This window comes from Coprothermobacter proteolyticus DSM 5265 (genome assembly GCF_000020945.1).
GTDB classification, from domain to species: domain Bacteria; phylum Coprothermobacterota; class Coprothermobacteria; order Coprothermobacterales; family Coprothermobacteraceae; genus Coprothermobacter; species Coprothermobacter proteolyticus.
Map to the genome: position 1 here is coordinate 115,344 of NC_011295.1, position 115,343 is coordinate 230,686.

Consider the following 115,343-nt stretch of genomic DNA (forward strand, 5'->3'; position numbering starts at 1 on the left):
ATGACGGCTGACTGGTACAAAGCTCCACCCGAGCTTTTAGACAAGATCGCCAGTTCGCTTATTAGCGAAATTCCAGAGATTTCCAGGGTAGTTTATGACATCACTTCAAAGCCACCTGGAACCATTGAATGGGAATAGGACACGTTATGACAACGTAGAAAAGGGAGCAGCGGTGCAGAAAGCGCCGCTGCTTTTTTACTAATAAGATGTATAAAAAAGCTAATTTGCGATAAATCAAACCAGGCTCTTGTGGGAAGCAAGTTTTTTCTCCCTCGAACGTGACGTGCTCTTCATGGGTAACGAAGCTCCTGTGAAAGCAAAATCGCGGTGAGCTCGTGTAATGGTTCTTAGGGCAGACTAAAGTAAAACACTCCACGCACGCTTTAGTAGGCTCCCTAAACGCTTATATGCTTGCCTAGAGCGTTGTTAACCATACAGCGGCTTCCTACAGAGTGGTTCCTTGTTAGCTTTTGCAGTAATGTTTCATTTGGTTGAACATTCTTTATGGCTCAAAAACATGTCCCTAAGAAACGTGGATTTATCAGACCCATTTTTGCTCAGAACGGCCTATTTCTCATCTTTTTGACGTGTTTATAACGTACATGTTCCAGAACGGGTTTTTCTCAGAATCATAGCTCATCTGCTATGTTGAAGTTCGCCCTGTGCACTGCGATGAGAGGTTACAACATTAGCGGACCAGATAAGTCCTCTTTAAGTCTTAGGTAACGCTTTAGCATGAGCTGCATATGGCTTTTTTCCATGTCCGCAAGGTCACTGAAGGTTTTACTAAGCTCCTCATCGTCGGCGAACTTTTTTGCCATGTCGCTGTAAAACTCGGCAGAGGTGAGCTCAGTAAGATAAGCAGTGGAGGCGATGCGCAGTACATTGTACACATCTTTGAACTCGTCAGCCTTAACTTTTAACGCGGGTTCCACAGTGACGTTGGGGTTTCTCTGGAATTTTTCACTGAATCGGCTTTCATAAATGTTTGTTAGTTGGTCGCGGTGCTGTGCCTCCCAGTCTGCAAGCTCTTGCAGTTCTTTCTTGGCTGCCGGATCGTTAGTATTAATTGACCATTCTAAGTAAAACTCGTTAGCCTCAATTTCGGCGTGGATGGCATAACTAAGAGCTTCCTTCGCAGTCATTTCTTTGTTTTCCATGCTAACTTACACCCCTTTCCTCCAAAAACTACTAAAGGTATTATAACCAAATTCATGTAAATCCAAACTTTCGCAATAAAGTTCTATTTCTGATGCCCCCATGTTTTTCACCGTTTGTTCACATGTATCAAGGAGCACTTGCAAGGCTTCTCTGTCCGAAGGTTCTTTTAGTACGAGATCTTTTATTTCTGCAGTAATGGTTTGTGTGACTGCGGAGTGCTTTAGCCAAAGTAGGGCAAATGCAACCAGTGCACCTTCTTTTTCAACAACGACTACTCGGGTGTAAGGCACCCTGACATAGTTAAGCAGGCTTTGAATAAAAGATGTTCTTCTGTTGGGCGGATAAGGAGCCCATTGGGCGAGATCAACCACATCGTCTTCACTGGCTCTGCGCCCTTCGTACTTTGACATGAATGGTTCACCACACCTTCTTTGTCATTTCCGTAAAATCCAATATGTCCAAGTGTGTTTCTAAATTCTTTATGCGTGAGCTCATTTTCAGATTGAAGCACTGCGGATTAGCCACGTAAATGTGGTTTTTATCCATGAGTTCGCTTAAGCTTTGAGTTGCTGATGCCACTGTTGGATCGTTAAGGAGCACAGCTAACCCCAGCTTGAATGCTTCTTCGCTTGGATAATCCAGCTGCCATGGATACAAGCTAACTTTGCCCTCAGGTGGCCTTTGAGGCGGTACATAAAACACCGTTGGTGTAAGTATTTGCACACCGCTAAGGTCCACCAGGGGAAGGTGAAGGCATCCTAAGGTACTGGAAACAGTGGGCAAAACAGTGGAGGAAACAGCGTAATCAAAAGTTCCAGTGAAATTTCCAGTACCGCTCTCGAGCCATGCTATGTCTGCTTTTTCGGGTTCGTTAGTAAAGATGATCTGCGTTTGCCCCCTAAAGAGAACACCGCCTTCATACGTTGTATTTGTTGTCACGGACATGGAGAAAACTGGGTCAACTAGTAAAAGCGGAAGATTCAGTGGAAATGCTGTGACCACACGTAAGGTGCTCGGTGTTTCTGCTACGAGTCCCCTAAAAGGGCCCGTGTTGTTTTTGTAACTTTGCCCACCTTCAATGTAGTAAAAGAGCTTACCAACTACGGTAGGATCACCATTTTTAAGTGTTTCACTCCAAACGCTTATGATTTGGGTTGCAGTAATGATGTCTGATTTAAGACTGATGGTCCAGTGTATGTTGTCGGTGGAAGTTGCACTGAGGGCTAAATCGGGGACTGCTTGTTCTTCCCAGCTCGCGTCATTTGCGCTAGGTTTGCCGTATTTAAACAGTGTTCTTCTTGTGTTATATAGCACAGTTCTATCTGCTGGGGTTATTGCAGTCCAAGGGACAATGGTGGCACTGGGCACTTCTGGCAAAAATACATAAACAACTTTACTGCTTTCTACACGCTGCCAGTAAAAATAACCACCACCCAATAGCAGAACAACTATTAGTACCAAGCTAATCCAGCGCACTGATAAGCTCCATCAGAAAGGTTTTGTCGAAAGCTGAGACCACGATGTTTAGGGGCTCATCTTTCAAGCGCTTGAATACATTTGCATAAACCTGTGCCAGTGCCCTTGGCTCAAGTCCCCCTACGCCCATACCTAATGCAGGCACTGCCACGCTTGTTACACCTAGATCGACGGCTTTCTTAATGGCTTTTGCTAATGCTTCACCTGCGGAATCATAATCGGCAGGTTCAGCAGGGTACATCATGGTTACAGCGTGAATGACGTATTTCCACCTACTCCCGCCAGTGGTTACGTAAACCTGCCCAGGCTTAAACGGACCTTCTTCTTGACAGCGCTTTATGGCTTCTTGTTCAATTTCATGCCCGCCTACCTTTTTAATGGCGTATGCAACGCCACCTCCCATGGGCCCTATACCGTTTGCTGCGTTCACCACGGCATCTACGTCCAGGGTAGTTAAATCCCCCTTAAAAAGAAACACCTTCATAGTGGTATTATAGTATAGAACATGGGTATTTCCTATGCAGAGGTGCTAATAGCATTAGTTCTGACTCTGTTAGCGGGTCTACTTCTGCTTGGCGCCAGCGGGGATGCCCAAACCATACATACTTATGTGAAGGAAAGGAATGTGGCTTCCAGCATAATGTACGAGCAACTTTACAATGCACCTTGGTACTCTGAGACAGCTACAAGTTTCGTGGTTCACAGTGGTAACGTGGACTACGGCGTTACTAGAAGCGTGTCGTTGGGCTGTTCCAGTTTTGGTGCTTCAGCACAGCAAATTCCTAATTGTGAAAGTAACTTCAAAGAAACTACGGTAACGGTGCATTGGAAAGATTATTCCATAACAGGAACAAGGGTTTCCCGGCTTTTACCTTAATTGAGCTGCTTTTGGCTTTATCAGCCTCCAGCTTTCTGTTGTTGCTACTCTTTAGTTACATAAACGTCGCTTCCCTGCAGTTAAACAAGGCAGGAAAAACCATAAATAATCCTACACCATTGCATACTTTGCTTACTGAGCAACGTACACCACTAGAAAGGCAAATCTTTGGTCCTCAAAGATTTGTTTATGATGCAACGCCAAATCAAAGGGTGGACTATGAATGGGAAATACTTACCCGGTAGTGCTGTTTTGTTTTCTGTGATGCTCGTATGCAGCATGGTGCTTGTCACCTTAAGCGCTTCAGCATTTAGCGTAGTTCACGAAAGGATGCTTGAGGAAAAAGCCTTGGCGCGGCTGCGTATAGAGGAATGCTTGGACGTAGCTGAACATATGTACAACACTAAAAATGGTGAGAAACTTAGCTTTTTCAATGGCTGCAGCTTTCTGTGGTCTGAAGAAGCAGTAGCAGTCCAGTATGAGGACATGGAACGGACTTTCCCAGTGGAATGGGTACCATCTTTTGTAGTAAATGCCAGCTCCACTTTCTCTATGGATTATGGTAGTCGCTTGTTGGGGGATGTGGCAGCTGAAAAATTTTACTTCTATGGCTCGTCAAAACTTCTGTCCTGCGGCAGGCCTTGTTGGACTGAATCGTTGTGGCAACCAGCTATTGATGAGGGGAACATGTATGTTTCCTCTACGCGCAGAACTATAGTGTTTGTGGGCTGGAGGGGCATGAAAACCACCTACGAAAAAGATTCTTTTTATTATGCTGGCGAAGGGACAAAAACTGGAGCCCCTGGTTACGAATACAGTAATTTGATGTTTCAGACTAGTTCACATTGTTACTACACCAGTTATGACCACTGCGTTGAGGGAAAGGGCATTAAAATCACGCAATTTGATGATGGGATGAAACAGTTGCTACCAAGTGTTGTGCTTTGGAAAAGAATACCGGAGGCGAAGCCAGTGGAGCAGTTTCAAAAGATATATAACTGCACGGGTAGTGCGATTGTTGTTGGTGATGGAAAGGCTTTGACTTTGCAAACGTCAACGTTAACTTTAGTTTATGAGCAGGATCTAAAGGTAATCAGTGGCACTCAAACAGCCACTGTGCCATTTTTAAACTCTTTCTTCCAAGAGTGTAACGTTGAGGTTGGCAGTGGTTATTATGGTGAACTGCTTTTAGGTGCAAAGAACGTTGCAGTGAAGGACAGTCAGATTAACCGTTTAAACGTGCAAAGCGAAAAATACATAACTGTAAATGGGAGCAACTTAGACAACGTAACACTGAGCGGCGAGGAAGTGGAACTTAGCGACTCTCAGTTTAGTGGCCAGATATCTGCTAAAGTGGTACGGGCTAAAGGCAGTAGCATACTAAGGAGGGCCTTGCAGAACGAAGGAAGCCCTCCTTTACTGGTAAGAATTATTCACTAAGCTTTGTTAAGCGTTCTTCAAGGAGTTTCCTTGTTTCACCAGGATCGGCTGTGCCTTTAGTTTTCTTCATAACCTGCCCTAGGAGAAAACTGACCACGTTCACATTTCCTTTCTTGTACTTTTCTACGGCGTCAGGATTTTGCTCTAGCACTTCGGAAATTACTTGTTCTAAGTCTAGGTCTTTCTTGCCCAAGAGCTGATGCTCCTGAGCGTACTTTATCGGGTCGATGTCGCGGGCAGCTTGCCAGAGAAGGTCCTTGGCTACGGCTGCTGTGATTTCTCCTCTTTGCTGCAGATTTAGAATGGCACTTATGTAACTCTGGTTTATTTCATTCCAGCCTTTGCCAACTTCACTCAATATGTTGGGCAAGTCAATGGTGATTATCCGCGTTAGTAGTTTTGTATCAAAGCCCTCTTTTGCAAATGTCGCATACATTAGGTACTGGTCTTTGTTTAATGCCAACGTGCGCGCTTCACTTTCTTTTCCTATCCACTGCAAAGCATTCTTGTAAGCTTCTAAGAAGCTACCCGAGTACTTGTCTGCTTCTTCAAAAAGATCACTGGTGAGCACCAGTGGTGGCAAGTCTGGTTCAGGGAAATACCTGTAGTCTTCTGAGGTTTGTTTGGTACGCATAGGAGGAGTTTGATTTGTCTTTTCGTCGAAAGCCAGGGTTTCCTGTGGTATGATCTCTCCTCTTTTGTAGGCATCCACATGCCGATTGTACTCATAGCTTAGTGCCTGCCTGATGGCTCTGATGCTGTTAAGGTTCTTAATTTCTACCCGAGTGCCTTCCTTTCCGTCCAGTTCCACAGACACATTCACGTCGCACCGTAGTTGACCCAGCTCCATCTGGGCGTTGCTTATGCCCAGATACCTCAAGGTGGCTTGCAGTTCTTCCACAAAAAGGGCTGCTTCTTCAGGGGATTCGAAAACCGGGTCTGTGACTATTTCAATAAGCGGTATGCCAGAGCGATTGAAGTCAAGCAAAGTCTCCTCTGCACCTGAAAGCCTACCGGTGCTGCTCACATGCACACTCTTAGCGGCATCTTCCTCAAGGTGAATGCGTTTTATGGGGATTTTTTTACCTGTGGAGAGCTCAAGATAGGCGTTTTCTATGATGGGTACGTCACCTTGTGTTATTTGATACCCCTTGGGTAAATCGGGGTAAAAATAGTTTTTTCTGTGAAAGCGAGAAATATTATTAATGTGGCCGTGGAGGGCTTTGCCCAAGGCAATTGCCATGACAACGGCTTCACGGTTTAGCACAGGTAGGGTTCCTGGATATCCAAGGCATACGGGACATACACGGGTATTAGGAATGTCTGGTCCCTCGGTAGGGCAACTGCAGAACATTTTTGTTTTTGTATTAAGCTGAACGTGTATTTCCAACCCTGCTACGAACTTGAAATTCATATGCTTTTCACCCCCAGCTCTCTTATAAAACTAAGAAGTTTGTAGTCTTGTCCGAAGGGCGCAATAAACTGCAAGCCCACTGGTAAGGGTTCGCCTGTAGCTTTAAATGGTACACTAACTGCAGGTAAGTAAGCCAAGTTTGCTGGCGTGGTAAAGAGGTCTGCTTTGTATAGTTGTAATGGATCTTTTACTTCACCCAACTTGAAAGGCAGAGTGGGGGTGGTTGGAGTAAGTAGAAAGTCCACGTCTTTGAATGCTTGCGCGAATTCCAATACAAGCCAGCGCCGTAGGTAATTTGCCTTTTCATAAAGTGCGTCCTTAAAACCTGCTGACAAGGCAAAAGAACCCAGTAGTATGCGGCGTTTTACTTCTTCTCCTAGTAGATTACGTGTTTCCCTTACTGTGTCCCAGTAAGTTTCTTCTTCCACCATGGTTCCATACCTTACACCGTCATAGCGGGCAAGATTGGAGGAAGCTTCAGCAGGTGCAATGAAGTAATAAGCAGCAAGAGCTTCTTCCCAATGCGGAATAGAGACCTCCACCACGTCAAAGTCCTTAGAGAGTTGTTTCACGAATAATTCATAACCTTCTTTGACCTGTGGGTCCACTGCACTAATATCAATTTCCTTTACTAAGCCGATCCGCCTTACCTCGCTTGCCTTGGGAGAAAAGTCCATGAAAACATCTGTGGTTGTGCTGTCCAAGTGGTCTTTCCCAAAGAGGACAAAAGAGGTAAGAAGGACATCTTCAGGGGTTTTTGCCAGTATACCTATTTGATCCAATGATGATGCAAAGGCAACTAAACCGTACCTGGAGATGGCACCGTAACTGGGCTTGAATCCAATAATACCGGTGAAAGCAGCAGGCTGTCTTACTGAGCCGCCAGTGTCAGACCCCAAAGCCACCATGCACATGTCCGCTGCTACTGCTGCTGCAGAACCGCCAGAAGAACCGCCAGGCGACCTTGAAAGATCTAAGGGGTTTTTGGTAGGTCCAAAAGCCGAGTTTTCGCTTGAGCTGCCCATGGCAAACTCATCTAGGTTAGTTTTACCTACAATGATGGCTCCAGATTCTTTTAATTTCTTGACCACCGTCGCATCATAGGGGGCTACAAAATCTTGAAGAACTTTGCTCGCACACGTGCATGGCATGCTGCTTACGCAAATATTATCCTTTACTGCTACCGGTATACCCTGCAGGGGTCTTCTAACCCCTTTTTCCCAAGCCTTGTCTGCCTCCTCAGCCTCTCGTATAAGCTCGGAAGGGTGCTTCAAATAAAGGAAAGCATGTAGTTCTTTGTCTTGTTCCAGTTTTTCGATGGTTTTCTGCATTAAGCCTTTAAAAGTAATCTCGCCGTTTTGTCTTTTGGTGAAAACTTCTTTTATGTTCATAAACCTTAACCCTCTTCTTCTTTATCTTCGAGCACAGGTTTTACTCTGAGAAAGCCGTTCTTGAGCCTGCTTGGGTCAAACAACCTGGATGCATCAGTATAAGGCAGTGGCTGGTCAGCTCTTAAGAAAGCTGATTGTTCCACGCCGCTTTCGGGCGGTTTCTCAACCACGCTTATCACTTCAAAGGTACTCAGTATGTGGTTCAAGTCCTGAAGCATTTTTTCCTCCAAGCCCAGAGGTAGCTCCAGTTGGGCGAGCTCTTCCAAATGCTTCAGCGTTTCGGGGGATATGTTAAACACAACAAGCACCTCCTGTAAATCACACTTGTTTTCGTGAACATGTGCGTTTCACCAGCGACATATAACCTTTTTCATTATAAAGCACAAGACTGATGTTCTTCATGGCTTTCGTTTGATAAAAAGAAGAGGGGAGCCCAACTTGGGCTCCCCTTTGAAAAGGTTGCTTAGAAATTAGTATGAATGACTACTCTCTGTACCACCAAGCGATGTTCCAAGTGTGAGCTGCTACGTCCAATCCAAGATCGTATCCTTCAATGTTCAGCTTAACGGCGTCATGCTGATCATGCCATACGATTGGCATTTCTGGCATGTAAACACCAAAGTAGAGTCTTCCGAAATCCTTGTAAGCTTTTGTTCTTTCAGTCATGTCAAAACTGGTCCATTTATTCATGAGGGCGTCTGCTTCAGCGTTACGGAAACCACTGTAGTTCTGTCCCTGATAACCGTTGGACTTAGATGGGATGTATCTGGACATGTACAGGGTGGTTCCACCTGGTTCAAGAATACTGCTCTGGCCCCAAGCAAACAAGCCGATTTCGAATGTTCTGTGAGGTAGTACTGTGTTAAAGAAGTCAGAGGAGTTCAAAGGCTGCATACTTAAGTTGATACCAACCTGCTTGTACTGTTGCTGGATAATCTGCAACGTGTTGATACGGTCAGTTCTGTTGGTGGTCTGAGCAAGCAAGCTGAGTTTCTTTCCACCTTTGGCGTATACTCCGTCAGTACCCTTAGTTAAACCTGCCTGTTTCAGCAACGTATCAGCCTTTCCTGGGTCATATATGAACACATTCTTGAGGGATGGTTCATCAAAGGCACTGCCGGGTAGCACGTGGTAGTAAGCCAGTGGTCTCATGCCGTAGTAAACACGGTTGGAGATGTCTTGGCGGTTGATAGCATAGGACAATGCTTGACGTACTCTGTTGTCGCTTAGGAATGGGTGGGTGTATGCTACGCCTGGCTTTGGAGCATCAGGTAGATTGTTAGGATCGTCAAAGTTAACGGTGAAGTGCTCCCAGAACACCGATGGTATGCTGTTGAGCTTGTACTGCTTTAGGAAGTTACTGTTTGCAGAAAGCGTCTTGGCGTTTTGTGTGTTGATAACACCCATTACAGCTACATCGGGCTGACCTCTGAGCAGTTCTGCTAAACCAGATTCAGCGCTTCTGAAGGCGAATACGACTTTATCGAAGAGTCCAGGGCCTAAGAAGTAGTTTGGATCAGGTACAAATTCCATGTAGCCCTTCTGCACCCAGTTGGTAATCTTGTAAGGCCCAGTGTGCATGGGTTTCGTGTTGTAGGAGCTGTTTACAATGGCTTCAACGTTCTTGTCCATGACCTCTTTTAAGTTCCTAGGTAGGGTGTAGGAAACATCGGATAGATAAGTCATTTCTTCGTCGTGCTTAAGCACAAAATCGATGGTCTTTGGATAGGTTACCGTGGTCTTCAAAACGTTTTGCTCGAACCAGTGTTTCGGGTACAGTGGTAAGCCGTACTTGGCATAAACGTTGTAGGGGTTTTCCTTATCCACAGCAGTAAAGTACACTCTGATGGTGTAATCATCCAGCTTCTCAATTCTGGCTACACTGTCATAGGGGTCAAGTCCTGGTACGGGCATATCTTTAGCCAAATACAGCAATGTACCAAAGATAAAGTCATCAGCGGTAATAGGTTGTCCATCGCTCCACTTAAGACCCGGTCTTAGGCCAAAATCGTACCTCATGTAGATGTCAACCTGTGTTCCGTCTTGCAGGGTTATTTTCTGTGGTTTCTCATAGATGACCTGCTTGCCGTTCTCAGTGGTGGGTACCCAGCGTCCCATCTGTGGCCACCAGTTGCCTCTCCAGTCAGAACCTTGCTCACCGTCCATAATTAGCGCTAGGACTTGAGTCATGGCTGCCATGGAGTCTAGGGCGCTGAACAACGTGGCTGGCTCCTGTTCCTCAACGATGTACAGCTGTCCACCTTTCTTTACAGGCCACTTCATCTTGTAAATGGTGTAAGCTGCTTCTCCTCTGGTGGCTGCCTTGTCTGCAGCAATTAACCTGCCAGGCTGCCTCCAAGAGAGTACTTGATACCTGGGCATAATGGCTGCTGTTAGCCATCCCTTCGCCCAGTAGTTGGTGTACTTGCTTTCATCACTGGAAAGATAAATTGGGTTCTTTGCATACTGATCAATGGTGGCTTGTGTTACGCCTAGTCCCCTTAAGCCGACTACTGCCAGCTCTGCACGGGTTACTGGGTTGTTGGGTCTGTAAGTGCCATCTTCGTAACCAGTTACTAAGCCAGCTTTTGCAGCTGCGTTAACGTAACCGTAATACCATGTGCCTTTTGGTACGTCTTTGAAGTACTGTTTGGAAGTCTCCAGCGGCAGTTTCTTGAGGTTGACCAACAAGGTGGCCAATTCTGCACGATTTAAAGTGGCGTCTGGTGCGTACTGTGTAGCAGACCTTCCTTTTACGATACCTGCATCAGCTAATTTAGTGATGTACTTGTAATACTGATGCGTCTTAGGTACGTCGGAGAAGTTAGCTGCATTGACAGGGGAGAACCCCACAAAGGATGAAGCTACTAGCATAACTACCAGCAGCCCCACTGCAATTTTCTTCACACCCCACACCTCCTATGTGAGAAAGTTGTAATTTATTATACCACACCGTAGAATACTTAAATGAATAGAGGGGAGCCAACTTGGGCTCCCCTCTGAAAAGGTTGCTTAGAAGTTAGTATGAACGACTACTCTCTGTACCACCAAGCGATGTTCCAAGTGTGAGCTGCTACGTCCAATCCAAGATCGTATCCTTCAATGTTCTGCTTAACTGCGTCGTGCTGATCTGTCCACAGTATGGGTATTTCTGGCATATAGACAGACCAATAATTCTTGGTGAAATCCTTGTAAGCTTTTGTTCTCTCAGAAGTATTGAAACTATTCCATTTCGCGATCAAAGCGTCTGCCTGGGCGTTACGGAAACCGCTGTAGTTCTGACCCTGATAGCCATTTGCTTCAGAAGGAATGTAAGAGGATTGGTAAAGGGTATTTCCGCCTGGTTCAAGAATGCTGCTCTGGCCCCAAGAGAAGAGTGCGATCTCAAACTGTCTGTGAGGTAGGACTGTGTTGAAGAGTGGACCGGCGTCTAATGCTTGCATGTTTAGGTTAATACCCACTTGCTTGTACTGCTGCTGCACAAGCTGAACAACACGGATGGGGTCTGTGGAGTTACCCATGTTTGCAAGTAAACTGAGTTTGTTGTTACCCTTAGCGTAAATGCCGTCACTGCCTTTCTTAAAGCCTGCTTGTTGTAAAAGGGTGTTTGCTTTAGCTGGGTCATACGTAAAGACGTTCTTCACAGAAGGTTCGTCATAAGGCGTTCCTGGGAGAACGAAGTTGTAGCAAAGAGGCCTCATTCCATAATAGATACGGTTAGAGATATCTTGACGGTTCATAGCATAGGACAGTGCTTGACGTACTCTGTTGTCGCTTAGGAATGGGTGAGTGTATGCTACGCCTGGTTTGGGGTCCTTTGGTAGGTTCTTTGGATCGTCGAAGTTGACGGTGAAGTGCTGCCAGAATACTGAGGTTACGCTGTTGAGTTTGTATTGCTTTAGGAAGCTGGAGTTTGCGGCCAGTGTCTTTGCGTTTTGTGTATTGATAACACCCATGATGGCTAAGTCAGGCTGTCCTCTGAGTAGTTCTGCTAAGCCGGATTCCACACTTCTGAATGCAATGATCACTTTGTCGAAGAGTCCAGGGCCTAAGAAGTAGTTTGGATCAGGTGCAAATTCCATGTAGCCCTTCTGCACCCAGTTGGTAATCTTGTAAGGTCCAGTGTGCATGGGCTTTGTGTTGTAGGAGCTGTTTACAATGGCTTCAACGTTTTTGTCTATGACCTCTTTTAAGTTCCTAGGTAGGGTGTAGGAAACATCGGACTGATACTGCATCTTAGCGTCGTGTTTAAGTACAAAATCAACAGTCTTTGGGTAGGTTACCGTGGTCTTCAAAACATTCTTTTCGAACCAGTGTTTCGGGTACAGTGGTAAGCCGTACTTGGCATAAACGTTGTAGGGGTTGTTTTTGTCTACAGCTGTGAAATAAACTCTGATGGTGTAATTATCCAGCTTCTCAATTCTGGCTACACTGTCATAGGGGTCAAGTCCTGGTACGGGCATATCTTTAGCCAAATACAGCAATGTACCAAAGATAAAGTCATCAGCGGTAATAGGTTGTCCATCGCTCCACTTAAGACCCGGTCTTAAACTAAAATCATACCGCATGTAAATGGGTACTTTGGTTCCGTCCTGTAGCGTAATGGTCTGTGGTTTTTCGTAAATGACCTGTTTGCCGTTCTCAGTGGTAGGTACCCAGCGTCCTAACTGTGGCCACCAGTTGCCTCTCCAGTCAGAACCTTGCTCAGCGTCCTGAACCAATGCCAGTATCTGGTTCATGGCTGCCATGGAGTCTAAGGCGTTGAACAACGTGGCAGGTTCTTCGCTCTGGATAATGTACAGCTGTCCGCCTTTCTTTACAGGCCACTTCATCTTGTAAATGGTGTAAGCTGCTTCTCCTCTGGTGGCTGCCTTGTCTGCAGCAATTAACCTGCCAGGCTGCCTCCAAGAGAGTACTTGATACCTGGGCATAATGGCTGCTGTTAGCCATCCCTTCGCCCAGTAGTTGGTGTACTTGCTTTCATCACTGGAAAGATAAATTGGGTTCTTTGCATACTGATCAATGGTGGCTTGTGTTACGCCTAGTCCCCTTAAGCCGACTACTGCCAGCTCTGCACGGGTTACTGGGTTGTTGGGTCTGTAAGTACCATCTCCGTAACCAGCTACTAAGCCAGCTTTTGCAGCTGCGTTAACGTAACCGTAATACCATGTGCCTTTTGGTACGTCTTTGAAGTACTGTTTGGAAGTCTCTAATGGCAATTTCTTGAGGTTGACCAACAATGTGGCCAATTCTGCGCGAGTTAAAGTGGCGTCTGGTGCGTACTGTGTGGCAGACCTTCCTTTTACGATGCCGGCGTCAGCCAATTTGGTGATGTACTTATGATACTGATGGCTGGCAGGCACGTCGGAGAAGTTAGCTGCATTTACCGGGGAGAACCCCACAAAGGATGAAGCTACTAGCATAACTACCAGCAGCCCCACTGCAATCTTCTTCATGCTTCACACCTCCGCATATGCCGATTCCTTATGAAGCATTATACACCATAAGCACTGCAATGCTATTTAATATTCCAATAATATTTAAGAGAATGCATACTTATAATAACATGCGAATAACGACGAGGTATTCTTTTAATACGGCAGTAAGGAATATAGGCTACTAACGGCTTTTTGTCTGGTTAACGCACCACTATCGCGAAAAAGATAGGAAAGTTCAGGAATCCAGTTTTGAACAATATTTCTTTGCGCATTTAACCTGTAGTCCAGGTCCAATCGAAAGCCTTTCTGCTCCAAAGCTGCAATGTAGGGTTTTGCCCAGGTATCTGCTCGTGCGTTTGTAGAAACGTTAGAAGGCCTAATGTCCTTTAATCGTGCATAGAACACGGCCAGTTCTTGATAAGTAAGCGTTTTTGTGGGATAGGTTTTTCCATGGAATCCTGCCAGAATGCCAGCTGCCTGTAACTTTGATGCCTCTTCTTTTCCTATGCTACCAAGCCAGTCCACCATGTGGGAGGGTTGCCATTGGTAGATTTTGCCTCCAATGAAGAGCTTTAAACTACTAGTGTCCGATAGCATGTTGTCTGGAAGAGCAAGAAGACCATTGCCCCAGTTGTAATAAATTGGTTCTGTTCCCATCTTAACCAAGCCCTTTGTTGTGGAAGCCCACAAGTTTTTACTATTTGCAGGTGAGAAGAGCCTTAATGCATCTAAAGAAGCATAATTGCGAAAACCACTCCACAGTGAGGAGCCATACTTGACCCCTTGGTCTGTAGCAATGAATATGAGTTTGTCTGAGAAGGTTACATCTCGGACATAGAAGTTCCATGTCCCCGACCGGATAACTTTTCCCCAGCTATCTGCAATAATCCAACCTCGGTCTGCAAGTAAGTACACAAATTTCCCGTCAGACCAAAGCGACTTGATACCATACAAAGGGATAGCTGTTTTCTGAAAAGTGCCACTGGTGCGGTGTATGGCGTAAAGTTGACCATAACTTGCCAAATACAGCATTCCAGAGGAAGCGCAGTAGTAAGCACTTTGTATAGAGTGAGGGGCTATTTCAAAGAAGGCATCTGATTTTACAGTGTAACGGGACAAGCTGCTTGGATTCACCAAATAAACTTGGTTTGACGTTACCACGGTAACCCAATCCCCTTGGTATGCTTTTACCACGCCAGAAATGTTCGCAGGCCTGCCATCTATGAGAACGATGTTGTTTCTGAGTTCAACTAAGTGCGTACCGCTGTAAAAGGCATCTTGCAGGTAAGATTGAGCTTTGAAAACATTAACGTAATCCAAAAAGTCGTAGGTGGAAAAAAGGCCATTTGGAGTGGCCAAGAAAAACTGTCCTTTCATATAGACCATGTCGTAGATAGTGACAGAAACAGGAAACTTTTTCATGTCCCCTATACGTACGATGTTCTTCCCATCGTAAACATAGACGCTGTCTTCGCTGGCTGCCAGCGCTTTAATGTTACTGGAATAGAGGCCACTATTTACATCCCATCGTTTTAGCAGCCTGCCTTGGAGGTCAAACTGGAACAAGCCTTGAGAAGAAGCTACCCACAACTTTCCGCCACTTACGAGCATTTTTGTGGTGCTGACTGGAGAAATGTAATAGGCATTATTTCCAGTGATTCGCATAATGCCAGACATCGTTCCAACAAATGCCTGATCGCCAGAGCATACTAAGGAGGTTACATTGTTATGGGGAAGTTCGGGGTATTGATAGATGATTGGACGATTGGTGGAGTTTTTGGTGTAAACAGCTAAACCGTTTGGAGTGCCAATGAAAATTTGGTTTTTGCAGTTTGCTGCGGCTGTAACCGAAGAGGCTGGTAAACCATCGCCGGTAGTTACCACGCGCCAGTAACTTTGCCTGAATGGGTATGCAGCACCGTTATCAGTACCCACAATCAGTGACGTGGAGGGATCTGCATTCACTGTTGTAATTTTCACTGAGGGTAAATGAGGTGGCTTAACTTCGGAAAAGACCTTGCCATTCCAAACCAATAAACCTTGGTCTGTTGCCACATAGAGCTTTTCACCGTCAGTAGCTAACGTTTTAGGATACAAGTAGGTTGCAGCGGCAGCTTTTGAATTCTCAGAAACAAACCATGGGCAGCACAATGTCAGTAGCGCAATAATGAGCAAAGAAGATAATACCTTTTTAGAGAGTGATCCACCTTTAACCATTATGTTCTCTTTTCACCATTTTCAAAAATGCCTCTTCATCGATTATAGTCAAACCCAATTTCTGTGCCTTATCCAGTTTTGAACCCGGGTCTTCACCTACGACCACGTAATCCACGTTTTTCGATACGCTGGAAGCTACTTTGCCGCCCAATGACTGAACCAATTTAGCTGCGTCCCCTCGGCTCATGCTTGTTAATGTTCCGGTAAACACGAAGGTGAGTCCCTTAAGAGGCCCTTCTATTGATTCTTGCTCCATTTTTAGTCCCAAAGTTTTGAGCTGGTCGATGAGCTCATGAACCTGAGGGCTCTGCAGTGCTTTTAAGATGGTTTCTGCGGTATCTGTGCCGATCCCTTCAATGCTTGTAAGCTCATCCATGGTTGCATTTAGTAGGGCATTTATGGAACCAAAATGTTCCGCAAGCATTTGTGCTGTCTTTAGTCCAACACGCGGTATGCCCAAACCATAAAGCACTCTAAAAAACGGTCTGTCTTTGGATCGCTGTATATTCTCATAAAGCTTTGTGGCAGAGCGCTGAGCCAATCGAGGCAGCGTGAGTAAATCCTGTACGCTCAGCTTGTACAAATCAGCAATGTTTTTGACTAGCCCCATGTCAACGAGGTTCTCAATAATGCTTTCTCCCAATCCATCGATGTCCATGGCATCACGGGAAGCCCAGTGAAGCAGGTGTCCTTTTAGCTGAGCAGGACACGTAATGTTTACACATTTTAGATATGCTCCGTCCCATTCTGTGGGGCCTCCACAGACGGGGCAAGTAGTAGGAGGCTCAATTTGCTCTTCCTTACCCGTTCTCTTTTCTGCGGCGACGCCTATGATTTCTGGTATGACCATGCCAGCACGTTTGAGTTTCACTACGTCACCTTTTCTTACGTCCAACTGTCTTACTATGTCGAAGTTGTGAAGTGTGGCTCTGCTTACAGTAGCTCCGTCCAAAACCACTGGTTCAAGCATAGCCACAGGTGTTATGATGCCAGTTCTACCTACCTGGAAAACGACGTCCTTTAGCTTAGTTTCCTTTTCCTCGGCTGGAAACTTGTAGGCAATGGCGTAACGCGGAGCATGAGCTGTGGTGCCCAAAATATCCCAGTACCTTAGGTTATTCACTTTTATGACAACCCCATCAGCAGGAAACGGAAGTTCAACCCTGTGTTCAGTCCAATAGCGGATAAACTCTAATGCCTCTTCAATAGAAGATGCTTTCCTGTTGTGTTCATTTATTCTGAATCCCCATTCCTGGCACTGCTTGAGGAAGCGCTCTTGGGTTTCAAAATCCATGCCCTGGACCAGACCAAAACCATAAGGCATGAAGTACAGTTTGCGCTGGGCAGTTATGGATGAATCGAGCTGTCTGATTGAACCAGCTGCTGCATTCCTTGGGTTGGCAAACAAAGGTTGTCCTAAAGCTTGCCTTTGTTCGTTAAGCGCTTCAAAATCCCTTAGCATCATGAAAGCCTCGCCGCGAATTTCTACTACGGGTGGAATGTTTTCACCTTTTAACCTTAATGGAATGGTTTTTATGGTTTTCAAGTTCGCCGTAACGTCCTCACCCACATAACCGTTGCCACGGGTACTACCTCTGACAAAGAGGCCATTTTCATACAAAAGGCTCACAGCCAAGCCGTCTAATTTGTGCTCACAAAAATACTCTACATGTTGCTGGTTCAGTGCGCTCCGAACACGCTGATCAAAAGCCTTTATTTCATCTTCTGTGAAGGCATTGTCCAAGGAAAGCATGGGGACTTCATGGGTTACAGTGGCGAATTCCTTGGCCGGAGGAGCACCTACGCGCTGAGTGGGGCTATCGGGTGTAATAAACTCTGGAAATTGTTTTTCTAGTGTCACCAGTTCACGGTAAAGTTTGTCGTATTCTTCATCGCTGATTTCAGGGCTATCCAGTACGTAATAACGGTAGTTGTGGTACTCAATAAGTTCTCTTAACCGTTCTATTCTCTTCTTCGCTTCTTCCCGCGTCATATGGGGATTACCGTCCTTTTCTTACCTCTTTTGGTTCTAATTCTGCTATATATATCATCAATCTTTAAGAAAGTATTTTAGTCTGTTAAGGCCTTCAGATTTATTGTTTGTCCACTGCTTATGATTTCAATACCAACTTTCGTTGCTTCCCATGGCTTAAGCTGTTGTTCATCTAGGACTTTCTTCAGCCCCTGTTTCTCCAGTTGAAGCTTAAGTACGCCCTTAGGCGTTTGAAAAACTGATAGATAGGGTTCCAATTTGTAACTGAGCACTAGAACGGGCATCTCGTGTGAAGAAAAGAATGGCTGCAGCTCCTCTGCTCTGATTTTTAATGGCTCCTTCGTTGGAATGAAAAAGGGTTCTCCCAGTGAACTTACACCCAAAGGTAATGCAGAAGGTGTTTGCAGAAGGATGCGTTCTTGGAAACCTTCTGTATAAAGGAGTGGCAAGTTTGCACGTATTAATCCATAGGAGATATGGCGAACATAGTCCTTGTAAGAAAGCCAAGCACTAGCGTCCACCTTTCTAAAGAATATGGTCAAGCCAGCGTGGGCCATAAATCACCACCACAAACTCCGCATCCCAAACAACTCATGCGGCAGTCAGGAGTTAGGAGTCCCTTTCTACTTTTTTCTCTTTGGAGCAAAAGAAAATCCTTAGATGGTCCAACCTTTATGTGATCCCAAGGCAGAGGTTCTTCTATATCTCTGGCTCTTAAGTACTCCATGGGATCCATGCCCAGCTTTTCCCATGCTGACTGCCAAAGGAAATGTTGACCGTACTGCTCAGAAGTATCGAATATGGCTCCTTCTTTCCATGCTAAAAGCACCAAATCAGCCACTTTTGAGTCGCTTCTGGAGAGCACTCCTTCAAGGAGTGAAAACCACGGGTTCCTGAACGAAACATCAATCTGTTTCTTCAAGTGTTTCTGAATAAGGGTATATTTCTCGAGCGTTTCTTCAGGTGATATTTGACGTTCCCACTGGAACGGTGTAAAGGGTTTAGGAACAAAGGAAGCCACTGTGGCATGTATGCGGCTTCTCCTATTGTTCTTGAAGGCAATGGTGTCAGCTTCATTAAGCAGTGACACAATGTCGAGCACATCTTTTTCGGTTTCTTCAGGTAGACCGACCATGAAATAAAACTTGAACTTGCTCCACCCGCTTTTAGAAAGAAGATCCACGGCTTGAAGGATTTCTTCATTGCTAAATGGTTTGTTTAGTTTTTTCCTAAGCTGGTCAGAGCCGGCTTCTGGTGCGAAAGTCAGGGTCAGATGTCTAGTTGGATCCACTTTTTTAAGAAGGTCTGTATCCAAAGAATCAAGCCTTAACGAAGGTAGGCTCATGCTCAAATGTTCACCAGATAAAAGGTCTACCACTTCGCTTAGTTTGGAGTAATCAAAGGTGGACAGTGACAGTAGGCCTACCTCAGTAAAGCCCGTTGTTTGTTTTATGCTTTTAACAAGCTCCACTACTTCATGGGGTGGAGTCTCCCTTACGGGTCTGTAGTAGGAGCTGGCATGACAGAAATGGCAACCGCGAGTACACCCACGGGCTAACTCCACTACTGCACGTTCCTGCACAGCTTCCACATTAGGAACTATGAACTTTGTTGGGTAGAAAATGCTCTCTCTAATTACGTGATGCTCCTTAGCGGTGTTTCTAAGCGCTGGTACATAGATGCCAGGAAAAACTTTGGCGAGCTCAGACAACGTTTCTCTTCTATCGGCACATTGCTGCTTAGCCTTTGCTAAGAATCTTACTAATTCATCAATGACATCATCGGCTTCGCCTATGAAAACTGCATCCAAGAATGGTTCAAAGAAAGACGGGTTGCTTATGGCAGGTCCACCAGCTATGACATAGGGATCATTATTTGTACGTTCCGATGACATAAGGGGAACTTGTCCCAAAGAAAGGGTTTCCAATACGTTTGTAGCTCCCAGTTCTGTGAGAAAATGCACAGCAATTACGTCAAACTCATATAGTGGTCTTTTGTTCTCCAAGGACCACAAAGGTAAGTTCTTTTCTCTTAGTAGTTTTATGGTGTCTATTGCTGGTGTAAACACGCGCTCAGCCAACAAATCCTCTTCTTGGTTTATGAGGAAATAAAAGAGCTGCATCCCATGATATGACATGCCTACTTCATAAAGATCAGGATAAAGTAAAGCCACCTTGTAAAGTGTCTTTTCCCAATCTTTAACAATGCTGTTAAATTCTCCACCAAGATATCGTGAAGGTTTCTCCACGCTATAAAGCTCAGCATTTGAAAGCATAGACATATTAAAAGTATAGCATTCAAAATAACAGTGGCTCGGACTAGTCATATTTATGTAACTTTTATGGTAAAATGATGCAAAGGCGTTCCGAGTCTGTGTGCCTAAAGCCGTTCGTAGGATTGGAAGGCAAGGGCGTCAGACCGATGGGTGAAGCTGGAAACGGCTCCGCCTGCCACCTTCGCAAAGGGGCGCCAGACTTTGGCGGAGGTGAAGCTAAATGGGTTATGCTGGGAAGCTACTCAGGGTTAACCTGAGCACAGGGGAAATAAAAACCGAGCAACTGGACTTCGCTTTATCGCGCATGTTTCTTGGGGGCAGAGGTTTGGCAAGCAAGATACTTTACGATGAAATTGACCCCAAGGTAGATCCACTTTCTCCAGAAAATAAGATCATTTTTGCTGCAGGTCCACTCACTGGGACAAATGCTCCCACAGGCGGACGTTATATGGTTATTACTAAGGGGCCACTTACTGGTACCATAGCTAGCAGCAACTCTGGGGGTTTCTTCGGAGCTGAGTTGAAGTTTGCAGGCTACGACATGGTCATATTTGAAGGTAAATCTGATAAGCCAGTTTACCTTTCCATACATGATGAAGAGGTTCAACTTAAGGATGCAACACAGTTGTGGGGCAAGGATGTATTTGAGACCACAGACATACTGGCAAATGAGTTTGGTGATGGTAAAGCTCGCGTTTCATGCATTGGCCCTGCCGGTGAAAACTTGGTTAAATTTGCGGGTGTTATGAACGATAAGCACCGTGCTGCTGGTAGAACAGGCGTTGGGGCTGTCATGGGAAGCAAGAACCTAAAAGCCATTGTGGTAAGAGGCAGTGGAAGGCCAAAACCAAGTAGCCCTGATTTTATGGAGGTAGTAAGACAAAAAATCAATATCATAAAACAAAATCCCGTAACTGGAGAAGGTTTACCAGCACTGGGTACTAAAGTACTTGACAACATTATCAACCAATCAGGTGCATACCCCACAAGAAATTTCCAGGAATCGGTTTTTGAGAGAACTCATGAAGTGTCTGGAGAAGCTTTGGTGGAAAAGAAGTACCTGAAAAAGAATACGGCATGCTTCGCCTGCCCCATCGGTTGCGGTCGTGTCATAACTCTGCCAAACGGTATTGACTCTGAAGGACCTGAATATGAAGCAGGCTGGGCCTATGGTGCAGATTGCGGTGTTGATGATCTGATCGCCATCTGTGAGGCAAATCATCTTTGCAATAAGTACGGCATTGATCCCATATCTGCTGGTTCTACCATTGCCTGTGCCATGGAGCTTTATGAGAAAGGTTATCTGCCCAAAGAAGACCTTAACAAAGGGCCTGAGCCCATATTCGGTAGCTCTGAAGCCATTGTGTACTATACAAAAGCCATAGCTTTTAGGGAAGGGCTAGGGGACAAGCTGGCTGAGGGTAGCAAACGACTTTCAGAAATGTACGGACATCCTGAATTTGCTATGCACGTAAAGGGACAGGAACTACCTGCTTACGATCCAAGAGGTGTTCAAGGACACGGTCTTCAGTACGCTACAAGTAACCGTGGTGGATGCCACGTCAGAGGTTACATGATCTCTCCCGAAGTCTTGGGTATTCCTGAAAAGTTGGATCCTCAGGAGCTCAACGGCAAGCCAGAATGGGTAAAGACCTTCCAAGATTTGACTGCGGTCATTGATTCTGCGGGATTGTGTCTGTTTACCTCGTTTGCACTTACAGCTGATGATTACAGGGACCTTGTAAATGCTGATACGGGTTTTAACTACACCACAGAAGAACTAATGAAAGTTGGCGAACGGGTTTGGAACTTAGAGCGTTTGTTTAACTTGAAGGCCGGATTTACCAAAGCTGACGATACACTACCGAAACGGCTTCTTGAGCAGCCTGTGGCAGAAGGACCCAATAAAGGAGCTGTGCATCACCTGTCTGAACTGCTACCACTTTATTACCAAGCGCGTGGCTGGAATGAAGATGGCGTTCCCACGCCGGAGAAACTAAGCGAGCTTGGTCTGGAGTAGGATGAAGCTCGAAGTAGAGTTTTTTGCAACGCTCAGGCTAAAACTACCGAAGCCTACATACGAAGTGGACATGCCAGAGGGGTCCACTGTTAAAGACTTAATGCGAGAATTGGATAGAATAACGGGTCAACCTGTAAGTGAAGAACTGTTCCGGGGAGACGAAGTTATCCCCGGAACAGTTCTGCTTTTGAACGGTAAGAACATTCTTCATTTGAATGGCATTCATACGCCACTAGAGCCTGGTAAAGTAGCTGTGTTTCCGCCTGTCGCGGGCGGGTAACTAAAGGCTAAAAGCGGTTTTATGGCTTTCTCCAATGACCCATGCAGATAGGAAATGAGCATACCGTAATTCACTACTGGCAGGTCTAAACGTTTAGCTAGTTGCATGCGTCTCATGAACATATTCCTGGTGAGCACGCATCCACCACAATGAATGATGAGCTTGCAACCTTGTAAGCTACTTGCTTCAGGAAACTCCTTACCAGCGAAAAATTTGTATTGCAGCTTTATATGCAACTTTTCTTCAATCCACCTAGGTATTTTTACTCTGCCTATGTCGTCGCATGTGGGAACGTGCGAGCAAGCTTCTACAACAGCCACGCAGTCACCATCATGCAGCTTTTGTAAAGCGTTTATGCCTTCCAAGAACAATGTTAAATCACTTTTGTTTGCTGCTTCCAGAATGGAAAAGGTAGTCAATGGAATCTGCGGTGGAACCACCTTGTCCACGTCTATGATAACTTGAGAGTCGGTGACCACTAGGTCCACGTTGTACTGCAGTTTTTCCAGAGTTTCTTTGAGCTCAGGCGGACGCGTTACCACGGCAATCCCACCGTGGTCAATAATGTCTCGGATGGCTTCTACCTGCGGCATGATGAGTCTTCCTTTGGGTGCAGCTTTATCTACTGGAATTACGAGAACGGCAGTTTTATTTTGACCTAGTAAATGTGCTACAAGAGGCTTTTCTTCTTCATCAGGTAAAAGGGAGCTGAGTACTTGAATGAGCTCTGATATGTTTTTCCCTTGTGCGGCAGCCACCTTCACCACAGGCACGTTAAAAGGTTCATAGTCCTTTACAAGGGTCTTTGTGTCTTCTGTTACATCGCTTTTATTTACGGCTATGACAAAAGGAATGCTCAGGTTCCTTAGCAGACTCACTATGAAATCTTCGAAAGCCCCAGGCTTGTCATCTACCACCAGTATGGCTGCGTCAGCTTTATATAAAGCTCTTTTTGCCCGTTCTACGCGTTTTTGCCCCAGCAGCCCTTCGTCGTCTAAACCAGGCGTGTCAATGAGTGTTACTGGACCCAGTGGTTTGACCTCAAGGGTCTTGTAAACTGGGTCGGTGGTGGTACCAGGAACATCACTCACGAGAGCAATATCTTGCCCTGCAATGGCATTGATGAGCGAAGATTTCCCAACGTTACGTCTGCCCACAATGGCAATGTGTTTTCTAAAAGCCGTGTGGGGTATGAGTCCTTCGTTTAGGCTGGTCATTGCTGTTCTTTAATCCTCCTTTTGCGGTAACCGTGGCTTAAGCTTACCGTGTATCCAGCAGATTTTACGAGGGCTTTTGTGCATTCGCCGCAGGCCACGTCGTTTTCCATAACACATATTTTGTTTGGATAAAGTACGTACTCTGCTCGGTAAGGTGAAGGGGTGAAGTTAGGCATGATAACATTCGCTCCACACTTTAGTGCCATTTGCCTGCCTTGTGGGTGGATACTGCCCAAAGCTGTGGTGGCTGGTATGTTAGCATCAGGCAGGAAGAGTCTTGTCAGCGCTACCATTTTCAATGTTTTTTCCAGTGTCCCTTGCGGCGCATCTCTAAGAGGTGTATCAGGGTGTGGAATGAACGGACCAATGCCAATCATGTCGGCATCCAACTCGTATGTGAACAGGATGTCTTTTGCCAGAGCAAAGTCGTCTTGACCTGGCAAGCCTACCATGGAACCTGCACCGACTTCATAACCTAATCTTTTAAGTTCCAGTAAGTGCGCTTTTCTGTTTTCCAATTTGTCACCTGGATGGAGTTTTTCATAAAGCTCTTCATCGGCTGTCTCATGTCGCATCAGATAACGATCAGCTCCCAACGCTTTCCAATAGCTGTATTCGTCGAAAGATCTTTCCCCTAAGCTCAACGTAATGGTTAAACCAAGGGATTGAATGGCACTTATGATGTCACCGAGCGTCTCTTTTGTGTAGAAAGGGTCTTCTCCCGATTGAAGCACTACGGTTTTTATACCTTGTGCGCTTATGATTTGTGCTCTGTCAACGATTTCTTGGGGGGTCATCCGGTATCTGTGTACATGCTTGTTCTGTGCTCGTATGCCACAGTAAAGACAGTTGCTGGAGCAGTAGTTGGAGAATTCTATAATGCCCCTGAGAAAGACTTCTGTTCCCAGGTATTTCCTTCGGACCTCATCAGCTTTTGCAAAGAGCTTTGGTGTTAGTTCTTCGTTTGACAAGACGAAAGCTACCTGTTCCAATGTGACGCTGTCAGGATGGTTGAGAATTCTCGTCAAAATATCTTCGTACACAGTCAAGCACCTTCCAGCCCCAATCCTTCATTTGCTTGCTTATTTGGTCGCACTGCACAAAGAGTGCAAAGCGCTCGTTTTCACAGAGAATGAATGGCTCACTGTAGCGCTCTTCACCAGCTTTCAAAGGGTGTAAGTAGGACATCCTTCTCCCAACTTTTTCGCATACCCAAGCCTTGCATTGAAACTGCTGGCAAAATCGTTCCAGGAGCATTTCACAATCGGACATCGTGTTCATGGTTCTTAACACGCTCCAAGAGCCCTTTTACCATGCTGCGCCTGTTTTCAGGCATTTGCATGAGTTCCTGTTCAATCAAAGCTTCACCTATCTCTTTTGTTTTTGGCGAAGCGTAGTCCATGAGGTACTCTTCAAAAGTCAATAGTGCGTTTGGCGTGCAAAAGTTTTTAACGAAACCTGGTATGGCAAACTCCATAAAATGCTGACCGGTTCTGCCTGCTCTGTAACAGGAGGTGCAAAAAGAAGGTATGTAGCCGTGGGATGCCAGTTCATATATGACTTCGTCCAAGGGCCGCGTGTCACCCAGTAAGAACTGACTTTTCTTAACCTCTTCAGGGTCGCTTGCTGAATAAGAACCAATACCAATGCTGGAACCGGCATCTATTTGTGAAACGCCCATCTCCAAAGCTTCGCGTCTGATTTCTGGCTTTTCGCGAGCTGTGAGTATCATGCCGGTATAAGGGACAGAGAGCCTGATTATGGCGATGAGGCGCTTGAAATCATAGTCGCTAACTTTGTAAGGAGGGTTTTCTGCCATGGGCGTATTTACAGCAGGTTCCATGCGAGGGAATGAGATTGTGTGCGGACCCACGCCAAATCGTTCTTCCAAGTGCTGGGTATGGTACATTAACCCCATTACTTCGAACTTCCAGTCATAAAGTCCAAACAGTGCTCCAATGCCCACATCGTCAATGCCTGCTACCATGGCTCTGTCCAAGCCATAGAGCCTGTACGTGTAAGAGGATTTTGGTCCGTGGGGATGTAATTTCTTGTATGTCGGCAGGTGGTATGTTTCTTGAAAAATCTGAAACGTACCAATGCCTGCCTCCTTTATGATCTTGTATCCATCCACTGTTTGCGGTGCTGCATTCACGTTTAGGCGCCTGATTTCTCCAGGTCCGTTTTTAAAAGCATAGATCTTGCGAATTACACCTGCAATGTATTCGGGTGAATACATGGGATGTTCCCCGAATACCACAATGAGACGTTTATGCCCACGGGAGGTTAGAGCATAAAGTTCCTGCTCCAACTCTTCGTCGGTGAGCGTTTTTCTAATTAGTTCCTTGTTCTCCACACGGAAACCGCAGTACAGGCACCCGTTGATGCACTCGTTGCCCACATAAAGAGGAGCAAATAGCACGATACGGTTTCCATAAACCTGTTGTTTTAGCTTCTTCGCTGTTTGGAATATTTCCTCAACCAATTCGGGATCTTCTGTATTAAGAAGAGTGGCTGTTTCACGTGGAAGCAGACGTTCCTTATTCATTGCCTTTGCCAAAATGTCTCTGACCTCGGCTGGGTCTGGGTTACGGGTTTTTTCCAGCAGATCGAAGATTTCCTGATGCGGAATGAAACATTCAGTATCGCTTTCGCTTAATGTATTGGCTATTTTTATACCGTTTGCCATACTACCTCAGCTCCTCATCATTTCAGGGGTAACGTTTTTACTTGGACACTTTCTAACTGACCCAGCTTACCGGTTAAACTTCCTAAAACGTCATTGTTTGCCTTTACCACCAGTAGGATGATGGCTGCGTTCTCTTCAGGTAGTGGGTATCCCACACGAAGGCGAATGTCCTCAGCAAAATCATGGAGTAATTCATTCACCTGCTTGTAGGCTTTTTCACGGTTGTTAATGATGATGTTCACGATGTAAAATCTTTCCAATTTAAAGACCTCCTTTTTGTTGGCACCTGGAAAAGGAGGCTCAAGAGGCTTGAAAATGTTGCTGCGCCTTTGCCTTCCTTCCTCGGTGTCAGATCTTGTTAAATCCTCCGCCTCAGAATGGCTAAAATCATTATAGCAGAAAAAAGTGAAAAAAGGAACGATACTTGACTTTATGTCTAGAATTATGCAACGTTTCTCTCAAGCTCGCTACGATTTTGGGTAAATCTACTCAATAACAGCTAAAATAGTTACATGTCGGTGGAATATTACCTGGGTGATGCCAAAGTCCTAATCGAACCAAAATCCTTAAAGCGTATCTATGTGGAACTGTCTAGGGCTTGCAATCTTGCCTGCGCGATGTGTTTCAGACACACTTATGAGGATCATACTCGAGCACTCATGGACGAGAAGACTGTCCAAAAAATGCTCCAAGAAGTGGTCAATTCTCCAGCTGAAGAGGTCATCATTGGGGGCATAGGGGAACCGCTTATGCACCCACTCTGGAAGAACGTTGTGAAAGAGTTAAAAAACGCCTACAAGAGAGTTACGATAACCACCAACGGTACTCTTATAAATCGTGAAGTTGCCGAGTTCCTTGTGGATCAGCGGGTAGATGAGGTGTATATATCAGTGGAATCTTCTCCGCTGGGGCATAACAACGTAGAAAACACCTTTGCTGTTGGTGATCTCATAACTGAGCTGAAACAACGAAAAAACAAGATGCGCCCCATCTTATCTGCAGAAGTGGTTTTAACAAAGAGTTCCTTAGTAGAGGACCTTGAGCTCATGAAGAAACTTAGCAGACATGGCATCAGGTATGTACTAATAAACAACTTACTTCCCACAGCACCTGAATTGGATAAAGAAGTGCTTTACGTAAAAGACAGAGCTAGTGATCTGCGTTTCAAGCTTTCTTCTGAACTTTATGCAAGAGTTGGGGTGGAGTACCCAGAATTCTGTATAAAAACGGAGCGTCTTTGCAGGTTTGTAGAGAGGAATTCCTTAGTCATAGCAGCTGATGGAAGTGTATGCCCTTGTTATCGCTTTTTACATGATGGCTCAGAACGGGTGTTCGGTAGAGAAAAGGCGCTTCACAGTCACGGGTTCGGTAACATAAATGAAGATTCTCTCATGAATATATGGAATAGTTCTGACTACACCATCTTTCGTTTCAAGGTGCGCTATGCACTTTATCCTTCATGCGGGGACTGTTTCCTTAGGGACGGTTGCAGTTTTCTCTGGGATGACAAAGCAGATTGCTGGGGGAATATGCCCAGCTGTGGAGACTGTCTGTGGTACCGGCAAATTATTCTTTGTCCTTAAGCTGGTAAGCAAGAAAGAAGAAAGGAGCGTGTTATAGGGTGAGTGAAGTGAAGAATCCAGCGTTGTATGGTGATGGGCTGGTGAAAATTGACTGGGTTAAGCGATTTATGCCTGTTTGCGGGGAGTTGGAAAAGGCCTATGCTAAGGAGAAACCGTTTCAGGGTTTGACCATTGCTATGTGCATCCATTTGGAGGCTAAAACAGCACGTCTGGCTTTGCTACTAAGAGATGCTGGTGCTAAGGTAGTCGTTACCGGGAGTAATCCACTCTCAACACAGGATGATGTGGCTGCTGCCCTTGAGCACGAGGGTTTAGAGGTTTTTGCCTGGCGCGGTGAGACTTCAGAAGAATATGAGCGGAACTTACAGTGTTTGCTTTCTTTCAATCCTGATCTGATTTTGGATGATGGTTTTGATTTGACCACCATGTTGGTGGAGCGTTTTCCACAAAAGGTTGGGAAGGTTATTGGGGTTACGGAGGAAACTACAACGGGTCTTATCAGAGCCAGAAACATGGCAAAAGCTGGTAAGCTGCCTTTTCCAGTCATGGCAGTGAATGATGCACGAGTAAAACACTTATTTGACAATCGTTACGGTACTGGAGAATCCTCTGTCTACAGTTTCATGCACAACACGAATCTACTCATAGGTGGGAAAACCTTTGTCGTGGCTGGTTTTGGTTTTGTGGGCAGAGGCATTGCTGAGAAACTCAGGGGTTTGGGTGCGAAGGTCATCGTCACTGAGGTGGATCCAGTAAAAGCATTGGAGGCGCACGCGGAAGGTTTTACTGTGATGAGTATGGATGAAGCTTGCCAAGTGGGCGAAGTATTCATAACTGCCACAGGTAATACCGGTGTTATACGTGAAGAACATTTCCTCAAGATGAAAGATGGAGCCATTTTAGGCAATGCGGGGCATTTCAATGTGGAAGTAGACGTGGAGGCTTTGGAGAAATTGGCTCAAGATACGTATGAGGCTCGGCCCAACATTATGGGCTACAGAATGCCAAATGGAAAAGTGCTGTTCCTTATTGCAGAAGGCAGGCTCATGAATTTAGCTGCAGGCCAGGGGCATCCAGCTGAGATTATGGATCTTTCTTTTGCCGCACAGTTTCTCTCGCTCAAATACTTGATGGACAGCAAAGGCACGTTGCAGCCTCAGGTACTGCTGGTTCCTGCAGAGATTGATGAAGAGGTAGCTCGGATCAAACTCGGTTCTTTAGGTATAAAAATCGACCAGCTCAGCCGAAGCCAGGAGGAGTACTTGAATCGCTGGTAAAAGAGCTTGCTCAGTTTTTCATAAACTCTTTAATGTGATCAAATACTTCTTGAGCATGGCCAGCTACTTTTACTTTTCGCCACTCCTTAATTATTTGATTGTCCGGGTTTATGACAAAGGTGCTTCTCTCAATGCCCATGGTCTTCTTGCCGTACATATTCTTTTCTTTCCACACACCTAGCGCTTCAGCCAACGCGTGATTCGGGTCGCTTAATAGTACAAAGGGGATGCCTACCTTTTCCTTGAACTTTTTCAGTCTTTCCACATTATCAGTGGACACACCGATGACGGTCACACCCAAGGTTTTGAAATCCTCATAAAGCCGTGAAAAATCTTCAGCTTCCATGGTGCAACCCGAAGTCATAGCCTTGGGATAGAAGTACAAGACTTTCCAGCCTTGGAAATCACTTATTCTTACCGATCTGCCATCTAGATCTACGAGTTCGATCTCTTGCCAATGTTCCATTTTTGTCACCTCACTTTTGAGCTCTGTTTATTTGCTTTCTTAGATTATAATTTCATTATGTTTCAAGAGTGGGAGGGGCTTCTGCAGAATACTAAGGGTATTGTTTTCATTGATATACCAACAGGAAAAGGACGTACATATACTCTAAAACAGCTGAAGAAAGTTTGCAAAGTAAAGAGTTTATACAGTTTGTATTATTCTCCCCTAACAGGTGTAGGGCAGCTCTTCTTTGATCTGTTAAATGGTGTTCGAGAAGACTTTCTTGAAGAGTTTCCTGAGCACGGACCTGTTATAAGACGGTATCTGCATCATCGATTTTACCCGGCTCTCAGCTCATTTAAGCCATATAGGCCTCTGACTGTTAGTCAGGAACAAACACTACTTCTAAGTGCCATGGTGGATTTAGTCAGGGCTTCAGGTATAAAGTACTGGTTCATAGATGATTGGCTACAGGACGATTACAATTATCTGTTTTCTGTGGTTCTGCCAGAGCTGGTGGCCGCCACCGACATAACTGTAGTGGTGGTGGGAGATGCTTTCCCCAGAGAATGGGCTGAAACCGTTTTGGAAAACAGTTCTCTTGATGCATTCTTTGGAGATGATTGTTTAGCTAAATACTGCCGTACATTTGGATTCAGTGAACAAGACATTGAAAAAATGATTTCGGAAACGGAAGGGAATTGGCACGAACTTCTTTTCTTGTGTCAGACGCGTGCTACGAATCTAAGTGATGCTCTCAAAAGGGCAATGAGTGCACTTCCCGAGCAAGCATGTGATTTATTAAACGGATTCGCTGTTATGGCTGAGAGAAACAGTGCATTTATAAAAGATATCCTTTTGGGCGAGCAAAGGGATTACTCTGCATTGGAAAAGCTGGAGCAACTTCATTTGGTTTTTTGGGAATCACCTCTTTACAGGTTTCCTTCACCTCGAGTGAGAGAGCTGGTGCGCGAGCGAATACCGCAGTCTGAGCAAAAAGCTATTTTGGAAAGTGTGACCGATGCTATGGCAAAGGTGGGGTACAGCGACTACTGGGGAAGAATTGCTACTCGCTATCGTACCTGGGGTAAGAGGAAAAAAGAAGCCTTTGCTCTTCTGATGGAGCTACGGGAGAAAAAAGGTACAGCGGAAGTAATGAAAACAATAGACAGATTGGACCAGTTGGGAGTCAATGGTCCAGGTTACAGAAGGCTAAAAAGTCTTTGCCAATACTGGACAAACAACCTGCAGGGTGCAGTGGAAACGCTGAAGGCGCTTAAGAATCCAAACCTGGTGGATTTGGCTAACCTTATTAGGTTCCTGTCTTACAGTGGGCAAATAGCTGAAGCGGATAGGTTAGCGTCAGGACTTTTGAGAGACAGGGAAGTCATCTGCAATTCGCTGTTCTTCCCACGAATTGCGGGAGACCTGTCTTTACCGTTTGTCCTAAAGGGAAGGTACAGGGAGGGTTTGGAGCTTCTAGAGCAGTTTCTGGAAGTCATAGTTGGTAAACCCTATCTAAGGGAGCATTTGGGAGTATATTACAATAGTTTGGGGGTTCTCCTTGCCTACAACGGGCGTCTTTATGCGTCTTACGATGCCCTGCAGCGGGGTCTGGAGGTCATGGGATCTCTGGAAGGATCAGAGGTGCATCTAAGGCTTCTGATAAACCTATCTGATACAGCTTTGGAGCTTGAGGGGCCTTCTGCTTCTTTTAAGTACGTAAATGCAGCCTTTCGTAGCACTGCGCCTTGTAACCTTGCATTGAGAGCTGTAGCTTTGTCAAACTATTGCGCGACTTACTTTCAGTTCATGGGACTGCCAAAAGAAGCATTGGAGGAACTCATTTCACTTATGCCGGAGGCCGATACTAAAACACGTTTTGATGTGGGTGAAGTTGTAGTTGGTACTTATTGGTTAAGTGGGATGGGAAACTTGGCCAAGAGCGTACTAACAATGATGAGTGCTGAGAATGACGAACAGCATTTTAGATATGCTGTTTTTCAGGCAGCACTAGGTCTATGCTCTTGGAGTGAAGAGTCCTTCCCTTCAATCGGTCTTAGCTCAAGTTTTCCTTTGTACCCAGTTATGTGGCTGTACAAGGAGAACCCTGAAAAACTTAAGGGCTTGAGCCTATTTAGCAGTGACCGCCCCATAGTACTTTTCTTCAGAGCTCTTAGACAGAGAGACACAGTAGAGAACCTCATGGCGTTTGCTGTGAGAGCTGAGCACGGTTGGTACCTCGCAGATGCCATGTTTATCTACGAACTGTTAGCTTCTCTGGTAGAAGGAGAGGAAAAAGCAGCGTTTTTAGAAGAAGCCTTGCGTTTAGCTACGCTTTTAGGCTTTTCTGAAAAAGCGAGGCTTTTGAGGAAGCAAATACATGAGTTGAATATTCCGTTGGTCCATAGTATGAACCTGCAGATGTTAGAGAAAAGCCTTCTTTCTTTACCTTTGGAGCAGGCTACGATTAGCGGATTCATTAAATACTTAGGTAACATTCTTAGCCACTTCTATGAGGATTTCTTTCTTTCCATAAGCTGGGGGGAAGAAATTTATCGTACTGGAAGAGAGCGAGTTAGCGGGTTTGCCATCGACATGTGCCTACCGCCCTTCTGGGGCACTTTCGTAGTGAAGAATGGGAACGTAGCTGACGCCTTGGTTTTAAAAGCTGTCCTCTTATCTGTGGAAAGAGTTTGGGGAATTCGCTATGGTACCAATGATGCTCTAACAGGTCTATTTAACAGGAACTTTGGTCTGGAAGTGCTTAACAGACTTTGGAGTGACTATGAAAGAAGCGGCAGGTCTTTTTCGGTCATATTCATGGACGTAGATAATCTGAAGAACATAAATGACACGTTGGGGCATCCAGTGGGCGATCAGGTGCTACGTGAGGTTGCTTTTGGTCTGAAAAAACATCTTAGACAAAGCGATTTCGCTGTGAGATGGGGTGGCGATGAGTTCCTTGTTATCTTGCTTCAAAGTGACGAACAAGGGGCACAAAAAGTGGCAGAAAGAATAGAAATGGAGCTTGCTAACAGTCCAATGCCAGTCGGCCTCAGTTACGGAATTGTGGAAGCCAAGGAAGTTTTAACTTTGGAGGAACTTCTCAGAACATCAGACGCACGGATGTACCTTCAAAAGAGAAGCAAGAAAACGCGAAAAGGAGAAGATGAAAGAACGTAGAATTATGTGGGGAAACAAGACCCTGAACTACTTACTTCCCAATGCAAAAATTAGAGAAAACTGTTGATAGAAGGTCTTCTTCTACGTCTCCGTCAATTAGGGTTGTTAAATTCCTAAGTGCAGAGAACAAATCGTCGGCTGCCACCTCAGCGTAAACACTAAGATGTTCCAGAGCATCGTGCACGTCGCCAAGGGTCTTTTCTAAAAGCCCCATTTGCCTTTGGCTCACTAGAAGTTTTGGCGGTTCCGTAATATTCATCAGCTGGTGTATGGCTTCAATTATTCGGTCTATGCCTGTCTTTTCCTTTGCGCTGACGAAGTAGGCCTTTGGATGCTGCTCATTGCCTTTGCCTTTATCTATTTTGTTTCCCACAACAATGGTCTTTTCTTCTTGAATGAGATTGAACATCTGCTTATCTTCATCGGTCCATCCCGTTGAGGCATCATATAGGAAAATTACCAGATCAGCTTCCTCAATTCTACGAAGTGCCAGTTTTACGCCTTCTTGTTCAATGGGATCATCCGTGTGGCGAAGCCCCGCAGTATCTACCACATTTACAGGTATTTTTCCTAATACCGTGTACTGTTCTATGTAATCTCTGGTGGTTCCTGGGATTTGCGACACGATGGAACGTTCCATGCCAACTAGTGCGTTCATTAAAGAAGATTTGCCCACATTTGGCCTACCTGCTATTACCAGGCTTATGCCTTTTCTGAGTATTTCAGCTGTTTTGGCGCTTTCAATCAGGTCTTCAGTTTCTACCAGGATTTCTCTCAGCTGCTCTTCAATACTGCTTTCCTCTACGTCTTCGGGGAAGTCCATGGCTGCCTGGAGGAAAGCCAATACGTTAAGTACTTTATTCCTTAAACTTGCTATTCTGTCGCTAAGTTTGCCCTTCAACGTATTCTCACCGGCTTTTAGAAGCTCTGTGCTTCTTGCCAGAATAAGATCATTAACCGCTTCAGCCTGAGTAAGGTCCATCTTTCCGTTAAGGAAAGCTCGGAAGGTGAATTCCCCAGGCTGAGCGGGTTTCATACCGGCATCCAAAAGAGTCTCTATAATAAGCTCTGCAATGGCTGGGTTACCGTGGCACATTATCTCAACCATTTCTTCTCCTGTGTAGGAGTGTGGCTCAGAATACCAAATTGCCACAACTTGGTCTTCTACCTTTTCGGAGCTGAAGTACCTCAAAGAGGCATGTCGTGGCTTTTGTAATGGCTTGTCAAGAAATGCTTCTACTGTGTTTTTCGATGCATCACCAGATATTCTGATCACGTGTAGGGCTCCCACCCCCCAGGGAGTGGCCAATGCTACTATGGGCTCCACGTATATACCCTACAAGTCATATGACTTTTGTTTATGTCCGCCACCTGATAATTCTACATCTTCAACTGTTAGACCTGCCAAAGGAGACTTGGCTTTCTAAGAAGTTTGAGAACCACTGAGAGCTTCCCAGAGCTGCGAGCGCCACCAAAACTACCAATGCGGCTGGATACCAAAAATAGCTAACCACAGCGAGAACGATCCAGAACCATGGGGTTGATACCGTTTTTCTTAAGGTGCTAGTTCCATAACCAACCATGCGTATGATGATGATCCAGAAAGCTATCCATAATGCAGCCCATAGGACAGTTAACAATAGACCGGTGTAGGAGTCCAGTGCGTTGAGGGCAGAGTTGAAGAAGAGGGAAGAAGCCAGATCAACGAAGGCATAGACAGCAAACAGGAATACTGCTCCTAAAATTGCAGAGAGAATACTGCCCCAGGAAATAGAAAAACCTGGAGTGCTATCGCTTAAAAGGCCCCAAATTAATCCCAAGACCAGAAAGCCCAAAACACCGTATTTTGCTATGACGGAGAAAGGCCTAAGAATGTAATAGAGCACATCATTTCCAACTAGAGCCATGGTTTGCAGTGTAGCGGTCGACTGATTTACTACGCGTGATCCCATAAGTATTACCGGAATTTCACCTTCACTGCCAGGTGCAATGTAAACATCTGATCCAGCTGCAACCAATGGATACCAAAGTTTTCCCTTTAAGGTGAAATCCCCAAAGAACACTTCACCTGTGGAAAGTGTTGTAAACACACTTGTTTGCCCTCCGTACTGGGTGAAGTCCATTAAATAACCAGGGGGAGCAACGGTGTCAGCTTGGCTTTTCCAATAGCCCACATACGTACCGAAACCAAACTCATTACCAATTACCAGTGCTGCATGAACGGATAGTGGCAAAACAACACACATGAGCACTGAGAGAACAATGAGTCTGAAAAGGATCTTCTTTTTCTTGGAACTCATCTGTTCCACCTCCTGAGGAGGTCATGCTTCACTGTCTTCGAGGCTTTCCAATAGGGCAGTAAGCACTCTCTCCACAAGTTTTCTTTTATGTGGATATTTTGCCACAAAATTGTCAATTTTTTGTCCTATGGTATAAGCTTCTGGAGGTGGAATGGCAATACGCTCTTTTCGTGGTCTGAGCGTTACTGATTGGCGTCGCGCTGGTATAACGCTATGATAACCCATATTGCCCAATGACACAGCTAAAGATTTAGCAGGCCGAGGTTCACCATGGGTTATCAGAAAAGTGGTGTCTGGCTGAAAATTCTTTGCCCAACTGAGTAGGTCTTTGGCGTCAGCGTGGGAAGAAAAGCCGTTTATGGTGTGTATTTGTGCGCGAACAGCAATGTCTTCTCCCATAATCTTCACGTTTCGCGCTCCATCTACGATGGACCTTCCTAGTGTGCCCGCTGCCTGATACCCTACAAAAATGAGATGATTTTTTGGATTCCACAGTCCGTGTTTAAGATGGTGTAGTATCCGTCCTCCTGTGCACATGCCTGAACCGGCCATGATCAGAGCGTGATCTAAATTGTTTAGTTTCTTACTCTGCTCTGGTGTATCAATGTACTGTATACCAAGTTTTTCTTGATCCATACCTTGGAAGAACTCTGCCAAGTGGGGCAAGAGATACTCAGGATAACTGCTGTAAACAGCGGTGATCTTGTTGCCCAAAGGTGAATCAAAGAACATGGGCATAGTCGCAAGTTCAGGCATTTCTTGTGTCAATAGCAGGTAAAGCTCATAGATGATCCTTTGAGCTCTATCCACTACGAAAGTTGGTATTAGTACTTTCGACCGATCACGGATTGCTGCAGAAAGTGCATTCTTAAACTCTGCACGTGTTTCTCTTATATCTTTGTGCTGACGGTCACCATAGGTGGATTCAATGACTACGTAATCAGCATATTCAAAAATGTACGGGGGTGGCTCTAAAACAGTGTCCTGTGGTCCCAAGTCACCAGAGAACACCAGCTTTATGTTTTCGGCGTTTACTTCTATGCTACTAGCACCTAATATGTGCCCTGAGGGTCGGAAAGTGAATTGGAATTCTTTGAAGCGTTCAGTTTGATTCCACGGCAATGGTACAAAAAGTTTGCTTGCTTCATTAATGTCGTCCTCGTCAAAAAGTAGTTCTACGGGTGGTTTGTCCTGCCTACGTCTTTTACGGTCAAGGCGTTCTTTTTCCTCTTTCATGAGCTTTACGGTGTCTTCCCAAAGAAGTTTCGTAAGTTCGATTGTGGGCGGTGTTGCAAAAATAGGACCTCGAAAACCATTTTTGACAAGAACAGGTATGCGTCCTGAATGGTCTAGGTGAGCATGAGTAAGCAAAAGTGCATTAACTTCTTTTGCTTTTATGTCCAGTGGCTGGTAGTTCCAGTCCTCTTCTTTACCTTGGAACATGCCAAAATCTATGAGAAGCTTTGCATTATCGCTTTCGAGTAAATAACTCGATCCAGTGACTTCTTGGGCAGCACCCAGAAATGTGAGTTCCATGGGAATATTCACCTCCCTTATCCTAATGGTAAGACAATGCAAGGCAAGTTAGACAGCTTTTCCAAGTTAACCTGCGGTGAAGCTTTTTTGCCTAATGGTAAGGTTATCATCGCGTTAATGTGTCCTTCTCGCATGTGGACAAGAGTGAAGGCAGTAGAACCATGCTGTACGACGGTAGCGGGGTCTCCTCATTAAAAGAGCTTTTATGTCTGGTAAAAACAAGAAGAGGCTCCTTGTCAATTAGAAGCCTCTTCGAGATGTTTAGCTATTTTTTCTTTTTGGGCTAAGGAGAGCTAATCTTCTATTTTTATGATGAACATGACCTTCCCAGTAGCACCAGTGGGTAAGCCGCTAAAACTGTTGTAACTATCTGCCAGTTCCTTAGCTTTATCTAAGTTTTGACTCTGACTGGAGAAGGTTTCATACGCCTGATTTGCACCCTTTGATATCTCCCTGAGCCCTTTTGAAAGCTCACTCATGGGTGGTATGGTTTGTCCGTTTATGGTTCCACCTTTAACTAGGGTATTAAGAGCCGTCTTTAGATCAAGCATGCCTTGGCTGAGTTCTCTTTGCATGGTACTAATACCAGTTTTTAGTTGACTGCTAACCTGCGCTATGGGTGGCAGTTGTTTACCCTGCACTGTGCCGCCGTTTACCATTATTCCCAGTGTGTTCCTCATAGCCAACAGCCCGTTACTTAAGTCTTTTAGCATTCCCATCTGGCTAGCGGTTTGCTGCAGTGCTTGCGCCATTTGGCGGCTTCCTTGACTGAGCTGCGTAAGTGACTGCTTTAAGGTGGACAGGGGTGGTATGAATCCGGTAGGTAACGTTGCGCCTTGGGTCATCGCTTGAAGCAGCAGTTGCTGTTGACCCATGAGTTGAAGTAGTTGCTCTTTGCCTGGAAGCTCAGGTTGCATTGTTAAGGCGTTACTCACTTGCTGGTTTATGGCAAGGCTTTGAGATGCTAGTTCGGTGTAAGCACTGACTAATGTGCCCAATTGATCTAAAGCAGATGCTGTTTGCTGAAGGGGTTGCTCGAGGGCGATTAATCCTTCGGCCGCCTTGGGAAGCATGGCGATCTGCTGAGGGTTAAGCTGCTGATACATTTGGCTCAGGATTTGCCCGTAGGCATCTAGCAGCAGAGTTACATTCTCAAGACTACTTAGGTCCAAATCAGTTTGTACGGAGTTAGCCATCTTGGTCAATGCTTCACTGTAGCCATCGATGCCTTTTGCAATGCCTTCTAATGCTTTTGACATATCTTTCAGATTGGACATGTCAGGCAGTTCTATTGCCATGAGGGTGGGAACCACGCTTATGGATAAAGAGGGACTACTCTTTTTCATGGCTTCGTAGCTTATGGTTGCTGTGGTTTTTTCACCTACTGCCTGCATCATCAATGTGGCCATGGCTTTTGACCCTACATAATTCACATTTCCGCTGCTCACTGTTACATCTTTTACAGACGGGCCATCTAAGGTGACACTGATATTCACCAGCCATGGTAGATAAATGTCTCCTTGTTTGTAGTAGTTAAAGAATTCTACGCCAATTTCCACGCTTCCCGTGGCCTGCTCCAGGTCACTTAACTTTGCAGCTTTACCATTTATTAGCACGTTTAGTTTCAAAGAGAATGGAAGTTCTTTTTGCAAATCGGTTCTATAGAAAACATCAGCCACGCCGCTGGATTGTCCTTGTATGGTTAGACCCATGTCGCTGTGGGTAATAGTGGCATCACCGATGAGAATCTGCGGCGATGCTCCTCCGTCGATGGGATCTAGGATGCTGAAAGGTCCTTCTCCTTCCACTCTGAGCCAGTCCACTGCAATGACTTTCTTAACTTCGCCCTCGCTGTTTTGAATTACATACACGTTTTCGTAATCAGACACTGTGGGAGCCGCATTAGCATTTAGCGGCAAAAAGGCCAGTGCGACTATGGCCGTAAGTGCTATTAGCTTTTTGCTTTTCATGCTTTCACACTCCTTCCGAAAAGGATGTGCTGGAATACCTTAAAAACGGTGGGAAGTAAGAACACCGCTATTAGTCCAGAGATGAGGGCTCCTCTGGCTAACCCACCCATAATCTGGGTTAGGCCTGGAATGTCACTGAGAATGGCAGAAGGTAAACTCATCAGGAAAAACGTTCCGGCACTCACAAATATGGATGGAGAAGCACCTCTGATGGTCACATCCAATGGGTTCTCAGCCCCTTTTCTTACTGCTTCTTCAAAACGTGTGGCAGACAATACAGCGTAGTCGATAGTGGAACCTAGTTGTACCGTGGACAGTGTGATGGGTACCATGAAGGTGACTGCTTGGAACCACCCAGCTGCCCACAGGTTAAGTTGAACGGCGGCTTCGATTACTAATATGAGGACTAACGATAGCCACACGTTTCTAAAACCAACTAGTAGAATAACGAATATGAAAAGTAATGTCAGCCAGCTGGTCTTTGTGTTGTCTTCCATGCTTATGCGTTTTATGTCATCGATGGCTATGGACAAGCCAGTTATATAGTTTTTTCCGGGAAGAGAAGCAAGGATGTTCTCAATCTCTTTTCTCAACTCTTCAGCTTCAGGCGTATCGGGTTTCACCTTCGTGTTTACAACGGCATAAACGTATTGGTCATTGGAGAAAGAGCTAAGTACTGAAGAAGGTAGCATTTCCTGGGGTATGGCTTGGTCCAACATGGTAGCAGGATTAAGCACATTTTGCACTAAACTGAGCTTGTTGATTGCTTGAAGGGCTTGGGTGTAATTTGAGTTTTTGTCAAGTAGCACCATCCATGTATCGTAGTTCTGGAACTCCTTTTGGTATTCCTGCTGCACCTTCATACTCGTAAGCTGGCTTGGTATGAACACATCGTTGGCGTAAGTGATTTCTGTGCGGCTGCCACCCCAGAACCCCAAAATTAGTACGATGAGTAACACTGCAAAGAGCGGTGTTACGGCTTTCTCTACGCTGGCTGCAATATTTGCCACGATGTTTTCCAGATTAAGCGTTTTCCAGGTTAGTTTTCCTTCAAAGGTGAGAAGTAATGCGGGAAGTAGAGTAATGCTGACAAGGAAAGACAATGCGACTCCGCGAAGAAGCAGCCATCCAATATCCTGGCTTATGGTCAAGGTGGCGAAGGTCAGGGCAAAGAATCCTGCCACTGTGGTTAGAGCTGACAAGGAAATAGCTTTTATAGTGGCTACCAATGCTATCTCCATGCTTTCACTGTCAGGACGAGTTTTTCTTTCTTCTTCGTACCGGTGATACAGAAATAGAGCATAGTCATAGGAGACAGCCAGTTGAAGCACTTCCACTATGATGGTAACCAAATAGAACGTGCTTTGATGAAGGAGTCCAGAAATACCTAAGTTGAGTAATACACCAACTGCCATGGAAACTACAATGAGAATGGGCGTGAGGGGCTTATCGAAGTAGAACAGCAAAAACAGGAACACAAAGAGCAAACCCAGTCCGAAATATAGCATTGGCTTACCAGAGAAGTACTCTTCCACTTCCTCCAACTGGACATCGCTGGAGATAATATGAGCATTACTGGGTAGGAAACTTTTAAGCTCATTTGTGATTTGGCTAACCTCTCCTGTGGTAGCTGTAGTTTGAATTACTACATTGAAGTTATTTCCTTTTACCCAATTGCTGGCTTCTTCTGGATAAAGTTCTTCTGGTGTGGCAGGGTCAACTACGGTTCCCAACCAAGATACGTTAACCACTTTTGGTATTTGTTTTATCTTTTCCACGGCTGCAGCTACGTCTTTTAAGGTTCCATCTTTCCAGTATATGGTGATGGATTCTCCGACTTGCATCTGGTCGCTTAGTATTTGCATAGCTTCAATGGATGGTACATCCTTAGGTAGTGCACTAGTAATGTCGTAGTTCATCGCGCGGTTTTGCATCGCAAAGAATGAGAGTACAGCCAAAATCAAATACACTGCGATTACCCATTTGCGGTTCTTAACAACAAAACGAGCGAAACCTTGCAATGTATCACCTCCTAAGTGTCTTGTGCCAACAGTAAACCATTAGTTCCCTTTTTTTATACCCAGTTATTCAAAACGCTAACCTTACAAAAAGAGGCTAATCGAAGAAATGGGTTTTAATTAGTTTTCGATGAGCTCTGTAGTAGTACCAATGGAGTACCAGTACTAAGAAGGTGTTGGCGGAACTAACCCAAAAAGCTGTAGAGGGCGATACGCTAAGAACCATGAGAAGAAGATAAAGCATGGGTGCATAAAACAGCCACTGAGCAAGGCTGTTCAAAATGAAAGGCAGTTTCGTGTTGTTGTATGCTTGGAAGTAGCTTATGAAAATGGAGGTTGTATAACTCATTAGTGGAACAAAAGCCATTATTCTTAAAGCTAAAACTGCTAGTGGTACCAAGGTTGGGTCTTTTACCCGGAACAAACTCAGCAGGCTGCCAGGGAAAATGAGGCATATGATGGCAAAGACACCTAAAAGATACACGCCTATCTCAAGGCAGTAATCCACAAAGGCTTTCACTCGATCATGTAGCTTTGCACCTACGTTTTGAGCCATGATGGGTGTGGACATGAGGGAAATGGAAGAAACAACGGTGTTGGGGATCTGCACGATTCGGTTGAATACCTGATAGGCGGCAAACACCGGTATGGACACCGCATTTATGATTCTCTGTGTAATTACGCTGACTGCCACCGTAGAAAGATTACTTAGTCCAGCATAAAAACCTACACGGAACACTTCTGCTCCTACTTCTGTAAACCTTACATGCCTAGAAATATTCGTGGGTAGTTCGTATCTTGGTGTAGCAATAAACATGAAGGCTGCAATGTCTGATACTACCCAGCTGATTAGAAAAGCCCACCCAGCTCCTGCAAGATTAAGTTTAGGAAAGATCCAAAAACCCAGGATTAGGAAGAAATCCAATGCGATATTGAGTGCAGTTTGCAATAACATAAACCACATGGCCCAGATGGTTTGTCCAGTAGCTCTGAAAAACGTATAAGAAGAATAGCCAGCCATGGAAAAGGGAATACCGAGTAAGTAAGGCAAAGCATAGCCCTTCGCATGTAGCATGATTTGGGGTTTCGCTCCGAGCACTCTAAGAAGTGGCTCCAGAAAGGGTAGGCACAGCAGTACCAAAATAAGTGCCCCGAAAAACTTACCGTAAGTTGTTTCTTTTAAGGCGAGTCTGGCTTTTTCGTATTCTTTCTTGCCTAAGTAGTTCGCCATAACAATTACGGAACCCGTGCCCCAAACCTCGTTGTAAACGTAGATAAGGCTGACCAGCATGCCCACAATGCCCACAGCAGCTATGGCGTTTGTCCCCAAGTCTGCGATGAGCGCTAATTCTATTGCAGGAAGTGCGTTAGAAAGCAATGAGCCCAACATGTTCGGTAGTGACATTGACCAGATTACTTTTTTGGGGTCACCTTGAAGCATTTTCTCTTGTGCACTCATAGAAGTAGTCTATCATGCCAAGCATCGGAAAAAGCAGGTATGGTGTTCCATGGATTAGGCTATGGATTCAACGGAAATGGGTATGTTTTTCATGGCTTTCAGTTTCCTATGAAGGACTACTGAGAAAGCTCATTCTTTTAGAAGAGTGGAGATAAACCATGGGTAAAATGTTTGTGTGTATGTGTGTAGAAAGCAGTGTATGGTGTACGGCCATTTGTTTCACTACTCGTAGTGTTTAGCCTTAGCTCTAGCTAAACACAAAGAAAGGAGTTATGCCTTCTGGAGGTTACATCAGTAAAGGGTTTGGCTTCTTACAGAGAAGTCATAAAGCGCTCTGAGTTCATAGGTTACGCAAAAGCCGTTTTTACTGAGCAGGAAGTGCATGAGTTCCTACAGCAGGTAAAGTTAGAACATCCGAAAGCTACGCACTGGGTGTGGGCATATAAGATAGAGGAGATTATGTTCTCCAGTGATGCAGGAGAACCCAGTGGCAGTGCAGGGTTACCCGTTCTAAATGCCATCAGGAGTAGTGGACTAGATTATGTCATGGTAGTTGTAGTTAGATATTTTGGTGGTGTGCTTCTTGGCATTAAGGGACTCATTGATGCCTATAACTCGGTGGCAAGAAAGACACTAGAACTTGCAAACAAAGGCAAAGTAGTGCGCCAGCGTTATGTAACAATGGAGCTGAGTTATGAGGTTTATGGAAAACTATATGAAGATTTAGCACGTCTTGTCAGTGAACCAGATATTCGTTTTCAGGAGCAAGTAATCATGTGTGGCTGGGTGGACATGGCACGCAAAGAGGAATTAGAACATTTAGTGGCTCAGCGAGGTATGTCACTGCAGTGGGGACAAGATGAAAGGACGATGGTGGCTTGAGTTCTTATTTAACAAGCAGGTAAAGTACTTCTCCCAACAGGCCACTTAGGAGCAAAATAAGGGCACTATTCAGCTTTGTTTTTTGTTTCAATAAGAGCGCAAAGAGGAAAATACCTACCCCGTAGTAATCAGTTATTGATGAACTTAGTATGCTCAATGTGGCTGCTATTACCAGTCCGAAAGTCAAGGGTGTTATGTTATCAAAAAACATGTCCAAGTACACGGGATTTACTCTGGTAAGCAAGCTCGACATGGAATAAACAAGTAGAAAAGGCACTGCAATGGAGGAGAAGGTTGCTACAATACTACCCCAAACACCTCCCATGAGATAGCCCACGAACGTAGCTGTATTTATGGCAATGGGACCTGGTGTTATCTGGGATATGGCAAGCACATCCAGGAACTCCAAATCCGTAAGCCACGCGTACTGGTTCACCACCACGTACCGGATGAGGGCGACGATGGCATAGCCACCGCCGAAAGAAAAAACGCCTATTTGTAGGAACGCTTTTGCCAGTTCCAGTAAAATATCCATGTGAGCAGCCCTCCTAAGTAAACCAATATAACCCAAGCTGGGTTAATTCCCAAAGCAAATATTATGAGTGTGATTACCAGCACTAATATTAAAGAAGGCACTTTCCAATGTCTTTTGGTAAACAACTGCCACACGGCAGCTACCATGAGTGCTGCTACAGCAGGCCTTAAGCCGAAGAACAGGCCCTGTACCCACCAAAGCGCATAGGCTTGCTTGAAAAAAATGGCAATGATCAGAATAATCACTAGAGAAGGCAGTGTGGCTCCTAGAGCGGCGATTATGGAACCAGCAAAGCCAGCTAACTGATAGCCTGAAGCGACAGCCAAATTAACTGCGATGGGGCCTGGGAATACCTGGGCTATGGAAAGTACTCTAAAGAATTCTTCCTCGCTAATCCAGTGGCGTCTATTCACAATCTCTTCTAGGAATATGGGTACCATAACATACCCGCCACCGATGGTCAAGGTGCCGACCTTTATGAAGACAAGAAAAAGGTTAAGCAGACTAAAATTCATAGTTCTATTATAGGATGCATAGGGTGGTAAGGTAAAATGTGTTTGTGGACAAAATATCCCTGTGGGTGGTAGTTTCTGCTGCTTTAGCAGATAGTGTAAACCCTTGCGAGATTGGCATACTCACTATGGCTCTACTGCACATAATCTTTGCCTATGGCAAGGAGAAAGTACTTCGTATTGGCCTCATGTTTTCTCTGGGAGTAGCCATTAGCTACTTTTTCTATGGAATATTCATTGCCCACGTCTTCAGGTACATAGCCAGCATAAGAATCATTGTGGGCGTAGCAGCCATATTACTTGCCATACCACGCATGATTTACGCACTCCGAGGGGAGGAGCTTAAACTCACACCAACACCGCTACGGCCTCTGGTGGCCGGATATTTGCGTAAAGGTAGTGTTTGGTATGCTTTGGTAGGCGGCCTATTAGCTGGTTTCGTTCTCATGCCATGCAGTAGCGGACCTTACTACGTAATTCTGACTTTACTTAGTCATGACATTGTTACTGTGCGCTTGAAAGCTTATGTTTGGTTGGCTCTTTACAATGCGATTGTTGTTTTACCGCTTGTAGTTATAACTTTGGCAGCGCACTTCCTCATGGATGTAACTAAAGTGAAAGAATACAAAGATAAGCTTGTGCCATTGCTCGAGTGGGCTTCATCCCTTATTCTGCTCGCTTTAGGTCTTTATGTGCTTACTCAGATGTAACTGCGGAATGTGAGTATGTGAATATGCGTAATGTACAGGTGTGTTCTGAATGGAGAAGTCCTGGCAAGCTTTACTAGGTGGGGTTTTGTTTTATTCTGTTTCTTCTCTACTGGTAAAAGCCACTACGAGCCCTCCAGTGACGATAGCTTTCTACAGGGTTTTTATCGCCACCTTGGTGGTTACGCCATTTTGGGTTGGAGATTTCTTTCGTTGGTGGAAACGTAATTTTTCTTTTCCCCTAATTGTGGCAACTTTTGGGTTAACCTTGGACTTTGTATTGTGGTTTTACTCACTACGTTTTACTACGGTGGCGCATGCCACTTTCATTGTAAATATGGCACCTCTTTGGGTGGGTATGATGAGCAGTGTTTTTCTGCGAGAACCCATGAACATTAAAGGGTGGCTTGGCATTGTTTTAGGTGTATCTGGAGCTGCAGTGATGACTTTGCAACCTTCGGCCATGCAAATCCATGCTGGTGATCTCATGGCTTTGGGAGCCAGCTTCGGGTTAGCACTTTACATAACCATGACACGCATGAGCAGTAGGAACATAGATAGCAGCTCCGTTCTTACCTACAGCATATTCTTTTTCACTTGCATATGGCTTGCCTTTGCTGCAGTACTTCTTGACCAAGGCTTCGTCATAAAAGGTCAAGATTTTCCCTTTGTCTTGGCTTTAGCCTTGGGACCTCAGCTGGGTGGTAATACACTCATCAACTACGCATTAAGGAGTTTGCCAGCTTCTACGGTTTCTGTGGCCTTACTAGGTGAGCCGGTCATTGCCACAGTGTTCTCCTACTTTTTGTTCAGTGAGCCCCTCTCTTGGCACGTAGTCGTGGGTGGTGCTTTGATCTGTTTAGCGTTATATGCTACGTCGATAAATACAAAATAAACAACAAAGCTGTAGGATACTCAGGTCTTTAGTTCTTTTGGAGTGGTTATTTGCATAAGCTGTTTATGTCAGTTTTATGTTAAAATTAACTTGGTTTTAGAGAACGAATTGTGTAAAATGTAACTGTTTGGAGGTGACCATATGTCAACAGAATCTCTTAACCCATTGGTCAATGCGCAGAAACAGATCAAGGCTGCTTGCGACCTCTTGGGTTTGGATCCCGCAGTTTATGAAATGTTAAAAGAACCTATGCGTGTTTTAGAGGTTTCCATTCCTGTTAGGATGGACGATGGTAGTTTAAGAGTGTTCAAAGGCTGGAGATCTCAGCACAACGATGCCTTAGGCCCCACAAAAGGCGGTATAAGGTTCCACCAGAATGTTAATTTGGATGAAGTAAAGGCTTTGTCAATGTGGATGACATTCAAGTGTGGAGTCTTGGGTCTCCCTTACGGTGGCGGTAAGGGTGGAGTATGCGTTGATCCGACAAAGCTCTCAAAGAGGGAATTAGAACAGTTAAGCCGCGGCTATATCAGAGCCATTGCAACCATTGTGGGTCCTGAACTGGACATACCCGCACCAGATGTGGGTACTAATGCTGAGATCATGGCTTGGATGGTGGACGAATACAGCAAAATTAAAGGTTATAACAGTTTCGGTGTGATAACTGGTAAACCACTCATACTTGGTGGTTCCAAAGGTCGTACCGATGCAACTGGGTATGGTGTGGCTTTGACTGCACGGGAAGGCGCAAAGCGTTTGGGCATGGACTTTAACAAGTGCACTGTGGCATTGCAGGGTTTTGGTAATGTGGGTAGCTACAGTGGACTCTACCTGCACCGCTTAGGTGGAAAGGTAATTGCAGTTACTGACGTATTCGGAGGTATTTACAATAAGGACGGTATCGACATTGAGAAGCTCATGGAGCATGTGAAGAAGACAGGTTCCGTGGTGAACTTCCCCGGTACGACGTCTATTAACAATGAGCAATTACTTAGCTTGGACGTTGACATATTGGCACTCTGCGCTCTGGAAAATCAGATTACCGCAGACAATGCCGACACCATAAAGGCAAAAATGATTGTTGAAGGAGCTAACGGCCCTGTTACTCCTGAGGCAGATAAGATTCTGGACAGCAAGGGCATCTTTGTATGCCCAGATATTCTGACTAACGCTGGTGGAGTCATGGTTTCTTACTTCGAGTGGGTACAGAACTTGACAAACCTGTACTGGTCTGAGGAAGAAGTCAAACAGCGTCAGGAAGAGGGCATGGTTGAAGCTTTCAAGGCTGTGTACGATTTGGCTCAGCAGTACAAAGTAAACATGCGTACAGCTGCTTACATGATCTCCATTAAGCGTGTTTACGAAGCTATGAAAGCCAGAGGCTGGGTGTAATAATAGGTAGCCTTTATTAGTCGAAGTTGTATTTGCGTGCCAATGCGGAGGAGAACGCACTAACGCAAACAAAGGCATATGTGATGTTACAAGAAGAATCTTTCTCTCCTTTGGAGGGCGGCTCATAGGTTGAGCCGCCTTTCTTTTTTGTTGTTTTTGAACCGCACATAAAACAAGCCGTGTCATGGTTAAGATGACACACTTGGTTTAAAATGAGTTAAAGCAGAAGGAGGATGAGCAATTTGGGTTTTATTGATTTGAGGTCGGATACGGTAACGCTTCCCACGGAAGAAATGCGGCGTGCCATGGCTGAGGCAGAAGTGGGTGATGATGTTTACGGTGAAGATCCCACCATTCAACGGTTGGAGCGTTTAGCAGCTGAAATTATGGGCAAGGAAGCGGCTTTGTTTGTGCCTTCAGGAACCATGGGCAACCAAGTGAGTGTGATGACCCATACCCAGCGAGGGGATGAAGTCATCATGGAGGCAGAAAGTCATGTTTATTATTACGAAGTAGGTGCCATGGCAGTCTTAAGTGGAGTGCAGGCTCGTCCCGTGCCCGGTAGGCGTGGTGTCATGGACCCCGATGATGTGAGAAGAGCCATCAGGGAACGTGGCAACATCCACTTCCCGAGAACGTCCTTGGTTGTTTTGGAAAACACCCATAATCGTGGCGGTGGCAAAGTACTTCCCTTGGACAACGTGAAAGCCATTTCTGATATCGCCCATAGCAACGGCCTTAGCGTGCACATGGATGGAGCACGCATTTTCAATGCCCAGGTTGCCAGTGGTATACCAGCTAGTGAATATGCGAAATACGCTGATTCCGTCATGTTCTGCCTGTCCAAGGGTTTGTGTGCACCTGTGGGTTCCATGGTGGTTGGGCGCAAGGACTTTATCGACAGAGCTAGAAAAAATAGGAAAATGCTTGGCGGTGGTATGCGCCAGGCTGGAATACTGGCTGCTGCTGGCATCATTGCACTAACAAAGATGGTTGATCGCTTGCAGGAAGACCACGATAACGCAAAACTGCTGGCAGTGAAACTGCAGGAACTTGGCTACGGTGTCAATCCTGAAGAAGTGGAAACTAACATGGTTGTGGTGGATGTGACACCCACTGGCAAAGACGTTCATACTGTGGAAAAAGAGCTCAAAACACGAGGCGTACTTGCGAATGCCAACAGTCCTAAAACGCTGCGCTTAGTGACTCACTATGGGGTAACCAGCGACGACGCGATAAAAGCTGTGGAGGTTTTCGCCGACATTATTAGGCAGTGATCCAGAAAAGAACTGTGCTTTGACTTGTTCTTGTGCTAAGGAGTTGTTGTCCTGTAATCTTGCTTATTTAGGTGCCTGGAAAGTGAGATGGGATTAAAGTCATGTCTATTTTTCTGGACGGGTCCTACCTTGTTGTCACCGTGCTTTAAGCATCCTGAGCCACTTTGGCTCGTAATACAGAGCGAAATACGGCACGGCTTTGCTTCCAAAAGATAACTTGAAGTTGGCAAGGCGCGGCAAGTTAATAGCGCACCAATCAAAATACGAGTAGCCTTCCTTCTTAAGGTTCTCCAAAATGGTGAACATGAGCAGCGGTGAAGCGCCCAGTGAAAGCCCTTCATGGGTGTTTCCAGAAACATAGTAGTAAGCGCATTTGCCTTGCAATAATATGGCTGCAAACCCCACCAGTCGTCCATCATCTTTTTTTGCTGTGTAAATCCTAATCTTTTCTCCCAGTTCCGGAAGTGCCATGAAGAAATCTTTTGAGTAAGGTGGTTCAATGGATTTACGGTCGAAAGTGCTTATGTAAATATCCCAAAGAGGTTCCATGTCGCGGGTCTCTTCCACTGCTATGTTCTCTCTCTGTGCCTTGTAGATGATGTTACGTTGTTTCTGCTCCACTTTCATGATGTCGAAATCTTTTAGGTCGCTCAGAGCAGTGTACAGCACCTGCATTCCAAAACCTTCTCTTTGGAAGCCACGCACGTCCTGAAAAAAGCTTGTAGCCGATATGTAGTGGATAACAGAAAAGTTTTTCTTCAAGTACTCGCCCAAGGCGATCTGAGCGTCCAGAAGGGTGCGATGGCTTAGTTTATCATAAATTAGGGGCATGTAAGTCATGGGCGGTGCAGGCCTTATGTGCCTTCCTACTTTTCTCAGTGCGGCACCCATAAATATGTTCCCAGATGAGACCACCGATAAGGTGAAACTTTGTCCGTCATAACAAGTGTCCACCAACTTTAAAAAGGAGCTGTTGGCGAATGGCGACGGACATTCAAGCTTTTCCACAAACTGATCCCATTTGGGGTGATTCTCAACAATTTCGAACTTTGCCATGCCAGTTATAAGTTTAGCAAAGAACAAAGATTCACAAAATGGATTATTCTTGCTCGATTGTCTTTACTTAGTCCTTGGCGCCGTTTATGGCAACATGAAATTCTTCATGTTTGGCGCCTTCCGATATGCAGAACGTATACCACTTAGTGCAGCGCATCTATTTCACACGTTCAGTAAAACTATTCCTCTATGTAGTGGTAGTGCCACATTGTAAATGGTTAGGTTCTCCTCTTTGTACATCCATTGGGGTGCATAGTGACAGTGTCCATGGATCACAGTAATGGGAAGGTCTAAAAGGCTTTGGAGAAGTTTTTCTGAGGTGAGTTGCAGTGGATTAGGTACTGGGTCAATGGTGTATGTGCCCACAGCATAATGGGTCAGCAATATGGAATTAGGGTGCTTTGAAGCGAAGGTTTCGATCTTTTCCATGCGATTTTCGTAAATCTTGGTAATACCCGGTACGGCTTTGCTTTGCCAAGCCGTGGGCTCATCAAGTACTCCCGTAGTACCGAAAATGTCAACGCCTTTTACCTGTACTTGTTCATCGTCAAGCCAGATTATGTCAGAGTATTCCCTTTTTAGTTTTCTTTTCGTGTTCTCAAATTCTTCGTTGCCAAATATGGCGACCACGGGAACATCTTCCCAGTTCTGACGGACTTCTTCATGGATCAGGTCAAAAGCGCCTGCGGCGCCTCTTAGAACCAAATCACCCGCAAGTAGAAACAAATCTGGCACAGGCAAGTTTCTTATGCTGTCAATGAAAAGCCTGATGTATTTGGGACTGTGTATGTCTGAACTGGCTGCTATGAGCATGTTCTTTTAATTATAGGATTAACTGTGTTAACGTAGCATTCTCTACCTCGATTTAAAATTAGAAACATTCAAGAGCTAAGCTGGTGATGCCGAATCATGAATGAGAAGTGGTTAGATCGTCTTTACAGGACATTTCCTGCACTCAGTTACAGGAACTTTAGACTTTTTTGGTTTGGTCAAGCGGTTTCTCTTATTGGCACTTGGATTCAAAATGTGGGACAAGGCTGGCTGGTGTTGGAACTAACTAACAATTCTGCTTACATGCTTGGTATAGTCACAATGCTGCAAACTCTCCCAGTACTGCTTCTTTCCTTGGTTGCTGGCGCCTTCGTGGAACGTTTTCCTAAACGCAACGTTTTGCTGGTAACCCAAAGTTGTTTTGGTATTCTGGCAGCCGTTTTGGCCACACTTACTTTGTTTGGTGTAGTCAAGTACTGGCACGTACTCGTTCTTGCTACTCTGCTTGGTCTCACTAACACTTTTGACATGCCTGCGCGCCAAGCTTTGTACGCTGAAATAGTGGACAAAAAGGACTTGACGTCTGCGATTTCCATGAACTCCATGATATTTAATCTGGCTCGCATTGTGGGACCTAGTGTGGCTGCTTTTCTCATTGCGGCCTTGGGTATTGCCATCTGTTTTTACCTAAATGCACTCAGCTTTGTAGCTGTGATAGCAGGACTTTACATGATGGACATCTCACATATACATTTGCAGCCATCCGGACGCAGTGCAATGAAAGACATAATGGCAGGACTCAAATATGTGCGTACCAGACCGTCTATTATGTTTCCTCTTATCATGATGGGTACTCTTAGCTTGCTTGCCATGAATTTCAATATACTAGTTCCCACATTGGCAAAAGTACAGCTGAATATAGGAGTGACTGGCTACGGCACTTTAATGACCTTTATGGGACTAGGCGCTTTTCTTATTTCGTTGTACTTATCTGCAGTGGGATCACGTGGAGGTATAAATCACATTTATTGGTTTGGAGCTTACGGCTTAAGCTTATCGCTCTTGGCTTTATCTATTAGTAGGAGTGCATTCTTTGCAGAATTGTCTTTGTTTTTATCAGGTATTTGCATGCAGGCATTCAACACACTATCAAATACTGCCATTCAAATAAACAGTGAAGACGAGTTCCGTGGCAGGGTAATGAGCTTGTACTCACTCATGTTCGTGGGGGTTGCACCCTTTGGCAGTTACTTCTCGGGCTGGATTGCTCAAAACCTTGGTGTCAATTGGGCCTTCGGTATAAGTGGAGTGCTTAGTTTGATACTTGTTATGGTAATATCTATTTTCTGGTCAGCTTCTTTGAAGCGCCAACCGATTTAGGTGGGGGCTAAAGCTTAAGCACAATAACACCAAGAAAGGAGGTAACTCGTAATGAATGAGGTAGAAATTGTAGAAATGGATGAGGTTAAACGTATTGCGCTGATCGCACATGACAACAGGAAGCAAGACCTGTTGGATTGGGCTTCTTACAATGTGGAGACACTTAAAAAACACAAACTTTATGCTACTTGGGGTACGGGTACACTGCTCGAGGAAAAATTGGGTTTGGAAGTAATCAAATTCAAGCCAGGGCCATTGGGCGGTGACCAGGAAGTAGGCTCTCTCATAGCGAATAACGGTGTAGACATATTAGTTTTCTTCTGGGATCCTTTGGAACCCATGCCTCACGATCCAGATGTCAAAGCTTTGCTTAGAATTGCTGTAGTCTGGAACGTGGTAGTGGTTTCAGATAAAGCCACTGCTGACTTTGTGGTTTCTTCGCCTTTCTTTGAGAAGAAATATCCGCGCTTGGTGCGCAAATACGAGTACTAGGGCAATAGCCCTAGTACTCTGTGCTTTTCCACAATGGCGTCTGCTAATTTATCCAGTGCTTCGTAGTCTGTTTGGGTGGGAAGGCCTTTTACCAGAACTGGCTCAAAGAAGTCGGCTTTAATGCCACTAAAAAGCGACTTGACTGTTTCAAGTGTTTTTCCTCCCCAGCCGTATGAACCAATAAAGCCGTATGCTTTCGCCTTGGGTCTAAGTATGCTGACCCAGTAAGCTACTAGCTCAGCCATGGGGTGCATATTCGTAAGAATGGTTGGTGCTGCCAGAATTATGGTGGCTGCGTCTACTGTTGCCATGGTTAGCTCACCTAGGTCCGCTTTGGAAATATCATAAGGTTGTACTTCTACGCCCTTTTCAACGAGCTTGCTAGTGAGGTATTCCACCATGGCCTGAGTGCTTCCATGCATACTGATCCACGGTAGCAAAACGATGTTTTTGGGTTGATCAGAAATCCACTCTTCGTAAGCTTCAATGATAAAGTCTGGGTTTTGGTAAATGGGGCCGTGGCTTGGTGCAATCATGTCAATATCTAGTTTCTTTATCTTTTCTAGGTGCCCCTTTATCAAATTCCTGAAAGGAGACATGATCTCAGCGTAGTAACGTTTTGCCCCCAAATACACTAAACGCTCATCTTCTATGAAAAGACTGGATGTGGCAAGATGTGAGCCCAAAAAGTCGCAAGTAAAGAGAAGCTTTCTTTCAGGAAGGTAAGTAAGCATGGTTTCTGGCCAGTGAACCCACGGGGCAAAGATGAACTGAAGCGTTAGACCTCCTAGATCCAGCTTGTCTCCGTCTTCAATGACTTGGATCTTCTCTTCGGGTACATGCAAGTGGGTTAGTATGAGTTCTTTGGCTTTGCTGTTAGCAATTACCACAGCATTTGGATACTTTTCAAGTACCATGGGCAGTGAACCACTGTGATCCTGTTCAACGTGCTGAATGACTACGTAGTCAATGTTGTTTACTTTTTCCAAATAAGCTTTTAAAACCTCCCACTTTGTGGGATCCACAGTATCGATGAGGGCGGTTTTCTCCTGCCCAGTTATCAGATAAGCATTATAGCTTGTACCTTCAGGAAGTGGGATTAAAGCATCAAACAGGCGCCTGTCCCAATCCGGTGCGCCCACGAAGAATACACCATCGGTGACCTTTCTTGGATTCATTCAAATCACCTCCTTTGTCATTATACAATGCAATTATGGGAAAATAATCTAAGGAAAAGTTTAGCTTTCAAGTACGTAAGACCACCTTTGACTAGTATGTGTGAGTTGTCGCTTTTATGGTTTGGTGGTATTTAAACTAAAGAGGGAGGTTGGTGGTCATGAATATAAACCGAGACATGTTCAGAGAATACGATATTCGCGGAGTAGCTGATCAGGATTTAACGATTGACGCCGCTTTTGGCATTGCCAAAGCTTTCGCCAAATATGCAAAAGAGCGTGGCTACAGTGAAATGTTCGTGGGAGCTGATAACAGGAAGAGCTCTCCAAAGCTAAGGGAAGCGGTTATTGATGCACTAACCCAGTCAGGCGTTCATGTCTATGATTTGGGAACGGTCATAACGCCCTTGTTCTACCATGCTTGTGTAACAAAAGGTGTGGGGGCAGGCATCATGGTCACGGCAAGCCACAATCCGCCTCAATACAATGGTTTTAAGCTGTTTTTAGGGGAAAGCACGCTGTATGGTGACCAAATTCAGGTCATCGCAGACATGGTGGAGCAGAATGATTTTGTAAGTGGTCGCGGTTCTATTGAGTCCTATGACCACAAAGAAGAGTATTTCAAGGATTTACTTGAAAGAATTGGTACCACGCTTCCTTTGCAGGTGGGTGTGGATTGCGGTAACGGTACCGCTTCCTTGTTCGCTCCAGAATTATTGGCACGTGCTGGCGCACAGGTGGAACCACTTTACTGCGACTCCGATCCGAATTTTCCTCATCACCAGCCAGACCCAGTGAAAGCAGAGAACATGCAAGATCTTAAGAAGTTAGTTCTGGATAAGAAGCTGGACTTAGGTTTGGGTTTCGATGGCGATGGCGACAGACTTGGTGTGGTGGATGACAAAGGAAACATACTTTTTGGAGACGTGCTCATGATTCTGTTTTGGCGTGAAATCCTAATCAAGCGTGATCCCAAAACTGTAAAAGCCATTGTGGAAGTTAAATGTTCCGAGGCCTTGGTGGAAGAACTCAAAAGAATGGGTGCCGAAGTGGTCATGTACAAAACTGGCCACAGTCTTATAAAAGCAAAAATGAGAGAGTTGGGGAGTCCTTTTGCTGGTGAGATGTCCGGCCACATGTTCTTTGCCGATGAGTATTACGGTTACGATGATGCGCTTTATTCCGCTTTGCGACTCCTTAGGCTTATTAAAGAATCTGGGAAGAAGCTTTCTGATCTTGTCAGTACCATACCCGTGTACCATGCCAGCCCTGAGATACGCTTGGAATTCAGCGATGAGAAAAAGTTCCAACTGGTGGAATTTGTGAAGAGTTACTTCGCCGGTAAAGGATACCCACTGGTGGATGTTGATGGAGTACGTGTCTACATAAAGAGCGGATGGGGATTGGTTCGTGCTTCTAACACTGGCCCTGAGATCATTGTCAGGTACGAAGCCAAGAACCCAGAAGACTTGGAAGCCATTCGTCAAGAGCTTGAAGAAGCCCTGGCCGCAGGAGGGTTTAAAACAACTCTTCCTTAGTGAATGTGAATTGATGAAACTTTCTACTGGTTTTGAACGTATATAAATACAGGTTAGCCAAGAGCCGATTAAACTCTCGGCGGAAAGGAGGGAGACAAGAATGAAAAAGCTACTCGCAATAGCAGCAGTCATAGTGCTTCTCGCTGCCATATTCCCAGCGGTAACATTGGCTGCTCAAGGAAATGGCGTTGGTTTAAAGTTAAACAATCGCATGACAACAGCAAGTGCACCACTTACTGCCACACCACTAAGTACTGAGCAGCTTGAGAAGGCTTACCAGATAGTTGCTTCAGCGCTTAGCACTACCACTACAAATCTCAAAAACTTGGAAGAGAAATATGACATTGGGTTAGGAGCAATAATCAAAGCTCAAGCTGTGGTCACTGCTACCACTGCTGTAACTTTAGACAAGGTTCTAAGCTACATGACGGAGCACAAGCTAATTGAAGGACTTAACTACTTTGGCGTGGATCTTGACAAATTCAAAACTTCTCTTCAGACTTTAGAAGACAGAATCAGAGCTGAACTTGAAAAGGCTGGAATAAACATTCCGGGTCTACGTGGCCTAGCAAATGGTCTTGGCTTAGGCAACAAGTGGGGTCCTGGCAACATGGGTACAGCCACGCCACTTACTTCTGCGCAGCTGGACAAAGTCTATCAAGTGGTTGCCACAGCGCTCGGTACCAGCACCACAAACCTTGATAACCTGAGAGAGAAGTATGATGTTGGATTAGTAGAAATAATCAAGGCTCAAGCTATCGTAACTTCTACTACAGGTGTAACGCTGGATCAGGTGCTCAGCTACACAGCAGATCACACGTTGATACAGGCTCTAAGCAACTTTGGCGTGTCACAAGATAAATTTGAAACGGCGCTAAAAACGTTAACGGATAAAATCAGCGCTGAGTTGGAGAAACAGGGACTACCCATACCAGGTTGGCTAACCCACGCTCTTAAGAAGGACTTTGACAAAGGAAAAGGCCCTGGTTTTGAGAACCAAGGAAAGGGTCCTAGCTTTGAGAACCACAAAGGACGCTGTAAATAAGCAGTAACGATAAGTGCAGCCAAACAGAGCCTCCTTCTTAATGGGAGGCTCTGCTTGTTAATCTGAGACTGTTCAGCAGTACGAGTAATGCAGTGCCTTCGTCAGCCACAACGGCCAACGGCAGCGCTACGTAGCCCAAAAGGCTTGTAGTAAAGATGGCTACTTTTATTCCCAGGGACAACCCCACATTGGTTTTTACAGTACTTGTGTACGACTGGGCATAACTGGGCAAATTAACCAGCGGCGTTAATGTCCCGCTTAGTATGAAATCAGCGGTTTCTACAATGGTCTTAATCCGTCTATCTGGCAGTGCCACAGACACGTGAGCCTCAGAGAGCGCTAGGGCATCGTTAAGACCGTCTCCTACCATTAAGCAGTGTTCTCGCTTTTCAAGTTCTTTGACGAAGGCTTGTTTGCCCTCGGGCGTCATATTGGCGTAGTATTCATCGACTTTCAGTTGTCTTGCCAGGGTTTCCACTTTCTCGTGCTGATCTCCACTTAGTATGATTATTTTGTAACCCTGATCTTTAAGACGCTGTATAACCCAAGGGGCCTCATCACGGAGTTCTTCTTCAACCTTAAAAAACCCAACATCCATTCCATCAACTTTCACCTGCAGCAGGTCTTTCATTGTTAGCTCCACTTGATGGTTTTCTATCTCTCCGGTAATGACATTTCCATTTTGTCTAACTTTTGCTTCTTTCAAAACAATGTTCTTTTCTGCAGCATAAGCAACGATAGCGTCAGCTACAGGATGCTTAAAGTAGGATTCCACTGAAGCAACCAAGGCTAAATGTTCATCGCTTATTTGAGCTTCGGTGATCTTCATGCGGCCTGTGGTAATGGTTCCGGTTTTATCGAAAATCACCGTTCCCACTTGTGGAAGCTTCTCCAAGGCATCAGTGTTTCTAACCAGTACGCCCTGGCGTGCCAGCGTAGAAACAGCCGCTGACACAGCTGAAGGTGAAGCCAGCAGTAGAGAACAAGGACAAGCAATGAGAAGTAAAACTGAACTACGATAAACAGCCACAGAAAACGCGTTTCCAGACAATAAGCCGAACAAGAAAACCGCCACAGCGCTTATGAGTACCAAAGGCGAATACACGTTTGTAAAACGCTCCATCCAAGATCTAAAAGCACTCTTTCTACTTAACGTTTGAGCGATGGTTTTCTGTACTTGTGCTAGGTTGCTTTCCTGCAGGGGTCTTAATACTTCTGCATCACAAGGAGTAAGCAGCTTTGATCCTGACAGTACCATGTCACCTGGTTCATGGTTTACAGGTGCACTTTCACCAGTTATGACGCTTTCATCGACTAAGGCAGGAGAAAGCAAGACGACGTCCACTGGTACCGTATCGCCTGCTGTGAAGCGAATGTGGTCTCCAGCTTTAAGTTGTTCCACCTCTACCGCTACGAGTTGCTGTTCTTTTATCAGCATGGCGCTGTCAGGTATGTCAGTTAATATGCTTCTTAATCCCTCTTGTGCTTTCTTTTTCACAGACTCTTCTATGATCTCGGCTAAGGCATACAGGTTAAAAACCATGGCTGCTTCCACATAAGCACCGGCTATGAACCCTCCAGTTCCGCCTAAAAGCATAAGTAGGTTTTCATCGAAAATGTCCAGCACACCCACACTTAAGTTGTGAACCAGCTCGTGCACACGTGGATAGCCGTTTATTATGGAGCTCACAACCAAAAAAGTAATACCCACAGGTGGGCTAAGGCGAATGGCAGCAAAACCGATTGCAAACAAAACAAGACCAGAAATAGTAATAAAACGCTCTGTTCTTTCTTCGTGCTCCTCGTGGTACAAGCCGGCTTGAGAAAGTAGCCTCTTTATTTGGATTAGTTGTTCCTCATCAGCTTCCACACTTATGATGCCGGTGGGCACGTCAATAACCAGATCTCGGGCTAGGTTTTTCTTCTTTATTTCTTCTTCAATGTGAACAGCACACTTTGGGCACTTGAGCTGAGTTGCAGTGAGGGTTGTCCTCACTCTATTTCACCTCCTGGATGTGGCTTATGGCCATTTTCAGTACGGAGCTCACATGATCGTCGTCTAATTCATACACTCTGTACTTGCCTTTGCGTTCAACTTTTACCACGCGCCTTCCGCGAAGTAGCGAAAGATGATGGGATACAGCTGAAGCGGAAAGTCCTGTGAGTTCGGCTATGCTGGACACAGGCAGGGATTTGTCGTGCAAAGCAAGTAGTATCTTGATGCGGGACGTATCACCGAAAATATCAAAGAAGTCAGCCAAATTGCAGACAAGCATCTCATCTTTTAACAATTGCTCATTTGAATAATCGCTCATATGTCATCACCATTTGTATTTTACCACGGAACTCTTTTGGTGAATTCTCAATTGGTTATAGTCATGCTAATTAACCTCCACAATGGTAAACTTAAGAGCAAGTAGGGAGGTGCGATGAGTATGTCTCAACGTAAGAATAAGATCGGCAGGGGTACCCTCATATTGTCACTTACAAGTTTCTTGTTCTTTCTTGTTTTGGCAATATGGGCTTTTTCTCAACATGGAACATGGGGGCTTTACAATTGGAACCACGACTACAGACGCTTACTGAATATCATTATCGGGCTTGGTTTTCTGGTGCCAGCGGTGGCGCTTATTCTCTGGCTCCTACGGGGCGTTGTAAGCCGTACTTGGTTCAAAGTAGGGTCATGGATACTTAACATTGTGTCCGTTGTGGTGATCGTTGTTTGCATTGGTATTGTTTTTTACGTAGTAGTGCCCGCGTATTCTCTCCTTAGTAGTACTGAGCCAAAACTGTTGGTGGAGCCCAGCACAGGTATCTATGGCATACCCAATCTGTATGTGTATTTTCGCACGGAAACGCCAACAGTTGTGGTTGGTGCCTGGGGCACGGGAGACAACCTACAAGGTTTTGGCGATTCTAAGCCTGTGAAGGAACATCTCTTTCACTTTACGGATCTCCAGCCAGGAACGGAGTATCATTACGTAATTGATAACAGGATGGGCCTAACCTTTAGTACGCCACCTTTGGCAAAAACGGGTACGTTGGTGACGTTTGCTGTGGCATCTGATTTTCACTATGGAGGTTCTGATGCTAATAGCGATGAGCGAACGCAGATACTACGTAACATCAGCGAAGACCCAAATGTGAACCTGTTTTTTATGAACGGCGACATTGTGGACTTGGGCATGGTTAACGGCTACTGGAGCGAGTTTTTCTCTGATGTAAGTGAGAACATGACTAAACCTGTTGCCCTGGTCTTGGGAAACCATGACACTCTCATAGGAGGCTTGTATCACTTTAGGAATTACTTCTACGGTGCTGACGGAGTCAAAATAGACAGCGGAAACGAACTTTATCACAGAATAGATGTGGGAAACGTGCATTTCCTTGTGCTGGAAGTTCTCTGGGGTACTGAGGAATTTACTCCAGAGCAGAAAAAATGGCTGGAGGACCAGCTGAGTTCCATACCTCAGGAAGACTGGGTCATACCAATTTCACACTGCTTCTATTATTCTTCAGGAGACGTAGAAACCGGACGTGTTTGGGCTGACCACGAAGACACCACCAGACTGATCTCGCCACTTTTTGAGAAATACAATGTGGATTTGGTCATATCAGGGCATAACCATCACATGGAGCTTCTGGAAAAGGATGGGGTAACCTACGTTCTGGACGGAGTAGCCGGTGGAAATACTACGGGCCCAAGGCCGATCAAGTCAGATTACTCCAAGTGGTTTTACGGTGATTCCAGGGGCTACTTGGAAGTCACAGTAAAGCAAAACGAAGCTGAGCTCTTGTTCAAAAACGTGGATGGTGAAGTAATTCAGCAGTTTACTGTGACACAGAATACTCAGTAGGTTTGCAGTTTTTGTTTGAGGAAAAGCCTATTGTGGTAAAATAAAAAAGGAAAAATATCACATATTAAAAAGGGGTGTAGAAAATGTCGGTACAATTTATCACCAGAACCGCAATACTTTTAGCTCTCACAATGATATTCCAATCTTTCCGTGCCCCGCAGCTTGTTACGGGTACTTTAGTAAATGGCATGCTACTGATTTCTGCTGGCTATGTGGGAATGTGGTCTGGTGTAATCATCGGACTCTTTACCCCTGTTTTGGCTTTTCTTTTTGGGATAATGAAGTTCCCACCCATGATACCTTTCATCATGATTGGGAACGCTTTGTATGTACTGGTATTTTCGGGAATGAAGAACAAACCTGTTGGTATGGTATTAGGTTCTTTAGTAAAGTTTTTGTGGCTCAGTGCTTCGGTTTATTACATGCTTCCACTTTTTGGTGTGAAAGCTCCGGCTGTTTTAGTGGAAATGTTTACCTTCCCTCAATTGGCGACTGCTGTTATGGGAGGTATTTTGGCGTTGTTGGTGCTGAGTTTATTAAAGAAATCGTTATTGGAGTGAAGGAGTAACTGCATGAAGCTGTACGAAGTGAAAGAGATTCTTGATGCTGAAGTTCTGTCAGGTGAAGACAAATTGGATCAAGAAGTTTTTGGTGCCTGTGGTGCCGATTTGATGAGTGATGTGCTAGCTTGGAAGGGTGATAAGGGCGTTCTGCTAACTGGGCTAACCAACCCTCAAGTTGTACGCACTGCCGAAGTGGTAGGTGATGTGAAATGCATCGTATTTGTTCGTGGAAAACGTCCCAGCACGGAGACCGTGGAGCTGGCGAAGGAGGCAGGCATTGTACTGATGAGATGCAAATATCCCATGTTTGTAGCATGTGGACTATTGTTCTCGAGGGGTTTAGTACCTGATGAATATGGAGAAATTAGCCGCATCCTATAGGCTTGAATATGATGTAAAGGCTAAAGACTACGTAAGAGGTGGCGAAGTTTCTAGTGCTTTGCGGGCTGTGCTGAAGCAACTCTCCTTGCCACCAGAGCTGGTAAGACGTTGCTGTGTGGCTTGCTATGAAGCCGAGATGAACATTATCATACACTCATTAGGTGGGCACCTGCAGATTGACATATACCCTGACAGGTTGGTCATGGTGGCTGAAGATAGCGGGCCCGGTATTGAAGACTTGAACAAGGCCATGGAAGAGGGTTACAGTACGGCGCCTGAGGAAGCCAGGGAGATGGGCTTCGGAGCCGGTATGGGCTTACCAAACATAAAAGCTAATACGGATAGGCTGGACATAACCACGGGTCCGGAAGGTACAAAACTTATCATGGAGGTTTTGTTTGTTGGAAAAGATGGCCAATAATGCCGGCGTTTACTACCATTCTGTAACACTGGACGAGGAAAAATGTAAAGGATGCACAAATTGTATTAAACGTTGTCCTGCCGAAGCTATCAGAGTCAGAAATGGTAAAGCCCGCATCATTGATCAGCTTTGCATTGACTGCGGCGAATGCATAAGAGCTTGCCCGAACCATGCTAAGGTGGCAGTAACAGATAGCTGGGATCTCATGAACGATTTTAAGTACCGCATCGCGTTGCCTGCTCCATCTTTATATGGGCAATTCAAAAATGTGGACGTGGACAATGTTCTCACAGCACTTCTGGAAATCGGGTTCGATGATGTTTTTGAAGTAGCCTTAGGAGCCGACATTGTTTCAAAACTCACGCGTCAAGCACTCATGGAAAACAGATTACGCAGACCTGTGATTTCCTCATCCTGCCCCGCTGTGGTGCGACTAGTTCAGATCCGATTTCCTTCGCTTTTGGATAATGTCCTGGATTTATGCACGCCCATGGAAGTTGCCGCAACCTTGGCAAAAGACGAGGCTGTAAGAAAGACCGGGTTAAAACGTGAAGAAATAGGCACCTTCTTTATATCCCCGTGTGGGGCTAAGGTTACCAGTGTTAGGAAGCCTATCGGCACAGACAAAACCGATGTAGACGGGGTTCTGTCGCTGGCAAGTGTATACAGTGCTATTGCGGATAAGGTAAAGAAAGTACAGCCTATGCCTTTAAGTAAAGCATCCATGATCGGTATAGGATGGGCAAAATCTGGTGGGGAAGCTGCAGGAACATTACTGGAGAACTACATTTACGTGGATGGGATACAGAACGTCATAAAGGTTTTAGAAGAAGTGGAACTTGGAAAAATGGAGGATTTGGATTTTCTTGAAGCAATGGCTTGTGTTGGTGGGTGTGTGGGTGGCCCTCTCACCGTGGAAAACAATTTCGTTGCTCAGCAAAGAATTAAGAAACTTACCGAAAAATGGCAGAAGGACAGAAACAATAATAAAGTGCCAGCAAAAGACGAAGAGCAGGGCATTTACAACAAAATGGAATTGGGTCGGGCGCGATGGAAAAAGCCTTTGGAAAGAAGTGACGCTATGGAATTGAGCAGCGACATTGCTGAGGCACTGAGTATGATGCAGAGAATTGATGAAGTTCTCGCCACCTTGCCTGGGTTGGACTGCGGTTCCTGCGGTGCACCCACCTGCAGGACGCTGGCTGAGGACATTGTTAAAGGACTAGCAACCGAATATGATTGTGTTTTCATTTTGAAGAACAGGATCAAGAGCCTTGCTCAGGAACTTAGCACACTAGCTGGAAAAATTCCACCTGTGATGGGTGAAGGAAAGGAGAGTTAGCTAGCGGTGAATGTAAAACTAAGGGTTAGGGATCTTTTGGAGAATGGGTTCCAGCTCGTAGCTGGTGATGATGGCTTAGAAAATCCTATTGAGGGAGTTTACATATGTGATCTTTTAAGCTGGGTCATGGCAAAGTCCAAACCCAAGAATGCGTGGATAACCATTCAAAGTCATGTGAACATTGTGGCAGTGGCATTGATGGTGGAGCAGAGCTGCATCATCGTTTCAGAAGGTGTGGAAGTGGAAAAGGAAGCAGTGGAAAGAGCAAATGAAGAAGCTATGCCCATTCTCAGTTTTCCTGGAACGTCCTACGAAGCGGCAATAAAACTGTATCAACTGCTGTCTAGATAAATGAGGCTCTATTACGACCTTCACATACATAGCGCCCTTTCTCCCTGTGCATCTGATGACATGACCCCCAATAATATTGTGAACATGTGCCTTTTAAAGGGTTTGGACATTATCGCTGTTACTGACCATAACAGTGTCAGAAACGTGGAAGCCGTGGTTAATCTGGCACAAAGAAAGGGTCTCGTAGTGGTTCCAGGTATGGAGGTGCAAACCAAAGAGGAAGTTCATGTATTATGCTACTTCTACACTTTGGATCACTGTTACGACTTTCAAGCTAAGTGGGAAGATTCTCTTCCTAAAATAGAAAACCGCCGTGAATACTTTGGCAACCAGCTTATCCTCGATGAAGACGATGAATTGATCGGTGAGTATCCTTATTTACTGCTTACTTCTTCTTACTTCGGGGTAGAAGACGTCTTTAGGCTTATAAGGGACCGAGGAGTTGCAGTTTTTGCACATGTGGACAGACCTTCCTACAGTGTGCTTTCGAATCTGGGTTTTATCCCTGATATGGATGGTGTGGCAACTTTGGAAATCTCAGGCGCTGTGAGCCCTCAGCAGTTTCTTATGCAGCACCCTACGCTGGGAAAGTACCGCATTTTACAATCCTCTGATGCCCATTACTTGGGTGACATCATGGAACGTGTGAATTACGTTGAACTGACGAGTCCTTCTGTGGAGGCTCTCCTTAAACACTTAAGTGGCTTTGCGTGAAAGCCTTCAGCAAAGTCTTTTTTAACTCGTTAAAGAATTCACGTAATATGTTATAATGCTTTGGTGGAAGATTCGCTTAGCATTTTGCTAATGTTTACCAAGAAAAGGTTCAGCGAAAATAGCTCTTTTAGGAGGGAAGCAAATGGAACAACTTTACGAGCTGTTCGGCATCGATAGAGTCGAAGAATTCAGAGCAAAGCTGGAGGAACTTAAAAAGGTGCCAGGTTCCATGATCTCCATTCTCAACGAGGCCCAGGAAATGTTTGGTTACATTCCTTTTCAGGTTCAAGAACTCATTTCGAAGGAAACTGGGGTTCCCTTAACGGAGATTTTTGGCATCGTGACCTTCTATTCGCGCTTTAGCATCGTTCCCGCTGGGAAGTACAAAATCAGCTTGTGCTTGGGGACCGCTTGCTATGTGAGGGGCAGTGGACAAATCCTAGAAAAGCTCAAAGAGAATTTGGGCATCAATGAGGGAGAGACCACTTCCGATGGTATGTTCTCATTAGAAGCCGCAAGGTGCTTGGGAGCTTGCGCATTAGCCCCGGTCATGATGATCAACGGAGAGGTCTATGGACGTCTTACGCCCGACGAAGCTGTAAAAGTGATACAAAGGATAAAGAAACAAGATCTCTCTCAGGCTGCCGCTGAGGTTGAGTAAAGCGGGAGGAGCATGAAGGAATTGGCTCTTTACGTACTGGATCTTGCACAGAACAGCGTTGTCGCAGGAGCAAAGCATATCACCATTGACATTACTGCTGACGTTAAAGCGGACCATTTATTAATCAGAATAGTAGATGACGGGAAGGGTATGAGCCCACACTTAGTGGAAAGAGTGACGGATCCCTTCTTTACCAGTAGGAAGGAACGCCGTTTCGGTCTGGGAATTCCATTTTTTAAGGATTTGGTTGAGCAGTGCGGAGGTACGCTTACCATCAAATCTAAAGAAGGGGAAGGGACGATTATCGAAGGAAAGCTGAAATTATCTAGTGTGGATCTTGTTCCCTTGGGTGATATGGGTTCTACCATTGTTTCGTTGCTTGTATCCAACCCAGAACTTAATCTGGTTTATCGTTTCACGTTAAATGATTACTCATTTACATTCGACTCTGCACAAATCAGAGAAGTTCTTCAAGGAGTAAACATTACAGAGCCTTCCGTACTCAATTGGATTAAAGATTACGTAAATGAGGGAAGCATTGAAATTCTTCCCAACATAAATATTTCCAAGAAAGAGGGGGCAAAAAAGGATTATGAAGCAGATTAAGACCTTAGAGGATCTGCAAAAAATCAGAGAAGAAGCCTTACGCAAGGTAAACATCAGAAGTGATCGTTCAGGAACAAGAATTACTGTGGGCATGGCAACTTGCGGCATTGCTGCTGGTGCCAGACCTGTGATGATGGCCATTTTGGATGAGTTGGAGAAGCGAAATGTGACGGGTGTTACCGTGGTAGAAACGGGCTGCATTGGACTCTGCAAGTTTGAACCCATCGTAGAAGTGTACGTACCTGGCCATGAGAAAGTTACTTACATAAAGATGGATCCTGATAAAGCTAGGCAAGTAGTTGTAGAACATGTCATAAATGGACATCCCATTAGGGAATGGACGTTGGAAAGCGCTGAACTGGAGTAAAGGTCGTTCTTGGAGGTGAAGAAGAATGCTTTATAGATCACACGTAATGGTATGTGGAGGCACGGGGTGCACTTCTTCTGGTTCCGATAATGTAGCTGCTGCTTTTGTCAATGAAATAAAGAAAGCAGGTTTAGACAAAGAGGTAGCAGTAATAAGAACTGGTTGTTTTGGTTTGTGCGAGTTGGGGCCGGTAGTCGTTATTTACCCAGAAGGTGTGTTTTACAGCAAAATGAAGCCAGAATATGTTCCCGAAATCGTTGAAGAACATTTGCTAAAAGGCAGACCAGTAACTAAGTACCTGTTTGGTGAAACAGTCACCGAAAAAGAAATAAAACCACTGGAAGAAACCACATTCTACAAAAAACAAATGCGTGTCGCTCTGAGGAACTGCGGCATCATCGATCCAGAAGATATTGAAGAAGCCATTGCCATGGGGGCATATGAGGCACTAGGCAAGGTCTTAACTACGATGACCCCTGAGCAAGTCATTGACGAAATGAAGAAGTCAGGTTTAAGGGGTAGAGGCGGCGGTGGATTCCCCACGGGATTGAAGTGGGAATTTGCTTACAAACAGAAAGAGACCCCCAAATACGTGGTGTGCAATGCTGACGAAGGTGACCCCGGTGCTTTCATGGACAGAAGTATCATGGAAGGTGATCCCCACAGTGTGCTGGAAGGCATGGCTATTGCGGGTTACGCCATTGGTGCTAACCACGGCGTCATTTATGTAAGAGCCGAGTACCCCTTGGCTGTAAAACGTCTTCAGATTGCCATAAAGCAGGCACGTGAATACGGCTTGTTGGGTGACAACATATTTGGAACCGACTTCAGCTTCGATGTGGAGATAAGGTTCGGAGCAGGCGCTTTCGTGTGCGGAGAAGAAACTGCCTTATTGAACTCTGTCATGGGTAGACGTGGTGAACCCAGGCCCAGACCTCCTTATCCGGCAGTTAAAGGGCTTTGGAATAAACCCACCATTATAAATAACGTAGAGACTTTTGCTAACGTTCCTGTCATCATAAGCAACGGTGCAGAGTGGTTCTCATCCATCGGTACTGAGAAATCCAAAGGGACTAAAGTGTTTGCCTTAACTGGAAAGGTGAACCGTACAGGACTCATTGAGGTTCCCATGGGTACCACTCTTAGGGAGATCATTTTTGACATTGGTGGCGGAATTCCTGACGGAAAAAGGTTTAAAGCCGTTCAAATAGGTGGTCCATCTGGTGGTTGCATACCTGAAGAACACCTGGACACCGTGATTGACTACGACTCACTTATTAGCTTGGGCGCAATGATGGGCTCGGGCGGACTGGTGGTCATGGACGAAGATACATGCATGGTTAACGTTGCGAAATTCTTCCTGGAATTCATCGTAGATGAATCTTGTGGAAAGTGTGCTCCATGCAGAATCGGTACAAAGAGAATGCTGGAAATCCTAGATAAGATTACGTCAGGTAAGGGAGAACCTGAAGATATCGATCGGCTAGAGAAGCTGGCTACAACCATTAAAGATACAGCACTGTGCGGTTTGGGACAGACGGCGCCTAACGCTGTTCTTTCCACGCTTAGGTACTTCAGAAATGAATATGAGGCTCACATCAACCAGAAGAAGTGTCCTGCTGGTGTATGCCAAGCATTGCTTTCCTATACCATCGTTGCTGACAAATGCAAAGGCTGTGGTTTGTGCGCAAGGAATTGCCCCGTGAATGCCATTTCAGGGGAACTTAAGCAGCCTCATGTGATTAATCAAGAAGCTTGCATCAAGTGCGGTACATGCTTTGAGAAGTGCCCATTTGGTGCCATTGTGAAACAGTAAAAGGAGGTCTGAAGCCGCATGGACAAGGTAACTGTGACCATAGATGGCATTACTCTAGAGGTTCCAAGTAACTACACCGTTTTGCAGGCTTGCCGAGAAGCAGGCATTGACATACCCACATTGTGTTATGCAGAAGTGATTAATGAGATTGGTTCCTGCCGCCTATGCGTGGTAGAGGTCGATGGCGTTAGGAATTTACCGGCATCTTGCATTTATCCGGTACAGAATGGTATGAACATTCGTACCAATACGCCCCGGGTCAGAGAAGCACGCAGAGTAAACCTGGAGCTAATTCTTTCCAATCATGACCGGAGTTGCCTCACCTGCATAAGAAATACCAAGTGTGAGCTACAGGATTTGGCAGAACGGTTTGGCATTACTGACATTGAATTCCAAGGCGAAAACGTAAACTACCCCTTGGATGATGCTTCGCCTGCCATTGTCAGGAATCCAAACAAGTGCGTCCTGTGCCGCAGGTGCATTGCAGAATGTCAGGAAGTACAGAATGTTTTTGCCATAGGTGCTGTGAACAGAGGTTTTGATACATTGGTTTCTGCACCTTTCTATGTGAGTCTGAATGATTCTCCTTGCATCAGTTGTGGACAATGCATAACCGCTTGTCCCACAGGAGCACTGTACGAAAAAGACCACATCCAGAGGGTTTACAGGGCCTTAGCTGACAAACGTAAGCATGTTGTGGTTCAAACAGCACCTGCAGTAAGAGTGGCTTTGGGTGAGGAATTTGGCATGCCTGTGGGCAGCATAGTCACTGGAAAAATGGTAGCTGCCCTGAGGCGATTGGGCTTTGAAGTGGTTTTCGATACAGACTTTGGTGCTGACCTTACCATCATGGAAGAAGGCTCTGAGCTCATTGAAAGGCTTAAATATGGTGGGAAGTTGCCCATGATTACTTCCTGCAGCCCGGGTTGGATTAACTTCTGTGAAAAGTACTATCCGGATTTCGTGGAAAACTTGTCTACGTGCAAATCACCACACATGATGCTGGGTGCGTTAATCAAGACGTACTACGCTGAGAAGATGGGCTGGAACCCGGAAGATGTGTATGTGGTTTCAGTCATGCCCTGCACAGCAAAGAAGGTTGAAATTGAAAGGCCTGAAAATATGCACGATGGCTTGCAGGATGTTGACGCAGTCCTTACCACACGCGAACTAGCACGCATGATTAAGGAAGCTGGTATTGATTTCGTTAACTTGCCTGACGAGGAATTTGATCAGCCACTGGGCATGTCCACAGGTGCTGCAGTAATATTTGGTGCCACTGGTGGTGTCATGGAGGCAGCTTTGAGAACCGTAAGCGAAATTGTTGAAGGCAAACCGTTGGACAAGATTGACTTTGAAGAGGTCAGGGGCCTTGATGGCGTAAGAGAAGCTACCGTAACTGTGGACGGTCTGGATCTAAAGCTTGCCATTGTAAACGGAACTGGTAATGCAAAGAAGCTCTTGGACAAGATCAGAAGCGGTGAAGCCGAGTACCACTTTATTGAAATCATGGGTTGCCCTGGTGGTTGTATTACAGGCGGTGGACAGCCCATACACCATCCTAATGAAATGGCTGAAGTTAGAAAACTAAGAGCTGCCGCTATCTATCAAGCTGATAAGAATCTCCCTCTGCGAAAGTCCCATGAAAACCCAGCCATAAAGCAAATTTACGAGGAGTACCTTGGACATCCTTTGGGTGAGAAGTCTCACCACCTGCTCCATACGCACTATTCTTCGAAACCGCTTTACAAGGTGACCAGATAATACAAAAAAAGGGGCGAGAATTATTCTCGCCCCTTTTAAGGTTCCAACTGTGTAAAACGCTTAAGCCAGTATGAGATTGGCTATTAGTAGCATAACTAAAGCAGTTGCCCATCCCAAGGTCGTGGGTACAGACCATGTCATTATTTGCTCTTTAACATCTTCGACGCCCAATAACCTGTTGACAACCCAGAAGTAACTGTCGTTGAAGTACGAGAAAACCATTGCTCCTAAACATGCTGCCTGTGCTGCCAAGACAGGATTAACATTCATAGTAGCCAATATGGGAGCTGTGATGGAGGCTGAAGTAATCATCGCAACGGTGCCGCTTCCTTGGACAAGCCTTACCAAAGTAGCAACGAAGAACGGTAAAAGTATGGCCGGTAGACCAGTACCTGCGATGAGCTTCGCTACATAGTCACCTGCTCCGCTGTCTCTTAGTACTTGTCCCAGAGAGCCTCCAGCACCCGTGATTAGAATGATAATACCCGCTGAAGAAACGCCTTCTTCCATTAGCTTAATAACTTGTGTTCGATCCATTTTGGGAACCAGTGTATAGATGGCAATGATCAGCCCTATGCCCACGGCAATAACTGGACTACCAAAGAAAAGAATGTAATTTACTACTGGAGATGTAAGTTTCATGGCTGTTAGAACAGTGTTTAGCAGGATTAGTATTATTGGTACCACTATGGGGGCAAAAGAACTAAGAACTGATGGAAGTTCCTTTTGATCATTGTTTTCTACTTCTAGCTTTTGGATGTGTTCAGCTTCTTTCTTGTTTCTAGTCCAGCCCATACCGTCACTTGTGGGTATTTGGTATATGCGGTTACCTAGCCATTTGGCGTAAAGTACGCCCACAATGGTTATGGGGATAGCGAACACTAAGCCCCACAGAATCATCAAACCAACATCTACTTGAAAGATGCCTGCTACTCCTAATGGGCCTGGGGTCGGTGGTACTGCATGGTGAGTGGCTACCAAGCCTACTGCCAGCGCCACACCAATGGATATTACTGATTTCTTGGTGGTGCGAGAGAGCGCTTTAGCTATGGGTGAAAGGATTACGAACCCAGAATCACAAAAAATGGGTATGGAAACCACATAACCGGTTAGTGCCATAGCCAATTCTTCTCGACCCTTCCCGAAAATCTTCAAGAATGTATAGGCCATTCTTTGAGCTGCACCACTGATCTCTAAGATTCGCCCCATCATCACTCCAAAACCGATGACGATACCAATACTGGCTAATGTGCTACCAAAACCGTTGGTGATGGACTTAATCACGTCAGGTGGATTCATACCACCGATAATACCGGTCAACGAAGCTGAGATTATTAGGGCTAAGAAGGGATGGATCTTGGTTCGTAGAATGAGAAAGATGAGTACGGCGATCCCAACTACCAAACCGAAAATCATTTGAGGACCTGACATTCTTACACCTCCCAATAAGACTGAATGTATTTTTGCCTCCAGAGACTACTGGAGGTTGTTACCCTGACGAAAGCAAATCGTATTTGTAGACAGAAGCGTATGCTGCTGCCAACCTTATCGCTTCTTCCATACTGGTGCTTGTTGCTATGCCTTTGCCTGCTATGTCAAATGCGGTTCCGTGGTCCACAGAAGTTCTAAGAAAAGGTAGTCCCAAGGTTAGAGAAATAGTCCTCTCGAAATCGACCATTTTAGTGGCTATGTGTCCTTGATCATGGTACAGAGATAAAACAGCATCGTACTCGCCTTGTAATGCCTTGTAGAACACTGAATCGGCTGGTACGGGTCCCACTACGTTTAGCCCTTGTTCTTGTGCTTTCTTCACGGCAGGCTCAATTTCTTCCATTTCTTCTCGACCAAAGAGGCCGTGCTCCCCTGCGTGAGGATTCAGCGCAGCTACTGCAAGCTTGGGTTTCTCAATGCCAAGTGATTGCAGCGCTTTTATATCCATCGTTATATGCTCGTAGAGCTCTTTCTCTTTAATCGATTTGATTGCTTCCAATAGTGAAAGATGTCGAGTAAAAAAGAACACTCTTAAATTCTTCACTTGGAACATGGTAAGGGGATTCGATACACCGCATAAGTCAGCTAGCATTTCAGTGTGTCCAATGTAGGGTATGCCTGCCGCCTTCAAAGCTTCCTTATTTATGGGGGTAGTGGCTAGTGCGCTTACTTTATTATGAAGGGCCAGTTCTACACTTCTTTCAATAAACGAGTAAGCAAAAAGTCCTGCTTCCTTTTGAATCTTTCCGAATTCGATGTTTTCAATACCCGGGCAATCCAGTTCGATTAGATCCACAGTGCCATGTCGGTACAATCCTTCTTCTGGGTTATCTATTCTGTTTATTTCCAAAGCCACTCCTGATACTTTCATGGCTTTTTGTAGAGGAATCGAATGTCCGATGACCAGTGGTTTACATGTGTCGTAAATTTCCCGATCGTTCAAACTCTTCACCACAATTTCAGGACCTATGCCTGCTACATCTCCTAAAGGTATGGCAATAATCTTTCTCATGGGCTTACTCTCCCTTCATTAAGGACTCTAAGTAGTTGACAATGTCATAGAGTGCTTCCACATTTCCTACTAATCCACCCTTTGTAACCACGTTATAAAGACGATCATTCACTTTGGCAGTACCATGAACAGCCAAGGGAAGCACCTCTGACTCCACAGTGAACTCGTTTATTCCAAGTACGTCAAAGAAAGCAAGAGCCGTATCTCCTCCTGTGATATAGATGCCACTAAAAGGTTTGTCCTTTACGAATGTGTATGCTATTCGGCTTAATGTTTCATTTATGCGGTTTGATATTTCTTCTGGGTCACATTGTGCTTTAATTGAGTAGCTTTGAAGGTCCAGAACATCTGAAGCATCTCCTTTAGTGCTGATGCCCATTATTAGTCCGGGTTTGTAGTGTTGGATTAAAACTTCCAGAGCCTTTTTGATGGCTGCTTCCTCATTAGTTAAAATTTCAGGCACACTTATCTTACAAATGTAAGCTTCTTTTCGCTTTAGTAAATAGTTCAATTGAGCTGTGGTGAGTTCAGAAACACTACCAAGAATAAGAAAAATACCGTCTTGTTTCTGGAATCCCATCTTTTGTTCGATAAATGCGGCAGTGAAAGGACCTGGATCAACACAAATGATTTTCTCTTGGCTACTCAGAGCTGATGCGATGTTCTCTATGTCGTCGTCAGTTACTGCATCGAAAACAACGATGTCTTCTTTTACTTGGAAAAAAGCATCTGAAATAGCTTTTCTACCGCCAGCTACAATGTCCAGTGTAATGTTCGCAATACTTCTTTTCGTTTGAGAAGAAATCAGCTCTTTTACATTTGAAGACCTAATGGGGCATTTTGGATCTTTGGCCACTTCTGTGAGCTGAAGTGGGGTGCCATTTACCAATAAATACCCTCCCACACATACTCTTCCCGACTTTGGGTAAACAGGAACTACTGCAGCTCTGTAGCCTTCACCGGCAGCGTCAAGCACTGCGTCTATTTCAGCTCCTAAATTACCCCTCAACGTGCTATCAATTCTTTTAGCTACATATGGGGTGCTCTTAATGACCGTTTTAGTCGCTTCATAAACTCTTTTATAGGCTTCCTTAGGATCAATACTTCGAGAATTGGTGCTTATGGAGATTACTTCTGCATTAACCTGATCTATGTTGCTATTTGGCTTAAGCAACGTAGTTACTTTCAAGCCCTTTTTCTTTAGTAAAATACCGGTGGCATTAGCGCCGGTAAAATCATCTGCTATGATAGCTACTTCCAGCATACCTTTCACCCCTCAACCAAATCGTAATTGATGCCCACGCTGTCCATTTCTTGAACAAAGAATTCTTCTAAATGGTCGTCTGTAATAACTAGGTCAAATTGTTCCAAATGGCATATTTTGAACAGTGAGGAGCGACCGAATTTTGATGAGTCTGCAAGGAGAATGGACGTGTTGGCATTCTTTATGAATTTTCTCTTCAAGGACGCCTTTTCCAAGGTGGGTGTGGATAGGAAAAGGCCGTTATCCACGGCAGAAGTACCTATGAAGGCTTTGTCTACCGTTAAGGACTCTATCATTTCTTCAGCAAAAGAGCCAGTAACGGCTCCCACGTTAGTTTGGACAATGCCCCCGAGTATTATGAGTTTAATTGTTGGGCTTCTATAGAGTTCAAAAGCTATTCTTACGTCACTTGTTATAACGGTGAGGCGCATGTTCTGTATGTACCTTGCCAAAGCTAAGCATGTGGTTCCTGCATCCAGCAGTACAGATTCGTTTTCTTCTATTAGTGTTGCAGCACGTTCACCTATTCTGTTCTTTACTTCAGCATTAGAAACCATTTTTTCTTCAAGAGACAATTCATAGTTTATGTTTGGTGAAACAGCTCCTCCTCTTGTACGCAGGGCTAGTCCTTGCTGGGATAGTGCATCTAAATCTCTTCTTATGGTCATGGGAGAAACGTTTAGTTGTTGTGCGAGTTTGTTAACTTCGACCTTCCCTTCTTTCTTAAGTAAATCCAGGACTACGCGCCTTCTTTCATATGTTAACACGTTTCCACCTCTGTTTCTTAATGTGCGTTTCTGTTACAAAATGATATCACAAGTTTTTGTCAATGTAAAGGCACTTTTAACTCAAGGGAAATAAACCGCACACCAGTTTAGGGAACACGTGATAGAATCAGTAGCAAGAATAGGGGTGCAAATTAGATGTGTGACACCTTTTATGTAAGATCGCATAAAGACACTGGTAGCACAGCGTTCTTTGCCAAAAACAGCGATCGAGATCCAAATGAGCCGCAGTGCATGGTGTTTGTTCCCAAAGGTTCCATAAGTGAACCGGGTACCTACGTGAAGCTTCCTCCTTACAAGGTAAAGTATGATGTTTGGCTATCTAGACCATCCTGGATGTGGGGAGCGGAAATCGGAGTAAATAGTAAAGAAGTGTGCATTGGGAACGAAGCTACTTTCAATAAACTACCTGTTGAAAAGAGCGGAGTCTTGGGCATGGATTACTTACGCATGGCTTTGGAACAAGCCTCTACTGCGTTCGAAGCCATGAACATCATCATCGAAAACACTCAGCATTTTGGTCAAGGCGGTGATGGTGGATACGAGCATCCACTTTATTACCACAATAGCTATCTTCTGGTAGATCCAAAAGAGGCTTACGTTCTGGAAACCGTTGGCAAGTATTATGCCTTCAAAAAGCTTGAAGGTAGCTATAACATAAGCAACAAACTATCACTAACTGACGATTTTGATGGTATTTCACCAGAGCTAGAAGGTAAGGTGAAGAGCTTCCAAGCCTACTTTACTAACCGTCTGGTCACGCATTTTGCAGGGGCGCCACATCGCGAGCGGCGTGGAAGGGAACTACTTAACACTTTGGTACCAAACGTGGTAAACGTCATGGCAGTGTTACAAGACCGCAGTACGGGAGCCGTTTGTTCCATGAGAAACATAAACATGATTGGTGGAGGCTTTGTTAGCTCTCAGACTACGGCGTCTCTTGTATACGACTATCAAAGGAAGATACTGTGGTATACCGAGGGACCAGACCCTGAGCTGCAGCTGTTCAAACCCCTGAGTTTTAATGTACCAGACTCGGTGGAAAACGAGGAACTGCAACTGCAACAAGGCGTAAATAGGTGGAAGTGGAATAATCTGCTTTTCCGTGCAGCTTTAAAGGATTACGCCGTTAATAAAGACAAGACTTACCCTTTGCGTCTTGAGAGTCAAAGAAAACTCTTAGAGACTAGTGTGGAGCAACTTCGAGCTGATAAACTCTTGGAACAGGTCTGGTCAATAAACCAAGAGTACTTGAAAGAAGCATTGGAGAAGATTGAGAAAGGTTCTATGAAGGGTTCATGGCAGTTCAGACGCTATTGGGCTGCGGAGAATAGAATGCTCATTGCCAAAGAAACGGACCCGGCTTTTAAGAGTTTGCTAAAGCAGTATTTGCTTTAACGTCGGCGTTAGGCACTTTTCACTTTATTAAAGGGTTCTTTGTTACAGGAGCTATTGTGAGTGCTTGATTCTTCTGTTCTTTTCCTCAAATGAAACACAACCTGATAAAATCTCTCACTTATTGGTTTTCTTTGTACAATGTGTTTAAAGGATTTTCGCGGTGGTTGTAAAACACACAAAGTTGCAGCCCGCGTTTGGAGGAGGTGATTTGGTGAAAAGCAAGCCTCTGTTGAAGCTTGTTAACATGTTGGTTATTGCCATCATGCTACTGCCCGCATGCTTATCTCCGGTGGATGCCTACATTGGAAACGGCATTGGTGGGCAGGACATTGCCATCTACATCGGTGGTCAAAAGCTCTCTTTCGACACTCCACCACTGAATAAAGAAGGACGCATTTTTGTTCCTATCCGCTACATTGCCGAGTACTTTGGTGGTGAAGTGGAATGGGATCCAGAAAACCAGATCGTGAACGTCAGAAATGGATCAAGCTTTGTCAGTTTGCAGATCGGGTTTAAATTTGCTGGCGTTAACGGCGCAGTAAAAGTACTAGATGTGGCGCCTTTCATCTACAATGGCAGGACTTATGTGCCTTTGCGATTTATCAGTGAAGCACTGGGCAAAGAAGTCAGGTGGGATGACCAAAACAGAGTGGTGTACATCGAAACAGGCGTTGAGTCCTACACCACTACTGTGGCTGTGAGCACTGGAACGGCTACCGTTAATGTGGTTAAAGTGTTTCTTAACGATCCGACCATAAAGTTGGAAATTGTGAATGCCCAAGATCAGATTGGTGTTCTGGAGCCTTTTGAAAGCATGGTAAAGCGGAAGAATCCTCTGGCTGCGATTAATGGAACGTTTTTCCAGGTTGCTGATACCAGCTTGCCCATGGAACCAGCAGCAAACTTAGTGATAAACGGTAGAATCGAACACTTAGGTACTCCGGAAAAATATGCCAGCACATTTGCTTTCACTCAGGACAATCAGGTGGATATTGCAAACGTGAAGATGAAATTGCAGGGTGAATACACCTACATTCCCAATCCTGAGTTGGAGCGCCTATATACCCAGGGCTGGTATATCGGCACCATAAACCGTACTATGTGGGGAGAGAATTCCATTCGGGTGTTCACACCTTTAAGAGGTGCTACTACCAGGCTCAACGTGGATGGGATTAATGTCATTGTTAGGAATGGAGAAGTAGTGGAGCAAGTTACGGGTACCAATGTGCCCATTCCACCTGATGGTTATGTAATTCACTTAGGAGGAACTGAAGTACGCTTCAAGGACCGCTTCGAAGTGGGCACGAGACTTTCATACCGTGACATTTATGATGTACGCAACAGCTCAAATCCTGAGATGTGGCAGGAAGGTGTTATTTGGGGAACTCTCAGTGCTGGCCCACGCCTTATAACAAATGGAGAGATAACGTTGGATCCAGCGTCTGAACTTCTGGATATTCCCAAAATCACAGGTCAACCTCTTACACGCAGTGCTTTGGGCATCACACAGAACAACGAGTTACTCATGGTCACTGTTAGTAAGTGCACAATTCAGGACCTGGCAACTATTATGAAGGATTTAGGAGCTTATAACGCCATGAATTTAGATGGTGGTGCCAGCACCAGTCTGTATGCCAATGGTAAGTTTTTGGCAACACCTACCAGAAAGATTAGCAATGCTCTTATGGTATTGCCAAGATAGGTCTTTAGCTATCACCATGACACCAAAGTAACCTGCATTTGTCAATACCAGTTTTGCAAAAATAGGGCCGCTGGGGCAGAGTGCAGCTAGTAACTCACAGGAATCTCCAGCGGCCCTTTTTGGTCTGCAGAGCGCTTAACGTAGCCTTGACCAATGTAGGCAATTCATTTAAATACTTATGCCTCCTGTTGGTATTACTATACTAGCGATAAAATTTGCAGGAGGTGTTTAAGGTGAAAGAAAAGAAGAGCAGACCCGTAGAAAAGGAAGAATCTAAAGTGTTCTATGACCCCGTGTCTGACACTTACTATGAGCTGTACAATTATCCTCTTGTTTAGCTGCCATTAGCTTTGCTGGTTCGGTATTCTCCGTACTGGACCAGCAAAGCACTTAAAAAGATGAGTAGTGCCCCTATGTTTCCGAATGTAGTAAGGTTTTCTCCCACAGTGAAGTGAGCGAACAAATATGCAAATATGGGTTCGAATGCAAATATATACGCTGCTGTGGTGGCGCTGACGTTTTTCTGTCCTTGGAGCTGTAGCCAAATGGTTAGGGTTGTGGCAACCAAGGCCAAGTAAAGCAAGGGACTCAAGACGCCCCTGGGTATGGAGAAGCTTCTAGTAAAGGGCAAAGACCAAAGAGCAGTAAATCCAATCATGTATGCGGACGTGTTCAGTTGGTTTTCTATGTGTAGTGTGGGTATGAGTACGAACTGCACGGTGTAAGCCAAAGCGCTTATGAGCATGAGAAACGCCCCAATGGAAACGGAGAACTTTTCTCCTGGTACGTAACTTAGTGCTAAGAAACCTACTACTGACACAATTTGCCCTAGGGTCACTGTGCTGCTTTGTCTTTTCTTTAACCATAGCATCTCCAAAAGTGGTGTGAGCGGTATGCTCAAACTCACGATAAAGGCAGCTGTGGATGCATTTATTGTGGTTAACGCAACAAATTGAGTAATGAGAGCTATTGCATTGGTAATGCTGAGCCAGAACCCATCAAGCATGTCCTTCTTCCGTATTCTAATGAACGGTATCAAGGGGATAAAGGCAATAACGTACCGCCAAAATAGGTAAGAGAATGGGTCCAAGTAGTTTAGCACTTCTTTAGAAAACACGAACGTGGTTCCCCAGAAGAACGTGGTAGCAATCAGATATATGTAACCCAGCGTGTCTTGGCTCTTTCTAGACATGATGTAATCATTATAAGTAGTTGTATGCAACCTTGTGAGTAAAGCGGGTGTTAATGCTGGACTCTTCTTATCACAGTTTAGTTATATAATGTGTTATATGTTTCATCATTTCCCCACTTTGGGAGGTCATTACCATGTCTAATAGTAGTATTGACGGTATTGGTAGAGTTGCCATTGTGGTCGGGAGTAAGTCCGACATCCCCATTATTGAAAAGTGCACAACTGTTCTAGACCAGCTGGGGGTATCATGGCAATTAAAAGTGCTTTCTGCCCACAGGACTCCATTTGAAACCCAGCAGTTTGCTGTTAGTGCTGATGAGAATTATGACGTAATCATTGCAGCCGCAGGTAAAGCAGCGCATCTTCCAGGTGTCATTGCTTCTTATACGCTGCTTCCGGTAATTGGGCTGCCCATCAAATCTTCAGCACTTGGAGGTTTAGATTCCCTTTTATCTATGGTGCAGATGCCTAAGGGTGTTCCTGTTGCAACGGTAGGTATAAACGAGGCAGAAAATGCAGCACTTTTAGCTTGCCACATACTGTCTTTGAAGTATGAGGCATTAAGGGAAACCCTAAAGGAGTACCGCCGCAACATGGCTGAAGATGTGCTCCGAGGTTAGGTGTAGGGAGAAAGGAGGCTTTCATGGAAAAATTGGACCTTCTCTATGAGGGCAAAGCAAAAAGGGTTTACAAAACAGATGATCCACGCTACTACATCATTGAATACAAAGATGAAGCCACAGCATTTGATGGTAAGAAGAAAGGCATAATCCAAGGCAAAGGCACTGTGAACAACAAGGTGTCTGCGGTGTTTTTCCAGCTTTTGGAGGAAAATGGTGTGCCCACGCATTTCGTTGAGTTACTCTCGCCAACGGAAATGTTGGTGAAAAGGGTTGAGATTATTCCATTGGAGGTCATCGTTAGGAATTACGCAGCAGGCAGCATAAGCAGAAGGTTGGGGTTGGAAGAAGGCATTAAATTTGATCAGCCCATTGTGGAGTTCTGCTACAAGAACGATGAGTTGGGTGACCCCATGGTGAACAATTACCACATTTTAGCTATGAAGCTGGCTAATGAAGAAGAAATAAACGCTCTTACCCAACAGGCATTAAGGATTAATCAGATTCTGTCGCAGTTCTTGCTTGGTAAAAACATCATTCTCGTGGACTTTAAGCTGGAATTTGGCAGAACAGACGAAGGAGACATTGTCTTGGCAGATGAGATTTCACCTGATACCTGCCGTTTTTGGGACAGCGCCACCATGGAAAAGCTGGACAAAGATAGGTTCAGACGTGACATGGGCGGAGTAGAAGAAGCCTACATGGAAATAGCTCGTCGATTGGGGTGTGTTTAACATGGCACAGGCGAGGGTGTATGTGACTTTAAAGAAGGGTATTTTGGATCCACAAGGGGAAGCAGTTAAGAATGCATTGCATACGTTAGGATACGGAAATATTGATGAAGTCAGAGTAGGCAAATATGTTGTACTTACATTACAGGATAGCTCAGATTCTGAGGCACTTAAGAACACTGTCGAGGAGATCTGCAAGAAAGTACTAACAAACCCTGTTATTGAAGACTTCTCCTTTGAAATCGTTGAGGGCTAATAGCCATGAAAACCTTTGGCATTATTGTCCTTCCTGGTTCCAACTGCGATTCTGACTGTTTTTACGCAGTCAGAGACTACTTAAACCAAGATGCTCAGTATGTTTGGCATGAGGAAAGAAACTTGGACAAATACGACGTGCTCATGATTCCAGGTGGTTTTTCCTACGGTGATTACTTACGCCCTGGCGCTTTGGCGCGTTTTTCACCAGCTGTGGATGCCCTAGTTAAGGAAGCTGAGAAGGGAAAGCTGGTCGTGGGTATTTGCAATGGTTTTCAGGTGCTCACAGAACTGGGCTTGCTTCCAGGTGCGCTTATGCGCAATAAAAACTTGAAGTTCATTTGCAAATACGTGGATGTGCAGGTTGAAAACGCCCACACACCTTTTACGTCCCGGTTAAAGATGGGGCAGACCATCAAACTACCAGTAGCTCATAAAGATGGTAATTACTACGTTGACGAGGATACTTTGCAGCAGTTAAAGAAAAATGGGCAAGTAGTTTTACGCTACAGCGAGGATGTGAATGGTTCAGTAGACCGCATCGCCGCCGTCACAAACAGACAGGGCAACGTGGTGGGCATGATGCCCCACCCTGAACGTGCTTGTGATCCACTCTTGGGGTCCTCGGATGGCATGTACATCTTGGGGTCCATGCTGGATCACCTGCTGAAAGGTGGGTTTTGAAAAACAATGGAAAACAGCAATACAACTCCTTTATGGAGAACGTTGGGACTAACCGATTTAGAGTACGAGCAAATAGTCTCTGGCTTGGGTAGAGAGCCAAATTTCACCGAACTCGCCATGTTCAGTGTGATGTGGTCGGAGCACTGCGCTTACAAGAATTCAAAACCTTTGCTAAAAATGCTGCCCAGTAAGGGACAAAGAGTCATGCAGGGACCTGGTGAGAACGCGGGTGTTTTGGACATCGGTGACGGTTTAGCGTTGGTCATGAAAATAGAAAGCCATAATCATCCATCGGCGGTGGAGCCATATCAAGGTGCCGCCACAGGTGTGGGTGGTATTGTCCGAGACATCTTCGCCATGGGGGCACGCCCTGTGGTGCTCATGGATTCCCTGCGATTTGGCTCTTTGGGTGAAGGAAGAACCAACTACCTATTTGAACAAGTAGTAGCTGGAATAAGCGATTATGGAAACTGCATAGGAGTGCCCACTGTTGGTGGAGAAATATATTTTCAAGATTGCTATCAGAAAAGCCCACTGGTGAATGCACTTTGTGCTGGCATAGTGGAGCAAGATAAGATGCAGACAGGGAAAGCCAGTGGTGTCGGCAGTCCAGTACTCATTGTGGGTGCTACTACGGGTAGAGACGGTATTGGAGGAGCCAGCTTTGCCTCTCAGGAGCTTGGAGAAGACGCTGAAGAGAAGCTCCCTTCGGTTCAAGTGGGAGATCCTTTCATGGAGAAATTGCTCATTGAGGCATGCTTGGAAGCTTACGAGACAGGCTTTGTGGTGGCTGTTCAGGATATGGGAGCTGCTGGCATAACCTCCTCGGCTTCTGAGATGGCTGCTCGTGGAGAGGTGGGCATGGAGCTCAACCTAGACTGTGTCCCACTTAGAGCTGAGGGCATGGCTGCCCATGAGATTCTCATCTCTGAATCTCAAGAACGCATGCTGCTGGTAGTGGAAAAAGGCAAAGAAGATCAAATAAAGCAAATAATGGAAAAATGGGGACTTCACGCTGCTATTATGGGCCGTGTAACGGATGATGGGTGGCTACGAGTATGCTATCACGGTGAAGTGGTGGCACAGCTGCCAGCTCAACTATTGGCAGAGGGCGCTCCCCAGTATATCCGCGAAGGGATACCTTCTGAACATCTGAAAGACATTCAGGACCTTGACGTGACAGCTTTACAGCCTCCTGCTGATCTGGAGTGCACGCTATTAGAACTCTTAAAATCGCCCAACATTGCTTCCAAAGCATGGGTATTTGAGCAGTATGACCACATGGTGAGAACTGACACCGTTGTCAGACCAGGTTCGGACGCTGCTGTGGTTCGCATAAAAGGTAAACACCAAGCGCTGGCGTTTACCACTGACTGCAATGCCACCTACTGCTTTTTGGATCCCTACGAGGGTGCTAAGGCTGCTGTGGTAGAAGCGGCAAGGAACTTGAGCATGGTGGGTGCTGAGCCCATCGGCATAACAGATTGTTTGAATTTCGGCAATCCTGAGGATCCTGCAGTTTACTGGCAAATGCAGCGCTGCATAGAAGGCATCAGAGATGCCTGCCAAGTCTTGAACATACCAGTGGTTAGTGGGAATGTGAGCCTGTACAACGAAACTGAGCTGGGCCCCATTTTCCCCACGCCGGTGATCGGCTGTGCAGGACTGATCCCGGACGTTTCCAGGGTGTGCACCATGGGCCTTAAAGACGATGGTGATGTGGTTCTCGTGCTGGGTGAAGATAAAGGGGAGCTTGGTGGTAGTGAATACCTACAAGTTCAATACGGTCTGGTAAAAGGAAAGCCTCCCGTTGTGGATCTGGAAAAGGAAAAAGCACTGCAGGAACTGGTGCGTAAGCTCATCTGGGAAGGGCTACTCAAATCTGCTCATGATATTTCTGAGGGTGGTTTGGCTGTTGCATTGGCAGAATGTGCACTTTGCGGTGAAAGAGGCGTTGAGGTGGATCTAACCACTTCTTTGAGGCCTGATGCTGCTCTTTTCTCGGAATCCCAAGCCCGGGCAGTGGTTTCACTGAGCCCACAGAACTTGGAAGCGGTCTTAAAGCTTGCCCAAGATTATGAGGTACCCGCTGCGGTTTTAGGCAACGTGGGCGGGGAAAGTTTGCTTATCAGGGTGAATGGAGAAGAAGTTGCTGATGTGCCCCTGATTCAGTGCGCGGAGCATTACTGGCGGGGATTGGAATGGGCTATGAAGGGCATCTGATGAAAGAAGATTGCGGCGTTTTTGGGGTTGTTTTGGATAACCCCGAAGCTTCAGTGTACATCTACTACGGTCTTCAGTCGCTGCAGCATCGCGGTGAAGAAAGTGCCGGTATTGCCGTCTATGACGGTAGCGAAACCCATGTGCAAAAGGGCATGGGTCTGGTAAGCGAAGTTTTTGACCGAATCAAGGTAAAGTCACTCAAAGGCAACGCGGGTATTGGCCATGTGCGCTATTCCACCACAGGAGCACCAAGTTTATTCAATGCTCAACCGCTGGTGGCTCATTTACGCGGTCATTCCATTGCTGTGGCTCATAACGGGAATCTCATAAATGCACAGCAGCTCAGAGATTCTCTGGAAAAGGAAGGCCGAATTTTCCAGACCACTTCGGATACAGAAATCATCATGCACCTCATGGCAAAAAACCTCCACAAAGGTTTTGAAAACGCGCTTCTTGAGGTGATGAAGTCCATAAAGGGTTCCTATGCACTGCTGGTGCTTTTTGACAACACGCTTGCCGGGGTCAGAGACCCAAACGGCATAAGGCCACTTTGTTTGGGCAAGAACGAAGTAGGTTATTTCCTTTCCTCGGAATCTTGTGCTTTGGACGTGGTCAATGCTCAGCTTGTCAGGGACATCGAACCCGGCGAGATTGTCCTCATTGATGGTGTGGACAGCTCTCAACTGAGGTCGGTTAAGGCTGAGTCTGAAGCCGTTAATCCCATGCACTGCGTGTTTGAATACATTTACTTTGCACGCCCCGACAGTGTGATTGATGGCGCAAGTGTTTACCTCGCCCGCATGGAGATGGGCAGGCAACTTGCTAAAGAAGCACCTGTGGACGCTCACTGGGTCGTGCCTGTACCAGATTCCGGAAATTCCGCTGCTCGTGGGTACGCAGTCGAGTCCGGCATACCCAGTGTGGACGGTCTCATAAAGAACAAATACGTGGGACGTACCTTCATAGCGCCTGAGCAAAGCATGAGAGAGGCCAGTCTCAGGGTCAAACTGAATGTGCTAAAGGAGCTTGTGAAGGGCAAGAGCGTTGTCTTGGTTGATGACTCCATTGTCCGAGGAACTACCATGAGGCGTTTGGTCAGGCTGCTCAAAGAAGCTGGAGCCAAAGAAGTGCACCTGCGGATTAGTTCTCCGCCCATAATCATGCCATGTTATTTCGGCATCGATATGCCCACGCGTAAGCAACTCATTTCCGCTCAAATGTCGCCTGAAGAAGTGAGAAAACTGGTTGATGCTGACAGTTTGCATTTTTTAAGTTTGGAAGGTTTGATAAAGAGTGTTGGCATGTCCAGTCTGTGCACGGGTTGTTTGAATGGTAACTACCCCATGGATGTACCCAAAGAGGGCAACAAGTACCTTTTTGAGAAAAAGTGAAGGTGAATAAGTAATGAAATACGAGGATGCGGGAGTAAACATTTCCAAAGCGGATTTTTTCATTGAGAAAATAAAACCGCTGGCACAAGCCACACTCACCGATTTTGTTTTGGAAGGCATTGGCCCCTTCGCTTCCTTGGTGGAGCTAAAAGGTTACAAGAATCCTGTTTTGGTCTCTGGCACTGATGGTGTGGGTACCAAGCTGAAAATCGCATTCATGATGAACAAGCACGATACAGTGGGCATCGATTTGGTTGCCATGTGTGTAAACGATGTCATCACCACGGGAGCGAAGCCTCTGTTTTTCTTGGATTACTTTGCCTGCGGTAAGTTGGATGAAAACATAGGAGTGGATGTGATAAAAGGCATTGCGCAGGGCTGCACCATGGCCAAGTGTGCCTTAGTGGGTGGTGAAACTGCTGAGATGCCATCTTTTTACCCAGAGGGTGAGTACGATTTGGCTGGCTTCTGCGTTGGTGTTGCTGAAAAAGAAGAGCTTCTTAACCCTGAAACGGTTTCGGTGGGTGACGCGGTTATCGGTTTAGCCTCTTCGGGCTTGCACAGCAACGGTTATTCCTTGGTCAGGAAAATATTTTTTGAGCAGCACCATTTCAGTGTAAATGACCAGCTGCCGGAGCTTGGTAAAACTTTGGGCGAGGAGCTTCTCACTCCCACGCTCATTTATGTGCGCGCGTTGGAGCTCCTTCAGGGTTTGCCCATAAAGGCGGCTGCTCACATCACCGGTGGTGGGCTGCTTGAGAACGTACCTCGTGTTCTGCCAGAAGGCACCGCCGTGAAGCTGCATGGAGACGCTTGGTTTGTGCCACCCATTTTCAAACTCATTCAACAACTGGGCAATGTGGACCTGGTGGAAATGTATCGCACTTTCAACATGGGCATTGGCATGGTTCTCATTGTTCCCGAGGAGCGTGCCAATGACTGCGTAAACAAGATTAACAGCTCTGGTGATTTCAATGCACAAATCATTGGTGAAGTGGTGGCTGGAGAACGTCAGGTGATCTTGCCGTGAACATCGTAGTGCTAGTTTCGGGCAGGGGCACGGATTTGCAGTCCATCATTGATGCTACTCAGGAAGGCTGGCTTAAAGTGAACATACAGGCTGTCATCAGTGACAAGGAAGACGCCTATGCCCTGGAGCGAGCAAAACAGCACGGTATTCCCACTTACGTACTTTCTAAGAAGGTTTTGAAATCTGAGTTTCAAGAGGCTTTGCTAAACCTCTTAACCATGCTCAGTCCTGATTTAGTGGTGCTGGCTGGCTTCCTGACCATATTAGGTCCACAGGTGGTGGAACGTTTTCCACAAAAGATCATCAACATACATCCGGCGCTCCTGCCCTCTTTTTGTGGTAAGGGATTCTACGGTATGAAAGTGCACGAAGCCGTTTACGAAAGTGGAGTAAAGTACACCGGATGCACGGTACATTTTGTGGATGCGGGAGTAGATGCAGGTCCCATCATCCTTCAAGAAGTGGTTAAGGTGGATGATGACGACACGCCCGAAACCATTGCAGAGAAAGTTCTGGAGGTGGAGCATAGGCTTTTACCCACTGCCATAAAGCTCATTTCTGAAGGCAGAGTGGTGCTGGAAGGCAGGAGGGTTCGCATACTACCAGCGTCAAGTGAAGGCTCAGAAGGAAGAAACGAGGTGTGAAAGTGATGAAAAAGAGGAAAGCACTCATAAGCGTGTCAAGAAAAGAAGGTGTGGTGGAGTTTGCCAGGGAACTGCAAGGACTTGGTTTTGAAATCATCTCCACAGGCGGTACCTATGGCCTTTTAAAGGAAAGCGGCGTTGACGCTGTTAAGGTTTCTGACATTACCGGTTTTCCAGAGATTCTTGATGGCAGGGTGAAAACCCTTCATCCCGCTATTCATGCTGGCATTCTGGCAAACAGAAACAATGCAGATCACATGGCTCAGCTTGCCCTCTTTAACATCGAACCCATCGATTTGGTAGTGGTAAACCTTTACCCATTTAAGGAAACTGTTCTTGATGAAGACGCCACAATGGGTGATGCCGTTGAGAACATTGACATTGGAGGCCCCACACTCATAAGAGCAGCCGCAAAGAATTGGGAAAGTGTCACCGTTTTGGTTGATCCACAGGATTACGCCGACGTACTCGATGAGCTTCGGGATAGTGGCTCAACCAGTCTCAGCACACGTTTTCGTTTGGCAGCGAAGGCTTTCCGCCACACGGCTTACTACGATGCTGTCATAAGCAGCTATTTTAGCCGAGGAGCGAAGGTCTTGTTTCCTGATGAAATTGTTCTGCCCTTTGAAAAAGTACAAGAACTGCGTTATGGAGAGAATCCTCACCAAAAGGGGGCTTTCTACAAAGACCCACTGTCAAAAACGGGCTTAGCAAATTACGTTCAGCTTCAGGGTAAGGAACTTTCCTTTAACAACCTGCACGATGTGAATGCTGTTTTGGAAATACTCCAAGAGTTTTATGGTGTGCACTGTGCCGTGGCAGTGAAACATGCCAATCCCTGCGGAGTTGGAGTGGGTGAGAACTTGTTTGAGGCTTACCAAAAGGCATATGAAGGCGACCCCGTGTCCATTTATGGTGGCATTGTGGGCGTGAACGACACGTTGGACGAAGTTACGGCTTTGGAAATGTCTAAGCAGTTCTTGGAGGTCATTGTGGCCCCCGAGTTCACCCCAGAAGCACTGGATGTGCTTCAAAAGAAGAAAAACCTCCGACTGCTCAAGGTAAACCTTTCCACTGCCAGTGGTTTTGACATTAAACGCGTGGAAGGTGGCGTTCTTCTGCAGGACAAGGACCTTCAGGATTTGGATGAAAAAGAGCTGACTGTGGTTACAAACAAGGCGCCCACACCTGAGGAGATGGCGGACCTGCGTTTTGCTTGGAAAGTGGTGAAGCATTTAAGCTCCAACGCCATCGCATTGGCAAAAAATGGCGGAACAATTGGCTTGGGTGCTGGGCAGGTTAACCGTGTGGGGGCTGTGGAGATTGCCATCAAACAGGCTGGTGAAAAGGCTCGTGGTGCTGTTTTGGCTTCCGACGGTTTCTTTCCCTTCAGTGACTCCGTGGAATTGGCTGCCAAAGCTGGCATAACCGCCATTATTCAACCGGGCGGCTCTAAACGGGATCAGGAATGCATCGATGCTGCTAACAGCTACAACATTGCCATGGTATTTACCCACATCCGGCATTTCAGGCATTGACACATGCATGGGAAGAGAAGGGAAGTGCACTTCGCATGAACGTGTTGGTAATTGGTGGTGGTGGGCGTGAACATGTGCTGGTTTACAAACTAAAGCAAAGCCCGTTGGTTCAAAAGATTTACTGCGCACCCGGCAATGCAGGCATTGCCCAAATAGCAGAGCTGGTGAATGTTGCCCCCACGGATGTGGAAAAGCTTAGATCCTTTGCCTTGGAAAAGAGCATTGATTTAACTGTGGTTGGCCCCGAAATACCACTCATGGCAGGCATCGTGGATGGTTTTAAGGAGGCGGGATTGACTATTTTTGGTCCTTCAAAGGCTGCAGCCCTGCTCGAAGGCAGCAAGGTGTTTGCAAAGAACCTCATGAAACGCTGCCACGTACCCACTGCTCAGTTTGAGGTGTTTTCAAGCTTGGATGATGCCGTTAACTATGTGAAAACAAGGCAGCGACCCTTGGTAGTGAAAGCCGATGGCTTAGCTCAGGGGAAGGGCGTTGTCATTGCTCAGAGCACCGAGGAAGCTGTGCAGGCGTTGGAGTCTCTCATGGAAGAAAGGGTTTTCGGCAGTGCCGGTGAGAAAGTGGTAGTGGAAGAACTGCTTCAAGGACCAGAGGCCTCCGTATTTGCTCTTTGCAACGGTGCTGATGCTGTCATTTTGGGCACTGCCATGGACTACAAGCGTGCCTTTGACGGCGACCAGGGACCAAACACCGGTGGCATGGGCAGTATCAGTCCTCATCCTTTAATCGACCGTGCCATGGAAGAGGATATTCTGGAAACCATCATAAAACCAGTTCTGCGTGGGCTAATGGAAGAAGGCATTCCCTATACAGGTGTGCTCTATGCCGGGCTCATGCTAACTCAGGAAGGGCCAAAAGTGCTTGAGTTCAACGTGCGCTTTGGCGACCCAGAGACCCAAGCCATGATGCCGCTTTTGGAGAGCGACCTTGCTCAGCTTCTGATGAGCACCTGCATTGGGAACTTAAGTGCTGTTCAGGTGCAGTGGAAACAAGAAAAGTGCGTTTGCGTGGTGGCTGCCTCAAAGGGTTATCCGGGTCATTACCAAACTGGATTCCCCATAAATGGCTTGGGCAACGTTCGAGACGCATTGGTGTTTCACGCTGGAACCACTTTTGACGCTACGGGGAATGTGGTAACGTCAGGGGGTCGCGTGCTAAGTGTGGTCGCCACTGGCAAAAGCTACGAAGAAGCACGGCAAAAGGCTTACAAGGAAATGGAAAAAATCTCGTTCCCCGGTATGTTTTACAGAAAAGACATCGCTTCCGGCTTCGATTGAGAGAAGTATTTGTACCTATTCCTACGTTGTTTTTTTGAAACTAACAGTATGGAGATCTGAGGCACAAACGCTGTGCAGAAGAGAAGCTTACTTTACGATTTCTGTCTTTCCAGATAACTGTTGATGACGTTTTTTAGTTCATCCGGTCGCTTGGTGTTGGGAATGCCGCTTAGGGACACAGCTGCTAAGGTAAAGGGTGTTATGGCCTCCAAATCGTATGGGTCTTTCACGCAGAGGATGTTAGGTACATCAGGGATGTATCCTTCTACCACCAAAAAATCCACTGGAGGTAAATTCACTGGTGCTTTGGTTGTAATTAGCTGAAGGTTTTCACTGTCACGTACTACTGACCACAGGGTTTGGTGTGCCATTTGCAGGTGCTGATCCAGTTTAATGGTGGTATGAGTGCGCTTCTCGTAACCCACGGTGCCCTTTTTAGAAAGCACATCGATGAGCTCTTGGCACACCGTGGTTTTCCCACTGTGTTTCCTGCCGAATACTGAGAAGGTAATCACAGTGAGATATACCCCTTTTCTCCACAGAACCGCAATACATTTTTAATCCAGCTACCAGCTTTCGTGTTTAGGTTTATTAGTTCACGCTGCTCTGTTAAGATCCAATTTTCCAGTTGATGTTCAGTTATTACCCGCTCCAGGCCATCACTGCTCTGCACCCACCAAAGCTGTTTTCCCACCAAGGGAGCCAATAAAGAAAGAGGAACACCTGTGAAGGTGAGTTTTCCCTTGCTAAATTGCTTAGGCTCCATATTTGGCGGTGGTATTTGCTCAGTTGGTTCTTTGTCAAGATAGATGCTCTCTACGTATTTAACCTGCTTAAGCCAGTACATGGGTTTGTTGTCCATGACAAAAACACCTAAAGTAGGCTGGCCGTCTACCGTATTTACTAGCCATGTGCGTCCACTAAAGGTACGTGGAATATAAGCGTCGAAGTTATCTTGGGTAATCACATGTAGCCACCGAGCTGTGAACAGTATGGGGAAACCTATTACTTCATGCTTTTTCTCTCTACCTCGGGCAATGCCCTCCACGATGCCCTTCATATTTTTACAACCTCATTGCTGAAGAAGCCATGAAAACAATGGCTTGGAAAGCATGGAAGGCTTGATCGTAGTCAGACATGGTGAATTCAATGGTACGTGAGCTTAGACGCTTTACGAAAGGCAGCTCAGAGGTTACATCAGCGGCCAGGCGATTTAGGAACTCCACGGTGAATGTGGCTTCGCCTATCTTTGTGATGGATGAGTCCTTAAGTTGTTTTGCATTTTGCAGCGCTTGGTGCACTTTTTCTGCCAGAGTCATTAATGCATCGTGATAACTTTGTGCACTAAAACGGGACCACGTTTTGTTTGTGGCATGGAATACGGCTTCGGGTAAGTTCTCCTTTATTTCTTCTTCCAATTCCTCGGAACCGCTTACCAAAATGACAGGCACTCCGTGGTAGTGAGCCAAAAAGCCGTTTATGGTGGATTCGCCCACCTCTTTGCCGTTAATGAGAACGCGGTAAATGGTGGATGAGGAGTAAGAGTGATCCATGGCACCCCAGCCACCAGCTTTTGTGTGGTAACCCACAAACATGACCCCATCAAAGCTGTTATCGATACCGGTCATCATGTAATTGGGCCGTGGGTAACCAGATATGAGATCCAGTTTCACAGAACTGGTTTCCAGCATGCTGCGGCAAATGTTGTCTCCACGCGAATGACTATCTACCATGAGCACATAGGCATTGGCATCCACTTCTTCAATGGACTTTAGGAGCACGTTTAGCTCTTTATGAAGCAGTTGCTTTGCTTCTTCCGTTTTCATAAATTCCCATGAAGGAACACCCCAAATGCCTTCGTAATCAACTGAAACAAATAGGCGCATATAGTTTTCACCCCTTTTAAGAAGCATTATACTTTAGGCCCCTTCTTGCTCATCTCTCAAAGTTGCTCTGCATTCATGCGTTCCATGGTTTCAGTCAACGCGGAGGGCTTCACCTGCAGCTTTTGGGTGTGCAAGAACAGATAATTTTCCGCTTTCACCTTAACCAAAGGCAAAGTCCTGGCTTTGCTGTAGCGTGCAGTAAGAAGGGCTGAAAGCTCCAAGACTTCTTCTGTGAGCTTTCCCCTTGACCGCACAAGGGTAGTAGGGCCTGGTACATCGGTAAGTTCCACTTTGTAGTCCCATACTTTCATAAGGGCTCGCAAGCTATAACTTTCCTGCTCGTTTCTGGCTACCACAATGAGATCGCTACCTGTCCAGAAATGCCTACCCACCTTTGCAAGTTCAAGGAAAGGTCTGTCAATATCATCTTTCCAGTATTGGAAGATTTTTTGAAGCCTTCGTGTAACGCTAATATCAGTAAGTAGGCATCCGCCAGCGGGCATGGGGTAGTCGTTTATGCCCAGTGTTTGCGCTAGCTCAAGTTGCCTTTGGCGAGATCTTCCTTGAATATCCAGCAGTAAGGAGCGGTTAACCCAGCCTTCTCTTTCTGGTTTTGTTGGTGGGAGTAGTTTTGCTGACAAAGGTCTGAGGATGAGATCCTGAGCACCACTGTCTTTTGCTACTGCCATGAGCCCTCCCATTTTTTGACTCTTTGGCCTTTGGTAAAGCACTTCACCAGTAATGATGAACTGTGCTTGCAGTGAAGGTAAAAGCTCTAATGCTTTTTTCACCATCAAGGCATGGCAGTCAATGCAGGGATTAAAAAACCTACCAAAACCGTGCTTTGGATTCTTCAGAACCTTTATAAGCTCATCGGTGATGTCCCAGGTTATAAGCGGTATGGCTAGTTGTTTAGCCGCTGTTCTGGCTCGATCTGCGTTAAAAAACGGGCTTTCAAAAGAGATGCCTATGACCTCGATGCCTTGATCCAAAATGAGCTTGGCTGCCAGCATGCTGTCTAAGCCACCCGAAAGCAAAGCAATGGCTCTAATAGGATTTGTTTGCGAAGTTCCTTGTGTCATGGTTTATATGTTACCAAGTTTGCAGAAGTGCTGTTTTGGGTTGCTACGAAACAATGAGATTAGGTGTTAATGGCTACCGGTTTATTCATACAAGTGAACAAGATGCTTACAGTCTCGCTGGATAAGGGGTTAAGGAAACTAGTGGTGAAGCTGCAACTTCAACCAATGCTGACTTCACCGTTTTTTGCTGAATTACTAACAAGTGTTGTATAATTTGACCATAATGGTAAAAAGGTCAAATGATGAATTACGTGCAGAGATAGTCGGCTCCGCGAAGAGATTGTTCCAGCAATATGGCTACAAGAAGACTACTGTATCGGATATTGCAAAAGCTATGGGAAAGGTGAAATCAGCAATTTATTACTATTTTCCTGACAAGGAGTCGTTGCTGAGGGCAGTCATTGATGAGGAGATTGGAAAGCTTATACGAAGCATAAAAGATGCTGTGGGAAGAGCTTCAACTCCGGAAGAAAAGCTTAGAGCATACGCTCTCATTAGAAGCCTTGAAATTAGACGCTTGTCGACGGAGTACGCAAGGTTTCAGGAGGAATACGATCAGCTTTTTCCTCTGGTAAAGGAAATACATGAGCGTTATGACCACTTTGAGCGTGACACCTTAGAAGGCATTTTAGAAGTTGGTATGGAGCTGGGTCACTTTAATAAGACTGATTCAGAAGTGCTTGCAGATACTATTCTCTTGTGGCTAAAGGGTTTAGAAGCTCAGCTTAGTTCTTTTGGAAGCGAAGAAGCATTAAAGGAAGCAGTGGAACACCTGGTAAATGTTTTACTTTTTGGAATAAAAGTGAGGTGAATCCACTGTGTTAGTAGCAGTAACAGGTGCAACGGGGTTGGTTGGCAACAACGTGGTTAGGTTCTTTCTCAAGTTGGGTTTCGATATTTTAGCTGTGGTGCACCCGGAGGAGGGCTTGCAGTCCTTAGAGGGCTTAAGTGTCAGGGTGGTGCGTGCCGATATAACGAACCCTGAGCAGATAAAAGAAGCGCTGAAAGGTGCAGAAGCGGTGGTGCATGCTGCTGGTTTAGTTAGCATAACTGAGGCCAGTAAGGATAAGTTGGAAGCTGTCAACGTGGAAGGTACCAAAAACGTCATTGAAGCGTGCAAAGCGAACGGTGTTAAGAAGCTGATCTACATAAGTTCCATACACGCTTTGCCTGCTGACGAGGAAGGTCCCATAAGAGAAACTAAAGACCTTTCAGTAAATCGAGTGCAGGGAGCTTACGCAAAAACTAAGGTAAAAGCAACGCTACTGGCGTTTCAGGCAGCGAAGGATGGACTATGGACTGTGGTTTTACATCCCACGGGCATTGTGGGACCCTATGATTTTCGCACGTCCATTGTAGGAAAGCTAATCATAAATGCTCTTAGCGGTAAGCTGAAGTGGTATGTATCAGGGGGTTACGACTTTGTGGATGCACGTGATGTGGCAAAAGCCACTTACTTGGCACTAGAAAAGGGTAAATGCGGCGAGAACTACATTGTGGCAGGCGACTACATTTCCATGAAGGATTTTTTGGAGCAGTGCTTCAAAACGGCTGGCAAACCCTTTAATCTGAAAGAAATCCCCTATGGTCTAGCTTTGGCAGTCAGCCCCTTCATGGAATGGTATGAGGTCAGCAAAGGTAAAGAACCACAGATGAGCATCTATGCACTAAAGACTCTTCGAAGTAAAAGCGACATAGATAGCTCAAAGATCCGTGAAGAGTTGGGGTTTGAGCCCATGCCAATGACTCAAACAGTCAAGGATCTTACCAACTGGTATTTAAGCAGAATGAAAGAGGCCGAAATTAGGCGATGAAAAGAAATACAGCAGCTAAAATGCCGTTTGGGGGGAGGTGAAAACTCTATGAGAAAGGGCGTTGTGGACAGTTTTGAAGATAATGGGGAACTGGTAGTTATTGAATTGGAAGATAAAACCACAATTGCAGTACCAAAGGATAAGTTCATATGTGAAGTGCATGTAAATGATGTGGTATATGAAACAGAATCAGGCATGTGGCAGGTGGACAGAGAGGAGACAAAAAGCAAGCTTGAAGAGGTGCAAAACCTCATGGATGAACTTTGGGAGAAAGAAGAGTGATGCTCGGAAATAGTAAAAACGCTAAACTGCTTGCAGCATCGTTTTTTCTTTTGCTTTTAATCGGTCTTACTGCTTACAGTTTTACGTTTACCGCTCAACACAGCTCTGACCTTGTAGTCAGCCACATCGACGTTGGTCAAGGCTTGTCTGTATTAGTGCAGTTTCCTAATGGGACAGCCATGCTCTATGATGCAGGACCAAATAAGTCTGCTGAGACCATCGTAAATTACCTCAAAAGCCATTCTGTAAGTAAAATTGATGCGCTTATTTTAAGCCATCCTGATAGCGACCACATAGGGGCAGCAGACGAAGTAATAGAGAGTTTTACCATTGGTTCTTTCTACATGCCAAAAGTGGCTCACAGCACGCAGAGTTATTTAGACGTACTCAGTGCAGCCAAGGCCAAGGAGCTTACCATAAAAACAGCTAAGAAAGGAGTAACAATTTCTCTGGACCCAGAGGTAAAGGTGACCATGTGGGGGCCTGTGAAGGAATACGACCTTGACGACACGAATAACTGGTCAGCTGTGGTGTCAATTACTTACGGCAGTACTTCTTTCTTACTCACAGGTGATGCTGGGCAGGAAGCAGAAAATGACATGATAAACACCGGAGTTGTGGAGCCACAAACTGTTCTTCAGGTGGGTCATCACGGCTCTAAATACTCTACCTCCACGGAGTTTTTGAGCGCTGTGACGCCCACATATGCAGTAATCTCAGTGGGAGAAAACAGCTACGGCCATCCATCAGAAGAAACCTTAAGCAGACTGCAAAGCTACAATGTTCATGTGTTCCGTACAGATAAGCAGGGAACTGTGGTAGCAACAAGCGATGGTAAAACTATTACCTGGAACGTAGAGCCTATCAGTTGGGAAGACAGTTCACAAGCTAGCCCTACTACTTCTCAAACCGACTCTGCATCCACAGCTACACCTAACCAAGAAGCTCTTCCCAAAGTGGTTATCATAAGCAAGGATCTCAAAGAAGAAATAGTGGTAATCCAGAACAACGATGCAGTTGACATAGATATGAGCGGTTGGAGTCTTGTAAGCGTGAAGGGCGATCAAGTTTTTACTTTCCCTGAAGGGTTCCGCCTTGGGAAAGGTAAAACAGTTACGATAACTTCAGGCTTTAAGGCATACGAGGATTCGCCAAGTGTGCTCAAATGGACTTCCTCTACCATATGGAACAATGATGGAGATCCAGCGGAACTATTGGACGACAAGGGTCGGCTGGTTAGCTCACTACCTTGAGAGAATCTGTTAGGAATTTTACAGATAGTATTTCTTGGCTTACTCTAAATGACTGACCTGCACCCACAAAGTACAGCAGATTATTGGCCATGGAAGTAAGTGTAAGGAGTATCATTTTTGGCGGGAGCATGTGGGAATCGAACCCACCCCTCGCCTTTTTGGACGAGGAACCGGATTTGAAGTCCGGCAGGCACACCAGCACCCTTCTGCTCCCACATTCATTATAGATCAAGCCTTGTTCAGGTGCTGTGTGAAGTTTCTCTTTTTCGGTGATAAACTGAGAAAGGTACATGCCATGAGAGAAACGTTTGATAGAAAAATCATTTACTTAGACAACGCAGCCACTTCTTGGCCTAAACCTGAAGCAGTGTATGAGGCTGTGGATCACGCCATGCGTTACAGCGGTAATGCCAGTAGAAGCGGTCACAGACTTGCTTTGGAGGCTGACAGGCTTTTATACCAAACTAGGAAATTGTTGGCTTCATTTTTCAATGTGCAGGACCCAGCACAGGTTGTGTTCACGAAGAACTGCACTGAAGCTCTGAATGTGGCACTAAAGGGATTGCTTAAAGTGGGAGACCATGTTATTACCACCAGTATGGAGCACAACTCTGTGTTAAGACCACTAAGTAGACTACAAAGGAGCGGCGTTGAGGTAACTGTACTGCAGGCAAATAAAGAAGGTTATGTGACACCCAAGCAAATTGCCGAAGCAATCAGGGGCAATACAAAACTCATAGCAGTAACCCACGCTTCAAATGTGGTTGGTACCATTATGCCCGTTGCTGATATTGGTAAAGTGGCTCATGATCACGGTGTACTTTTCTTGGTGGATGCGGCACAGACAGCAGGCGTTTTGCCTATTGACATGGAACAGTGTTTCATAGATGTGCTGTGCGTTCCTGGTCATAAAAGCCTCATGGGACCTTCAGGGACGGGCGCCTTGCTTGTTAGAGAAGGCATTGTGGTAGAACCTCTGATTGAGGGAGGGACAGGAAGCCTTTCTGAATCCATTGAACAGCCGTCTTTCATGCCTGACAGGTTGGAGAGTGGCACGCTAAATGTTGTTGGCATTGCTGGATTGAAAGCCGGCTTAGAGTTCATCATGGGGAAAGGTTTGTCCAACATACGCCAGCATGAGCAAAAGTTGACAAAGATGCTTTTGGAAGGTTTAAGTGAACTGGATAACGTCACGGTTTACGGTCCCAAAGATGTTGAACGCATGGTTGGGGTAGTTTCCGCAGTTGTAAAGGGTGTAGATCCAGCCAGAGTAAGTGCCTTGTTGGATCAAGAATACGGCATCGCTACAAGACCGGGGCTGCACTGTGCGCCACTGGCACATAAAAGCATTGGTACTTTTGAGACGGGAACGGTGAGATTTTCAGTGGGATTCTTCAACACCCTAGAGGACATCGAAGAGACTATTCGAGCCATGAAACACATTGTAAAGGAATATGGCTAAAAAGGAGGGAGGAGTAAGAAACTATGGAAAACGATAACAACATCATAGTGGATGCTCGAGGTAAAGCGTGCCCTACACCAGTCATAATGACTAAGAAGGCAGTGGAATCAGCTCCAGGTAAGACTGTCACAGTCATCGTTGATAACGAAGTTGCCAAGGAGAACGTTTCAAAGTTTGCTGCCAGTATTAGTTATGATGTGGCTGTAGAAAGTAGGGAAGGTCTGTACTATCTCACACTAACACCTCCGGGTGGAGTAGCTCAGCCCGTAACGATGGAAAATCAGCCTGATGTAATGAAGTGTGAGAGTACACTGGAAAGTCAAACGTATGTGGTAGTAGTTACTACTGATACGTTTGGTCAAGGCGATTCAACGCTTGGCAAGCTTCTCATGAAGAATTACATTTATGCCCTTAAAGAGCTTGATAACAAGCCAAGCTCTATCATATTTTTGAACAGGGGCGTATTTCTTACTACGGAAGGTTCTGAGGTCATAAATGATCTAAAAGAACTGGAGAAGATTGGAGTGGAAATCATCTCCTGCGGTACTTGCCTGGATTACTACAATCTAAAAGAGAAACTTCAGGTAGGCAGTGTGGGTAATATGTACACCATTGCAGAAAAGATGAGCAAAAGCCGGGCGGTGGTCTTATAAGACCAAAAATCTTGGTTGTTACTAATAACAAGAAGGTTTTGGAGACTTATCCAAATCAAGTGCAGTTTATTGAGGGTTCTGTTTTGGACGTGTTTCTTCAGTGTGAGCAGCTGCTAAAGGAGGGGTACGATTTAGTCACGCACCCTTTAAGCGGTAACCTACAAGTGAGCAAGACGCCGTTTAAATCGGTTGTACTCGAAAGGTCTAATGAGAATGTACAACCAAAAAGTTTGGAGCTTATTAGGTTGTGCATTGAGAAGGTCAAGGAAGGGCAGCCTATTAGCTACCCCGATGCTGTTCTTGAGGATTTTGCTTTTTTGGATTTGGAGCTTATAAAAGAGCCGCTGGAAGAGCTTCTTTAGGTGTGTAGAGTTCGCCAGCGGCTTCTTCATTTAACCTTCTTTTGTCAAAGCAACTAACAGTCTACCGATGTTCTGTGCTATGTCCACAAGCAAGCTGTAGGCATTCTCCATTGCCTCTTGTAGCGATACGGGCCCATTGGCTATGGAAAATGCAGCAATTACTCCTTGATTGAAGAGTTCCTGGTATCCCTCACCCAAAGCACCTGAGATAAGAAGTACTGGTTTTCCCATACGTTTACCCAACTTTGCTACACCCGATGGCGCTTTGCCAAATTGAGCTGTTTGATAATCTGTTCTGCCTTCGCCTGTTATGATGATGTCAGATTGAGCAGCTAACGTGTCCATGTGCGTAGCTTCCATGACAACGTCTATGCCTGGGCGCATTTGAGCATCTAAAAAGGTTTTAAAAGCAAAGCCTAAGCCACCTGCAGCGCCAGCCCCTGGGTCATTTCTATGGTCTTCGCCCAAAACACTAGCTACAACATCTGCAAGGTGAGAAAGGTTTCTGTCCAGCAGTTTAACCATGTCAGGGGTTGCCCCTTTTTGTGGACCGTAAACAGCTGAGGCACCGTTTTCTCCGCACAGGGGATTATCCACATCACATGCAACAATGAACTGAGCATTCTTAAGCCTCGAATCCATGCCTTTTAGGTCAATAGTTGCCACCTTGTCCAGGTTGCCTCCGCCACAAGGTACCTCTTTTCCAGCATCATCTAAAAACTTGATGCCAAGTGCCTGTAGCATGCCAACGCCTGCATCGTTGGTGGCACTTCCACCTATGCCCACAATGAACCTGCTGCATCCACGGTCAAGTGCGTTCATAATGAGCTGACCAGTGCCGTAAGTGGTGGTCACTAAAGGGTTACGCTGGTGTGTTGGTACCAAGCTTAACCCAGAAGCTGCAGCCATTTCAATTACAGCTGTGCCATCGGGTAAAATGCCGTAAAAGCTGTGCACGGGCTTGCCCAATGGACCTGTAACGGTTAGTTCAATCAGCTGACCACCAAGGGCGCTAAGGAAGGCATCAACCGTACCTTCGCCACCGTCAGCAATGGGTACTTTCACTACTTCAAAAACTCCTTGGCATGCTTTGAGCAAACCCTCTTCGATAGCTTGACAAACTTGTTTTGAAGAAAGGCTGCCTTTGTAAGAATCTGGTGCTACCAATATTTTCATGTGGTGGTCACCTATTCTCTACGCAAACAATGCAAATAAGATAATGGTGGTTATGATAGTTGCTAATCCTTCCAGTAGTGTGCCCATGGTCTGTGCTTTGTAGGCATCGGTCACCTTCATACCGCTAAATTGGCTTACCACCCAGAAGTAGCTGTCATTTACGTGAGATACGGTCATAGCACCTGCACCTATTGCCATAACTGCTAATGCCAGCTGCAAAGGTGTAGTAATACCCAACTGCGGCAGCATGGGAGCCATCATGCTGGAAGTAGTAACCAAAGCCACCGTTGATGAACCCTGCGCCGTCTTTAGCAGGGCAGAGATCACGAACAAAAGTATGATGGCACCAATCCCTGCCACGTTTCCCGTGGCAAGTGTTTTTATGTAGTCGGAAATAGGAGAGTTAGAGAGCACTGCACCTAAGGAACCACCTGCACCAGTTATGAGGAGTATGTTAGCTGAGTCGAGAAGGCCTTTTCCCACCCATCCATTGAGTGTTTCTTCAGATAGATTTGGCAGTAAAAAGAATGACAGCAGTACGCCTACCATGAGTGCGTTTACTGGAGTACCTAAGAACCCAATAAAAGCGCTGCCAAATCCTGTGTACTTTGTAAAGCTGACTACGGAGGACAAGGCGATAAGAACTATGGGTACTACGATGGGAGCAAAGGAAAGCCATACGTTGGGCAGTTTTTTGTACTGTTTTTTGAGCTCGTCGTAGCTCATCTGGTTTTCCGTGCCTTCAATGATAATGTTTTTCCCTATGCGGTTTGCCCACCAAAGGCCTACCAAAGCAGCTGGAATAGCTACGATAAGTCCCACGATGATGACCAAACCAAGATCTGCACCGACGTTTCCGGCAGCGGCTATAGGTCCGGGTGTGGGAGGTACCAGGGTATGGGTTGCGTAAAGACCAGTGGACAGAGCAACAGCCATGGTAGCCAACGGTATCCCAGCCCTTTTTGCCAAAGCCTTGTTTAGTGGTGACAGAATGACGAATCCTGAATCGCAAAACACGGGAATACTGGTGACGTAACCGATAATGCTCATGGCCAAAGCTGATCGTTTTTCTCCCACAATTCTAAGAATGGAGTCTGCCATGCGCAATGCTGCACCGGATTTTTCAATAATGGTTCCGATAATGGTACCAAAGACAATGACCAATCCAATGTTAGTCATTAAATTACCAAAGCCACTAGCAATTACTGTGCCAATGTACTTGAAAGGCATACCGGCTAAGAAAGCAAAACCATAGGCACTAAAAAGCAGCGCCAAAAACGGATGAAGTTTCCATTTTGATGTGGAATAGACGATAAAAAGAATGACTAAAACCAAGAAAACCAATAACAGTGGTCCATGAACCATGACCTGTTTCATCTCTGCTACTTGCTCGGGTGTCATTAGTCGTTCCTCCTTTTTGTGTTGGCTAGTCTAACTTGATTATATACGGCTTTTCTGAATAAATTCACATGACCCTGATAAGTGCTCGGTTAGCGGTTCTTTTGAAGAACTATTGACTTTCTAAAAACGATCCTATATAATCAAAAGTAATCATAAATGGTCACGAATGACCAAAAATGAGCAGGTGATATGGTGCTAGTGGGAGAGCGGAGGCAGAAAATTCTTGAGGTTGTAAGCAGCGGAAAGGCCGTCACTGTGGAGGAACTAAGCAGGATTTTAGATGTTTCCCCTTCTACTGTGAGAAGAGATTTGAGGTTCTTGGAGTCCAAGGGCCTGCTTTACAGAACACACGGCGGCGCTATGCCTCCTGTGTTATCAAGCTACGAGCCATCACTGGTTGAGAAGGAAAGCTCCATGGTGGAAGAAAAAGAGGCCATAGGCAAGTACGCAGCTTCTCTTATAGAGGAAGGGGACACAGTGGTCATTGATGCTGGTACAACCACTATACACATAGTAAGAAGTTTGATGGTTAACAAAGCCAAAATAGTTACCAATTTTCTTAAAGCAGCGCTGGAAGTCCCGTACAAACCTGACATAGAGGTTCTGTTAACTGGTGGAAACCTAAGGTTCAGCACACAAGCACTTGTGGGTCCCGTAGCAGAAAACTTCTTGCAGCACATAAGAGTTGATAAAGCCTTTATTGGAACTAATGGTGTTACCTTGGAAGGATTTTCTACTCCAAACGTGCTGGAGGCTGCCACTAAAAGAGCCATGGTCAAATGTGCAGAAAAAGTCTTTGTGGTGTCGGACAGCACTAAGTTTGGAAAGGAATCCTTTGTCCGTTTTGCGGACATCGACGAAGTGGACTGCATAATAACAGATTGGCATTTGGCTGATGAGGAGGTGAAAAGCTACCGAGAAGCTGGTTTGGAGGTAATTAGAGTAAAAGAAGGGGGAACCATATGAACAATGGCGTGGCCACGGTAACCTTGAACCCTGCTATTGACCACACGATTTATGTAAATACGTTTACACCCAATACTCTAAACAGAGCGGAAGCAGTTGAGTACCACATTGGCGGCAAAGGCATAAATGTCTCCAAAGTACTTTCCACATTGGGGCAACCCAGCGTAGCTTTGGGTTTCTTAGGTAGGAATGCGCTGTATTTCGAAGAGGAACTAAAAGCAGCAAGTATTGAGACTGATTTTGTGCAAGTCTCTGGCAGAACCAGAACCAACATAAAAGTCATCGATAAGAGTAACTTAGGCTGTACGGAGATAAACGAGCCGGGACCATATATTGACACTGCTAGTTGGGAAAAGCTAGTAAAGAAAGTTACTTCGTGGGCAGCGAAGTGCGAGTACGTAGTTATTGCAGGTAGTCTGCCACCAGGTGTGCCCCATGACAGCTACAAGTTTCTTATTCAAGAGGCAAAAAAACAAGGGGCAAAAACAGTTCTGGATGCAGATGGAGAAGCCCTGAAGAGAGGTTTACAGGCTATGCCTTTCATGATTAAACCCAACATCCATGAGCTTGAGGGGTTGACTGGTAAGCAATTATCTGGAAGCAAACAAGAATTGCTAAGTGTTTGCCGCGAACTACTTTTAGCTGGTATATCAGTGGTGGTTGTGTCCATGGGAAGTGAAGGTAGCATTTACGCTTCTCAGGAAGGCATTTATAGGGTTTACCCGCTCAATCTGGAGGTTAAAAACACCGTGGGTGCAGGAGATGCCATGGTAGCTGGTTTGATCCATGGTATGAGCAAAGGATTGCAGGCGGAGAAGTTGGCAGCTTTTGGGGCTGCCGTTTCAGCCTGTCAAATTGTGGATGACTTTGGCAGACTGGAGGAGTTTTCGAAACAAATAAGAGTGGAGAGGTGGGTGTGAAGGTGGACATTTCAGAGGTACTAAAACCAGAACTCATGAAGTTCGACATGGAGGCGCGTGAAAAGAGGCAAGCCATTTTGGAACTTGCTCAGCTGATGTGGGAACACGGTTATGTTGAGGATTTGCAGGGTTTGGTTGATGCCACCATGGCAAGAGAGGCAGAGTACTCCACGGGTATTGGTATGGGTGTGGGCATACCTCACGCCAAAAGCCCTCTGGTGAAGCAGCCTGTAGTGGCTTTTGGTAAATCCAGCAAGGGCATCGAGTTTGACTCTTTCGATGGGGAGCCGGTCTACCTTGTCTTTCTCATTGCCGTACCTGAGAAGTCTGATAAAGAGCATTTGAACATTCTCAGCATGTTGTCCAGAGCGTTAATGCATGAGGAGGTGAGAGAAGCTCTGATGGGAGCTTCCACGCCAGAGGAGGTGGTCAATGCGTTTCAGATCAACGACGACTGAAAACAAAGGCAGTAAATGTAAGAAAAATGAAAAAAGCTGTAAAGCAAAGGCAAATTAGTGGGAGGTGCAAGAAACTATGAAGATGGTAGCTGTGACAGCTTGTCCAACTGGGATTGCCCATACGTACATGGCTGCAGAAAGTTTGGAAAAGGCTGCAAGGGAATTGGGTGTGGAAATAAAGGTTGAAACAGAGGGTTCTGTGGGTGCGGAAAATGCCTTAACCCCAGAAGATATCGCCAGCGCTGATGTGGTCATCATTGCTGCTGCCACGCAAGTACCTAAAGACAGATTTGCTGGAAAACCCATTTTAGAAGTGCCCATTCAAGATGCCATAAAAAATGGAAAGGCTGTTATTGAACGTGCCATGAAATTGGAAAAGCCAGCGCAAATGGATTACGTCCAGCAAGTTCAAAAAACGAAAGAGGAAAAATCAGAAGCCCGAACTGGTGTTTACAAACACCTCATGACGGGTGTGTCCTACATGCTTCCCTTTGTGGTAGCTGGTGGCATACTGATAGCCTTGTCCTTCGCTTTTGGCATACATGCTGCTGATGTGGAGGGTAGTTTGGCTTGGGCGCTTATGAAGATTGGTGGCGGTACTGCTTTTGCATTAATGGTCCCAGTGCTAGCAGGTTACATTTCTTATTCCATAGCTGATAGGCCGGGTCTGGCTCCTGGCATGATTGGCGGTATGCTTGCTACATCGCTAGGTGCTGGGTTCTTGGGCGGAATCGTAGCTGGCTTTTTGGCAGGCTATATAACACAGTGGCTAAAGAGTGTGATAAAACTTCCCAAGTCACTGCAAGGGTTAATGCCAGTGTTGGTGCTTCCACTACTTTCTACTGCGGCAGTGGGGTTGCTCATGATTTACGTCATTGGAACACCGGTTGCCAGCCTCATGAACGCACTAACGAGTTGGCTCACTGGCATGAGTGAAGCAAATGCCGTGGTCTTGGGCTTAATCCTTGGGCTAATGATGGCTTTGGATATGGGAGGTCCCGTGAATAAGGCAGCTTACACCTTTGCCGTGGGGCTGCTCGGTTCTCAGATCTATTCACCCATGGCTGCTGTGATGGCTGCTGGTATGACGCCGCCTCTAGCGTTGGCACTGGCCACTGTTTTGGCTAAGAACAAGTTCACGCGTGAAGAAGTAGAGGCAGGTAAGGTGGCTTGGATATTGGGTGCGAGTTTCATAACCGAAGGCGCTATTCCATTTGCCGCTGCGGATCCTTTGAGGGTTATCCCTTCCATAATGGTAGGCTCTGCTGTTACAGGTGCTCTGTCCATGGCTTTTGGTTGTCAGCTTATGGCACCTCACGGAGGGGTGTTTGTGTTCTTCATACCCGGTGTTATTACTAATTTGCCCATGTACATCGTTTCCATATTGGCTGGTACAGTTGTGTCAGCACTGCTCTTAGTGATGCTTAAACCCAGTGTGAGACCTGTACAAGCAGCTGCTCAGTAACACTACGGCGCTCGTGTAACGCGAGTAGTTACATATTACAAAGGAAAGGGCTGGTGCCAAATTAAGAGTGCCAGCCCTTTCTTAATTGAATGTATGCGTTGACTCCTAAGAAAAGTGTTTTAGCATTGCATACGTTCAGCGTGAAAAAATGATAAAATAATTTTAAGTGAATCGCGACGAAAATAACAATAAATCTCATCTGCGAGGTGACAAAATGCCCGATTTGTACGATTGCTTAATCATTGGTGCAGGACCAGCGGGTTTGTCGGCTGCTATTTACGCCGGAAGAGCAAGGCTTAGCACCATAGTTTTTGAAAAAAAGCAAGTGGGGGGTCAAGCTGCACTTACTTGGGGTTTGGAGAACTATCCAGGTTCCGTAGAGGATCCCACAGGACCCAAGATTACCGCCAGAATGCGTGAGCAGGCTGAGTATTTTGGCGCTCTTATAAAACACGAAGAAGTGAAGTCTGTGGATCTGAGCGGGAAAGTGAAGAAAGTAGTTACCAACAAGGGTACGTATGAAGGGAAAACAGTCATTTTGGCTCCAGGAGCTTCCCACATCAGGCTGGGCATTCCTGGCGAAGAGAAGTTTACCGGCAAAGGTGTTTCCTACTGCGCCACTTGCGATGCCGATTTCTTCACCGATTTGGATGTTGTAGTCATCGGTGGAGGTGACTCTGGGTTGCAGGAGGGTTTGTATTTAACAAAGTACTGCAACAGCGTAACCATTGTGGAAATGCTCCCCGAGCTTAGGGCTTCAAAAATACTTCAAGAACGAGCTGCGAACAACCCTAAGGTAAAAATTCTCACCCACACAGCTGTGGAAAGCATTGAAGGAGAAGATCTCGTAGAAAAGGTTGTGCTTAAAGATACGCAGACCGGCGAAAGAACGGAGCTACAGGTTCAGGGTGTGTTTGTGTTTGCTGGCATGAAGCCCGACACGGAGCTTTTCAAGGGTTTGGTGGACATGGATGAAAAGGGCTACATAAAGACTGATGAGTACATGCGTACCAATGTACCAGGTGTTTTTGCTGCTGGTGATTGTAGGGTTAAATGGCTCAGACAGGTGGTAACAGCTGCTGCTGATGGTGCACAAGCCGCAGTGGCAGCAGAAAGATACGTGGACGAGAACTTCTCTGACTAAGGAGGTGACAAACATGGTTGAGGTAACAGCTCAAAATTTCGAACAGGAAGTAAAAAGTGAAACCGACAAATTGGTGTTGGTGGACTTTTGGAGTGAGAAGTGCGAGAAGTGCATGGCTCTTATGCCCGAGGTAGAGGAACTGGAGAAGAAATACGCAGATAAAGTGAAGTTTGCAAAGGTCGATGCTGCTAAAGACAGGCGCTTCTGCTGGAGTTTAAAGGTGATGAGCTTGCCCACATTCCAGCTGTACAAAAATGGCGAAAAGGTGGACGAGATTACACAGGATGTAACCGTTGATAAAATCGAGGAAATGATTAACAAGTACTTGTAAGCGAAGAAGGGGGTGACAGCGTGAAACTGGAACTCGGTAACATCTTCATCAAAGATGTGATTTTTTCCAACGAAACCAAAGTGGTCGATGGTGTGCTCCATGTTAACAAGGAAGCCATTATTGAAGCCCTCATGCAGGATCCTCGCTTAGCCAAGGTGGACATTGATTTGGCTAAACCTGGTGAGGAGGTCAGGATCATCCCGGTAAAAGACGTTATTGAACCTCGTGTCAAAGTCAGTGGACCGGGTGGTGTGTTCCCGGGGTTCATCAGTAAGGTTAGCACTGTTGGCAGTGGGCGCACTCACGTGCTGAAGAACACAGCCGTGGTTACTACTGGAACCATTGTGGGCTTCCAGGAAGGCATCATCGATATGTCGGGAGAAGGAGCCAAATACACTCCTTTTTCCAAGACGTTGAACATTGTTGTGGTGTGCGAACCCGTGGAGGGGCTGCCAAAGCATGAGCACGAAGAAGTAGTGAGGCTGGCAGGACTTAGAGCTGCAGCCCTGATCGGAGAAGCCGGGAGAAATGTGGAACCTGATGAAGTTAAGGTTTATGAGACACTACCTTTGTTTGAAAGTGTAAAGAAGTATCCTGATCTGCCCAGAGTAGGGTATGTATATCAATTGCAGAGCCAAGGCCTGCTCCATGATACATACGTGTACGGTGTGGATGCGAAGAGGATTCTTCCCACGTTTATGTATCCCACAGAGCCCATGGATGGTGCCATTGTTAGTGGTAACTGTGTTTCTGCTTGTGACAAGAATCCAACGTATGTGCACCAGAACAATCCCATCATTGAAGATTTGTATGAGCGCCACGGTAAGGACTACAACTTTGTTGGCGTCATCATTACTAACGAAAACGTCACGTTAGCTGATAAGGAGCGTTCTTCTGACTACACAGCAAAACTAGTGGAGTACTTGGGTCTGGATGCAGTAATCATTAATGAGGAAGGTTTTGGAAATCCTGATACGGACCTCATCATGAACTGCAAGAAGATTTCCGAAAAAGGGATAAAGACGGTGCTTGTCACCGACGAATACGCAGGCCGAGACGGGCAGTCGCAGTCTTTGGCCGACGTGGACAAAACCGCTGATGCGGTGGTATCCGTGGGTAACGCAAACGAAATCGTTCACTTGCCACCTATGAAGAAAGTCATAGGCGATCCTAAGGCTGCCAATGTCATCGCGGGCGGTTTCGAAGGAGCTCTGGCTCCTGACGGCAGCATAACAGTGGAGCTTCAAGCCATAACAGCCTCTACTTCAGAAGTAGGATTTGGCACATTGGCAGCAAAAGGGTACTAGATCACAAATAAGGAGGGAGTAAGCCCATGTTAGAAGGAAAGAAAGTCATCATTGTAGGCGAAAGGGACGGCGTTCCGGGCCCCGCCATTGAAGAGTGCATTAAAACAGCAGGAGCAGAAGTAGTATTTTCTACTACAGAATGCTCTGTTTGAACAGCCGCAGGCGCAATGGACCTTGAGGTTCAAGGTCGTATAAAAGAAATAGCCGAGAAGTACGGACCTGAAAATGTTGTCGTGATCTTGGGCAACAGTGACCCAGATGGAGCATCCATTTTTGCTGAAACCGTTACCAACGGTGACCCCAGCTTTGCTGGTCCGCTAGCTGGTGTTGCTTTGGGACTCCCCGTTTACCACATTATTGAACCGGAGATCAAACAGGAAATAGATCCACAGGTTTATGAGGAGCAAGTAGGTATCGTAGAAATGGTTTTAGATGTGGACGCAATAACCAATGCGGTTAAGTCCATAAGGGAGCAGTACAGCAAATTCTAATGGAAACACGTTGTGAACGTGGAGAAACTATTTCAGATGCTGTGCTGTTCATGAGGAGGTGATGGAATGTTAAAAGTAGTACATTACATAAACCAGTTCTTTGGGCAAATAGGTGGCGAAGACAAGGCAGATACTCCACCTCTGGTTAAAGAAGGACCAGTAGGCCCAGGATTGGCTTTGCAGCAAGCACTGGGCGATCAGGGAAAGGTAGTTGCTACCATCATATGCGGAGACTCTTATTTCAACGAGCACGTGGACGAAGCCTTAGCAGAAGTCCTTCGTATGGTGGAACAGTATCAGCCTGACCTGTTTGTGGCTGGTCCTGCATTCTTTGCTGGGCGCTACGGAATCGCATGTGCCACAGTGTGTAAAGCTGTGCAGGAGAAGTTCGGCATTCCCGTGGTGACTGGAATGTATCCCGAGAACCCCGGTGTGGATTTATGCAAGAAAGACGTTTACGTGGTAAAGACCGGTGATTCAGCTGCGCAGATGAAAGATGCCATAACAAAGATGGTAAAGCTGGCTCTAAAAATGGTTAACAAAGAGGAAATTGGGACTCCCGAGGAAGAGGGCTACATTCCCAGGGGCATTAGGAAGAACTATTTTGCTCAGGAACGTGGTTCCAAGCGTGCAGTGGACATGCTTGTTAAGAAGCTTAAGGGAGAACCTTACACAACGGAACTGCCTATGCCGGAGTTCGATCGTGTACCACCAGCTCCTGCCGTGAAGGACTTGAGTAAAGCACTAGTGGCTTTAGTAACTTCTGGTGGTATTGTGCCTAAAGGTAATCCTGACCACATTGAGTCTTCCAGTGCAAGTAAGTTTGGGAAGTATGACTTGGAAGGCATTCAGGCACTTAGTCCGGAAACTCACCAGACAGCTCACGGTGGGTACGACCCTGTGTATGCCAACGAAGATCCCAACAGGGTATTGCCTGTGGATGTGATGAGAGAGCTGGAAAAGGAAGGGAAGATCGGCAAACTTCACAGGTACTACTACGCCACAGTAGGCAACGGTACCCCGGTTGCCAAGGCTCAGCAGTATGGTCAGGCCATTGCAAAGGAACTCAAAGATGCAGGAGTGCAGGCTGTCATACTCACCTCAACCTGAGGGACTTGTACTCGTTGCGGTGCAACGATGGTAAAAGAACTTGAGAGGGCAGGATTGCCCACGGTTCATATTTGTACCATTGTGCCAATTTCCAAGACCGTAGGAGCTAACAGAATAGTGCCTGCGGTGGCCATTCCTCACCCACTGGGGAACCCAGAGTTGTCCAAAGAAGACGAAAAAGCCTTAAGAAGGAAGATTCTCGAAAAGGCTTTGGAAGCGTTGCAGACAGATATTGATACCCAGACGGTTTTTGAGTGGCAGTAAGAAGATTAAAGGGGCGGCTCACCTGTGGGAGAACCGCCCCTTCTTATTGATGTGTGCATGCGATAATTTCATACACATGAAGAGTGGTTGCATACGAGGAAAAAAGGAGAAAGGTTATTTTTTTGAGCACTTCTAAAGAAAAAACACTGCAAGGAAGGGAGTTTGTGCGATGAAACCCGTAGTCAAGGGTACAAGTTTTGTGCTGGTACACACACCAAACATTATGACTGAAGCAGGAACCACATTCACGTTGGAGAAAGCGGAGAACAAGAACACCGAGTTTCTTCAAAGAGCCCCTGAGTTTGTACGAAGCTACGAACAGTGTGTAGGTTACCCACCGAACCAAGTTTTCATTGGAAACATGAATCCTGAAGAGCTTGAAAACATTCCTCAACCGTGGTACGAGCATTTGACAGAGGCAAAAAGATTTGGCAAGTTCGGAGAAATCATGCCCGAAGATGAGTTCTATGGGCTCATGCAAATAGCTGACGTTTTTGACTTGGTTTGGCTGGAGGAGTCCTTTGCGCAGCAGATTAAAGAAAAGCTCTCTAAACATCCCTTGCTGGACGAAAAAGACCTTAGTAAGCTCAAAGGAAAGCCCTTAGCTGAGATTGAGAAACACATAGAAGACGAAGGGATTCCGCTAAAGCTGGATGGAAAAGTGGTAGGGTGTGTAAGAAAGGCTCACGAAATGGATGAAACATTGGCAGCGCATGTCATGCTTGAGAACTTGGCAACTAAGGCATCTGCGATTCTGGCTTTGAAACATCTGCTAAGGAATACGAACATGGATCCGGGTGCTATTGAATACATCATTGAGTGCTCTGAAGAAGCTTGCGGCGATATGAACCAGAGAGGTGGAGGCAATTTTGCCAAAGCTATCGGTGAAATTGTGGGCACTGTGAATGCTACAGGTTCCGATGTACGGGGTTTCTGTGCAGGCCCAGCTCATGCCATCCTTCATGCAGCATCCATGGTGGCCTCAGGGGTATTTAAAAACGTGGCAGTGGTTGCAGGAGGCGCCACAGCGAAACTGGGTATGAACGCTAAGGAACATGTAAAGAAGGGTGTTCCACTGCTGGAGGATGTTTTGGGTGGATTTGCTGTGCTCATCTCAGAGAACGATGGTGTAAGCCCCGAGATACGTCTGGACAGCATTGGCGTCCATACTGTGGGTACGGGTTCGTCGCCACAGCAGGTCATGGGCGCATTAACGGTGAAACCATTGGAGAAGCTGGGACTGAATTTGCAGGATGTGGACAAGTACGCTCCTGAAATGCAGAACCCGGAGGTCACAGAGCCAGCTGGCGCTGGCGACGTTCCAAAGTCCAACTACAAAATGATTGCAGCACTGGCTGTGAAACGCGGCGAAATTACTAAAGAAAACATGGATGATTTCATAAGAAAGCACGGCATGCCCGGGTTTGCACCTACTCAGGGCCACATTCCTTCTGGTGTGCCTATCATGGGCTATGCTCGAGAAAAGATACTGGAAGGCAAGCTTTCTCGGGTCATGGTTATTGGGAAGGGGAGCTTGTTCCTTAGTCGCATGACAAACCAGTTCGATGGTGTTTCCTTCCTCATTGAGAACAACAAGGGCAAAGAGGAAGAGAAGCTCGCTGAAGTGAAAGCAGGTGAGGAGGAACAGCTACGTAAACTACTGGCAGATGTTCTCCGAGACGTGGCTAACCGTCTCAGGAACGAAGAGGTGTAAAAGGACCATGGACAGAAACTTAATGGCCGACATTTTGGAACAGGTAGCCGATTTCTTGGAAAAAGGCGAATACAGAAAGAAAGTACGAGTGGGTATTACCACACTGGGCAGTGAGCACGGCACTGAGGAAATTATCCGCGGAGCTGAACTTGCTCAAAAGCTCTATGACGATGTGGAAGTGGTACTCATCGGGGCAAAGGGTAACAGTTCTCTGCATTGCTATGAAGCCGAGACGTTGGAAGGGTGCCACTGCCTCATGGAAGAGCTTCTGGACAAGCATGAAATTGATGCTTGCGTGACCATGCACTACAATTTCCCACTGGGTGTTTCCACAGTGGGAAGGCTCATAACGCCAGCCAAAGGCAAAGAGATATTGCTGGCGACCACTACGGGTACTGCAGCTGCGGATCGTGTGGAAGCCATGGTGAAGAACGCTGTTTATGGCAACATTGTGGCAAAAGCTTTGGGGATAAAAGAACCCACTGTTGGCATATTGAATGTGGATGGCGCAAGGCAAGTGGAAAGAGTACTTAATCAGCTTAAGGAAAGGGGCTATCCCATAAAGTTCGCTCAGTCACTCAGGGAAGATGGCGGTGTGGTTATGCGTGGGAACGATTTGTTGGCTGCTTCCTGTGACGTCATGGTTACAGACACGCTTACGGGCAATCTGCTGGTTAAGATATTGTCTGCGTTTACTACAGGTGGGGACTATGAATCCATCGGGTTTGGTTATGGCCCTGGCATTGGTGAAGGATATGATCGCATCATCATGATTTTATCCAGAGCTTCAGGTGCGCCTGTGGCCGCCAATGCCATAAAGTTTGCAGCCGACCTGGTAAAAGGTAACCTTAAGGAGGTTGCGCGTGCGGAATTTGAAATGCTAAACCGCATAGGTTGGAAGGATCTACTTAGCAAAAAGGAAAAGGCACCTGCAGCGGAGTTGCAAGAAGTAAAAATGCCTGATCCGAAGCCCGTAGCAGAGGAGATATCTGGTATTGACGTGTTGGAGCTGGAGGACATGGTTAAGCTCCTTTGGTCTCATGGGATCTACGCTGAGAGCGGAATGGGCTGCACCGGTCCAGTAATCAGGGTTAGTGAAGAAGATTTGGAAGAAGCCATGAAACTTTTGCAGGAGGCAATGCAATAAGAAAGCTCTTTTTGAAAGATGCATATTTGATAGGGAGGAGGTGCAGTACCGCGACATGGAAGAAGGTATCAGATTAACCCAGATGACGAAGGCTTCTGGCTGAGGGGCAAAAATTGGCCCTCAGGCCCTGGCGCAGGTACTGCACCAGTTTGAAAATGAAGAACAGCGGGAAGAGAATCTTTTAGTGGGTTTGGGAACCAATGAGGATGCTGCAGTGTACCGAATACCTGAAGGCATGGCAGTCATACACACGTTGGACTTTTTTACGCCGGTGGTGGATGATCCTTATGATTTTGGACAAATAGCTGCTGCTAATGCTCTTAGCGACATTTACGCCATGGGTGGTGAACCCATGTTTGCATTGAACGTGGTGTGCTGGCCCAGTTGCTACATGGACCTTTTGGAGCGAACACTGAAGGGTGGATGGGACAAAGTAAAGGAAGCTGGAGCTGTGGTTACAGGCGGGCATTCCATTGATGACGATGAACCCAAGTACGGTCTTAGCGTAATAGGTTACGTTAAGCCACATGCCATCGTAAGAAACAGTACAGCAAGAGTGGGCGATGTTTTGGTTCTAACCAAACCATTGGGCACAGGGGTTATCAATACTGCCATTAAGGGTGATCTATGCCCGCCGGAAGTGGCTGCTCGAGCAGTGCAGGTAATGAAAGCCTTGAACAAAGAAGCCTCTAGGCTTATGGTGGAGCTTCAAACAAGCGCTTGCACCGACATAACAGGTTTTGGATTCCTTGGCCATGCCTATGAAATGGCATCAGGCAGCGGAGTCACGCTGGTAATTCACAGGAATGCTGTGCCAATCATTGAGGGCGCTGTGGAGCTGGCACAGATGGGTCTCATACCTGCTGGTACTTATAGAAACAAGGATTACCTAAAAGGAAAGGTGGCATTGAGTTGCCCCGAGGATGCCATGACTGATCTACTCTTCGACCCTCAAACGTCTGGTGGGTTACTCATCGCCATGGCAGAGGACAAAGCGGCCACTTTTGTTTCCGAACTTAAGGAGAAATTTCATATTGAGGCCCACATCGTTGGTCATGTCATAGCACGTGAAGATGTGGATATTAAAGTAATTTAGGGCTTACTAAGGGGCGTTAACAGCGCTTTTGTGTTCTTCTTCTGTGTAATAATAAGAGTATATGGCGACAGAAAAAGAGAACACTGACAGCCAAAACCTCTTTCGGTTACTTCCTTCAGTTGATGAGTTTTTGAAACTTCCACAAGTGGTCAAGTTTGCAGAAACGCGCAGTCACAGTTCCTTGGTGAACGCGGTGCGCGTAGTGCTAGACAAGTGGCGTCAGGGCATCAGCGAAGGAAAGATACATTCTGTGGATACAGACGCTTTGGTTGATGATCTACGTAAGCTTCTGCACGAGCTTGATTTGCGCAGCCTCAGGCGAGTGGTGAACGGCACTGGTATTATCGTTCATACTAATCTCGGCAGATCTCTCTTGCCTTCTTCACTAGAACAGCAGCTAAAAGAAGTTGCCTTTCACTACAATACGCTGGAGTACGATGTTGAGGAAGGCGAACGCGGTTCTCGGTATGTGCACGTAGAAGGTTTACTTAGGGAATTACTGGGAGTGGAAGGAGCCTTAGTTGTTAACAACAATGCTGCAGCAGTTTTGCTGGCGCTCAATACTCTGGCAAAGGGTAAAGAGGTTATTGTTTCTCGAGGTGAACTCATTGAAATAGGTGGGTCTTTTCGCATCCCCGATGTCATGACACAAAGTGGTGCCATTCTCAAAGAAGTGGGCACAACTAACCGCACCCGTGTAGAAGACTACACTGGTGCCATTGGCGAAAACACGGGGCTACTGTTTAAGGCCCATACCAGTAATTACCGCATCATTGGCTTTACACAGGAAGTGGACGTGGGAACGTTAGCTCGCATAGGTAAAAGTCATAATGTACCTACCATGATGGATTTAGGTAGTGGTGTTATGGTGGACTTAGCGCTGCAGGGGATAGACCATGAGCCCACCGTCCAAGAAGTAGTCAATGCAGGTGTGGACATCGTCACTTTTAGTGGTGACAAGCTACTAGGCGGGCCACAAGCCGGCATCATCGTGGGCAAAAAAGCCTTTATTGATGCCATGAAGAAGAATCCACTTACTCGTGCGTTAAGGGTGGATAAACTGTGCCTCACTATGCTAGAAGGTACGCTACGTATTTACAGAGATGGTAATCCCATGGAAATGATTCCCACCCTACACATGATGGCCATGCCCATGGAACAGCTTGAAGAAAGAGCAAATCGCTTAAATGACATGCTGAGTACTATTAAGGACGTTAACTGCTGCGTAGTACAGGTAAATTCAGCTCCTGGTGGCGGTTCGTTACCAGGCCAGCAACTGCCTTCTTTCGGTGTGTCAGTGGAAGTCGGTTCCATGAGCGAAGTGGAGCTGGAACGTAGACTGCGCCAGCGGGACATACCCATCATATCGCGCATAGTGGAGAACAAGGTTATCTTGGATGTGCGCACACTGCTGGACGAAGATTTTCAGGTCATTTTTGATGCCCTTCAAGACATTGTTTCCTGCGTATGAAAAATGTAATTATTGGTACAGCTGGTCACATCGACCACGGAAAAACCACACTCATAAAAGCTCTCACAGGTAAAGACACTGACAGGCTCAAAGAAGAAAAACTACGTGGTATGACCACGGACTTAGGCTTTGCCTATTTGGATCTACCTTCTGGTATAAGGGCTGGAATTATCGATGTTCCAGGTCATGAGAAATTCATCAAGAACATGCTGGCGGGTGCCCACGGTATCGACATTGTTATGATGGTTATAGCGGCTGATGAAGGTATCATGCCACAAACGGAAGAACATCTGCAGATCATCTCTTTATTGGATGTAAAAAAGGGTATTGTTGTTCTCACAAAATGCGATTTAGTGGATGACGAGTGGCTAACATTAGTTGAGGAAGAAGTTAGAGAAGCGCTCAAAGGAACTGTGCTGGAAAATGCACCTTTCGTGCCTGTTTCCTCCACTACTGGCAAGGGTTTAGACAAACTTGTAGCAGAGCTGGATAACCTTGCTCAGTCCATTGAAGAGCGTAGCCATGATGGTATTTTCAGGATGCCCATTGACCGCGTGTTCACTGTGCAAGGTCACGGAACTGTGGTTACTGGTACCATGATTTCTGGCACTCTGAAGGTGGGCGACGAGGTAGTTGTTTATCCCAAGATGCTTAGCTCTCGGGTACGGTCCATACAAGTTTACGGAGAGCCCGTGGAAGCTGCTTATGCAGGTCAACGTACTGCTGTGAACTTGTCCAACGTAAAAGTGGAAGAGTTGGACCGTGGTGATGTTATTGCCCCCAAGGGCGCATTGGTACCGTCTCGCGTTTTGGATGTCAAGCTCATCCTGCTGAACAATGTAAAACCACTTAAGAATAGGTCCCGGATAAGGTTCTATGTGGGTGCCTCTGAGGTCATGGGCAGGGTTGTACTCCTAGACAGGGACGAACTCAGTGCTGGTGAAAGCTGCTATGCCCAGATGCAGCTGGAGTCGTTTGTATGTGTGCTTTATGGTGATCGATTTGTCCTTCGCAGCTACTCTCCCATGGAAACCATAGGAGGCGGTGTGGTCTTAGTTCCCAATGCGCGCAAGCATAAGCGTTACAAAGACCAGATTATCGATGAACTTCAAAACATAGAACACAAAGGCAAGACGTTCCAGGTAGAAAAAGCCATATACGAGAGTGGTGTGGCTTGGACACTAGATGAGCTTGCTAAGAAGTTTGGTGTGGTTGAGGAAGTCTTGGCTGCGTCGGAGAACTTAGTCAAAGTACACTACGGGACTAGTGCATATGTGTACCACAAACAGCGCTATGAGAAGCTTAAAGAGGAAGTGAGAAGGCTCCTTGAAGATTACCACAAACGGTTTCCTCTAAAGGATGGTATGCCCAAAGAGGAGCTTAAAGAAAAGGTGCTCAGGGAAGCCAAGAGCAAGCAGTTTGATGTAATGCTTTGGCTCATGGAACAAGATGGGTTGATCCAAGCTAGGGAACAAGTAGTTTGGTTGAAAGGCTTTACTGCCACGCTTTCTCCAAAGGACCAGCAGATAAGAGAACGCATCTTAAAAGAGCTTTCAGTGTCACACTTCAAGCCTCTTAAGGAAGAAGAAATTCTGAAATCTACATCAGAGGCGCCAGTACTTCACTTCTTGGTCAAGACAGGAGATGTGGTCAAACTGCCCAGTGGAGAATATCTCGCGGGAGCTGCAGTGGAAGAGGCAAAAGCGCTTTTGGTGGATTACTTAAAAGAGCACGGGCAGATCACTCTTGGGGCCTTTAGGGATATGCTTGGCGTCAGCCGACGGGATGCATTAGCCCTACTTGAGTATTTTGACGCAGTTAGGGTAACAAAAAGGTCTGGAGATACCAGGGTTTTGGCTTAAAGTACGCGCTGTGGCTTAGAAAAGCCGTCGTCGGCATAAAAGTAAACTCCTGAAAAGGAGAGATTGTATTCCCTAAGTAGCTGTAGAAGTTCTTCCTTCGTGATGTGCTGTACCTTGGCTGCTACCCCGCAGCTGGAGCTAATCTCTCTGGGCACGGGAATCAGCTGGAATACTAAAGGGCCATTTCTTGCTTTGTCTTCGAAAGCCATAGCGTGGTGAACAGAAGGAAAGGTTATTAAATAGTAGCCGCTAGTGCTATGTTGTTCCAAGTTATAAAAGACACCTCCTATATTTGTCCAGCCCTGTCTGCGTTTTTGGCCCTTGTCTATATAATTGTGCACCAGCAAAGTGCTCAAGTAAATACTCCATCGTGTTCAAAAGTTTTGGTTTCCATTGTTTTTACTTTGCTTGAAAAGACGTTTTTGGGGTGATGTTACAATCAAAAGGAGGTGAAAAGTCCTTGATTAAGCTTGTACTCATTGACATTGATGGAACATTGGTCCGAGACGATAAAACGCTTCCAGCTGAGAATGAGGAAGCCATAAAAGAGGCGCTGCAAAGCGGTGTACTTGTTACGCTTGTCACCGGCCGTAACTATGGTGCTGCTAAGGAGATTATTGACAAGTTACAGCTGGATGTGCCAGTGGTGCTTCAAAACGGTGCCTTCATTTATAGACCCTACTCAGGTGAGGTTATCAGAAAGGTGGGCCTGACCGGTGATGTGGCTAAGCGTGTAATTCATCTTTGCCGCCAAGAAGGTACTTTCTACATACTGTACAGAGATTTTCTCATGCAGAAAGACATGCTCA

General features: G+C 45.8%; 106 protein-coding genes, 1 tRNA gene and 1 riboswitch (2 of these 108 cut by a window edge). Of the genes, 63 read left to right on the plus strand and 44 right to left on the minus strand.

Annotated features, from left to right (window positions below; all coding sequences use genetic code 11):
- A protein-coding gene (gene guaA, locus COPRO5265_RS00510) for a glutamine-hydrolyzing GMP synthase (protein WP_012544374.1) crosses the window boundary here: on the plus strand, window positions 1-138 show its 3' end. It extends 1,398 nt beyond the left edge of the window; 138 of the gene's 1,536 nt are visible here — the last part of the coding sequence; its start codon lies off the left edge, out of view; it ends in the stop codon at window positions 136-138.
- A 542-nt stretch (window positions 139-680) separates the two neighbouring features.
- Here guaA and COPRO5265_RS00515 read toward each other — a convergent pair.
- Genes COPRO5265_RS00515 through COPRO5265_RS00530 form a run of 4 tightly spaced genes read right to left on the minus strand, consistent with a single transcriptional unit; the run spans window position 681 to window position 3,121 of the window.
- Window positions 681-1,160, minus strand: a complete 480-nt coding sequence (locus COPRO5265_RS00515) for a ferritin family protein (RefSeq protein ID WP_012544013.1) — start codon at window positions 1,158-1,160, stop codon at window positions 681-683.
- Window positions 1,161-1,166: 6 nt separating this feature from the next.
- Window positions 1,167-1,571 (minus strand): GNAT family N-acetyltransferase, encoded by a 405-nt coding sequence (locus COPRO5265_RS00520; protein WP_012544563.1) that lies wholly within the window; start codon window positions 1,569-1,571, stop codon window positions 1,167-1,169.
- Between the two features lie 7 nt (window positions 1,572-1,578).
- Window positions 1,579-2,637: a hypothetical protein gene (locus COPRO5265_RS00525; RefSeq protein WP_012544204.1), complete on the minus strand. Its 1,059-nt coding sequence runs from the start codon at window positions 2,635-2,637 to the stop codon at window positions 1,579-1,581.
- Window positions 2,624-3,121, minus strand: a complete 498-nt coding sequence (locus COPRO5265_RS00530; RefSeq protein WP_012544821.1) for a macro domain-containing protein — start codon at window positions 3,119-3,121, stop codon at window positions 2,624-2,626. Before COPRO5265_RS00530 ends, COPRO5265_RS00525 begins: the two co-directional genes overlap by 14 nt.
- A 21-nt stretch (window positions 3,122-3,142) precedes the next feature.
- On the opposite strand from COPRO5265_RS00530, the gene COPRO5265_RS00535 reads away from it, so the two are divergent.
- Complete coding sequence (locus COPRO5265_RS00535; RefSeq protein ID WP_012544500.1) at window positions 3,143-3,514, plus strand: hypothetical protein; 372 nt, start codon at window positions 3,143-3,145, stop codon at window positions 3,512-3,514.
- 219 nt (window positions 3,515-3,733) lie between these two features.
- Window positions 3,734-4,954, plus strand: coding sequence for a hypothetical protein (locus tag COPRO5265_RS00540; RefSeq protein WP_012544386.1), 1,221 nt, complete (start codon window positions 3,734-3,736; stop codon window positions 4,952-4,954).
- Here the strand turns inward: COPRO5265_RS00540 and gatB are convergent.
- From gatB to COPRO5265_RS00585, 9 genes are all read right to left on the minus strand, one after another.
- Window positions 4,944-6,368, minus strand: a complete 1,425-nt coding sequence (gene gatB, locus COPRO5265_RS00545; RefSeq protein WP_012543686.1) for an Asp-tRNA(Asn)/Glu-tRNA(Gln) amidotransferase subunit GatB — start codon at window positions 6,366-6,368, stop codon at window positions 4,944-4,946. The two genes, COPRO5265_RS00540 and gatB, sit on opposite strands and share 11 nt — an antisense overlap.
- Window positions 6,365-7,759, minus strand: a complete 1,395-nt coding sequence (gatA, locus tag COPRO5265_RS00550; protein ID WP_012543556.1) for an Asp-tRNA(Asn)/Glu-tRNA(Gln) amidotransferase subunit GatA — start codon at window positions 7,757-7,759, stop codon at window positions 6,365-6,367. The genes gatB and gatA overlap by 4 nt, the downstream gene beginning before the upstream one ends.
- Window positions 7,760-7,764: 5 nt before the next feature.
- Window positions 7,765-8,058, minus strand: coding sequence for an Asp-tRNA(Asn)/Glu-tRNA(Gln) amidotransferase subunit GatC (locus tag COPRO5265_RS00555; protein WP_012544202.1), 294 nt, complete (start codon window positions 8,056-8,058; stop codon window positions 7,765-7,767).
- Between the two features lie 184 nt (window positions 8,059-8,242).
- Window positions 8,243-10,666, minus strand: coding sequence for an ABC transporter substrate-binding protein (locus COPRO5265_RS00560; RefSeq protein ID WP_041735515.1), 2,424 nt, complete (start codon window positions 10,664-10,666; stop codon window positions 8,243-8,245).
- Window positions 10,667-10,791: 125 nt separating this feature from the next.
- Complete coding sequence (locus COPRO5265_RS00565; protein WP_041735517.1) at window positions 10,792-13,215, minus strand: ABC transporter substrate-binding protein; 2,424 nt, start codon at window positions 13,213-13,215, stop codon at window positions 10,792-10,794.
- Window positions 13,216-13,350: 135 nt separating this feature from the next.
- A complete protein-coding gene (locus COPRO5265_RS00570) occupies window positions 13,351-15,414 on the minus strand; it encodes a ligand-binding sensor domain-containing protein (protein WP_012544795.1) in 2,064 nt (687 codons plus the stop codon).
- Window positions 15,407-17,407, minus strand: coding sequence for an NAD-dependent DNA ligase LigA (ligA, locus tag COPRO5265_RS00575; protein WP_012544108.1), 2,001 nt, complete (start codon window positions 17,405-17,407; stop codon window positions 15,407-15,409). Before ligA ends, COPRO5265_RS00570 begins: the two co-directional genes overlap by 8 nt.
- Window positions 17,408-17,484: 77 nt before the next feature.
- Window positions 17,485-17,964 (minus strand): DUF2344 domain-containing protein, encoded by a 480-nt coding sequence (locus COPRO5265_RS00580; RefSeq protein ID WP_012544559.1) that lies wholly within the window; start codon window positions 17,962-17,964, stop codon window positions 17,485-17,487.
- Window positions 17,946-19,688: a radical SAM protein gene (locus tag COPRO5265_RS00585; RefSeq protein ID WP_041735519.1), complete on the minus strand. Its 1,743-nt coding sequence runs from the start codon at window positions 19,686-19,688 to the stop codon at window positions 17,946-17,948. Before COPRO5265_RS00585 ends, COPRO5265_RS00580 begins: the two co-directional genes overlap by 19 nt.
- A gap of 70 nt (window positions 19,689-19,758) precedes the next feature.
- A riboswitch (molybdenum cofactor riboswitch) is annotated at window positions 19,759-19,890 on the plus strand.
- A gap of 12 nt (window positions 19,891-19,902) precedes the next feature.
- Here COPRO5265_RS00585 and COPRO5265_RS00590 point away from each other — a divergent pair.
- Together COPRO5265_RS00590 and COPRO5265_RS00595 are read left to right on the plus strand one after the other, a co-directional pair.
- Complete coding sequence (locus COPRO5265_RS00590) at window positions 19,903-21,702, plus strand: aldehyde ferredoxin oxidoreductase family protein (RefSeq protein ID WP_012544409.1); 1,800 nt, start codon at window positions 19,903-19,905, stop codon at window positions 21,700-21,702.
- On the plus strand, window positions 21,689-21,982 hold the full coding sequence (locus COPRO5265_RS00595) for a MoaD/ThiS family protein (protein WP_158300391.1): 294 nt from the start codon (window positions 21,689-21,691) through the stop codon (window positions 21,980-21,982). Before COPRO5265_RS00590 ends, COPRO5265_RS00595 begins: the two co-directional genes overlap by 14 nt.
- Here the strand turns inward: COPRO5265_RS00595 and hydF are convergent.
- The 4 genes from hydF to COPRO5265_RS00615 all read right to left on the minus strand — a co-directional run bounded on the left by hydF (window position 21,925) and on the right by COPRO5265_RS00615 (window position 26,148).
- Window positions 21,925-23,199 carry a [FeFe] hydrogenase H-cluster maturation GTPase HydF gene (gene hydF, locus COPRO5265_RS00600; protein WP_012543568.1) on the minus strand — a complete coding sequence of 425 codons (1,275 nt, stop codon included), beginning with the start codon at window positions 23,197-23,199 and terminating at the stop codon, window positions 21,925-21,927. The two genes, COPRO5265_RS00595 and hydF, sit on opposite strands and share 58 nt — an antisense overlap.
- A complete protein-coding gene (gene hydE / locus COPRO5265_RS00605) occupies window positions 23,196-24,242 on the minus strand; it encodes a [FeFe] hydrogenase H-cluster radical SAM maturase HydE (RefSeq protein ID WP_012544659.1) in 1,047 nt (348 codons plus the stop codon). The genes hydF and hydE overlap by 4 nt, the downstream gene beginning before the upstream one ends.
- A 215-nt stretch (window positions 24,243-24,457) precedes the next feature.
- A complete protein-coding gene (gene hydG, locus COPRO5265_RS00610; protein ID WP_012544765.1) occupies window positions 24,458-25,888 on the minus strand; it encodes a [FeFe] hydrogenase H-cluster radical SAM maturase HydG in 1,431 nt (476 codons plus the stop codon).
- Between the two features lie 17 nt (window positions 25,889-25,905).
- Complete coding sequence (locus tag COPRO5265_RS00615) at window positions 25,906-26,148, minus strand: TM1266 family iron-only hydrogenase system putative regulator (RefSeq protein ID WP_012543899.1); 243 nt, start codon at window positions 26,146-26,148, stop codon at window positions 25,906-25,908.
- Between the two features lie 252 nt (window positions 26,149-26,400).
- Here COPRO5265_RS00615 and COPRO5265_RS00620 point away from each other — a divergent pair, with 252 nt between their 5' ends.
- Both COPRO5265_RS00620 and COPRO5265_RS00625 read left to right on the plus strand, forming a co-directional pair.
- A complete protein-coding gene (locus tag COPRO5265_RS00620; protein ID WP_012543462.1) occupies window positions 26,401-27,471 on the plus strand; it encodes a radical SAM protein in 1,071 nt (356 codons plus the stop codon).
- 38 nt (window positions 27,472-27,509) lie between these two features.
- Window positions 27,510-28,748 (plus strand): adenosylhomocysteinase, encoded by a 1,239-nt coding sequence (locus COPRO5265_RS00625; RefSeq protein WP_012544118.1) that lies wholly within the window; start codon window positions 27,510-27,512, stop codon window positions 28,746-28,748.
- Between the two features lie 10 nt (window positions 28,749-28,758).
- Here the strand turns inward: COPRO5265_RS00625 and COPRO5265_RS00630 are convergent, their stop codons facing one another.
- Complete coding sequence (locus COPRO5265_RS00630; RefSeq protein WP_012544446.1) at window positions 28,759-29,214, minus strand: peroxiredoxin; 456 nt, start codon at window positions 29,212-29,214, stop codon at window positions 28,759-28,761.
- A gap of 57 nt (window positions 29,215-29,271) precedes the next feature.
- On the opposite strand from COPRO5265_RS00630, the gene COPRO5265_RS00635 reads away from it, so the two are divergent.
- Window positions 29,272-32,379: a GGDEF domain-containing protein gene (locus tag COPRO5265_RS00635; protein WP_143708070.1), complete on the plus strand. Its 3,108-nt coding sequence runs from the start codon at window positions 29,272-29,274 to the stop codon at window positions 32,377-32,379.
- Between the two features lie 31 nt (window positions 32,380-32,410).
- Here COPRO5265_RS00635 and mnmE read toward each other — a convergent pair whose 3' ends face one another.
- From mnmE to COPRO5265_RS00665, 6 genes are all read right to left on the minus strand, one after another.
- Window positions 32,411-33,706, minus strand: coding sequence for a tRNA uridine-5-carboxymethylaminomethyl(34) synthesis GTPase MnmE (gene mnmE / locus COPRO5265_RS00640; RefSeq protein WP_012543441.1), 1,296 nt, complete (start codon window positions 33,704-33,706; stop codon window positions 32,411-32,413).
- A gap of 61 nt (window positions 33,707-33,767) precedes the next feature.
- Window positions 33,768-34,679: a hypothetical protein gene (locus COPRO5265_RS00645; RefSeq protein ID WP_012544451.1), complete on the minus strand. Its 912-nt coding sequence runs from the start codon at window positions 34,677-34,679 to the stop codon at window positions 33,768-33,770.
- Window positions 34,680-34,700: 21 nt separating this feature from the next.
- A complete protein-coding gene (locus COPRO5265_RS00650) occupies window positions 34,701-36,215 on the minus strand; it encodes an MBL fold metallo-hydrolase RNA specificity domain-containing protein (RefSeq protein ID WP_012544133.1) in 1,515 nt (504 codons plus the stop codon).
- A 293-nt stretch (window positions 36,216-36,508) separates the two neighbouring features.
- Window positions 36,509-38,185 carry a hypothetical protein gene (locus COPRO5265_RS00655; protein WP_012544290.1) on the minus strand — a complete coding sequence of 559 codons (1,677 nt, stop codon included), beginning with the start codon at window positions 38,183-38,185 and terminating at the stop codon, window positions 36,509-36,511.
- Complete coding sequence (locus COPRO5265_RS00660; protein WP_107689755.1) at window positions 38,182-40,206, minus strand: efflux RND transporter permease subunit; 2,025 nt, start codon at window positions 40,204-40,206, stop codon at window positions 38,182-38,184. The genes COPRO5265_RS00655 and COPRO5265_RS00660 overlap by 4 nt, the downstream gene beginning before the upstream one ends.
- A 94-nt stretch (window positions 40,207-40,300) precedes the next feature.
- Window positions 40,301-41,662: an MATE family efflux transporter gene (locus tag COPRO5265_RS00665; protein WP_236608223.1), complete on the minus strand. Its 1,362-nt coding sequence runs from the start codon at window positions 41,660-41,662 to the stop codon at window positions 40,301-40,303.
- 303 nt (window positions 41,663-41,965) lie between these two features.
- Here COPRO5265_RS00665 and COPRO5265_RS00670 point away from each other — a divergent pair, with 303 nt between their 5' ends.
- Window positions 41,966-42,544, plus strand: a complete 579-nt coding sequence (locus COPRO5265_RS00670) for an IMPACT family protein (RefSeq protein WP_012543770.1) — start codon at window positions 41,966-41,968, stop codon at window positions 42,542-42,544.
- A 4-nt stretch (window positions 42,545-42,548) separates the two neighbouring features.
- Here COPRO5265_RS00670 and COPRO5265_RS00675 read toward each other — a convergent pair whose 3' ends face one another.
- Together COPRO5265_RS00675 and COPRO5265_RS00680 are read right to left on the minus strand one after the other, a co-directional pair.
- Window positions 42,549-43,079, minus strand: a complete 531-nt coding sequence (locus COPRO5265_RS00675; RefSeq protein ID WP_012544439.1) for a chromate transporter — start codon at window positions 43,077-43,079, stop codon at window positions 42,549-42,551.
- Window positions 43,037-43,594, minus strand: coding sequence for a chromate transporter (locus tag COPRO5265_RS00680; protein ID WP_012544854.1), 558 nt, complete (start codon window positions 43,592-43,594; stop codon window positions 43,037-43,039). Before COPRO5265_RS00680 ends, COPRO5265_RS00675 begins: the two co-directional genes overlap by 43 nt.
- Window positions 43,595-43,638: 44 nt before the next feature.
- Here COPRO5265_RS00680 and COPRO5265_RS00685 point away from each other — a divergent pair, with 44 nt between their 5' ends.
- The 4 genes from COPRO5265_RS00685 to ltaE all read left to right on the plus strand — a co-directional run bounded on the left by COPRO5265_RS00685 (window position 43,639) and on the right by ltaE (window position 47,862).
- Window positions 43,639-44,301, plus strand: a complete 663-nt coding sequence (locus tag COPRO5265_RS00685) for a cytochrome c biogenesis CcdA family protein (RefSeq protein WP_143708072.1) — start codon at window positions 43,639-43,641, stop codon at window positions 44,299-44,301.
- 49 nt (window positions 44,302-44,350) lie between these two features.
- Entirely contained in the window at window positions 44,351-45,193 is an 843-nt protein-coding gene (locus COPRO5265_RS00690; protein WP_012544645.1) for a DMT family transporter, read from the plus strand.
- A gap of 141 nt (window positions 45,194-45,334) precedes the next feature.
- On the plus strand, window positions 45,335-46,585 hold the full coding sequence (locus COPRO5265_RS00695; RefSeq protein WP_012543626.1) for a Glu/Leu/Phe/Val family dehydrogenase: 1,251 nt from the start codon (window positions 45,335-45,337) through the stop codon (window positions 46,583-46,585).
- Window positions 46,586-46,818: 233 nt separating this feature from the next.
- Window positions 46,819-47,862: a low-specificity L-threonine aldolase gene (ltaE, locus tag COPRO5265_RS00700; RefSeq protein WP_012543447.1), complete on the plus strand. Its 1,044-nt coding sequence runs from the start codon at window positions 46,819-46,821 to the stop codon at window positions 47,860-47,862.
- 135 nt (window positions 47,863-47,997) lie between these two features.
- On the opposite strand, the gene COPRO5265_RS00705 is transcribed toward ltaE, so the two are convergent.
- Window positions 47,998-48,918: a GNAT family N-acetyltransferase gene (locus COPRO5265_RS00705; protein WP_041735923.1), complete on the minus strand. Its 921-nt coding sequence runs from the start codon at window positions 48,916-48,918 to the stop codon at window positions 47,998-48,000.
- Window positions 48,919-49,080: 162 nt separating this feature from the next.
- Window positions 49,081-49,731 (minus strand): metallophosphoesterase family protein, encoded by a 651-nt coding sequence (locus tag COPRO5265_RS00710; RefSeq protein ID WP_012544150.1) that lies wholly within the window; start codon window positions 49,729-49,731, stop codon window positions 49,081-49,083.
- A 96-nt stretch (window positions 49,732-49,827) separates the two neighbouring features.
- Here COPRO5265_RS00710 and COPRO5265_RS00715 point away from each other — a divergent pair, with 96 nt between their 5' ends.
- Together COPRO5265_RS00715 and COPRO5265_RS00720 are read left to right on the plus strand one after the other, a co-directional pair.
- On the plus strand, window positions 49,828-51,069 hold the full coding sequence (locus COPRO5265_RS00715; RefSeq protein WP_012544630.1) for an MFS transporter: 1,242 nt from the start codon (window positions 49,828-49,830) through the stop codon (window positions 51,067-51,069).
- 51 nt (window positions 51,070-51,120) lie between these two features.
- A complete protein-coding gene (locus tag COPRO5265_RS00720; RefSeq protein WP_012543949.1) occupies window positions 51,121-51,561 on the plus strand; it encodes a methylglyoxal synthase in 441 nt (146 codons plus the stop codon).
- On the opposite strand, the gene COPRO5265_RS00725 is transcribed toward COPRO5265_RS00720, so the two are convergent.
- Window positions 51,558-52,739 (minus strand): FprA family A-type flavoprotein, encoded by a 1,182-nt coding sequence (locus COPRO5265_RS00725; RefSeq protein ID WP_012544058.1) that lies wholly within the window; start codon window positions 52,737-52,739, stop codon window positions 51,558-51,560. The genes COPRO5265_RS00720 and COPRO5265_RS00725 overlap by 4 nt on opposite strands.
- A gap of 158 nt (window positions 52,740-52,897) precedes the next feature.
- Between COPRO5265_RS00725 and COPRO5265_RS00730 the strand changes: the two genes are divergently transcribed.
- Together COPRO5265_RS00730 and COPRO5265_RS00735 are read left to right on the plus strand one after the other, a co-directional pair.
- Window positions 52,898-54,274 carry a phosphomannomutase/phosphoglucomutase gene (locus COPRO5265_RS00730; RefSeq protein ID WP_012544725.1) on the plus strand — a complete coding sequence of 459 codons (1,377 nt, stop codon included), beginning with the start codon at window positions 52,898-52,900 and terminating at the stop codon, window positions 54,272-54,274.
- A 100-nt stretch (window positions 54,275-54,374) separates the two neighbouring features.
- Window positions 54,375-55,319 (plus strand): hypothetical protein, encoded by a 945-nt coding sequence (locus COPRO5265_RS00735; protein WP_012544634.1) that lies wholly within the window; start codon window positions 54,375-54,377, stop codon window positions 55,317-55,319.
- A gap of 37 nt (window positions 55,320-55,356) precedes the next feature.
- On the opposite strand, the gene COPRO5265_RS00740 is transcribed toward COPRO5265_RS00735, so the two are convergent.
- The gene (locus tag COPRO5265_RS00740) at window positions 55,357-57,315 is read right to left on the minus strand and encodes a heavy metal translocating P-type ATPase (protein ID WP_012543978.1); all 1,959 of its coding nucleotides are present in this window, start codon (window positions 57,313-57,315) and stop codon (window positions 55,357-55,359) included.
- 1 nt (window position 57,316) lies between these two features.
- The gene (locus COPRO5265_RS00745; RefSeq protein WP_012543655.1) at window positions 57,317-57,634 is read right to left on the minus strand and encodes an ArsR/SmtB family transcription factor; all 318 of its coding nucleotides are present in this window, start codon (window positions 57,632-57,634) and stop codon (window positions 57,317-57,319) included.
- A 120-nt stretch (window positions 57,635-57,754) separates the two neighbouring features.
- On the opposite strand from COPRO5265_RS00745, the gene COPRO5265_RS00750 reads away from it, so the two are divergent.
- The 12 genes from COPRO5265_RS00750 (at window position 57,755) to COPRO5265_RS00805 (ending at window position 68,162) form a co-directional block, all read left to right on the plus strand.
- The gene (locus tag COPRO5265_RS00750) at window positions 57,755-59,176 is read left to right on the plus strand and encodes a metallophosphoesterase family protein (RefSeq protein ID WP_012544490.1); all 1,422 of its coding nucleotides are present in this window, start codon (window positions 57,755-57,757) and stop codon (window positions 59,174-59,176) included.
- Between the two features lie 83 nt (window positions 59,177-59,259).
- A complete protein-coding gene (locus COPRO5265_RS00755; protein WP_012544237.1) occupies window positions 59,260-59,736 on the plus strand; it encodes an ECF transporter S component in 477 nt (158 codons plus the stop codon).
- A 12-nt stretch (window positions 59,737-59,748) separates the two neighbouring features.
- A complete protein-coding gene (locus COPRO5265_RS00760) occupies window positions 59,749-60,120 on the plus strand; it encodes a hypothetical protein (protein ID WP_012544141.1) in 372 nt (123 codons plus the stop codon).
- Complete coding sequence (locus COPRO5265_RS00765) at window positions 60,089-60,541, plus strand: ATP-binding protein (RefSeq protein WP_012544651.1); 453 nt, start codon at window positions 60,089-60,091, stop codon at window positions 60,539-60,541. Before COPRO5265_RS00760 ends, COPRO5265_RS00765 begins: the two co-directional genes overlap by 32 nt.
- Window positions 60,531-61,883: a [Fe-Fe] hydrogenase large subunit C-terminal domain-containing protein gene (locus tag COPRO5265_RS00770; protein WP_012543804.1), complete on the plus strand. Its 1,353-nt coding sequence runs from the start codon at window positions 60,531-60,533 to the stop codon at window positions 61,881-61,883. The genes COPRO5265_RS00765 and COPRO5265_RS00770 overlap by 11 nt, the downstream gene beginning before the upstream one ends.
- Before the next feature lie 6 nt (window positions 61,884-61,889).
- On the plus strand, window positions 61,890-62,234 hold the full coding sequence (locus tag COPRO5265_RS00775) for a DRTGG domain-containing protein (RefSeq protein WP_012544590.1): 345 nt from the start codon (window positions 61,890-61,892) through the stop codon (window positions 62,232-62,234).
- A complete protein-coding gene (locus tag COPRO5265_RS00780; protein ID WP_012544167.1) occupies window positions 62,235-62,948 on the plus strand; it encodes a PHP domain-containing protein in 714 nt (237 codons plus the stop codon).
- Between the two features lie 142 nt (window positions 62,949-63,090).
- Window positions 63,091-63,609, plus strand: a complete 519-nt coding sequence (locus tag COPRO5265_RS00785; RefSeq protein ID WP_012544770.1) for an NADH-quinone oxidoreductase subunit NuoE family protein — start codon at window positions 63,091-63,093, stop codon at window positions 63,607-63,609.
- A gap of 12 nt (window positions 63,610-63,621) precedes the next feature.
- Window positions 63,622-64,215 (plus strand): ATP-binding protein, encoded by a 594-nt coding sequence (locus COPRO5265_RS00790; RefSeq protein WP_012543517.1) that lies wholly within the window; start codon window positions 63,622-63,624, stop codon window positions 64,213-64,215.
- Window positions 64,211-64,582, plus strand: a complete 372-nt coding sequence (locus COPRO5265_RS00795; RefSeq protein WP_041735931.1) for a (2Fe-2S) ferredoxin domain-containing protein — start codon at window positions 64,211-64,213, stop codon at window positions 64,580-64,582. The genes COPRO5265_RS00790 and COPRO5265_RS00795 overlap by 5 nt, the downstream gene beginning before the upstream one ends.
- 25 nt (window positions 64,583-64,607) lie before the next feature.
- Window positions 64,608-66,398 (plus strand): NADH-quinone oxidoreductase subunit NuoF, encoded by a 1,791-nt coding sequence (gene nuoF, locus COPRO5265_RS00800; RefSeq protein WP_012543737.1) that lies wholly within the window; start codon window positions 64,608-64,610, stop codon window positions 66,396-66,398.
- A gap of 18 nt (window positions 66,399-66,416) precedes the next feature.
- Window positions 66,417-68,162 (plus strand): NADH-dependent [FeFe] hydrogenase, group A6, encoded by a 1,746-nt coding sequence (locus COPRO5265_RS00805; RefSeq protein WP_012543947.1) that lies wholly within the window; start codon window positions 66,417-66,419, stop codon window positions 68,160-68,162.
- 60 nt (window positions 68,163-68,222) lie between these two features.
- Here COPRO5265_RS00805 and COPRO5265_RS00810 read toward each other — a convergent pair whose 3' ends face one another.
- From COPRO5265_RS00810 to COPRO5265_RS00825, 4 genes are read right to left on the minus strand one after another with little or no spacing between them, the layout of a single operon-like run.
- The gene (locus tag COPRO5265_RS00810; RefSeq protein WP_012544644.1) at window positions 68,223-69,593 is read right to left on the minus strand and encodes a GntP family permease; all 1,371 of its coding nucleotides are present in this window, start codon (window positions 69,591-69,593) and stop codon (window positions 68,223-68,225) included.
- A 58-nt stretch (window positions 69,594-69,651) separates the two neighbouring features.
- Window positions 69,652-70,665: a 4-hydroxythreonine-4-phosphate dehydrogenase PdxA gene (gene pdxA / locus COPRO5265_RS00815; RefSeq protein ID WP_012544129.1), complete on the minus strand. Its 1,014-nt coding sequence runs from the start codon at window positions 70,663-70,665 to the stop codon at window positions 69,652-69,654.
- Between the two features lie 4 nt (window positions 70,666-70,669).
- Window positions 70,670-71,929, minus strand: coding sequence for a four-carbon acid sugar kinase family protein (locus tag COPRO5265_RS00820; RefSeq protein ID WP_012544777.1), 1,260 nt, complete (start codon window positions 71,927-71,929; stop codon window positions 70,670-70,672).
- Window positions 71,930-71,934: 5 nt separating this feature from the next.
- A complete protein-coding gene (locus tag COPRO5265_RS00825; RefSeq protein ID WP_012543496.1) occupies window positions 71,935-72,696 on the minus strand; it encodes a DeoR/GlpR family DNA-binding transcription regulator in 762 nt (253 codons plus the stop codon).
- Between the two features lie 156 nt (window positions 72,697-72,852).
- Here COPRO5265_RS00825 and COPRO5265_RS00830 point away from each other — a divergent pair, with 156 nt between their 5' ends.
- Both COPRO5265_RS00830 and COPRO5265_RS00835 read left to right on the plus strand, forming a co-directional pair.
- Window positions 72,853-74,112 (plus strand): C45 family peptidase, encoded by a 1,260-nt coding sequence (locus tag COPRO5265_RS00830; RefSeq protein WP_012544505.1) that lies wholly within the window; start codon window positions 72,853-72,855, stop codon window positions 74,110-74,112.
- Window positions 74,113-74,323: 211 nt separating this feature from the next.
- Complete coding sequence (locus COPRO5265_RS00835; protein WP_143708073.1) at window positions 74,324-75,814, plus strand: stalk domain-containing protein; 1,491 nt, start codon at window positions 74,324-74,326, stop codon at window positions 75,812-75,814.
- 334 nt (window positions 75,815-76,148) lie between these two features.
- Here COPRO5265_RS00835 and COPRO5265_RS00840 read toward each other — a convergent pair whose 3' ends face one another.
- Window positions 76,149-77,006: a DMT family transporter gene (locus COPRO5265_RS00840; protein WP_012543611.1), complete on the minus strand. Its 858-nt coding sequence runs from the start codon at window positions 77,004-77,006 to the stop codon at window positions 76,149-76,151.
- A gap of 134 nt (window positions 77,007-77,140) precedes the next feature.
- Here COPRO5265_RS00840 and purE point away from each other — a divergent pair, with 134 nt between their 5' ends.
- Genes purE through purD form a run of 10 tightly spaced genes read left to right on the plus strand, consistent with a single transcriptional unit; the run spans window position 77,141 to window position 87,417 of the window.
- Window positions 77,141-77,626, plus strand: coding sequence for a 5-(carboxyamino)imidazole ribonucleotide mutase (gene purE / locus COPRO5265_RS00845; RefSeq protein ID WP_012544073.1), 486 nt, complete (start codon window positions 77,141-77,143; stop codon window positions 77,624-77,626).
- 23 nt (window positions 77,627-77,649) lie between these two features.
- Window positions 77,650-78,360: a phosphoribosylaminoimidazolesuccinocarboxamide synthase gene (purC, locus tag COPRO5265_RS00850; RefSeq protein WP_012544565.1), complete on the plus strand. Its 711-nt coding sequence runs from the start codon at window positions 77,650-77,652 to the stop codon at window positions 78,358-78,360.
- Window position 78,361: 1 nt separating this feature from the next.
- On the plus strand, window positions 78,362-78,613 hold the full coding sequence (gene purS / locus COPRO5265_RS00855) for a phosphoribosylformylglycinamidine synthase subunit PurS (protein ID WP_012543900.1): 252 nt from the start codon (window positions 78,362-78,364) through the stop codon (window positions 78,611-78,613).
- A gap of 5 nt (window positions 78,614-78,618) precedes the next feature.
- Window positions 78,619-79,296, plus strand: coding sequence for a phosphoribosylformylglycinamidine synthase subunit PurQ (purQ, locus tag COPRO5265_RS00860; RefSeq protein ID WP_012544456.1), 678 nt, complete (start codon window positions 78,619-78,621; stop codon window positions 79,294-79,296).
- 6 nt (window positions 79,297-79,302) lie between these two features.
- On the plus strand, window positions 79,303-81,519 hold the full coding sequence (gene purL / locus COPRO5265_RS00865) for a phosphoribosylformylglycinamidine synthase subunit PurL (protein WP_012543661.1): 2,217 nt from the start codon (window positions 79,303-79,305) through the stop codon (window positions 81,517-81,519).
- Window positions 81,519-82,910 (plus strand): amidophosphoribosyltransferase, encoded by a 1,392-nt coding sequence (gene purF / locus COPRO5265_RS00870; RefSeq protein ID WP_236608225.1) that lies wholly within the window; start codon window positions 81,519-81,521, stop codon window positions 82,908-82,910. The genes purL and purF overlap by 1 nt, the downstream gene beginning before the upstream one ends.
- 13 nt (window positions 82,911-82,923) lie before the next feature.
- Window positions 82,924-83,940, plus strand: coding sequence for a phosphoribosylformylglycinamidine cyclo-ligase (purM, locus tag COPRO5265_RS00875; protein WP_012544489.1), 1,017 nt, complete (start codon window positions 82,924-82,926; stop codon window positions 83,938-83,940).
- Complete coding sequence (gene purN / locus COPRO5265_RS00880; protein ID WP_012544901.1) at window positions 83,937-84,584, plus strand: phosphoribosylglycinamide formyltransferase; 648 nt, start codon at window positions 83,937-83,939, stop codon at window positions 84,582-84,584. Before purM ends, purN begins: the two co-directional genes overlap by 4 nt.
- A gap of 5 nt (window positions 84,585-84,589) precedes the next feature.
- On the plus strand, window positions 84,590-86,122 hold the full coding sequence (purH, locus tag COPRO5265_RS00885; RefSeq protein WP_012544473.1) for a bifunctional phosphoribosylaminoimidazolecarboxamide formyltransferase/IMP cyclohydrolase: 1,533 nt from the start codon (window positions 84,590-84,592) through the stop codon (window positions 86,120-86,122).
- 35 nt (window positions 86,123-86,157) lie between these two features.
- The gene (purD, locus tag COPRO5265_RS00890) at window positions 86,158-87,417 is read left to right on the plus strand and encodes a phosphoribosylamine--glycine ligase (RefSeq protein ID WP_012543632.1); all 1,260 of its coding nucleotides are present in this window, start codon (window positions 86,158-86,160) and stop codon (window positions 87,415-87,417) included.
- Between the two features lie 92 nt (window positions 87,418-87,509).
- Here the strand turns inward: purD and COPRO5265_RS00895 are convergent, their stop codons facing one another.
- Genes COPRO5265_RS00895 through COPRO5265_RS00910 form a run of 4 tightly spaced genes read right to left on the minus strand, consistent with a single transcriptional unit; the run spans window position 87,510 to window position 90,385 of the window.
- A complete protein-coding gene (locus tag COPRO5265_RS00895) occupies window positions 87,510-87,932 on the minus strand; it encodes a molybdopterin-guanine dinucleotide biosynthesis protein B (RefSeq protein WP_012544700.1) in 423 nt (140 codons plus the stop codon).
- Window positions 87,929-88,477, minus strand: coding sequence for a hypothetical protein (locus tag COPRO5265_RS00900; protein ID WP_012543870.1), 549 nt, complete (start codon window positions 88,475-88,477; stop codon window positions 87,929-87,931). The genes COPRO5265_RS00895 and COPRO5265_RS00900 overlap by 4 nt, the downstream gene beginning before the upstream one ends.
- Window positions 88,478-88,481: 4 nt before the next feature.
- Complete coding sequence (locus COPRO5265_RS00905) at window positions 88,482-89,330, minus strand: M55 family metallopeptidase (RefSeq protein ID WP_234397857.1); 849 nt, start codon at window positions 89,328-89,330, stop codon at window positions 88,482-88,484.
- Window positions 89,331-89,359: 29 nt separating this feature from the next.
- Window positions 89,360-90,385, minus strand: coding sequence for a tRNA 4-thiouridine(8) synthase ThiI (locus COPRO5265_RS00910; protein WP_012544649.1), 1,026 nt, complete (start codon window positions 90,383-90,385; stop codon window positions 89,360-89,362).
- A 223-nt stretch (window positions 90,386-90,608) separates the two neighbouring features.
- On the opposite strand from COPRO5265_RS00910, the gene COPRO5265_RS00915 reads away from it, so the two are divergent.
- Genes COPRO5265_RS00915 through COPRO5265_RS00930 form a run of 4 tightly spaced genes read left to right on the plus strand, consistent with a single transcriptional unit; the run spans window position 90,609 to window position 93,734 of the window.
- Window positions 90,609-91,196, plus strand: coding sequence for a TetR/AcrR family transcriptional regulator (locus tag COPRO5265_RS00915; RefSeq protein WP_143708074.1), 588 nt, complete (start codon window positions 90,609-90,611; stop codon window positions 91,194-91,196).
- Between the two features lie 7 nt (window positions 91,197-91,203).
- Window positions 91,204-92,199 (plus strand): NAD-dependent epimerase/dehydratase family protein, encoded by a 996-nt coding sequence (locus COPRO5265_RS00920; RefSeq protein ID WP_012544276.1) that lies wholly within the window; start codon window positions 91,204-91,206, stop codon window positions 92,197-92,199.
- Between the two features lie 48 nt (window positions 92,200-92,247).
- Complete coding sequence (locus tag COPRO5265_RS00925; protein WP_041735526.1) at window positions 92,248-92,481, plus strand: DUF3006 domain-containing protein; 234 nt, start codon at window positions 92,248-92,250, stop codon at window positions 92,479-92,481.
- A complete protein-coding gene (locus COPRO5265_RS00930) occupies window positions 92,481-93,734 on the plus strand; it encodes an MBL fold metallo-hydrolase (protein ID WP_012543827.1) in 1,254 nt (417 codons plus the stop codon). The genes COPRO5265_RS00925 and COPRO5265_RS00930 overlap by 1 nt, the downstream gene beginning before the upstream one ends.
- 118 nt (window positions 93,735-93,852) lie before the next feature.
- Here COPRO5265_RS00930 and COPRO5265_RS00935 read toward each other — a convergent pair.
- A tRNA-Sec gene (locus COPRO5265_RS00935) sits at window positions 93,853-93,948 on the minus strand.
- 105 nt (window positions 93,949-94,053) lie between these two features.
- Here COPRO5265_RS00935 and COPRO5265_RS00940 point away from each other — a divergent pair.
- The 3 genes from COPRO5265_RS00940 to COPRO5265_RS00950 are packed head-to-tail and all read left to right on the plus strand — an operon-like array spanning window position 94,054 to window position 96,211.
- A complete protein-coding gene (locus COPRO5265_RS00940) occupies window positions 94,054-95,196 on the plus strand; it encodes an aminotransferase class V-fold PLP-dependent enzyme (protein WP_041735940.1) in 1,143 nt (380 codons plus the stop codon).
- A 23-nt stretch (window positions 95,197-95,219) separates the two neighbouring features.
- Window positions 95,220-95,849 (plus strand): sulfurtransferase-like selenium metabolism protein YedF, encoded by a 630-nt coding sequence (yedF, locus tag COPRO5265_RS00945; protein WP_012544738.1) that lies wholly within the window; start codon window positions 95,220-95,222, stop codon window positions 95,847-95,849.
- A gap of 11 nt (window positions 95,850-95,860) precedes the next feature.
- Window positions 95,861-96,211 (plus strand): GrdX family protein, encoded by a 351-nt coding sequence (locus COPRO5265_RS00950; protein ID WP_012544186.1) that lies wholly within the window; start codon window positions 95,861-95,863, stop codon window positions 96,209-96,211.
- 30 nt (window positions 96,212-96,241) lie between these two features.
- Here the strand turns inward: COPRO5265_RS00950 and COPRO5265_RS00955 are convergent, their stop codons facing one another.
- Together COPRO5265_RS00955 and COPRO5265_RS00960 are read right to left on the minus strand one after the other, a co-directional pair.
- Entirely contained in the window at window positions 96,242-97,387 is a 1,146-nt protein-coding gene (locus COPRO5265_RS00955; RefSeq protein ID WP_012543602.1) for a glycerate kinase, read from the minus strand.
- An 18-nt stretch (window positions 97,388-97,405) separates the two neighbouring features.
- Window positions 97,406-98,788 carry a GntP family permease gene (locus COPRO5265_RS00960; RefSeq protein WP_012544418.1) on the minus strand — a complete coding sequence of 461 codons (1,383 nt, stop codon included), beginning with the start codon at window positions 98,786-98,788 and terminating at the stop codon, window positions 97,406-97,408.
- Between the two features lie 189 nt (window positions 98,789-98,977).
- Here COPRO5265_RS00960 and COPRO5265_RS00965 point away from each other — a divergent pair, with 189 nt between their 5' ends.
- From COPRO5265_RS00965 to selB, 14 genes are all read left to right on the plus strand, one after another.
- Window positions 98,978-99,754 (plus strand): DeoR/GlpR family DNA-binding transcription regulator, encoded by a 777-nt coding sequence (locus tag COPRO5265_RS00965; RefSeq protein WP_012543754.1) that lies wholly within the window; start codon window positions 98,978-98,980, stop codon window positions 99,752-99,754.
- On the plus strand, window positions 99,751-100,674 hold the full coding sequence (pfkB, locus tag COPRO5265_RS00970) for a 1-phosphofructokinase (protein WP_012543864.1): 924 nt from the start codon (window positions 99,751-99,753) through the stop codon (window positions 100,672-100,674). Before COPRO5265_RS00965 ends, pfkB begins: the two co-directional genes overlap by 4 nt.
- Window positions 100,675-100,676: 2 nt before the next feature.
- Window positions 100,677-101,132, plus strand: a complete 456-nt coding sequence (locus tag COPRO5265_RS00975; protein WP_041735528.1) for a PTS sugar transporter subunit IIA — start codon at window positions 100,677-100,679, stop codon at window positions 101,130-101,132.
- Between the two features lie 76 nt (window positions 101,133-101,208).
- Window positions 101,209-102,597, plus strand: a complete 1,389-nt coding sequence (locus COPRO5265_RS00980) for a PTS fructose transporter subunit IIC (protein WP_012544298.1) — start codon at window positions 101,209-101,211, stop codon at window positions 102,595-102,597.
- A 214-nt stretch (window positions 102,598-102,811) separates the two neighbouring features.
- The gene (trxB, locus tag COPRO5265_RS00985; protein WP_012544222.1) at window positions 102,812-103,741 is read left to right on the plus strand and encodes a thioredoxin-disulfide reductase; all 930 of its coding nucleotides are present in this window, start codon (window positions 102,812-102,814) and stop codon (window positions 103,739-103,741) included.
- 13 nt (window positions 103,742-103,754) lie between these two features.
- Entirely contained in the window at window positions 103,755-104,072 is a 318-nt protein-coding gene (trxA, locus tag COPRO5265_RS00990) for a thioredoxin TrxA (protein WP_012544218.1), read from the plus strand.
- A 20-nt stretch (window positions 104,073-104,092) separates the two neighbouring features.
- Window positions 104,093-105,379, plus strand: a complete 1,287-nt coding sequence (locus tag COPRO5265_RS00995) for a glycine/sarcosine/betaine reductase component B subunit (RefSeq protein ID WP_012543550.1) — start codon at window positions 104,093-104,095, stop codon at window positions 105,377-105,379.
- A 26-nt stretch (window positions 105,380-105,405) separates the two neighbouring features.
- On the plus strand, window positions 105,406-105,870 hold the full coding sequence (gene grdA / locus COPRO5265_RS01005; RefSeq protein WP_083760206.1) for a glycine/sarcosine/betaine reductase complex selenoprotein A: 465 nt from the start codon (window positions 105,406-105,408) through the stop codon (window positions 105,868-105,870).
- Window positions 105,871-105,936: 66 nt separating this feature from the next.
- Complete coding sequence (gene grdB, locus COPRO5265_RS01010) at window positions 105,937-107,244, plus strand: glycine reductase complex selenoprotein B (RefSeq protein ID WP_012544714.1); 1,308 nt, start codon at window positions 105,937-105,939, stop codon at window positions 107,242-107,244.
- 169 nt (window positions 107,245-107,413) lie between these two features.
- Complete coding sequence (grdC, locus tag COPRO5265_RS01020) at window positions 107,414-108,958, plus strand: glycine/sarcosine/betaine reductase complex component C subunit beta (RefSeq protein WP_041735533.1); 1,545 nt, start codon at window positions 107,414-107,416, stop codon at window positions 108,956-108,958.
- Window positions 108,959-108,965: 7 nt separating this feature from the next.
- Window positions 108,966-110,105, plus strand: coding sequence for a glycine/sarcosine/betaine reductase complex component C subunit alpha (gene grdD / locus COPRO5265_RS01025; protein WP_012543788.1), 1,140 nt, complete (start codon window positions 108,966-108,968; stop codon window positions 110,103-110,105).
- A gap of 55 nt (window positions 110,106-110,160) precedes the next feature.
- Window positions 110,161-111,201 carry a selenide, water dikinase SelD gene (gene selD, locus COPRO5265_RS01030; protein WP_083760207.1) on the plus strand — a complete coding sequence of 347 codons (1,041 nt, stop codon included), beginning with the start codon at window positions 110,161-110,163 and terminating at the stop codon, window positions 111,199-111,201.
- Between the two features lie 61 nt (window positions 111,202-111,262).
- On the plus strand, window positions 111,263-112,672 hold the full coding sequence (selA, locus tag COPRO5265_RS01035; protein ID WP_012544031.1) for an L-seryl-tRNA(Sec) selenium transferase: 1,410 nt from the start codon (window positions 111,263-111,265) through the stop codon (window positions 112,670-112,672).
- On the plus strand, window positions 112,669-114,534 hold the full coding sequence (gene selB / locus COPRO5265_RS01040) for a selenocysteine-specific translation elongation factor (RefSeq protein ID WP_012544323.1): 1,866 nt from the start codon (window positions 112,669-112,671) through the stop codon (window positions 114,532-114,534). Before selA ends, selB begins: the two co-directional genes overlap by 4 nt.
- On the opposite strand, the gene COPRO5265_RS01045 is transcribed toward selB, so the two are convergent.
- A complete protein-coding gene (locus COPRO5265_RS01045) occupies window positions 114,531-114,803 on the minus strand; it encodes a DUF3343 domain-containing protein (RefSeq protein ID WP_041735535.1) in 273 nt (90 codons plus the stop codon). The genes selB and COPRO5265_RS01045 overlap by 4 nt on opposite strands.
- Before the next feature lie 191 nt (window positions 114,804-114,994).
- Between COPRO5265_RS01045 and COPRO5265_RS01050 the strand changes: the two genes are divergently transcribed.
- A protein-coding gene (locus tag COPRO5265_RS01050) for a Cof-type HAD-IIB family hydrolase (RefSeq protein ID WP_041735537.1) crosses the window boundary here: on the plus strand, window positions 114,995-115,343 show its 5' end (the start). It continues 488 nt past the right edge of the window; the window shows 349 of its 837 coding nt (coding positions 1-349); the start codon lies at window positions 114,995-114,997; the stop codon falls past the right edge of the window.

Excerpts from the sequence above, each read along its gene's own strand:
- COPRO5265_RS00515 (WP_012544013.1), bottom strand. The coding sequence starts at position 1,160 with ATGGAAAACAAAGAAATGACTGCGAAGGAAGCTCTTAGTTATGCCATC.
- COPRO5265_RS00520 (WP_012544563.1), bottom strand. The coding sequence starts at position 1,571 with ATGTCAAAGTACGAAGGGCGCAGAGCCAGTGAAGACGATGTGGTTGAT.
- COPRO5265_RS00530 (WP_012544821.1), bottom strand. The coding sequence starts at position 3,121 with ATGAAGGTGTTTCTTTTTAAGGGGGATTTAACTACCCTGGACGTAGAT.
- COPRO5265_RS00535 (WP_012544500.1), top strand. The coding sequence starts at position 3,143 with ATGGGTATTTCCTATGCAGAGGTGCTAATAGCATTAGTTCTGACTCTG.
- COPRO5265_RS00540 (WP_012544386.1), top strand. The coding sequence starts at position 3,734 with ATGAATGGGAAATACTTACCCGGTAGTGCTGTTTTGTTTTCTGTGATG.
- gatB (WP_012543686.1), bottom strand. The coding sequence starts at position 6,368 with ATGAATTTCAAGTTCGTAGCAGGGTTGGAAATACACGTTCAGCTTAAT.
- gatA (WP_012543556.1), bottom strand. The coding sequence starts at position 7,759 with ATGAACATAAAAGAAGTTTTCACCAAAAGACAAAACGGCGAGATTACT.
- COPRO5265_RS00565 (WP_041735517.1), bottom strand. The coding sequence starts at position 13,215 with ATGAAGAAGATTGCAGTGGGGCTGCTGGTAGTTATGCTAGTAGCTTCA.
- COPRO5265_RS00570 (WP_012544795.1), bottom strand. The coding sequence starts at position 15,414 with ATGGTTAAAGGTGGATCACTCTCTAAAAAGGTATTATCTTCTTTGCTC.
- ligA (WP_012544108.1), bottom strand. The coding sequence starts at position 17,407 with ATGACGCGGGAAGAAGCGAAGAAGAGAATAGAACGGTTAAGAGAACTT.
- COPRO5265_RS00580 (WP_012544559.1), bottom strand. The coding sequence starts at position 17,964 with ATGGCCCACGCTGGCTTGACCATATTCTTTAGAAAGGTGGACGCTAGT.
- COPRO5265_RS00585 (WP_041735519.1), bottom strand. The coding sequence starts at position 19,688 with ATGTCTATGCTTTCAAATGCTGAGCTTTATAGCGTGGAGAAACCTTCA.
- COPRO5265_RS00590 (WP_012544409.1), top strand. The coding sequence starts at position 19,903 with ATGGGTTATGCTGGGAAGCTACTCAGGGTTAACCTGAGCACAGGGGAA.
- hydF (WP_012543568.1), bottom strand. The coding sequence starts at position 23,199 with ATGACCAGCCTAAACGAAGGACTCATACCCCACACGGCTTTTAGAAAA.
- hydG (WP_012544765.1), bottom strand. The coding sequence starts at position 25,888 with ATGGCAAACGGTATAAAAATAGCCAATACATTAAGCGAAAGCGATACT.
- COPRO5265_RS00620 (WP_012543462.1), top strand. The coding sequence starts at position 26,401 with ATGTCGGTGGAATATTACCTGGGTGATGCCAAAGTCCTAATCGAACCA.
- COPRO5265_RS00630 (WP_012544446.1), bottom strand. The coding sequence starts at position 29,214 with ATGGAACATTGGCAAGAGATCGAACTCGTAGATCTAGATGGCAGATCG.
- COPRO5265_RS00635 (WP_143708070.1), top strand. The coding sequence starts at position 29,272 with ATGTTTCAAGAGTGGGAGGGGCTTCTGCAGAATACTAAGGGTATTGTT.
- COPRO5265_RS00645 (WP_012544451.1), bottom strand. The coding sequence starts at position 34,679 with ATGAGTTCCAAGAAAAAGAAGATCCTTTTCAGACTCATTGTTCTCTCA.
- COPRO5265_RS00650 (WP_012544133.1), bottom strand. The coding sequence starts at position 36,215 with ATGGAACTCACATTTCTGGGTGCTGCCCAAGAAGTCACTGGATCGAGT.
- COPRO5265_RS00655 (WP_012544290.1), bottom strand. The coding sequence starts at position 38,185 with ATGAAAAGCAAAAAGCTAATAGCACTTACGGCCATAGTCGCACTGGCC.
- COPRO5265_RS00665 (WP_236608223.1), bottom strand. The coding sequence starts at position 41,662 with ATGAGTGCACAAGAGAAAATGCTTCAAGGTGACCCCAAAAAAGTAATC.
- COPRO5265_RS00675 (WP_012544439.1), bottom strand. The coding sequence starts at position 43,079 with ATGGATATTTTACTGGAACTGGCAAAAGCGTTCCTACAAATAGGCGTT.
- COPRO5265_RS00680 (WP_012544854.1), bottom strand. The coding sequence starts at position 43,594 with ATGAATTTTAGTCTGCTTAACCTTTTTCTTGTCTTCATAAAGGTCGGC.
- COPRO5265_RS00690 (WP_012544645.1), top strand. The coding sequence starts at position 44,351 with ATGGAGAAGTCCTGGCAAGCTTTACTAGGTGGGGTTTTGTTTTATTCT.
- COPRO5265_RS00695 (WP_012543626.1), top strand. The coding sequence starts at position 45,335 with ATGTCAACAGAATCTCTTAACCCATTGGTCAATGCGCAGAAACAGATC.
- ltaE (WP_012543447.1), top strand. The coding sequence starts at position 46,819 with ATGAGCAATTTGGGTTTTATTGATTTGAGGTCGGATACGGTAACGCTT.
- COPRO5265_RS00705 (WP_041735923.1), bottom strand. The coding sequence starts at position 48,918 with ATGGCAAAGTTCGAAATTGTTGAGAATCACCCCAAATGGGATCAGTTT.
- COPRO5265_RS00710 (WP_012544150.1), bottom strand. The coding sequence starts at position 49,731 with ATGCTCATAGCAGCCAGTTCAGACATACACAGTCCCAAATACATCAGG.
- COPRO5265_RS00715 (WP_012544630.1), top strand. The coding sequence starts at position 49,828 with ATGAATGAGAAGTGGTTAGATCGTCTTTACAGGACATTTCCTGCACTC.
- COPRO5265_RS00720 (WP_012543949.1), top strand. The coding sequence starts at position 51,121 with ATGAATGAGGTAGAAATTGTAGAAATGGATGAGGTTAAACGTATTGCG.
- COPRO5265_RS00725 (WP_012544058.1), bottom strand. The coding sequence starts at position 52,739 with ATGAATCCAAGAAAGGTCACCGATGGTGTATTCTTCGTGGGCGCACCG.
- COPRO5265_RS00730 (WP_012544725.1), top strand. The coding sequence starts at position 52,898 with ATGAATATAAACCGAGACATGTTCAGAGAATACGATATTCGCGGAGTA.
- COPRO5265_RS00735 (WP_012544634.1), top strand. The coding sequence starts at position 54,375 with ATGAAAAAGCTACTCGCAATAGCAGCAGTCATAGTGCTTCTCGCTGCC.
- COPRO5265_RS00745 (WP_012543655.1), bottom strand. The coding sequence starts at position 57,634 with ATGAGCGATTATTCAAATGAGCAATTGTTAAAAGATGAGATGCTTGTC.
- COPRO5265_RS00750 (WP_012544490.1), top strand. The coding sequence starts at position 57,755 with ATGTCTCAACGTAAGAATAAGATCGGCAGGGGTACCCTCATATTGTCA.
- COPRO5265_RS00755 (WP_012544237.1), top strand. The coding sequence starts at position 59,260 with ATGTCGGTACAATTTATCACCAGAACCGCAATACTTTTAGCTCTCACA.
- COPRO5265_RS00760 (WP_012544141.1), top strand. The coding sequence starts at position 59,749 with ATGAAGCTGTACGAAGTGAAAGAGATTCTTGATGCTGAAGTTCTGTCA.
- COPRO5265_RS00765 (WP_012544651.1), top strand. The coding sequence starts at position 60,089 with ATGAATATGGAGAAATTAGCCGCATCCTATAGGCTTGAATATGATGTA.
- COPRO5265_RS00770 (WP_012543804.1), top strand. The coding sequence starts at position 60,531 with ATGGCCAATAATGCCGGCGTTTACTACCATTCTGTAACACTGGACGAG.
- COPRO5265_RS00780 (WP_012544167.1), top strand. The coding sequence starts at position 62,235 with ATGAGGCTCTATTACGACCTTCACATACATAGCGCCCTTTCTCCCTGT.
- COPRO5265_RS00785 (WP_012544770.1), top strand. The coding sequence starts at position 63,091 with ATGGAACAACTTTACGAGCTGTTCGGCATCGATAGAGTCGAAGAATTC.
- COPRO5265_RS00790 (WP_012543517.1), top strand. The coding sequence starts at position 63,622 with ATGAAGGAATTGGCTCTTTACGTACTGGATCTTGCACAGAACAGCGTT.
- nuoF (WP_012543737.1), top strand. The coding sequence starts at position 64,608 with ATGCTTTATAGATCACACGTAATGGTATGTGGAGGCACGGGGTGCACT.
- COPRO5265_RS00805 (WP_012543947.1), top strand. The coding sequence starts at position 66,417 with ATGGACAAGGTAACTGTGACCATAGATGGCATTACTCTAGAGGTTCCA.
- COPRO5265_RS00810 (WP_012544644.1), bottom strand. The coding sequence starts at position 69,593 with ATGTCAGGTCCTCAAATGATTTTCGGTTTGGTAGTTGGGATCGCCGTA.
- pdxA (WP_012544129.1), bottom strand. The coding sequence starts at position 70,665 with ATGAGAAAGATTATTGCCATACCTTTAGGAGATGTAGCAGGCATAGGT.
- COPRO5265_RS00820 (WP_012544777.1), bottom strand. The coding sequence starts at position 71,929 with ATGCTGGAAGTAGCTATCATAGCAGATGATTTTACCGGCGCTAATGCC.
- COPRO5265_RS00830 (WP_012544505.1), top strand. The coding sequence starts at position 72,853 with ATGTGTGACACCTTTTATGTAAGATCGCATAAAGACACTGGTAGCACA.
- COPRO5265_RS00840 (WP_012543611.1), bottom strand. The coding sequence starts at position 77,006 with ATGTCTAGAAAGAGCCAAGACACGCTGGGTTACATATATCTGATTGCT.
- purE (WP_012544073.1), top strand. The coding sequence starts at position 77,141 with ATGTCTAATAGTAGTATTGACGGTATTGGTAGAGTTGCCATTGTGGTC.
- purC (WP_012544565.1), top strand. The coding sequence starts at position 77,650 with ATGGAAAAATTGGACCTTCTCTATGAGGGCAAAGCAAAAAGGGTTTAC.
- purS (WP_012543900.1), top strand. The coding sequence starts at position 78,362 with ATGGCACAGGCGAGGGTGTATGTGACTTTAAAGAAGGGTATTTTGGAT.
- purQ (WP_012544456.1), top strand. The coding sequence starts at position 78,619 with ATGAAAACCTTTGGCATTATTGTCCTTCCTGGTTCCAACTGCGATTCT.
- purL (WP_012543661.1), top strand. The coding sequence starts at position 79,303 with ATGGAAAACAGCAATACAACTCCTTTATGGAGAACGTTGGGACTAACC.
- purF (WP_236608225.1), top strand. The coding sequence starts at position 81,519 with ATGAAAGAAGATTGCGGCGTTTTTGGGGTTGTTTTGGATAACCCCGAA.
- purM (WP_012544489.1), top strand. The coding sequence starts at position 82,924 with ATGAAATACGAGGATGCGGGAGTAAACATTTCCAAAGCGGATTTTTTC.
- purH (WP_012544473.1), top strand. The coding sequence starts at position 84,590 with ATGAAAAAGAGGAAAGCACTCATAAGCGTGTCAAGAAAAGAAGGTGTG.
- purD (WP_012543632.1), top strand. The coding sequence starts at position 86,158 with ATGAACGTGTTGGTAATTGGTGGTGGTGGGCGTGAACATGTGCTGGTT.
- COPRO5265_RS00900 (WP_012543870.1), bottom strand. The coding sequence starts at position 88,477 with ATGAAGGGCATCGTGGAGGGCATTGCCCGAGGTAGAGAGAAAAAGCAT.
- COPRO5265_RS00905 (WP_234397857.1), bottom strand. The coding sequence starts at position 89,330 with ATGCTTCTTAAAAGGGGTGAAAACTATATGCGCCTATTTGTTTCAGTT.
- COPRO5265_RS00910 (WP_012544649.1), bottom strand. The coding sequence starts at position 90,385 with ATGACACAAGGAACTTCGCAAACAAATCCTATTAGAGCCATTGCTTTG.
- COPRO5265_RS00915 (WP_143708074.1), top strand. The coding sequence starts at position 90,609 with ATGGTAAAAAGGTCAAATGATGAATTACGTGCAGAGATAGTCGGCTCC.
- COPRO5265_RS00925 (WP_041735526.1), top strand. The coding sequence starts at position 92,248 with ATGAGAAAGGGCGTTGTGGACAGTTTTGAAGATAATGGGGAACTGGTA.
- COPRO5265_RS00930 (WP_012543827.1), top strand. The coding sequence starts at position 92,481 with ATGCTCGGAAATAGTAAAAACGCTAAACTGCTTGCAGCATCGTTTTTT.
- yedF (WP_012544738.1), top strand. The coding sequence starts at position 95,220 with ATGGAAAACGATAACAACATCATAGTGGATGCTCGAGGTAAAGCGTGC.
- COPRO5265_RS00955 (WP_012543602.1), bottom strand. The coding sequence starts at position 97,387 with ATGAAAATATTGGTAGCACCAGATTCTTACAAAGGCAGCCTTTCTTCA.
- COPRO5265_RS00960 (WP_012544418.1), bottom strand. The coding sequence starts at position 98,788 with ATGACACCCGAGCAAGTAGCAGAGATGAAACAGGTCATGGTTCATGGA.
- COPRO5265_RS00965 (WP_012543754.1), top strand. The coding sequence starts at position 98,978 with ATGGTGCTAGTGGGAGAGCGGAGGCAGAAAATTCTTGAGGTTGTAAGC.
- pfkB (WP_012543864.1), top strand. The coding sequence starts at position 99,751 with ATGAACAATGGCGTGGCCACGGTAACCTTGAACCCTGCTATTGACCAC.
- COPRO5265_RS00980 (WP_012544298.1), top strand. The coding sequence starts at position 101,209 with ATGAAGATGGTAGCTGTGACAGCTTGTCCAACTGGGATTGCCCATACG.
- trxB (WP_012544222.1), top strand. The coding sequence starts at position 102,812 with ATGCCCGATTTGTACGATTGCTTAATCATTGGTGCAGGACCAGCGGGT.
- trxA (WP_012544218.1), top strand. The coding sequence starts at position 103,755 with ATGGTTGAGGTAACAGCTCAAAATTTCGAACAGGAAGTAAAAAGTGAA.
- grdC (WP_041735533.1), top strand. The coding sequence starts at position 107,414 with ATGAAACCCGTAGTCAAGGGTACAAGTTTTGTGCTGGTACACACACCA.
- grdD (WP_012543788.1), top strand. The coding sequence starts at position 108,966 with ATGGACAGAAACTTAATGGCCGACATTTTGGAACAGGTAGCCGATTTC.
- selA (WP_012544031.1), top strand. The coding sequence starts at position 111,263 with ATGGCGACAGAAAAAGAGAACACTGACAGCCAAAACCTCTTTCGGTTA.
- selB (WP_012544323.1), top strand. The coding sequence starts at position 112,669 with ATGAAAAATGTAATTATTGGTACAGCTGGTCACATCGACCACGGAAAA.